The organism is Pseudomonas protegens, from assembly GCF_013407925.2.
Classification (GTDB): domain Bacteria; phylum Pseudomonadota; class Gammaproteobacteria; order Pseudomonadales; family Pseudomonadaceae; genus Aquipseudomonas; species Aquipseudomonas fluorescens_AP.
In genome coordinates this window covers 6,519,892-6,635,234 of the sequence record NZ_CP060201.1, presented here as the reverse complement: position 1 = coordinate 6,635,234, position 115,343 = coordinate 6,519,892, and the positions used below count along the sequence as shown (strand labels likewise).

The following is a 115,343-nucleotide window of genomic DNA, read 5'->3' as shown; positions in this document are numbered from 1 at the left end:
CTGACATAGCACATGATTTAACATAATATACATTATGCGAATATTTATATTGAGGCTTCTGGCCCAGTGAGGCCAGATTTGCAGAGCCTGCTGTGAATGTTAGGTAAAAATGGGAATTACCAGTCACACAAAAACCCTTTTTAAATCAACGCAATAGAAAATTTCGACTAATCACGAAAAACCATTTCAAAGCCAAGTACAACCCTAACCTATTGTTTTAGCTTAAAAAAACTTAGCTATTGATGGCGCAACAGAATTTCTACTTAACATTTGAAAATGGAACTGACCTTGGGAAAAACAGGGAAATTACCAGTCAACAATTTTCCCTTTTTAACAGTTAAATATGTACCACCATACAGCTCTATCTCGGGCTCTCTAGGTGATTTTACGATGACCTGGTAACAACTAACCCTGCACAAAGACTTCATGCTGCGAGCTTTTACGATCCGAGTCTTCCTACTTACACTGGTGCGTAGTTTCGCGTAATTCAGCGCTTCGTACTGCCAGTGTCCTGTGGCTGCGAGAAACTAGCATGCACCATGCAGCGAGGATAATGGGGATGGATCAGGCCATCAGGCTTGCACGGAAATCGGACGCTGAAACCGCCTTCCAACGCTATTTTGCTCGACGTGACTAGGGATTAGTAGACTCGCCCTACACTTTCATGGCTTTAATTCCAAAGCGGCAACTTAGCTCAACTAAATATTCATTTAGTTGAGTTAGGCGATAATGCTTTATTGAAACACATCTCAAGGTTTCATCTGAGGCTCAGACCCCGCCGGCTCTGATCTTTCTATCGCACCCTCTTTGTCCTCTGCATTCAGCAGCGCAATGATTTCGCTCGGACTAAACTCGTACTGTAGCGCCAAGTGATCGAGCTCCCCTAGAAACCTGAAGCAATCCGCCACTCCCGGATCCTCCATCAGCTCGCAGGACAAGCGATAACGAAGCCCGATGTCCTGATTCAGCTCGATCAGCCGGCCCAGCTTCTCATGCCGTCGGGCCGCAAATTCAGTTCCCTCAGCGATGACACCCCACCACACCTGAGCCGCATGTCTTGATCGCTCGCAGACCCGTGCGATTTCGAGAGATCGACTATTCCAATAATTGACCTTTGACGTCCCTGGTTGCTATGCCGAGCCGTCGTTGCACCGGCCAAGCGCGACAGTTTGGATGCCTAGCCGCCCGTCCTGCACAGATTCAAATGCCCAGTCAGCCAAGCCTTCACAGCCAAGAGCCATCAGACGTTAAGGCAGCGGCGCTTCACAGCCTGACCTCGCAGGGGCAAGTGTGCAGCGCCAAGCGGTCATCAACCCGAATGGGAGACCGGGAGTAAATGGGTCGCGGCGCTACTCAGCCCCGCCCCTCTTACTCACCGAAGCCAACCTGCGCTTAACCCCAATTTTTGGATTCAAAGCCAGCGCCTCATCATAGACCTGGACTGCTTCGGGGTACTGGCCCAGTTGCTCGTCGGAAAGCCCTTGGACATTGAGCGCTGTGGGCTTCCATGCAGGGTTTCCATCTGCCCCGAGCGAGCGGGCACGCTGCAAAGCGGCCAAGACTTCGTGGGTGCGCTCTTCTGTCAGGTCGCCCTCCCCTAAAATCCTTTCTGCCGCAAGAATGATACAGTTGTAGCGGAGCGATTAACGCTTGGATCGCCCCCACTTAATCATCTACGGGAGCTCGAATCCCAGGCCCTCAAGCACCAGCCGATCTTCAGCCTTTAATTTTTTCACTGCCCAAATCAGCACATGCTTCGGCCGCGAACTCGCCACGTAGGCAAATCTCGCAGCTTCGGAAGTCCGGTCACGCAGCCAGTCCTTCCAGTGCGACTGATGCACGCCTGGTTTCTGTGACGATACAACCACGGTCACGTCGTGTGTTTCACCCTTGACCCCGTGAATGGTCTCGAAACGCAGGCAGTCACGTTGGGTGGCTACATCTGGTACTCCGGCCAACCGTTCGGAGATCAACATCTTCCCCTGCCCAGAACGGGCTCGCAAATGAAGGCCTCTCAGCCCTTCTAAATGCTCACGCACCTCTACAGGCACGAATGTTTGATCTGGTAGCTTTCCAAGCGCAATTTTTGCTGCCCGGGCCCAGTTCGACCAGGTCTGATTATCATCTCCTATGCCGTGTTCCACTAAGAACTGGAGTCCGTCGTGAAGGAATATACGCCAAGCCAGTTTTGACTCAATATCCATAGGGCAGTAAGGGCCTGCTTTCGTCACCTGCAGTTCTAGCCGGGCCGCCAGCCACTTACCGAATGTTTCCAGGCACTGCGCTATGTCCGTCAACCTACCTGCTTTGAGGTTTATGCAGGCCAGCGCCAGCAGCTCGATGCCCTCGAAAGCTCTACCAGTACGTAAGCGCTGGAGTGTTGCATGCCCGCGCGCGACGACCACCACCTTGTGATGTATCAGGCTCATTTCCCGAATGGCTGGAAGCACCTCCGACGGGCAGTTTTGATACTCGACGACTGTTGGCATTACGGAAGCAATACGAGGATTTCCCACCACACGGTCGGATTGAAGAATGTTGGAACACACATCTACGATGGCTTGGCCGCTTCGCCAATTTTCGTTGAGGACGTACTCCTCAAAGCCAAGCTCCTCCATGCGCCGACGCACGTGTGCAGGATTCGATTTTCTGAAACCATAAATTGACTGGTTAAGGTCACCTACAAAATGGAATTTCACGCCTAGTAGGCTCAGCCTTTTGACAATCAGAAGCTGCTCTGCCGACAAGTCTTGGCACTCATCGACGATCACCAACGGGAATCGGCGTGCGATACGCGAGAAGTAATCTTTGAATTTTTCTTCTTGCATCCCCACTAACGCGAGGATATCGATGTCACCGTAAGTTGCAAAGCCAGCGGCCCAAAGCCGTTTTTTGGTCGACAACAGTGCCTTCTGGTCGGCCTCGCCCTGTTGGGCGAGGTTGGCTTCGTTATCCCACTTCCGGTCTTTGGTCGAAAAGACATAGCGTTTGGATTCTTTATCGTAGTTGTATCGACAAGCTGATACGGTGCGTCCACAGATCTTGATGCGCGTGTGGTAGATATCAGCTGACTTGTCGATGATCCGTATGCGGAAGTCGCCGTCCCGGCCTTGAAAGCCCGTGATCTCGCTGGCGATACTCGACAGCAGGTGTGTGAGCACGAAGCTATCGAAGGTGGAGATGTAGTGCGGCAGGCCCAATGGCTCGCGGAGGTACTTATAAACCCTGCTCTGGAGCTCTTCCGTAGCACTATTGAGAAAGGTGAGTAAAGCGATACCAGAAGGGCGATGCTTCCACTCTAGGATGATCTTACATACTTTTGCGGCCACGACCTCTGTTTTGCCGCTACCGGGACAGGCTCTCAGGTACACGTGTCTATCCAGCGGCGCATCAATGTATCTCTGCTGCTGGTCGGTGAACTCGATGTCGGCTGCACCCGCTTGAGCAGCCTTATTCTGCGCCGCCATTAGGCCGCACCCTCTTCCAGACCGCACGCCCAGAGGATTGCCTGGCGGATGTACACCGGCACCACGAAGCCGGCCCCATTTGCCTCAAGTACATCCGCGAAGGCTTGGGCATATATACCCTTGCCAATGTCATCGGAGTCAATGCGACCCAGTAGTGCGCCGGCGTAAGGCGCCCGCTGGGCGGATGTCATGGCAGCAAAGTCGAGTTTCGCGTCTGCCTTCAAACCTTTTACCACCGTTCCATCCTGGGCCTCCCAGAGCCCAGCTGCGATAATCAGCATCGTCTTGAGATTGTTGCCTTCCATTGCGATGTCGTACTCGAAGGTTTTGTATTTTCCCGCAAAGAGGCGAGCGAACTCTGATAGACCGATGTGCTTCTGCAATTCCAGCGCCGGGTTGTTGCCTACAATGCAGTTGTCTGCATGGGGCAAAAATGGAACACTCTTTTGAACGCCCGCTCCGTCGTTCTCAATCACAGACTTTGGAGGATCGTTGTCGGTCAGTCCTGAGCACCTGACAGGGATATTCTTACCTTGATGCTCAGCTCTGACGTCGCAGAACAGCTGCATAAAGTGGTTGAAATAAATTCCGCCCAGGTTGATGACAGACACACCGTAGTCGTCCAGGGAGTTCCGTCCCTCGCCGAATGGCTGCAGCACGATTTTGGCGAGTGCCGGTAAGACCATCGCCTCCGCTATGCCCTCCACTAGGATTGTGCCCTTGGCGAACAGCAGGTTCGACTTTGTTGCGTCAAGCCATCTGTCCACAAATTGTCGGCTCTGCCTGGGCAGGCCGCAGTTCCTGAGGGGCACTGCCTTGGGGAGGCTCAGGTTGGACAGGTGAATAACGTGATCTACAGATACTGCAGCGGTGATCACAGTCGAGTGGGTGGTTATGATCACCTGCATTCCGCGAGCCTCAGCAGCCTTCTTAAGGTGCCGAAGGAGCCGGAGCTGAAGCTGGGGATGAAGATGCGCCTCCGGCTCCTCGATCAACAGCAGGCGCAGGTACGTTTTCTCGCCCTGCCCCTCATCGGCTTCGTAGGTCAGCTCTGCCAGAATAGAAGCGATGTACAGCAGGTTGTTGAAGCCCAGGCTGTTTTCTTCCAACGCCCGAAATTGTGCAGCGTCAGCCTTGCTCAAGTCTGGAAAGTACAGGAGCCTCAGACCTTCCACGATTCGGGAGAAGCTCACTTCCGAAAACTGAATCATTGTGCCCTGAGATAGATGAGCGCCCAGGGCAGCTTTTAGGCTTTCACCAATTCGCTGGTTGGCAGCTTTGATAGCAAATTGGTCGCTCTCTGATAGCTGGCGATTGAAGTCCCCAACATGTTGCTCCAGTGGATGCAGCACCCGCGCCTTTCTGGCGGCTTCTATGTCTTTACGGCAGAGCGCTTTTAACAGGCGCGCGAGGCGAGACTGGCGCCCTTCTCTCAGCTTAGTTTCAGCGTCGCGTAAGGGCGGTAGGTATACGCAGTGGACATAGTCTAATTTCTCGGTTTCAAACGCTTTGGTGTACTCGTGGCCACCGTACGTATGGTGTTTGAACCTACCACGAGACTCCTGGTTCAGGGCCGTGAACGTGAGTTTTGCCTCGGGATGGTTGCCGCACCAAGTGTCAAACGCAATCACATCGTTCTTGTCGAGATCGGAGAAGGTCGCCTGAATTTTGATCTCTTCAGCCGCGACATCATCCTTGCCAAATCCCCTGTAGAAATCGCGCTCGCTGATAATTCGTTTGCCCGACTCAGAGTCATTGAAGAGCTGACGTATCGCGCTGACGACACCAGTCTTACCGGCCCCGTTTTCGCCGACCAGGACGTTCAGGCCGTCATGTAGCTCGATCGAGAACAGCTCCCCAAAGCACTTGAAGCCCCGAACGTCCAGCGTACGTAAATACATGAGCATCCCTTCTTCATAAATTGCTAGATAGCCGGATTTGAGCCGCGCCACCTGTACTATCACATTGACATAGAGCCAGCTGTGCTCGTTTGCCGAGCTTGGTCAGCTAAAGCACATCATCAGCGGTCGTCTCACCTCAGGTGCCATCAGCTTGGCGATCTCTTCTACAACCCATGCCGCGCAAGGCCACAGTGCCTGTACAGCCAGCAGCACGGTAAAAACGAAAAACGCTCGCAAGAGGTAGTCATGCGCCAGTTTGATATGGCTCACCTTGGCGTTGTTGCCCGGGTAGTTTTCGATGACTTTGATAGCGATAGACTTGGCCAAGCTCGCGGCAGGTTGTTGTGTGCTCCAGCAACGCGAAATGTCACCGGCCCCCACTGTGTGGGCATTGCTCACGCGCAGTACGCAGAACGCGCTGTACCCCGCTCGAAGGACATACGCCACGGCAAGCGCAAACACCGCCAGCGACAGGGCGCCAAGGGCTTTACTGGTCTTGTCGCTCCAAAGGGTCGGCAATAACGACACCAATACCGGGATGAGTGCGGTTACTACCGCAAGATAGACCCCTGCTTTCGTGTCAGCACCCCTACGACGCTCCTGTTCAGCGTCGTACATCCGGCGCGCCTCTTCCAACGCTATTTCGCTCTGCAGATCCCAATTGCCGTTGTTGACGGATGCTTTCCACCCGGCGCGCATTTGGTCATTTGCCACAACCTGTTCAGGCGTAGGAGGAGCCAGGGTCGGCCAAAACAACTCCTTATCAAAGCGGGCCATTTCGGATCATCTCCAGCTCATCAACGATTGCCGCAGCAATTGGGTATCCGGTTTGATTTTCGATCCAGGCCCACTGACCGTTTGGATTGATCTCCAAAAACCACAGCTTTTCGTCTGTGTCGCACACCAGATCAATAGCGCCATACCGCAGATTCAGACGGTGTACCAACTCTCGACATTGAGCAGCCACTTGATCGGGCAAGCTGATGGCCTCGTGGCGTAAGTCAGGGCGGCTACCCCGTCGCCAGTCAACTTCGGTTTCTTCGTTATCCTGAGACCAGATGGCAGTGGCGAACACCTGAGCGCCAACGACCGTGACGCGAACATCGTATTTTTTTGGCACTTCAGCCTGAATGATCAACGGGGCAAGGCCAAGGGCAGGCGCATCTGCTTCGGTCAATGGCTGCAGCCGTGAGGTGAACATCACCTTCTCCAGCGCGCCCGGCAATACCGCTTGCCGCAGAGGCTTCCCAACAGCCCTTCCCTCTGCCGTCAGTAACTCGGCGGGCTCCAACTGGTTCGTTATGGCAGTATCCGGGATATTGAAACCGAGGTGCCGCGCAATCAGGAGCTGTCGCGGTTTATCCTCAGCCAGAAAGATCTGAGTAGGGTCACTGAACCAGCAACCCTCCAATCGGAAATAGAGACTCTTCAGGAAGCTGCTCCATTCCGCCTCAATGTAGGCACGCTCACCCGCATCCAGGACTGCCTCAGGTGCTTGTGGCGCGCCAGGCCTGCGAAAATAGGCAGCAGTAACGTCACGCCCTGTAATTCGTTTCCCTTCCAGCTCAATTGCCCAATCATCCATGGCACTCACGCCCAACGTGCTTCGAGATAGAGGGAGCAGTTCAGTGTTGAGCCTGAAATAAGGCAAGCCCCGCCGTTGGAGCTTTGCGACGACGAAGTCCATCGTTATGTCGCGGCGATTAGTGACCAGCAGAAACATAGTGGAAAGCCTCAATCCAGGTAAAAACGCTCGTCGAGGCCTAATTGCATATCCCCTGGATCATCGTGCTCAAGCTCTGCCTCGGTTTTGGTCATCAGCTCCAGCATGGCGTAGCAGTCACCCGGGTCATCTTCTTCGATCACCGTATCGGTCTTGGTCATCAGTTGGAGCAGATGAGAGGCCTGCCCATTGGAGGTGAGATCGTCGTCACTTTCGGGCTTGGAGTATGTTTTTGTGAGCGTTTCGAGCGTCACGAACGAGTCGTCATCCTCTTCACTATTGACTTTCGTCTTGGTGAGAAGCTCGTCCAGCGCTCCACGAGCAATAATGGGCTGAGTACCATTAGGTGTCTCAACGACCCACATATCGTGCTGAGTCGAGTAATACCCTGGCAGATTGTCGGTACCTGTTCTCGGCACAGCGTTTCTTGCGAGCAGGGGTGAAACTGCCTTACATGCGGGGATGGAGGCTGTGGGCATTACGCTGAACTCCTGTATGGCGATGTGCCAACATATTACGGAGAACTGAGCGGTTCGTCATGTTCGTACCTGCAGAGCACCATTGGGCCAGTATGTAGCGCCCCTTCGCAGCCCCGATACTCCATAAAACCCTTCACGCCCCGTTCATTGTCGTTGCGGCGCTGAGGTAGTGCAGGTCTGTCACGGCGGTATAGTTCCCCCAATGCGCAGCTGAAGTAGGGCTGAGCGCCAATGACATGGCCATTTAGAAGGAGATTCCTCGCTGTCATAGTTTGCATAGGAGTGGTACTAGCGGCCGGCCTGCTGCTTTCTTCGACTATTCGTCATGGAGAAGACACACACCATGAGTCTAATCCTGTCAATAAGGGGCCCTGGCTACTCGGTCCAGCAGATGCACGTTGGACCATCGTCGAGTATGCCGATCTGGAGTGTCCTTACTGCAAGACTTATACACCCGAGCTCAAGCACTGGGTGATCCAGCAGGAAAATATGAACCTGCAGTGGCACCACCTGCCATTACCGGGGCTCGATATTCGCCCTGCATGCCTCGTAGCGTTGGTCAGGGGCTGAAGCATGACTAGTGGCCATCTTGTCCTCAATAGAGAGGATTTGACGTATGTATAGGCTGGAGATGTCTACGGTGCCGGGAGCAGTCTAATGAACTTGAAAGGTTTCTAGAAAGCCTGGGGCGATTCATCCAGCATCATTGCAGTGACCAAGCACAGTAGAAGCACAAACCGTTAAGCTATAAGCCTGTGTAGTCACCTCTGGATAGAACATGGCGTCGCCCCAAGCAATGCTCTCAAGGTACCAAGCGTTCGTTGGCTTGAAAGTTTGCCTACGTATTACTCAAAAATGGCGAGCCACTCCCAGCCAAGCTTGTCGGATTTTACGCATATCCTCCCATACCTATCGACGAGTGCTTGGCGGTAGTAGTAACTCGATGCGGCTCGACGTAGACCAGCTGTACCGCATGAGTCTGGTGCTCAACATACATGCTGCACTGAAGATGACCTTCAGCAACGATCTCAATGTCTATCGATTTCCCTCACTGAGCAATCACAATGATTTCTTCAATGGTCGAACTCCTTTGGAGATAATGGCTCAGGGTGATTTCGTTTCAATACACGAGACCTATCGACATATCCAATCACTGCCGCTGACTAGCTTTCTTGATGTACAAAACGGGCGACGGCAATCATGAGTTTGCGAATGACGTTGGCGTTGATGCCGTGGGCGATGGCAACGCTGGAGAGGATCGCGCCGGGTTGCAGGCATTCCTGAATAACCTGGGCTTTGAACGGTTTGGGGTAAGAGCTTCGTTGGCGCATGGAAATCCTGACATTAAGGGCTATCGCGTCCGCTTAAAAAATACGCGGACACCTTCGCCCTTAATGCTGGAGTTCGGAAGGTGAGTTCGCCAGACGCTTACGGATCGTCGTTTTCATCCAACATCGTTAGGTCGAAGGTTTCCAACGTTAGCTATCTTCGTACTGGGGTAACTCAGATAGCTTAGTCTCACTTACGCTTCCTATTTACCTCAATCATTACCTTACTATAATCGTAGGTGCTGACGGTCATTTCCCGTTTAAGACGTTCCAAGAGCGCACGATCAGCAAGCGTATTCGGCACTCGTAATTTACTGCGCCCCACCTCGGTGAGCTCAGGGTAATCACTGTCAAGCGCTTGCAGGATAGTGAAGAGCAGGTCACGACTGATCACATCTAGTTGTGGCTCTAGTAGCAGTAAGATCTGCTGCGCTGAGATTTTCTCTTGCGCCATCTTCTGTATAACATCGGGCGAGAGTTCGCGCCCGGATTTGGTAGCAAATCGTGCCAGTTCGTTCAGCCCTCGAGAATCGGCCACCTCCGCATACTTCGCAGCTTGCTCGACAACCACATTTTTGATCGTCGAATCAACCTCGCCGCTTGCCAGAAGCGCCGCCAGGTCCCCCCCCACCAACGCCGGGGTCATGTAGCTCGAAAACCTCCGAGACTCTCGTATAAACGCTTTGCGCGCCGGCCAATCCGTGCCTGCAAGGTGCTCATAGGACGCGACGTCATCCGCAATGATGTTGTATTTGAGCAACTGCGCGAAAAGGTCGCCAACCTCTGCCGCGATTGTGTCAACAACAAGGTAGTTTTCCAGGCTCAAGCTCTCGACTAGCTTCGTACGTAGTGCTGCGGATGGGACGTAATCCGCTGCCGCCAGTATTGCGATCGCCAACTCCGTTTTCGACTCCTCGTCAGTGGTGTTGGTATCAGTGATCTCGGCAGTGGCCGTCAGGATTTTCGCCAGTTGCGCATCGACCTCCCCGCGAGCTGCGACGTATTTGCTAACGTTGCTGAGTGTTGCTGGGAAACGCCTATGTTCGGCCAAGGCTGGCCACGCTCCCTCAGATACCTCTGTGAGATCTGTAACTTTACAATCTGGAGCCGCACGCTCGACCACATCAGCAAGACGAGGTGCTTCTAGCGAGAGTACATCTTCGATCACTGGGAGGAAGTGCTCGTTCGCATCTATCGTCTTGGAAGTGCCATCGATAGCCTCCAAGTACTTGCTCAAATGTCTGAGCACATAGTCGTATACCGTCTCGCTCTGATCGCGGATGACGTCGAGCGCAACGGTTGTTGCATTGTCGATTGCAATCGCGAGGTTCTGGTATGTGATCTCATACAAATTGCGTGACACGAACGACGTACGAGTCTCTCGACCCAACAGTTCCAGACGAGGCACGATAATACCCGCATCCCCGAAGAGTGCGCTGATACGTCCGGCCTGGGCTGGCACGGTCGCATCGGACGTTAGCGCCGTGAACTCAGCGTAATGCGCCAACAGGTAAGACGACACCGCAGAATCTATCCGCTGCTTTGAAGGCGTCAGATGTGCTAGCGCTACATTCACAAGAGCTAGTCGTGAAGAGTCGTCTAGGTCCGCCTGACTCACGAGATAGGTGAGCACTTGTGTGGACGCGACCGTGAATCGTTCGATGAGCCGGAGGCACTCCTTCCCTGCGATAAGGTACGCCTGCAGAAAACTAGTCTGACGCTCCCCGAGACCAACTAGGGAATAGATCATGATGTCGGCCGCGTCGATATGTTTGGCCAGAAGACGGTCTAGGATCGCGATGTTGTAAAACGCAGGCTCCTTCAGCGCGCTCTTGCCTCGCTCGCGGACAACCGCGTCCACGTCCTCCGGAGCAAGCTCGAAGTGCTGGTCCATCAGGTCTCGCTCGACGTGATGGATAATGAAGTTCGTGGCAGCAGACCCCACGCGATCCCCGTGGAAAGTTGACGTGTAGAGAGTGAAGTTGCGGTTGATATACCCGGCACGGACGATCTGGTACGCCAAGCCCGGCGTTAGGATGATCTTCGCTATTGCCTCGAAGGACTTCTTGCTCTCCTTATATTGGACGAGGAATTCCGGTCGTTTGATGAGATCACCAAGGTCAGCGCTCCGCAGAAACTTGACGTCCTCCATCTTCTCATCGCTCTGCTCAATGAGCGTCTTACGATCCGCTTCGTTCCAGCTCTCGGCGTCCAACGGATCACCCAGCGCAGCCACAAGACTGTCGCGAGTGAACGACAGTGTATGACCACGATAGCTGTCGTAATATTCAAGTGCCGAGTTTCCGTCTGGAGAGACGAAGTTTGTCCAGAACTGCGCTTCCTGAAGGTCTTTCGGAGACTTCACAGCACCCGCGAGCGAGTACGTTGCATTCTGGGTCCGGAAGCCAGAAGCCTCAGCCGTCCGCTGCACGTGCGCAAGCAGGCGCTCGCCCAACTGAGTGCTGCGGGTGGCAGCCCCGTTGATCCGTGTGATCTGCTGGCGAAGCACACGAAGTTCGCCCTCGATTCGCTTGATGTTCTCAGTCACCAGCTCACGACTAAGCTTGTAGAGTATGTCCAGCTTGCTATGGCCGAGCCGGATATTTTCGAAGTCTGCTAAGTGTGTGCTCTTGTAGAGCATCATCGCAAACAGGTCAGTCTCACTCAGGTTGAGCTGCTTACCGTCGCCGGAGAAGATTCGGTCGCGGAAGACGATGAATTCGTTACGGACGTTCTTGAGCAGCCGCATATCCGGTACGTACTGCGTCGCTAAATCGAGTAGCTCCGGAGCTACTTGGTGCTCGACTTGACCAAGTAGCTGTAGCGCCAGATTGCGGGCGCTCCGGTGCGTAATAAAGGGAACCACCGGGATAACCAGATCGAAGAATTTTGTGCGGTTGGCGTGCATAGCCTCGATCTGTGCCGGATCGTTCGTCGTGAACGCTTCCGTATTGCGCCTGTGACCTTCTATCTCCAGGCCGATGCGATCGAAAATGCTGTCTTTGATGGCATAGATGAATCGGATCGGTCTCTTGATCTGGGGAGAGGCGTTGAGCAAAGTGTTCAGCGCCCGAAGCGTCTCGAAGATATGAGAGTCGTTGAATCGGTCGATGTCCTCAAAGAGAACAACATCGCGGTCTGAGACCTCAAAGAAGTAGACGATCTCGTCGAGGTATTGATCAAAGTACGAAACTGAGCTTTCGTTGAGCGTAACAGTTGCAGACCCCGCGGAGAACTGCTTGATATGCAGTTTTCCATAGAACAACCAGCTCACCAGCAGGGTAATCAGCGCCGCAGCGCTCCAAATTACAGGGTGAGCCCAAACACCGATATCCAAATATAGCGTGAACACAGAAACAATTTTTTCTGACCATCCAGTCAGCAGGAAAATTACAGCAACGACAAACCCCAGCATTACCGACGTTCCGATTGCCCGCCACCATCGGAAACGCTCAATACGCCGAAACCGAGAGCCAGGGGTTCTGCTCGGATATTCTCGATAGAGCAGCTGCTTAACAATTTCCTGTTGGATGCGGTTGGTCGGGGTTGTGGCCTGGATAGGCACTGAATTATCAATTTGCGAAGCTTCGATAGGCGCAAGCGTGGAGAGTGATAACTCTACGATACGATTATCCTGCCGCCGAGCGACTTCCTGCATGATACTGCTCTTGCCGACCCCGTAGTTGCCGGACAACGCTATGTTGCGGATCTGATCCTTCGCTAGGGCAACTTCGATAGCGGCGACATAGCAGCCATGCTCTTCTGCCAGGTACTCAGGGGTAAGCGGGACCAGCTTCCACGATTCCTTGGCAGACCCCTGCTCAGAACAGAAGATGCGCCGAACACGATTACTGATGCCGCGCAAAAAATGACAGACCACATGTCCTCCTGACGAAATATCCTAAACTGCAGTATTAGCACACATTTTTGCCAAAAAGCTGAACAAATCTATTGGCTCTGCTTGCGCCCCTTGCATGCAGGAGCATGGTGTTGCACTAATGCAGAAGTTTTGATTCAACTAGATGCTTACAGCGAAATGGTTGGAACTCGAGCGCGGCAGACGGATACCATAGTCCGCTATTGTCTAAAAACAGTCAGTGGCCATTCCAAAAGGAGAGCCTGGAGCACGGTCATAACGCTTGCTTTAACTCTGCCCTCAGCTAACGTCAATGTTATCCAAATACCATGCGCAAAAGGAATTGTCGTCTTGGGCATAACTCCTTGCACCCCCAATCTTAGTCGCAAGCGCCGCACCCTAGATCGGCGATACAGGCTCGCTCTGGAATGTTAACTACCATGATACAAAGAGTTATCACGGCTTATGGTCAAGCATATTCGAAAGATACGGATATATGCCTGAAAGGAGAACTCAATGAAAATATAGAATTAGCCCGGGACAATATTCATTAATATATTTAGGGGAAACATATGAATCAGAATATCAGTTCAGTCCAGACAGTTTGCTTCAGCATAAACAAAAGTAACCCGCCGCAACTTTCTGTAACCGCCGCAGGAACTGTCAATTCAAGCGGTTGGAGCGGCGGAGCATTGATACCAAGGATTTATGTAGCGCCACCACAGGATGGCATTCAGGAATTTGATTTTGTTGCAGAAGCACCATCAGGAGTTGTTTTATGGGTTATGTCTCCAATATCTGGAGACGGTACAATTCAGATGGCGCAGTGGATGGAAGGGGTGCGTGTATATTCTGCAACAAACTTTGTGTCGGCACTGCTAAGCGAAGCTGCTTGCGCTGTTGGTCAAGGCACCTTAGACCAGCACTATCTTCATACGTCGACATACATTCCAAACACTGCAGCAACACCTCCATTAGTGTTGTATGGTCTGAAACAGCCCAAATTGGCTGGTGGCAATGGAAATGCAAATGGTCGCTAACTAGAAGATGCTAAATATAACGCATGTGCGCCCTAAAAATGCGCCTAACAAGACGTCCAAGGTCGCTCACATTCGTTCACTGGGCAATCCCAAGCGGCGCATACTTCGAATTATATGCGCCGTTTGCCACCCCATTAGCTCAACGTTAGTCCGTCAGCTTTGGGTCGTATCCTGATTGTCATGTTCGGCAGAGAGCGGCCAATAGCTGCTGCTGGAGAGGATCGCGTGAGAGTTCGGTCGGCACAACCTAGCACATTTGGAAATGTAGATTTGGAAAGATCAATCCAGCGAAGTGTGCGGACAAACCGGCTTCCACCATGCGGGATCTGGGAGTGCTACTGACGACTATCCCCGCTTTGATCAACTGACTCAGTTCTTCCGTAGCAAGCCGATCCTTCAAACCTGTGAACACCTTAAACTCTGCACGTGGCATCGCACCCTGGGTGAGCAGAGCCAACACAGCAGCTGCAGTAGTGGGCCTGATACCGGCACGACGAAGCTCAGGATCCGTTGAGAATGCATGAACAACTTGCTCGCGAAGCCTGGCCGGATTTAAGGAGGTCGTCATGTACTCAATCTGGTCGCGGCAAACATCCAGCATGAACTCGATGAGAGTGAAGTAGTGACGCTGTGAGAGTTGGCCACGACCATCATGGTCACCTTCACGAGGGCGATCAGCCAAAGCTAAGAAGCGGTAGTACTCATCCTGTCTCCGAGCCAGGCCACGAGACAGTGACCAGAGGAAAGGTTTTAGTCCAAGGTAAACAAGCTGCAGGTGGGTGAGCATCCGAATAACCCGGCCATTACCATCAAGGAAAGGGTGTACCAGCGCTAGCCGGTGATGGCCTGCTAGAGCAGCAATCAGTTGGCGCCGTGGATCCTTTATTCGTCCGTAGTGCAGTTGCAGGTGCTGAAGCATGGGCATTACAGCGCTGGCAGCAGGAGCGACATATGCACCAACCTGGACCTGCTCATTCTCTTCAGCCCGCAGTCTGCCTGGCTCCATCATGCGACCATCATCCAAAGTCAATTCTTCCCTGGAGGCGGACTTGAACAGCCTACGATGGATAGCGGCGATCAAATTAGGATCGAATATGGCAGAGAAGCTATCCACTGGACGCATGCGAAGCTGCCGCTCCATAACCTCTTGTTGCGTCATGTGCTGGACGGCAAGGTCTTTGAGTCCCTTTCTTTCCTGACTCGTTGCTGTGCGAGCAGCCTGGAGGTCGGCGATCTCGGTTCGATGCCCTTCAATTAGGTTTGAGAAGTAGGTATTAGTGATGCGCAACAACCCTACTAGTTGCTTCGATGTCTCATTAGCGAGCCGCCCAGCAAGAAACTCTGCCTTGCGCGGTAATAGATCTGCCGCCTGGATGATTGAGTCGGGCAGATTTTCAGGTAGTACTGGGTCAAGGTACGTTTTCGAGGTAATCATCGTTTTGCTTCCAGCGAACACAAACTACTGTCTTTTCGACGGTAGCTGCGGAAATTCTACGATTGATTCAGCGTCTACACGTGTGCGAATACATACTGTGCCATCACTCGATGAGGGTACAGCAATGGATGATCACCAGATGTCGATTTGCATGCAAAGATACAGTGGATGGAAATGGACCCACGCTGCCCTTAAGTGACGTTGACCGCCTTTCGTTCTAGGTATCTTTTCGGGTCGACTTTCGAGCGGATCGACTGCGCCCTTCAGGGGCGTGGCCGGTAGTAGCCCCCGCAAGTTGTTGGTCAAGAATTTCTGCGAGTGCTCGTGAGGCAGCAGCCTGCTCGCGCAACTCGGCTAGTTCACGCTGAGTCAAGTGTTGTTGCTGTTGCAGTACCTGTTGCTGCTCGCACGCTGTAGTGTACGCCTCCAGGGCCTGATCACGCTCGCGCTGTAAGGCTTCACATTGCGCCTGAGCAACACCGCGCTGCTCACGCACCTCTGCCAATGCTGCCTGACTCGCCTGCAGGTCCTGCTGCAGGGTTTGTTGCCGGCCGCCAGCCTCCTTCAGTTGTGCCGCTAGCGCTTTGGCTTCCTCGCGCGCACGGTCGATTTCACGATAGGCCCGATCCTCGACGTTGCGTGTATAGCGCTGTTGCTCCACACGCGCTTGTTCGGCCTGTTCACGGGTTTCGTGCAAGTGTTGACGCACCTCGGCCAGCTGTGTGTGCGCTTCGTCGCGCTGCGCCTGGAGTTCGTCACGCTGGGCACGCAGTTCGTCGATCTGCACCTGGCGTTGGATCAACAGCCGCTCCAGGTCGGTCAGTCGGGTCTCTGCACCCCGCCGCGCGGCGGCGGCTTCCGCCACCTGCTGACGTGCCTGGGCCACATCCAGCCGGGCGTGGGCTTCCAGTGCGCTCAACGCTTCCCGCTCCTCCGCCAACACTTGACGCTGGCCGGCCAGTGACTGCTCCACGACACCCTGGGCCAGGGTGGTCGCCTGCTGCCAGATGGCTATAAAGGCCTGTGTCACCTCCGCCGGCAGCCCCGGCAAGCGGGTTTCGCCGCGCAGGCGCCCGGCCAACTGTTCCCACCACTGGTCGAGCAGCGCGCCGACCCGTGCCGGACTGCCGCGCCCGAGCTCCAGGCGCACGCGCTCTACCGTCGGCCGTTCGCCACGGGCCAGCACCGCGTCCGCTGCCGCGAACACGTCAGTTTCTGGTACGCCTACCGCCACGCCCTGCCCTCCGCCAACTTAGGTCTGATAAGTAAATCTTATCCGATCTAATTTATTGAAAACTGATTTAATAATACGTTTAACGTACTAAATCATACAAATCTAACAATTGGGAACTGCAAGCTCTGCTACCGCCGCATATTCTGGCTCACAACGCCTTCGTTCTAGCCCAGGTATTCGCGCTGCAGGCAGCGCGGCTAATACCGTGCACATACCAGAGAGCTCTCGCGCAGTGAGCCGTATAGGTGCAATGACTTTTTGACCTGGTATTGTGGCGACCGACACCGTTTGAAAGTAATAGGCGAGTGGGTCGAAGACCTGCGTCGCCTGGATGCTGATCGTGGCTGTACACGCTCAGGACGTCCTAGAGTGATACAGGCGCTTGACGCCACGAAAACCACTGCTGGAGGCGCTACCGGCTACCGTTGTATCGCCGACACATAAAGGGGCGCTCGAAGTGGCCTTCCCCAGCGCCTAGGTTGCGCGTATCGCCAAACGGTACGCGGCACTGGGCACACATCTTCATAATGGCCGCTGAGGATCCTCCACCTGCGTACAAGGCGATTGCGATCGCCCACGGAGTACCAGTATTCCGTTGCGCTGCAGGAGAGCGGTACAAAACTCAGAGGGCAGATTGTGCCCTGGCCTTGGACGCTGAATGTGGCCGGTACTAGCTACCGATTCGCTACCAGCGATCGATGCATGCAGGGCGCTGAAAATTGCCGTCGAGAGTCGACGTAGGCCTTGGTCAGAGGAACATCCACGCTAACAGCCAAAGCTATAGCTCCCCTGCGAAGGGCTCGCACCTACAAAAACCTGAACCTCACCGCAGAGATCTTGGCTGAAAACAAAGCCAAGGGTGGCAATTGGTTTGACGCGGCGGACCGCTACCACCGCCCTGCCGGTGGCGCCCCTGCAGCCAAATACAGAGCGGCTTTCGCGAAGCACCTAAGCCGTGTCACAGGCATCAACTTTCTGGTGAACAATCAATGACGAGTTTTCTTAGGGCAGATCCGGTCCTACTTGCAATGCTTGCAGCCTGTACGGTGCAGCCAATCCCACCTCTGCGAACACGGCATTAGTAAAAGGCTTACCCTTCCGCATGTGTTTGATACGCTTGGCAGTTTTCATGAGGTGCTCATCGCTGAGCTGCGCTATATATTTCTCTAGATGTTAATTCTGATCCTGTATGGACGAGTGCGCCCTGCTCAAAGGTCATCGTTACGCCAGCGTTGCCCTGTATGCGGATATACGACGAGTGCTGTGGATCGGTGAAGGTCGCAGCCGAGCAGCGGCCAGGCCTTTCTTCGAAGAGCTGGGGCCAGAGGGTTGTGCTCGAATCGAAGCGGTGGCGATGGACATGAACACCGCTTTTGACCTGAAGGTTCGTCAGCACTTTCCCAACGCGCGAGTGGCCTACGACCTCTTCCATGTGGTGGCCAAGTATGGCCGAGAGGTGATTGATCGGGTCCGCGTCGATGAGGCTAACCGATTGCGTCACGACAAGCCTGCCCGCAAGGATATCAAGCAGGCGGGATGGTTGTTGCTGCGCAATGCGCAAAACTTGAGAACGCCGGAGCAACAGGTCCGCCTGGAGGATCTGCTGGCGCCCCCTCCCCCTATGCAAACAGAGCGTGTGCGACCCGACCAGAGCCTGGCTGGTTCATCGGGACAGAGAGCGCAGTGCGCTGACCCGAAGCTTCTGTGAGTGGGTGTAGGGGGCGCTGTAAAGGATCGAAAAGCATGAAGTTTCGGAAGTCTGCTCGATAGAGACAGATTAATCAGAGGCTGATGATAAACTCCCAGAGTTATCAGAGACGTGATTGTATTGAATTACCAGGCACTCTCGATCAATTCCCCAAGACCAATGGTGTAGGCGATACAACCTAAAGCAATGATGCACACCGAAAACTACTTAACTATATTGTTTCTTTTGGCAAAATCGACCAACTCCAATAAAGAATCGGCGTTGAGTTTCCTTAGTATCCGAGTCTTGTACGTACTAATAGTCTTATTGCTAAGCAGCATCTTGTCGCCAATGACTTTATTGCTATAACCCAAAGCAAGCTGTTGCAGTATCAACACCTCTCTATCGGTCAGCTTTTTGATCCTGGAGAGCTCACTATTCTCTGTATCGCTGATCAATGGGGCGTTCAAGGAGCGGTTAGGAAAGTAGGTATAGCCGTCAAGCAAGGCAGTGATGGCGTTGGTCAAGTTCTGCATGCTTTCTTCTTTGCTAACGAAACCATTAGCGCCCAGTGCAATACAGCGATTGAGATAGGTCTCGATCGGCAAAGAGGTAAACACCAGAATCAAAACCGGTTGTTCAAGTGCTCTGATGCGACTAATGACCTCCAAACCATCCTGCTTTGGTATACCTATATCGAGAATAACGATGTGCGGCTGTAAACTTCTAATAAGGCTGACAGCATCGACACCATTATCGGTATCTCCAACAATTTTCAGACCCTGTTTGTCAAGAGCAATTCGCAATGCCGATCGAATGACTGGGTGGTCATCTACAATTAATACCTTCTTCATTTTTTTATCACCGAAAAATACTCACTTTGCAGCAGCCGGAAATTTACCAGATGATTCAGCCCGGATGAAAAGTTTCAACGACACCCTGTAAAAACAGAGATGAAAGTTGGCTAGACGCATATTAGGAAGCAAAAACCATGGTGTTGTAAAGCCGCTACCTTTGTCTTTACAGGAAAATTTTAGACCGTTTTTATTAAACGGGAATGCTTTTGTAGGACGTGACGTTTTTCATCATTTCTGTAGGAAATTTCTCACGCACACGAAGGATCGGGATGAACGATTTGGTGGGGGAACTCTATGAACATAGGGTCTGTTATCACTTCTCAGACATTTTTTATGCCCGAACTCAGCGTACTGGTACTTGAAGACCAGCCCTTTCAAAGACTGGTCGCCGTGTCGGCGTTACGGAAGGCCGGAATCGGACTTGTCTGCGAAGCCGCTGATGGAAACGAAGCACTCACTGCACTCAAAGTCAGTGGAGGTGTCGACATTGCTATTTGCGATCTGCGCATGCGTGGCATGGACGGTTTGACCTTCCTCCACCATGCCAGTCAGAGCGGTCTGCTTCGTTCGGTGATTCTCAGCAGCGATCTCGATCCGGTTTTGCGCCAGGCAACGGTTTCGATGATTCAGTCCCTGGGGCTGGAGTTTCTCGGGGATTTGGGAAAACCCTTCAATCTCGGCCGTGCCAAGTTGCTGCTACGGCGCTACAGCCGCCCTCAAGTCATACCATCAACACTGGTGGACGGACCAGCAGCGCTCTGTGCATCGGAGGTCCAGCGCGGCCTTAACAATGGTGAATTCGAAGCCTACTACCAGCCTAAAGTGCATCTGGTCACGGGTCAGTTGAAAGGAGCGGAAGTCCTGGCGCGGTGGAACCACCCGCACCTGGGCATCCTACCCCCGATCCGTTTTCTACCAATCATGGAGGCCCACGATCTAGTGGGCCAACTCTTTAACTCGCTGCTCAGTCAGGGCCTGGCTCTGCAAAAGGAGTTATCCCAACTGCTGCAACCTGTTGAGCTAGCATTCAACCTGCACGTATCCCAATTAGCCTCTATGGAGTTGGTCGAACACATCAATCAGTCACTGGAGCAATCCCAACTACCAGCCCGTGGATTGATGTTTGAAGTGACCGAGTCAGGATTGGTACTGGCCCCGGCCAGCAGCCTGGAAACCCTGGTCAGGCTAAGACTACTGGGGTGTGGGCTGGCCATGGATGACTTCGGTGCCGGCTACTCTTCGCTTGAGCGACTCTGCGAGTTCCCCTTCAGCCAAGTCAAACTGGATGCTTCATTTGTCCGCAAACTGGACTTTCAACCCCGTAGCCGAGCAATCATCCGCAGTTCAGTCAGCCTCTGCGAGTCCCTGGGGCTGTCGTTGGTCATCGAAGGCGTTGAAACCCGTGAGCAATCCGAACAACTACGCGAGTTGGGCTGCACCCTGGCCCAAGGCTTCTTGTTCGCGCGACCAATGCCAGGCAAACATTTTATTTCCTACTGCCAGGACCAAAGTGCGAAATAGGCCACCCCAGACTCGTGCTAGTTGTTAGACAATAGGACTGGCGTTCTGCAGCGCCCACTGTCAGTCACCCTATTCGGCATTTTTTTACATTATCCGACTGCCTGAACTAGCGTTCAAACAGCTCCCCCGTTCCAAACAGGTAGCCCAGATTGCACACCTTTCATTTCTCCAAGCGTCTAGCGCGCAGCCTACTCGTTGCCTGCCTCATATTGGTGAGCTCTCTCACATATGCGCAAAACCCCGTCATCAATAACCTCAATCTCGGTAGCCGCTTGACCCTTGAGCCCACGGAGATTGTCTTGAGTGAAGACGACTGGCATTGGTTGAGACAAAAACATCGTCTGGTGCTGGGAGTATCCGCATCAAGTTTCCCGCCCCTGGATACCATCTATAACAGCCAGGAATATGAGGGGATTAACGCTGACGTTGCCACCCTGATCGCCCAATTGCTGAACGTCGAAGTTCAGGTGCTGGCCCTGCCTGACAGGGCTAGCGCGTTAGCGGCGCTGGAGTCTGGGCAAGTCGACCTGTTATCCAGTTCCAATAGTTTTGAACGCGACAGTCCTTTTGTGGCATTGAGCAAGCCCTATGTAAAAGATCGGCCAGCGCTGTTCCGGCGCCAGGGTGATACACGAATCTTTGCCGATGACTTGAGCGGCCTGAGGGTTGCCACCCCTGCGGACTACCTGCAACTGCCCGAACTGCAGGCTCGCTTCCCTGCCACTCAATTTGTTCCGATGAAGTCGCATATGGAAGGCATGGCCGCCCTGGCGTTTGGTCCAGCCGATCTCTACCTAGGCGACAATTTGTCCACATTCAGCATGATCAATCGGAATTTTTTCAACGATATAAGGTTTGAACGTTTTCTTGATATTGATACCGGCGGTTTCAGCTTCGCCATGCATCAGGAAAACCAACGCCTACAGCGAATCATCAATACGGCGATCGACCGCCTTGGCGAGGACAGGTTGTTGTCCATCGTCAAGCGCTGGAGCGGCGGGGATGTTGCGCTGACAGACCGCAAACTTGTGCTGACACCTCAGGAAAGCCGCTGGATCCAGCGCCACCCCGTGGTGCGTTTGGTCATCAATGATGACCTCGCCCCCATCGCCTATTACAATAGCGACGGCAATTTCAACGGCATCGCAGCCGATCTGCTGAGCATGATTTCCCTGCGCAGCGGTTTGCAGTTCGAGGTACAGCGCAAGGGCAGTTTTCCAAGCATCATGGAGGCTCTGAAAAACAAAGAAGCAGATTTAGCGATCCTGACCGCAAGCGCCGACCGTGAGACTTTTCTGCGCTTCAGCCGTCCGTTTGGTTCGACTTCTTTTGCGCTGGTGACAAAAGTCCGATCCGAAAGCGACACAACCGATCTGGCCAGTTTGCAAGGCAAGCGCCTGGCCATCGCCGAAGGGCACGTGCTGTTCGACAAGATCAAAAATGATTTTCCAAAGATCCAGATGATATCCGCCTCCACGACCCTCGATGCAATGAGCCTTGTCAACGACAACAAGGCCGACGCAGCTGTCATCTCCCTAAGCATCGGGCGTTATTACATTGCCAGGTTGTACGACCAGAAGCTGAAAGTAGCCAATATCATCGACAACGGCGAGGCCACCGGTAACTTCGCCATGCGTCGCAGCGACACCGAATTGCAGTCGATCCTGAACAAGGCATTGCTGAGCATTCCGCCCGACGAACTGATTGCCGTATCCAATCGTTGGCGCGCCAATGCTGCCATGAGCGGACAGACCTGGCGCGACTATCGAGGCGTCATCGCCAGCGTTGTCGCCGGATCATTGCTGGTACTGCTGATGGCCCTGGGCTGGATTTTTCACCTGCGCAGGCAGATCGGCAAACGTGTCGCAGCAGAGCGGGCCCTGGTCGATCAATTGGCACTGATGCAAGCATTGAGTAACGGCATGCCACACCCGGTTTACATGCGCGACCGCGACGGGTGCATGCTTTCCTGCAACGACAGCTACCTGGAAGCGGTAGGTCTGACCCGGGCCCAGGTCTTGGGCAAGACCGTCGAACAGATTTTCGACAGCAATTGCACCCTGCTCCCTGACTTCCACAAAAGCTATTTGAAGTCCATGGACGAAGACGTGGTCATCACCCAGTCGTGCACGCTGAAACTGCATGAACAGCCGCGTTGTATTGACCATTGGATTCAGCCCTTCCATGACGCATCAGGCAATGTCAAAGGTGTTATCTGTGGCTGGCTGGACATCACCGAGCATCGCCAACTGGTGGATGAGCTGGAGACTGCAAAGAACATCGCCGATGAAGCGAGCCGCACCAAGACCGCCTTTCTGGCCTCAATGAGTCATGAAATCCGCACACCGATGAACGCAGTGATCGGCATCCTGGAACTGGTACTCAAGCGGGGTGAAGGCGGCACCTTCGATCAGGCCGGAATCGAGATTGCCTATTCGTCAGCCAAGAGTCTGCTGGGACTGATCGGCGACATTCTCGACATCGCCCGCATCGAATCAGGGCGTCTGAGCCTGTCGCCCAAACGCGCCAATCTGCGTGAACTGATGGAGTCCGTAGCACTGGTCTTTGAGGGGCTGTCCTTGCAGAAAGGTCTGGACCTGAAACTGGATTTCGATTCCAGCACCAACTGCGATGTACTGATCGACCCCCTGCGCTTCAAGCAGGTGCTCTCCAATCTGCTGAGCAATGCGATCAAGTTCACCGATGAAGGCAACGTCAAGGTGCAGATTCGCGGTGAGACGATGGAGCCTGGTCGCCTGAACGTGCACCTGCTAATCGAAGACTCGGGCATCGGCATCTCCGACGAAGATCAGCAAAAACTCTTCAAACCGTTCGCCCAAACCACACAAGGCGTGCGCAAGGGGCAAGACGGCGCTGGGCTTGGGCTGCTGATCAGCCGTTCTTTGTGTGAACTCATGGGCGGCCGACTGACCATGGTCAGTGCCCGGGGACAGGGCACTCAGGTACGGGTCGATTTACTGCTCAACATCCTTGAACCCGTCGAGAGCCTCCAGCTTGACGGCGTTAAAACCCTGCCGGAAGTTACCCGCCCCTTGAGGGTACTGGTGGTGGATGATCACGCGATCAACCGGGAAATCCTGCGCCAGCAGATGCACTTCCTCGGCCATGAAGTGGTGGAGGCGGATAATGGCTCAGTAGCTCTGGACAAGTGGCGCAAAGGCGGATTCGACGTCGTGCTTACCGACTGTCACATGCCCTTGATGAGCGGCCCGGAACTGGCCAAGGCCATTCGCCAGGAAGAACGCGAACATCAGCATTGCGCCTGCGTCATCGTAGGCCTGACCGCCGATGCACAACCCGAAGAGATAGAGCGCAGTGTTCAGGCGGGCATGAACGAATGCCTGATCAAGCCGGTAGGCCTGGATGTACTGGCCGAACGGATCAGCACCATCTACCGGATGGTCCAGCAGAGTCAGAACTACATACCGAAAATCAGTACTGAATCTGCTGACCCCTTCGATCGGAATGTGCTGTATGACCTTGCACCACTGACTGAGCTTACGAGCGGCGACGAGGCGTTGATGGCACACCTGATCGACGAGTTGCTTGTGAGCAATCGCAGAGACCTGGAGGACCTTCTCCAACTTGTGGAAGAACAGGATGCGCGAGGCTTGTCTGAGCTGGGCCATCGAATCAAAGGAGCGGCCAGAGTGGTTACTGCCAACCGACTGATCGCCTGCTGCGAAAAGCTGGAGCAAGTCTGCGCTCAACAAGGCCTGCCCGACTCGACCCTGATGGACACCAGTGACGCCGTCGAACAAGCGATCTTTGAACTGGAGCAGGCCTTAAGTAACCTACCCAAGGCGTAATCACCGAAAATACTGTTGCAAAACCGCTTTCCATTCCTGGCGGTAACCTCGGCCACGGTGGCGTCTTAAGCTGACGCCGGTGCAATCCGCACCGCCCTTGAGGAGCCTTCCGTGCCACCTGTATCCGACATCAACTGGCCGCTGTGGCTGTCCACCATGCTACCCATGGCCCTGAGCGCCGGACCCGGCAACCTGATGGTGGCCAGCTCCGGCGCCCAGAGCGGCGTGCGCCGCTCCCTGCGCTTTATTCTCGGGCTCGACCTGACCTATCTGCTGCTGGCCCTGCTGGTGGGGTTGGGGCTGTATCACAGCCTGACGAACCAGCCGCAGTTGCTGTGGGGGCTGCGGGTCGCCGGCAGCCTGTACATTTTCTGGCTGGGCCTGCGCCTGTTGCTGCGGCCTTTGCGCAAGCCCGGCGAGGGTGCCATGGCGCTGCAGTTTCGTGACGGCGTGATACTGCAACTGGGCAATGTGCAGGGCCTGGTGATGTTGCTGGTGATGTTCTCCACCTTCAGCCCGGGCACCGATGCAGGTAGCGCCGTGGTGCCGCTGCTCAGCGTTGCACTGATCGCAGTGAATCTATTGGGTCACCTGCTCTGGGCCTGCCTGGGTGCAAGCCTGCAAGGGCTGCTGCGCAGCCGGCCACGGTTGCTGCTGGCGCAGAACGCGCTGTTTGGACTGATATTGATGGCGGTGGCGATCTGGATCTTCCTGCGCCAGGGCACTGCCTGATTCGGGCCGAGGATGCGCCCCCTCACTCACCGTGCAACCCGTGGCGCGCCAGCAAGTCGCCGAGAAACTCCAACACCCGATCAACCCGTTCCTGGCCCTGGGTCGCCAGGTTGCGCAACAGCCAGATATCCGCCCGGTGCGGCGCCATCTGCGGCAACACCCGGCACAAGCCCAAGGGTTCGGCGATGTAGGCCGGCAAGGCGGCGATTCCCAGGTCCGCTTGCACCGCCTTGAGCTGCGCCTCCAGTTCTGGGCAGGGTGTTCTCGCTGCTGTTCGCCTACCCGTTCCTGGCCCTGCTCAATACCTGCGAGAGTCTGATGATCTACATCGCCATAGGTGTCGGCAAGGGCTCGTTCCTCCGCCGCCTGTTCCCCACCGCGACCCGCTCTTCGGGCTTTGGCACCGGGCGCGAGTCGGCACCGCCATTGCCGGCGTCCTGTCCCTGGTCACCGCGTCAGCCACCCACTCCACCGACGGCGTGGTGATCATTCTCGCCGTCTCCGCCGTGCTAGTGATGGTGTTTGCCCTCTTCGACCAGGGGCGCAAGCACTCGGCGTTCAAGAACTGACAACCCGTTGAGCCCCCCACAGGTCGCACTGGGGCGGCTCAGGCCAGCAGCACCTCGATTCCCAACTGCCGGTAACTGTCAATATCCGCCGACGGCGCGTCCTGCTCGGCGAGGTCGCGGCGGATGGTGTCTTCTGAGGCTGCGAAGTGCCGGCTCAGCTCGGCGGCCATGACCTTGCCGTCGCGCTCGAGCAGCAGAAGGATCTTTTGTCGACGTAGGGAGAGCAGCTCGGCTGCCGGTTGCAGGTCTTGCATGTTCTTGCCCGTTTTTACGTGTTTTCGCGAGATTAGCCAAAACACAACATTGATACAACCTGCCAATCCAGGCCCATGCACTCAGTAAAGGAGTTTGTAATCGCTAGTTTTTAGCAACCACAAATACCTCGCGGCGGCCATTTTGCAGCGAACGAATGTGCAACATGGTTTCCAACGGTAACGGTTTACGACCACTACCAGCCGGCTCGATCAACCTGGCAAACCATCCCAGAGCATCACCTGATTCATTTCGGCAACAGATGACTCGTCCGACGCTTTCGTAGGAACGGTCCGATTACGCCCTTATGGGCGTTTGTATATGGTGATTTTGCATTACGCAGAACACCCACATCCCAAAATGGAAATCAAAATGAAAAAGCTTTCTCTGGCGCTCTTGACGCTATCCATGTTCGCGGCCGCTGGTAGCGTTTTTGCAGCTGATCCGGTCGCTACCAGAGGTGGCAGCGGCACCATCAACTTCACCGGCATCATTAATAACGACGCTTGTTCCGTTGAAGGTGCCAGTCAGAACAAGACCATTTCCGTACCGATGGGCGAAGTCTCTATCAAGGATATGGGGACTGCTACAGCACCAATCGGAAGCGGCAAACTGAGCGCCGAAAACTTTGACATGAAGATCAACTGTAACGCTGGCACTAAAGTGTCGATGATTTTTGAACCAACCCGGGGTGCAGGTTCGGGCATCGTTGCGGGCACTAAAGTCTTGAAGTTGATCGACGGACTTGGCGCTGCGAAGAACATAGGTATCGCTCTGCTCGACGCCAATGGTGATTTGATCGACCTGAACTCGCCAACCACCGCCAAGATCGAAAGCAACCTGCAAGACAGCAACACAACACTGAAGTTTTCGGCAGCGTACGTCACCACAGGTGATCTGAAAACCGTCGTCGCCGGGCGTGGCGATGCCACCCTGCCGTTCACCCTGCAATACGAATAATCCCCGGGGTACCTTTACCCGGTGCGGGGTCTTACGACCCCGCCATGTCTTCCAAACAAGCGGTATTCAACATGTCTCGTCCTCTCTTTCGGTCATTCTGCCTGTTCCTGCTTGGCTTGCTCGCAATCAACCAGGCACAGGCCGGCATCTCCCTGAGCGCCACTCGCCTGGTGTTTGACGGCAAGCACAAGGAAGCCGGTATCACCGTACGCAACAACGGCGAAGACGTGCTCATCCAGTCATGGATAGACACAGATGCCACTGACGCTCACTCAGCACCATTTGCTGTAACACCGCCTTTGGTAAAGGTTGCGGACAATGAGCAGCAGTTGTTGCGGGTCATCTATGAAGGGGCCGGCATGCCAACCGACAAAGAGTCGGTGGTCTGGCTCAATGTCCAGGAAATCCCCCAAGCTTCGAAAACGCAAAATACCCTGCAGCTCGCGGTTCGACAGCGTATCAAAGTTTTTTTTCGTCCTGCTGGGCTAAAGTCGGACGCCTTCCTGGCACCAACAGAACTGTTATGGCGGCTCGAAGAACAGGATGGAAAAACAATCCTGAGTGTTAATAACCCTGGGCTTTTTCACGTTTCAATCGCTCATATAAAGCTGCAGTCAGGACAACTGACAGAAGTGCCTTTTGATTCTGCAATGATTGCACCTGGCGAACAAAAAAAATTCCTGCTCAAACAATTAAATCACAACAGCACGCCTAATTTATCGTTCGGTAGCATTAATGATTACGGCGCACAAGACCACTATACCGCGCAACTTACCAAAAACGTTTCGACCCAGGCTCGTTTGAATCAAAACTTGCGTTAACGTGCCCGCCAGATCGGTAGCTGAATGGCTACCGTATTCCTCTTCGCTCCGTTATTTCGTACCGGAGGTGATATAGGTTCTTCGCATGTTTTTAACTACTAGCCGACGAGTCGATCATGGCGTTAAGCATAGTGAGCGACGTCAAGATGCTTATACTTGTCTGCCCCAACTTTTTATCGTCATGGCTTTTAGTACTGCGTGTCTAGCTGACGAAAATAAACCGGAATCATTCGAACAGTTCAACACCTCATTCCTGCAAGGCGCCCCGTCATCCGTTGACCTGCAACTACTGCTGTCTGCCAACAGCGTATTGCCCGGTAACTACCGAGTTGATCTCTACAGTAACGAAACATTGGTGGGGCGCCGCGATATCGAGTTTCGCAGCAACCCGGAGAACGACAAGGTCGAAGCCTGTCTGACCCTGGATATGTTGCAGCAATTGGGCATCGACATCGGCAAGCTGCAAGTTGCGGGAAAACTCGCCAGCGATGATCCACAAGTCTGTCATGACCTGCCCACGCTGATCGAACACGCCACTGTGCGCTACGACGTCGCTCGTTTGCGGCTTATGGTCAGCGTGCCGCAACTGGCCATGGAGCGTGGCAGGCGCGGTTATGTTGACCCTGCGTTGTGGGACGATGGTGTGCCGGCAGCGTTTATCAACTATCAACTGAGCAGTAACCGCAACAGCACGGATTACGCCACCACGCTTTCCAATAACCTGGGGCTGCGCAACGGTATCAACCTGGGCGCCTGGAGACTGCGTAATGAGTCGAACTTTAACAGCAGTACCGGTCGGCCAAGCAGCTTCAAAAGCAATCGTAGCTACTTGCAACATGACGTGATCGCGTTGAAGGGCCAATTCAGTGCCGGGGATATTTTCTCCGATGCAGATCTATTCGACAGCGTGCGCTATCGCGGCTTGAAACTGGCTTCCGACGAGGGCATGCGGGCCGACAGCGAACGCGGTTACGCTCCAATTATCCGTGGCGTGGCGCAAACAAGCGCAACGGTGGAAATACGCCAGAACAGTTACATCCTCTACACCGCCAACGTGCCGCCGGGCCCGTTTGAGATCAGCGATATCTATCCAAGCGGTTCGAATGGCGATTTGGAAGTGACGATTATCGAAGCTGATGGCCGGCGTCGTGTGACGATGCAGGCATTTTCCAGCCTGCCAATCATGGTCCGCGAAGGGCAAGTGAAGTACAGCCTCTCGGCGGGACAGTACAACAGCAACAGCGACGAACAGAAGTCACCACAGTTTGTCAGCAGTACTCTGGGCTATGGCATCAGTAGCAACCTGTCCGGGATCGTCGGGGTCCAAGCCACGGAAAACTTCCAGGCGCTGTCGCTGGGTGCGGGCCGAAATACCATTATCGGCGCGGTCTCGCTGGATATGACCCACTCTTCCAGCCGTACCTACGACCAATCGGTTCAGGGCAATAGCTTGCGGGCGTTGTACGCCAAGACGTTCACCGGCACCGATACCAACTTCACCCTCGCCGCTTATCGATATTCCACAGAGGGATACCGGACCCTGACCGATCACGTTGAAGAACTCAGCACTCACGGCCAAAAGCGCACCGGCAACTCAAAAAACCGGACTGACCTGACCATTAATCAAAGCCTGGGCCGCAACCAGCAATATGGCAGCATTTACTTGAATGCCAGCGACCAGCGCTATTGGGGACGCGGCGGTTCCCAGAGCGTATCTACGGGCTACAGCAACTATTGGGGGGAACTGAGCTACAACCTCAGCGCCACCTACTCCAAGGATGTCGGCAGTTACGGACCTTCGAACAATGACACCCAGGTCAATCTGTCGCTGTCGTTTCCCCTGGGTTCACGACCTCGGGCACCCAGGGCCTTTGTCACCGCGAGTACACAGAAGAACAGCGACAGTACTCAAGTGGGCATCAACGGTTATCTCTCGGAAAACAGCGACACCTACTACTCACTGCAAGGTGGCAACAGCAGCACTGGCGGTAGTACGGCATCGGTCAATATGAGTACCCGGACATCGGTGGCGGATATCAGTGCGGGTTACAGCCAGGGACGCGGCTATACCTCGCAAAGCTTCAACCTGGCAGGCTCCGTAGTGGGCCATACGGGCGGGATCAACTTGGGGCAGACCGTGGGTGAAACTTTCGCCCTGGCCGAAATACCCGGAGTTGCCGGGATCAAGGTTGGCAGCTACAGCGGCGCCAAAACCGGTAGCAACGGCTTTGCAGTGGTCCCCAACGCCCAACCTTATCGCGTGAACTGGATCAGTCTTGATACTCGGGATCTAGGGGGCGAAATCGAGATCGATAATGCGACCCAACAGGTGGTGCCAAGACGCGGAGCGGTGGTGCTCGCGCGCTATGTCAGCAAGGTCGGGCGACGGGTGCAGTTCGAGCTGTTTGATGCCCAGCACAAGCCCATCCCGTTTGGTGCCGCGCTTGAGGATGCGATGGGCAAGCAGATAGCGATTGCAGACCCCAGCGGTAAAGCGCTGGCACTGATGGATCAGGCTTCAGGCACTCTCACCATCAAGTGGGGTGAGCAGAAATGCCAGGCGCTCTATGTATTACCAGAGCGAAATATGGCTTTGAACTTTGAGCGGGTGCAGTTGGTGTGTCGACCATAGCGGCCGACGCAACCCAAGTTTCCGAACCGCTACAGAGCGATGAAAACACAGTCGTTGTGTAACTCAACCCCAAGCCTGCCAATTTAACATTGAAACCCCACTGATCTCTCGGAACGAAATCAAATGAAGTTAAAGAAAATCATAATACACGCTGCTTTTATTACTTTATCTTTAAGCAGCACCATTGCTAGCGCAATCAATTGCAAAGGAGATAAAGAAAAACAGATCATAAATATACCTGGCGGCGCAATATCGATACCTTTAGACGCACCTATTGGCACAGTCATATATGAAAAAACCTTTCCAAGTACAAACGCACCAATTAGACTAAGCTGCGCAAGCGGTAGTGTGCTCAAAGGCTTCAAATACAATGGCGGATTTGGGCGCGCCAATAATAATGACTCAGATTTTCCCTTCGGAAAAAACACCGGCTTATCATTCAGAATTTACACAACAACAATACATGGAACATCCCCAAATAAAGCACCTACTTATTACAATTATGACACAGGCGAAAATGAACCACTTATATTAGAACCAATCAATTACAAAATAAAAATATTTAAATCTACGGAAGTGTCAGAGAAAAACAACATACCAGCCATAAGTCTAGGAAGTATAATTTATGATTATTATACATCATTAGAACTTCGCCTTGAAAACCCCATAACATTAAATACTGCCTCCTGCCAGACTCCGGCAGTATCGGTTAATATGGGTGATGACTATCGTCTAGATGAATTCAACAACAAAGATGATGCACCTCGGACAATCAAATTCAATATTGGCCTCAATCAATGCCAGAGTGGCATCAAGAAGGTTACCTACTCACTCAAGGCCACCACTCAAGTGTTAGACCAGAAAAATGGCAAAGTGGCGTTGAGCCCCGGCTCAACGTCAAAAGGCATCGGCCTGAAGTTGATGAACGAGGCTGGGCAACCTATCGCGCTAGACACCACCTACCCGTACAACGGGTTCAACACCACCGGGACAAGTTTCAACATACCGCTGTCCGTAGCTTACTACCGTCTGCCCGATGGAAAACTGGAAGCAGGCACTGCAAACGCTGAAGTCACTTTCATAGTGAGCTACCTGTAAAAAACCAAGAATCGCCTGATTTTTCCTGCACTCTGGCCCGGTGCAGCATCGACAGATGGTGTCTTTGGAGGCCTCGGAATGCCGGCTCCGCTCGGCGAACATGGCCTGACCGTCACAATCGAGTCTTATCATCAAGCAGCCTTTAAAACACATAAGGAACGACCTACCACTCCGTAGGAAACGTCCTATCCGCCTGTAGGAACGACCCTCTTAGACCAACTTATTATAATCCTTACTATAACAACCGCTGCGACACTAAACTTTCAAGGTGAAAATTTTAATGCCGCACAAGCCTGAATGATTAATATTTTAAGGATGACAAAATGAAATTCTACAAAACTCCCCTGGCACTTTTTGCTGCATTGGTACTGGGCAGTACAGCTGCACATGCGGCGCCGGGCGGTAGCGGCAAAGTACACTTCGAAGGGGCCATCCTCGACGCGCCTTGCTCATTGGATGCCAAAAGTGTCGACCAGACAGTGAAAATGGATGACGTTTCCAATAAAGCACTGGCCAATGGTGGTCAATCTGAAGTCAAGAATTTCAATATCGAACTGCGCCAGTGTGATATCAGTAAGTTGAAAAAAGTCAAAGTCACCTTTGGTGGCGACGCCGATGCGGTCGATAACACCCTACTGGGCATTGCCGGCTCCGCCAAAGGCGCGGGCATCGCACTGACCAACGGCTCCGGCGTTCAGGTCAAGCTCGGCGAGGCTTCCACGGCACGTGCACTTCTGGAAGGCGACAACACCCTAGTGTTCGGCGCCTATCTGAAAGGCACAACCCTAGCCGACGTAGCCGTCACTGCAGGTACGTACAACGCGACCGCTAACTTCATGCTGGCCTACGAGTAATCACACTCCCTGCTATTTGAAGTTTGGGATAAACACCGAGACTCTAGAGTCTCGGTGCTCAATACAACAAGCTCTATTTTAGCCTGACTCGGACTTACAATATCTACTTTCGGGTGTTGAGCTCATCAATGACGAACAGCACCCATTACAATTTCGTATATCGCCAGATATAGAAATAGAAACTTCCAGCGCTTCTGACCACGAGCCCATTCGGCCAGTCAGTGAATCGCATATTTCACTATTTGAAAAACTATGAATACAGGGAAGAAATATCTACCGACTGTACTGTTAGTTGTTTTTTTTAACTACTCGCAGGCCTGTGCGGCTGTCGACTTCAACCTCGACGTCATGGATATCGGTGATCGCAATACCATCGACCTGAGCCGTTTCAAATCAGCGAACTATGTGATGCCGGGACAGTACCTGATGAGCCTGCAGATCAATGATCGAAAACTTCCGGAACAGAGCCTGCATTTCTATGCGTTGGATCAAGACGAAGCCACCACTCGGGCCTGCCTGCCCATGGCGCTGGTCGCAACCTTCGGCCTTAAGCCCGAGGCCCTGCAAAAGCTTGGCACCTGGCACTCCACACAGGCGTGCATGGACCTGGAAAGCCTGCCAGGCGTGCGTCTGAAACCCGACATGAGCACCAGTGTTCTGCGCATCACCGTGCCCCAAGCCTGGATGGAATATCGCGACCCCAACTGGGCCCCCATCAGCGAATGGGATCAAGGTATTGCTGGCTTCCTGCTGGACTACAGCCTCAACACTTCAGCGAGCCAATACTCGGGCTCGGGTAAAACCACCCAAATCGGGACAAACGGAACCATGGGTTTCAACGCAGGCCCATGGCGCCTGCGGGGTGACTTCCAGGGCAGTCGCTACCAAGGCCGTAACTACCAGCGCCAGGACTTTTCCTGGAGCAGCATCTACGCCTATCGCCCGTTGCCGACGCTCGGGGCAAAGCTGTTGCTGGGTGAAACCAACCTCAACTCCAAACTGTTCGACAGTTTCCGTTTCCAGGGCGTCAACCTGGCATCCGATGACCAGATGCTGCCACCCAGCCTACGCGGCTATGCCCCCGAAGTAGTGGGTGTCGCTCAGGGCAACGCCCGGGTCACGGTGCGTCAAGGCGAGCGCGTACTGTATGAAACGGCAGTGCCGCCGGGCCCCTTTCGCATCCGCGATATCAACAGCGCGGTGAACGGCAAACTGGATGTCGAAATCACCGAAGATGACGGCAGCACGCAGAAATACCAGATGGAAACCGCCAGCGTCCCCTACTTGAGCCGGCCCGGCTACTTGCGCTACAACGCCACGGTCGGGCGACCCAATGGTTATGACCGGGAGGACAACGGACCAACCTTTGCCACTGGCGAACTGTCCTGGGGCATCAACAGTGACTGGTCGCTGTTTGGCGGCGGACTGCTGACCGATGGCTACAGCGCGATAGCCAGCGGCATTGGGCGCAACCTTCACCAATTCGGCGTAGTGTCGCTGGACGTCACCCAAACCCGCGCCAGAGTGCCCGAACAAGAGCAACTCACGGGCCACTCGTGGCGGGTGAACTACGCCAAGCGCTTTGACGACTACGACAGCGAGATCACCTTCGCCGGGTACCGCTTTTCGGAGCGAAATTTCATGACCATGGACGAGTTCCTTGGTGCCCGTAATCACTACCTCAGCGGTCGCAACAGCAAGACGGCCTACACCATCCTGGCCAATAAGAGCTTTACCGACATGGGCTTTAGCACGCACCTGTCCTACACCCACGAGGACTATTGGGACGGCAGCGCCACGGACTATATCGGCGCGCACCTGAGTCGCTACTTCGATGCAGGCTCGTTCAAAGGCGTCGCCATGACCTTGTCCCTGAACCAAGCCAGGGGTCAACAAGAGACCAACAACAGCCTGTCTCTGTCCATCTCCGTGCCATTCGGCGCCAGCCAGCGCTTGGGATACGACGCTTATCTGAGCCAGGGCAAGCTGCGCCATGCCGCCAGCTACTCGAAGTACAACCACGACAACAGCTACCAGCTCAGAGCCAACAGCGGTGCCACAGGCGAAGGTATGCAAGGCTATTACAGCCAGCGAACCTCACACGGCGATTACAGCTTCAATGGCAGCTACCAGTCTGACGGCAGCCAGAGCCTGGGGCTCGCTCTGCAAGGTGGCGCGACCGTAACCGCCAAAGGGGCTGCCCTGCACCCGCCGACCTTCAATGGCGGCACGCGCATCATGCTCGACACCGAAGGCGTTGCTGGAGTCCCGCTGCAAAACGGCCAAGTGCGGACCAACGCCATGGGCGTGGCGGTGCTGCCGGCCCACACCAGCTATTCACGCACCGACGTGCGCATTGACGTGAACCGCCTGGCTGACGACATGGAAGCCAGCAAGTCGGTAACCGAGGCAACCCTGACCGAGGGCGCCATCGGCTACCGCCGACTCACGGTGATTCAAGGGGCCAAAGCCCTGGTCACCTTGACCCTGCCGGATGGCTCTTACCCCCCCTTCGGCGCCAGCCTGCAAGACGCTTCGGGACGCGAAGTGGCGATCATTGCCGACAGCGGCTTTGCCTACCTAAGCGGAATCAAGGCCGACTCCCGGTTCCAGGTGACATGGGCTGGCAACCAAAAATGCAACGTCATCCTGCCCGCCAACCTGCAGTCGGAACAGCGCTACACGCTGCGTTGCCAACCTGAAAATTAAATCGAGGTTCCCCATCAAGATGAATATTCCCCCCCTTAAATGGCTGGCTGTTGCTTGTTGTTTCGCCCTGCCGGGGCTGGCGCCCCAGGCCGCAATATCCCTAGACCGTACCCGAGTCATCTTCGATGGCGAAAAAAAATCAGTCAGCCTGAACATTCGCAATGACAACAGCGAATTACCCTACTTGGCTCAGTCCTGGATCGAGAACGATCAACAGCAAAAAGTGACAGCCCCGATCATTGTTTTGCCGCCTTTGCAACGCTTGGAGCCGTCTACCGGCGGCCAGGTAAAGTTGCTGAAAACCCCGGAAGCCGAGCAACTGCCGAAAGATCGCGAGTCACTGTTCTATTTCAACCTGCGGGAAGTGCCGCCGCGCAGTGAAACGTCGAACACCATGCAGATTGCCTTGCAGACCAAAATAAAACTGTTCTATCGACCGCAGGAAATCGCTCCGGACAAAAATATTGTCTGGCAAGAGCGCCTTATCGTCAGCAAGCTGCCTGGCGGTTTCCAAGTGGAAAATCCGACGCCTTACTTCATCACCATCAATGATCTGCAGGACGTTTCCGACAAGAGAAGCGAGAGCAACTTCGAGCCCGTGATGCTAGCCCCCTTTTCATCGAAAAAACTCGAACCGGAGACTCATAACATCAAGCAACCGGTCATCACTTACATCAATGATTACGGTGGTTACCACAAACTCAGCTACCGCTGTGAGCAAGTCAGTTGCTCGTTCAAACAAGGGAACTGAACCCATGGATCGGCAGCGCAAAGGTTGAGCCCATGAAAAAGACGCTAATTCAACTAATTTTTTTCAGCACCCTAATATTCTTCGCCCACTCAACATGGGCCGACGATATACGTCTGAACTTTTCCGGACGACTGGTTGTGCCGGCCTGTGACCTGACCGTGGAAAACCCGGAGCAGACAGTCAAGCTGCTGGCGTCCGACAAGAAAGAGTTGATGAGCACCGGCAAGAGCCGTGCAACGCCTTTTCATATCACCGTCACAACCTGCGCCACCGCCACCAAGATCAACATCCGCTTTAAGGGCCAGGAAGAACCGCTTCTCGGCGGGGCCTTGGCCATCAATGGCGCCGCTTCCGGAGTGGCGATCGGTCTGGAAAGCGCAGCCGACAAACCGATCGCCATCAACACCGACACCTTGACCTACGCCCTTAGCGGAGCAGCGCAAGAAAGACTCTCCTTCAACGCTTACCTGCTCAAGCTCAAAGACAAAGCCATTGAAGGCGGCAGTTTTAGTGCTGTCGCCAATTTCGAGTTGACCTATCCATGAGCAAAGAAATCTGTTCAAAAAAAATGGCAGCCTTAATGGCATTCTGTTTGTGCTGCTCAATCCCGAGCATGGGTTCAGCAGACACCTACAGAACCAGCGCGAGCATCTCCGGAACAATCAACAAACCTACCTGCAAGTTTAATTTCAGCGGATCTAAAGACATTAAATTTGAAGAAGTCGACATAAAAAAAATATCAACAGAGCAGTACCGAATCCCTATTGAGCTAAAAGTATCATGCGGCCTACAACCCGCCTCCGTTTTATTAAAACTCACCGGAGTAGCAGGCTTTAGGTCAGACCTCATAAAAACCAACATAGAGGGCCTAGGCATAAAGTTAACCTCTCAGCGACTTGGCACGACATGGCAGCCAAATACCAGCATCAGGACAACAACCCAAAACAATAACAGTATTTATGCGACCCTGGTTTCCAATCCGGACACACAGTTTAAAAGCAGTGAATTTTCAAGTACTGTCAGCATCTCGGCAGACTACGATTAAAAACCTCCCTCTACGGCCATCATAGTTTTAAAATAGAGGTTATTTATGATTCGTCTTTTTTTTGTACTCATTACTTTTCTTAGCCCCCCGGCAATTGGAGCACTGCACCTTGAATATGACGAAAGCCAAATGCTTTACAGTGTTTACGGCGACATGTCAAACATTGCAGTAATCGACATGTATAAGCTTGGCCCGACTACTCAAGAATTCGAAGTCAGATGGCCATCAAGAAATGGCGTTTGGATTTTTCCGATTTATTACAAATTTATGGGTGCCTTAGACCCTATCGAGCTCGGCCCTAGTTTACGTCCTGACCAAGACCCGAAAGCTAGCCTAAGCAGGTTGGTCGCCCCGCTTTTATCCAGCGGCATTCCATTACCTTACCTAGATCCAAAGAGGGAAGGATTTGTTGCACTTGCAGTGTGCGACTATAAAACCGTTCAAGTACTCTGGAAATGTCTATTAGCGCCTTCGGGGACAATCACACCACCAAAACCACAAGAGCCACCGCTAAGTTGCAGCATCTTGGGCTCTATCGACCTGCGCCACGGAAATATCACCTTGGACAATGTGGCCAACAACCGCGCGACAACCACCGCCTTTGTCAGCTGCAATCGCTCGGCTAACGTAAGCATCGCCATCGCGCCCGACAAGGCAGGGCGCGTCAAACTCAATGGCGTTGAGGGGCTTTACTCATTGCTGTCAGTCGAAGGCGTGGGCTCTGGCCGCTCTTTCAGCTTTTATGCAGGAACCGGCTACAGATCACTTGTTTTCGCGTCCGTTCTGCAGACTCAAGGCAATGTGACAGCGGGCAGTTTCAGCGGCAGCGCCAGTGTGGTGCTGACCTTTCCTTGAAAGTGATTTCGCTCCATATCAAGCGAGGTGCGCGTGGCGCATTAACCAGCGCAGCCTCACCCAAGCGTTCGCTCACCAGGGCCTGGGCCTGCCGGGTCATCTGGTCCAGGTGCCCGTCGCGCGTCTTCTCCGCCTCCAGCATGGCCTTGCGCCCGTTCTGGACCAGCAGGTAGGTGTAAATCTGCCGCACTTCCACCGATTGGTAGATCGGTGCCACATCCAATACCGCCAGCAAGCCATCGCTGCCGTGGTCTCGGGTATTCATCAGCACTTGCGGACCGCGGGCGCCCAGTACCTGAAAGCCCAGGGCTTCAAAACACTCCACTTCGGCCAAGTGACAGGCCAGCTCGGCATGGGGATAGCAGGCACGCAGCGCCTCCAGCATCTGCCGGGCAATGCCCTGGCGCCGATGACTTTGCAGCACGGCCATATAGGCCACGGCGCAAGCCTGGGGGTCGTCCTTGACCGGCTGGTACAGGTGCACCTCGTAGCCGACGCCGTACTGGTACAGGTTGTACAGCGGGTTGCTCGGGGCAATGGCCACTGCGCTGATGTCGGTGATGTAGTCCACGACCATCTGCTGGATCTGGCTCTGGATGGTTTCGGGCGGCGGGGCTTGGAACAGGGTGATGCTGGACATCGAGGCAGTGAATCCGAGGGTTCAAGCCTCGTTGAGAAAGACAAAGAGATGCTGCTTCAGAGGTACCGGCAAGACCGGCCGGTTGCGACGACATCAGGGATATCGCCGCACCCCATGTAAGATAAGGCTGCACGATGGCAGCCGCTGTGCCTCATCCGACGAACGCGGACGGGGCCGAGGCTTACAGCGCCATGTCGGCCGCTGGGTTGCTCTGTGGCTTGGCCATGCTGGCCGGAGCCTGAGGTGCAGCGCCCTTGACCGCTGGTGGCGGGGTCAGTTGCAGCACTTCGGCGGTGTAGGCCCATTCTTTGGCCACACGCTCAGGGCTGTCGTTCAGGGCAGTGCCGTAGCTCGGGCGGCGGTGGATGCACGTTGCGTCAGAAGGATAGCCTGCTGCCATACTGCAACGAAGGCTTGCGACACCTCACCTGGTAATGTCGGCAGTCGCGTTTCTCCATTCAGGCGTTCCGCCAAACGCGCCCACCAAATATCCAGTAGCCCGCCGACTCGCGCCGGACTGCCACAACCCAGCTCCACGCGCACCCGTTCCACGGTCGGCCGTTCGCCACGGGCCAGCACCGAGTCCGCTGCCGCGAACACGTCAGTTTCTGGTACGCCTACCGCCACGCTCTGCCCTCCGCCAACTTAGGTCTGATAATTTAATGTTATCCGAACCTATTGCAGCGGTGAGCGAAATGAAATTGACAGAGCCGGTGAAAATTCCCTCCTCTCAGTCGTTGGTGCTGGCGGAGTTGACCGACAGCACCCGCGCCGCGGCCGAGGCATTCATTGCGGCCGGCACCGCAGCCAATACCGTGCGCAGTTACCAGAGCGCCCTCGCCTACTGGTCCGCCTGGCTGCAACTGCGCTACCAACGCGCACTCGGCGATGGTGCCCTGCCGCCGGAGGTGGCGGTGCAATTCATTGTCGACCACCTTGCCCGACCCGACGGCGCGGGTGGCTGGAGCCACCTGCTGCCGGCGAACCTCGATGTCGCGTTGGTCGCCGCAGGGGTCAAGGGTAAGTTGGGTGCTCTGGCGTTTAGCACGGTCAGCCACCGCCTGGCCGTCCTGGCCAAGTGGCGTCGCCTGCAACAGTGGGAAAACCCAACCGAGACGCCGATGGTGAAGACCTTTTTACGTGAAGCCCGTAAGGCCCAGGTCCGCCAGGGCGTTTCCGTGCGGAAAAAAACCGCAGTGGTCCTGGAGCAGCTGCAGGCCATGCTCGCCACCTGCGACGACGGTGTGCGTGGCATTCGTGACCGCGCCCTTCTACTGTTGGCCTGGAGCGGCGGCCGGCGACGTTCAGAGGTGATCGGGTTACAGATAGGCGATGTACGGCAACTGGACACCGATATTTGGCTCTATGCGCTGGGCGTCACCAAAACTGAGACTGAGGGGGTACGCCGGGAGAAGCCGTTGCGCGGCCCGGCAGCCAAGGCTTTAACAAGGTGGCTAGCGGAGGCACCTGCGTCGACAGGCCCCCTATTTAGGCGGGTATACCGAGGGGGCCGTGTGGGGACGGCAGGCCTGTCCAGCGACCAGGTAGCACGCATCGTGCAGCGCCGGGCACAACTGGCTGGACTTGAGGGTAATTGGGCAGCTCACAGCCTGAGGTCTGGGTTTGTTACTGAGTCAGGACGCCAGGGTGTGCCGCTAGGAGAAGTGATGGCCATGACAGAACACCGTTCGGTGCCCACCGTAATGGGGTATTTTCAGGCCGGATCATTGCTGAATAGCCGAGTAACAAAGCTACTACCAGATACAGACACAGCAGATTCTAAGCTAAATTGAACTCTTGCCACAAAAACCGGATATCAACTACATAGCAATAATATTACTTCGAGAGCGCCCCAAATGCTTTTACACAAGAAAAAAACTCCTCCAAGCGAGAGTTTATATCTAAACCAGCTACTGGTGCCACACTAAGTAACTGCGAAGCATACCATTCCTTTTCAGAATCACTCAGAAGCTCCATGATCTCTCTCCCCGCCCTCAACGCAGTAATCGGAAAATTAAAGGTACTAAAAATAGATGCGTCCTTTAATCGCTTCAATTCGCACTCACTGTATAATCCAAGTACGACCCCAAGCATAATAAGTGCAGCTCTCCTGTGGGTCGAAGTTGAAGTCTTTGCCCCATAATACATGCATAAACTGTAATGATAATTTTTATGATTTATTGGTACCTGAAGTGCACTACCAAAAGCAACCCTAGCAAGCCCGCAGTACCGTTCCTCTGTTCTCAGCGACAAAAAACTACTTAACAAAAAACCAATCAACCGATTCAGGCCTGGAGTACAATTGATTGCCACCCTATTCTTATAGAGCCAACCTTGAACTCTAAGACCCAATAAATTTAAGCTTGCAAACTCATATATACTTTTACTGCTTCTACGCCCATAATCAAAGTCTGAAAAATAAGCAAAAGACTCCCACGGTCTGTAGAGGCCATAATCCTCTCGGGTGCTAGTAAGAAGGGTTCTATGCAGCGAGCAATACGCAATATCTAAGCGGCACCATGAGCCCCTCCAGTATGGATCCGATCGAAATTTAACATCATCATCAAGACATTGGCGGCAAAAAGAGTTTCTACTGAGGGTACTCAGCATCATACCTTCAGCCTGGCCCGAGAAAAAACGCTTGCAATAAACATAATCTAGACCAGCATTTAAACAAAATCTCTTAAAGCCCACTCCGAAGCCAAAGTCATAATCAGTCCCATTACGTATCGAGCTCTCAACATAATACTCAACCAAATCAACAGTCAACGCGCAGCGCTTGCTCTTTGCGCTACGAAGCAGCCAAGAGGTGAATGTTTCATCACTATAAGGCTGAGGAAACCCTTTTAATTTACGCTCTCGCCCCATGATTTAGTAATCCCACCGACGTACAGCCCCTAATTTCATACTTTCTACTGTTATTTTTTCTTCACCATTTATAATTGCATGGATCGCTCCAAACCGTACAACCTTCAAAACCTCATCCATTGTCCCATTTGTATTTGACAGCAAGTACTTAACGACCTCCTGAGAATAGAGGCAAGAAGCTTTACGAAGCGGTAAGTTCTCCTCTACCGATGCCAAGAAGCTTCTAAATTCATCTCCCTCTTCCCACGGCAGTATTTTAAGTACTTCAAACCGCCTCTCAAGCTGGGGATCTTGTTGGAGAGCATTCAATGCTGAAGGTATCCCGAAGCCCATTACCCGAAGATGGTATGGCGCCCCGGAAAGCGTTTTCAGCATAGAAAGGTTTCTTCGCTGCTCTCCTCGCTGAACTAACAACGCCTCATGAAACTCATCAATTACAATTGCTGAAAACCTACGGAGCTGGAGGTACTTCTCTAGGCCGTTAGGAATCTTACCGCCTCCTTGCGCTCTAAATGGTACCCCCAGAGCCATTAGCAATAGATCTCGAAAGCGTAAGCCATCAGGACTCTCAGACAGAGTCGTAAGTGCAATTAATTCTTCGAGCGAAGACTGCTTGTTTTTAATCCTATTTATAATACTAGTTTTCCCAGCTCCGCCCTCGCCACAAACAAGTAGACAGGGAGCAGGAGACAAGCCATCAGCGTTGAGCATATTGTCAATTACGCGCTCCACCCTCGAACACTGCGGACAGTCAACCCAAATTCCTTGATTTATACTTTCGACCCTTTCAGAAACTCCTAACAACGCAAGCGACCTTTTAGACTCTTTTATGTGTGATAGATTCATTTAGTCCTCGCTATTGAACGGAATAGGCTTTTTTGAATAATCACAATTAAATCCAACATTAGGTACTGCTATTATTTTGGAGCCATGCTCTTTTTCAATTGCCTGCCGTCGCCTCTCCCTTTTGGCGGACGTTTTCGCGCTCACTACAAGCTCATCAGACTCTCTTTTAAGTACTATTCTTTCGCCTTCTGTCATCCATCTGACTTTTGATTTTTCTTGCTGAGAAAGCGAGCTAATACGGGCAGCCTCTAAAACCTTATCGTTCTCAGTAAGATCTGAAAATGGAACGCTGACATATTCGTTATTTAAGCGCACCCATATCCTCCTCATGGATAAAGGGTTGTACTTTATTAACAACACAAGCCCAGCAAAAGGCACCAACTCCGGACCGTAATAATAACTATTTTTAAAGCGTAGCCCCTTTGGAGTGACCCTACGCCGAGCCTGCGGAAGAAAATCTATAGTTAATTCAGCCTTTTCTTTATTTGTAAGGGCATTAGGTGCTTGACCGCCAAAGTAATCGAACCAGGCATCTCCGGGAGTAGACTTTATCTCTGAATGCACCGTACTATGATAAATCGCAACCTGCCTAGCAAACCACTTCGACAACTCCATGAAGGTCATGCATGATTTCTTCTCACTCGGGTATCCTTTTCTACGTAAAGTATTAGAAAATGTCGTACCTGGTAAAAAATGCACTTCTCCCATAAGTGTGCCAATCCACCGTTCGACGTGCCCTCCGTAGTGCTTCTTTCCATACGGCCTCCAATTCAGAGATATATTGTTTTTTTCGCATGCTTTTACCATGCTAAGCGATTTAAATTCCTTCGCATTATCCGAGTTAATAGCCTCTGGCTTTCCAGAAAATGGATATTTAATATGCGCACAGTCTATGGTGGCTAGATAATGTTCTTTATTTGCCACGGCGAAAGCTATGGTTGCGGCAACCGACACAGATGACGGGTTATGCCAAGACAAGTAATAGGACAAAATCACTCTAGTTTTGACATCTATCAGTACAGTGAGCCATGGCCTACCAAGTGGTACGCGATCATCATCACATAAAATTATATCGACTAGAGTGTGATCAATTTGCGTGACCTCTAACGGCCTACTTAATTTAAGCTGCCCGGGCTTCATTCCTAATTTATCGTAAGCATCCGCCGCCCCGTACTTCAATTTTCGCAATTCTAACGGGCTGATAGATTTTACTCTTTGGGCGACCGCACTCAAACTAGGAATGGGTAAACTCTCTTCAATACACCGATCCCTCACCTCTCTCCATACTACGGACGGCCCCGCTTCTCTACTATTGAGCTTTCTCTTTATAGCCACTCTAATAACAACTTCAACCTTTTTTGCTAGCTGATTTTCACCCTTTTTCCGCCCCCTTCTGATACCCAAGAGCGCCGTCGAATTATCTCCTTCATCATATTTGTGAAGAAGTCTATAAAAGGTGCTTTTCGAACAAGGAATAAGGCCTAATGCGCTTTGATAGGTTATTTCTTTGCCTAGGTACTTCTCAATGATTTTATTTCGACGCTTGGCTTCTTCAAGCTCCTGAAGCTCCAACTCATCGCTAAACTTCCCCTTATTTTTTATTTCTTTCATTGGCTCCCCCCCCAGTCGAAAGCGAGCCTCAAAAATACCCATTTTTTTGCATGCAGCACACCCCTAAAAAGAGAGTGGCGAGAGTTTTTTTTCTAATCGAAAGTTACTATCCACGTACAATACCAACCTACGTAGATGTGATTTTTAAAAAAGGTAAAAGTTGAAATTTTTAGAGATAAAGAAAAATTTCCCAAAGCTCAGAAAATAACTCTTATTAGCTCAGTCACTTAGGCGATTTTTTGGCAATTAAAAAACAGTAAAATTGAGAGATTTGAAAAGGAACAGTTTCTTTAGCTTTTCCCTTTTTAATGGCTAAATTCAAAAATATTATTATAAATCATGTGGTTATGTGTTTTCCCAGATTCAAGAATTTTTCACACCTGCTCCTGGCCTTCCAAGCCTATGCCTCTGCGTAAAAAGCCTGGCGATGCCAGGCTAGTGATCAAGCAAACAGATTAAGAGCTGCGTCGTCCCACTGATGACCGCCTTCAGACCAGCCTTTGCCTATCTGCGGTGGAAACCCGGATCTGCAATATCCTTGCTTGGCATCGAAATCAAACACCGCATGAGGAAAATCATTGATCAGCAAGACCGCCTTGCGGTGATCGACAGCCCAGCCGATTTTCACCATCGATGGTTTGTGGCCGTCCGTGACATCGGCGGCGTTGTAGATATGCAGCGCATCGTGGATCGGGTTGTCCTCGGCCGCGGTATCCAGTGCATAGAAGTAACCGGTGTCGCCATCATCTTCAAAAACCACGATGAACGAACCTTCCTCTGCAGGAGCTTCCAGCACCAAGGCCTGGCCGACCGTCAATTCGCTTTCAGCTGCTAGATAAATAGGCATTGCAACTATCCCTGTCTCGTTGAGTATTGAAGAGCGCGCATGATGACAACCCGGAATTACCCAGGCAATCTCCATGCAGAGATCTACGTCAGATCGCTCCTGGTATTTCGCCCCTTCCTTTGGTTTTTTACCTGGCTCTATCCATAACTCAACTAAATCACCATTTAGTTGAGTTAGTCCTGTGTCCTCTTTCCCACGTCCCCCTCGTCCCGCAAATGCCGGCTTAGTTGCGGTTTCGCTCTGTCCGTGGGCATCGATGCAGAACTCGGGAGTGTCCAACTATTTTGTCTTAACAGTGCTAACAAAACGCTATTAGAGGCCTTGTGCCGCGAACTCGTGGTCAGGCCAGGAACCGTTAAGTTACGCGGTCTGCAGGGCTAAACATGGTGTTTGCGGAGCATCGCCAGAGGGACAAAAACGCCTTGCGCGCCTTTCTTCGGCAGCCTCGACAGACCAAGAAGCGCACCTAGACTCTCACCCGGTTCAGCCCGCTGAATCATGCCCAACACACGAAAAGGATATTCAACATGAACGCCTTCACCTCGGTAAACACCGTCACCACCCCCCTGACCATCAACAGCCAGTCCACCGCGACCTACAACGGCGACCCCAACCAGACCACCAAAGTGACCTTCAGCTATCAGAACAACCTGCTGTGGGCCACCCAGGTCAACAACACCGCGACCGTCCAGACTCTCAGCGCCGACACCTCCGCCGGCCCGGTCACCCTGCGCAAGGGTGCCCAGGTCAAACTGCAGAACGTGGGCTCGGCGTTCAGCATCCTGTTCACCGGGGTGATTATCGACAGCAACTCGGAAACCCCGTTCAACAACACCAACATCGGGACCTTCACCCTGTCGTGATCGACTCGGGCTCCTAGGCCGGAGCCCATTTGCGAAGCCGGCATGGCGCCGGCTTTGCTTCATGCAATACGGGACATGGACGGTACCCTCGCGTGACCAGGCAACGGATGCTCTACACCCGGATTTTCTGGGCAACCCTCGGCGCGATCCTGGCAACCGCAGTGTGGCTGATGACCACCGGCGGCCGCTTGCCAACGGTATCCAGCAGCCACGACCAGGCCCTTTCCCGCACCGATGCCATCGCGCCAGCCGCAGATTGCGTCGACCTCTCGCCCTCCTCCTCTGCCGCCACCAATGATCCTTGCGTACCGGGCCCCGTGCTGCTGCCTGGGATGCAGGTCAATCGCCAGGTCGGTCCGGTGATGTTCGTGCTGGTGGTGGACGGCCACGAAGCTCGGGTCAATGCCCAGGTTTCCCTGGGCAACGCCGCCCTGACCGGCTTGAGCATGACCGCCGCCGCCCCCAGCGCCGACTTCGATCTGGCCAACGGCGAAGGCCAGCGGGTCTGGGGCAGCCTGGGCGCCTTCTTCTGTGCCCCTCCCAACACTTCGCACCTGCTGGCCGACTTCACCATCGAGAACCTGCGCGACAGCGGCAAACCCGTGACCCAGGCCTATCGCGGCGACCTGATCCGCTGGCAGAGCCCGACCACCAGTGTCCTGGCCCGCTACCGCCAGCCCTTGCTGCCGGACTTGCAAGTGACCGTGGAATTGCTGGATCCCTACAAGGCCGACAGCAGCAACGCGCTGACTGCCCAGGTGAGCTTCTATTACGCCAGCGATCTGATCGACCGCTACACCCTCATGGCCACCGCCACCCCGGTGAGCCTGCGACAGTCCAGCGTCGGGCCGGTGCGCATCGAGGGCGGACTTCTGGACTTTCGTCCCGCTACCCAGGAGCAGCAAGGGCAGCTCAGCCTGGATGGCACTTTCCAGTCCGGTCACAACCCACCGAACCACTACGTCGGCAGCGTCGCCGACTGGTCGTGGATCCGTGGCCGCGCCGACAATTGCAGGGGATAGACATGACCAGCACGTCCGACTACCAGCAGATCGCCCACAGCGCCGCTTACGCCCTGCCGGAGGCCAGCGGCTATGGCTGGCGCGGTTATGTCATGCCCAAGGGCACCGCGCACGGCAGCCTGCCGGCCAGCCTGAGTCCGGCCGACGCCTTCGACAAATATGCCGGCCATTACCTGTTCGCCCCCAGCGAACCGGCCGCCCTGCGCAGCGACCCCGCGGCATTCGTCAGCGCCCTGTACGACTTTCTGTTCGCCGTGGACCAGCGCAGCTTAGTCGACCAGCGCAACTTCATCGGCCGCGCGCTGCTGTGGCTGCCCGGCTCCAGCCTGCCGGCGCCCCAGGCCTTCAACAGCTACGGCCTGCGCATCAGCGTGACGGCCCCCAGCCAGGTGCAGAACAACCTCAACCTGCAGCTTGGCGATCGCCTGACGTTCTTCGTCAGCTTCGGCACCTACGTCAAATACGACCCGGACTTCAACGCCCTGCGCCTGAAATCCACTGCCGGCATCTCCATGGGCTTGATCGACAAGCTGGCGGCCGACAGCGGCCTGCAGCTGACACCGCCGCAACAGCCGCTGGCCTACGTGCCCCTGGACGGCAATCAGGCCGGCAGCCTGACCTACGCCTTGACCTACAGCAGCCAGCCCGCCCTCAAGTATTTCCAGACCGGCTTTACCTATGTGGCCAACACCGCGGGCGGCCAGAGCGTGCTCAATTACCCGGTGTTCAACCCCAACGGCATGCCCGCCAAACTGACCATGGGCGGCGTGCTCGACCCGTTGGACCCGCTCAATAAGAACATCCCTGCGGCGCAACTGGCCGCCGGCCTGATCCGCACGGCCATGAGCTTCGCCAACACCGGCACGACCGCGTTGCCCAGCCAGTGGCGCAGCACCGCCGGCAACCCGATCAGCCTGATCCCGCTCAATGGCCTGGACGCCAACGGTTGGCCCCGGCCCTATGCCGCCAGCCTGGTGTTCTGTGCCCAAGGCGGCAGCTACAGCCTGACCCTGGCCGGCGACTTTGGCTTGAGCCTGCCGGCCGCCAGTGCCGGGCAGAACCTGCTGTGCGGGATCTTCGGCACCGAGTGGCTGAGCTTTACCGCCTACAACTCTTCCCTGAGCCCGCAAGACAACGACCGCTTGCGCCTATTGGCGGCGCAACCGGCCTATGCCCCGGTGTTTCCGTTCCAGACCAGCAGCCTGGTCACGCCCACCAGTGGCGCGGTCAGCGCCCTGCTGAACGACGCGCACCGGACCTCCTGGTGCAGCCTGGTGGCCGGCGCCTCCACCCCGGCCTACAGCGCCCAGCCCGATGGCAGCCCGCTCTATGGCCAGAGCCGCAGCAACGGCGCTACACCGCTGCTGGCCCCGGCCGCGCCGAGCACCCCGCTGCCCCAGGACGCCGGGTTTGCTTTCCCGCTGGTGCCCTACGCGGGGGTCAGCAGCAATGCCAGCCTCAACCTGACCCAGTTTGAAAGCGAGATCCTCGCCGCCTCGCGCAAGAGCCTGATCAGCGCCGCGACCCTGCCGGGCAAACAAGCCGCGCGGGCCCGGCGCCTGCAACGGCTGCTGACCGTCGACGCGGCACAACCTGATCGGGCGACCACTCCACAAGGCCTGCTGGTGGACCTGGACGCCGACGGCATCGGCTACGCCAAGGTGCTGCTGGCCCGCTCACTATCCGCCCAGGGGCCGCTGGACTTTGCCTTCGTGCAGCCCAGCGAGGCCCTGCACGAGGCTTTGCAGACCAACCAGCTGTTTCTGGTGGGGGTCAATCCGCTGCCGTTCTTCACCCAGGGCGCCAGCTTCAGCAACCGCATGGACATCGCCGACTGGCGCTTTATCGCCAACATCGGCGTCGGCGTGCAAACCACCAGCTACCGCAATGTGCTGATCATGAAGTACTGCGCCGGCAGCCTGAAGGAGCGCATCGACAACCCCAATCGCTGGACCATGCCCGAGACGTTCTCGAAGACCGCGGACCTGGCGCCGGGCCTGGAAACCCTGGCCTACACCGGTCTGTCCCAGTGGCTGCAGGACTTCATCGCCGTCGCCGAGGTCAAGGCCGCGGCCAGCCCCGACAGCCTCTACGCCGACTTCGTCGCCCAGGTCAGCGACCCGGCCTGGAACGGCTTCATGGTGCTCAACGCCGACCTGCCCCTGGACAGCCTGCCCGAGCAACTGGCAGGCATCGCCGCGGGCATCGACTACAGCCGCTTCCTGGCCCACCATTTTGGCGCCAGTGTCAGCCGCATCAGCCAACAGGGCGACACCCTGGATATCCAGGGCATCTCCACCCTGTTCGGCCTGATCGACTACCAGAACCCCGCCTATGAGCAGGCCCAGGCCAACGGCGCGGCCCCGGACATGCCGGTGGCCCTGAGCACCAGCAATGGTTACGCCTTCAGTGTCCTGCAGCTGCAGGCGCTGTTCCGCCAATCCCGGCTGGTGACCTTCAACAGTCGCATCCAGCTGAGCCTGGACCTGCTGTTCGGCTCGCCGATCCGCGCCACCCTGCGCGCCGGCCAGCCCAGCGCGGTGAACGCCATGGTGCTCGACGGCAGCGCCCTGCAACAGAACGACACCACCACCTACGTGTTCGAGCAGAGCCAGAGCTACCTGTTCAACCTCGACAGCAACGTGCTGCCGGCCGCCTCGGTCAACCGCATCCAGTTCAACACCCTGGGCAGCCCGGACGGCGGGGTCACCACCGCCAGCCGCTTTCTGCTGTGGGGCAAGCTGGATTTCACCCTGCTCAAGACCTCGGACGGGCCCTTCGACCTGCTGTCCTTCGGCAGCGCCGACGGCAGCCCGAGCAACCAGGGCCTGGCCTACACCAACCTGGAAATCGCCATGGCCTTTCCCAGCGCCACGCCCAATGCCGTGGGTTTTGCCTTCAACCCCGACAACCTCGGGTTCGACCCGGCCACCAGCCAGGTGCGCGGACAGAGTCTGTACAAGGGCTTCACCCTGCAGCTCAAGCAGTTCATCCAGGCACCGGCGCAGAAAAAGCCCGCGGACTATGGCTTCCTCCCGGTGCTGCCGCAGAACCTGGCGCTCAAGGCGCTGTCGGGCGCCTGGTCGGGCATCGTCTACAAGGTCACCATGGGCTCCCCTGGGTCCCTGGTGTCGGGCACCGGTTTCGAGTCCGACCTGCTGATCGCCTGGTCGCCCGGCAGCAAGAGTGGCGACACCAGCCCAATGCTGTTTGTCGGCCTCAGCCTGCCCGGCGCCGCGCCGTCGGCCAGCGTGTTTTCCCTGCAGGGCATCATCAAGGTCTCCACCGGACCGATCAAACTGCTGTACCAGACCATCCCCGGTCAGACCGACCCCCAGGCCAGGTTCTTCAACCTGCAACTGACCGATATCGGCATCAAGATCCTCGGCATCGCCAAGTTGCCGCCGGGCGCCACCCTGCAGTTCTTCCTGTTCGGCGACCCGCAATCCTCCGGCAGCCTGGGCTGGTACGCCGCCTACGTCAAAGACCCGCAGAGCAAGACCGCCAGCCTGCTCGCCGTGGAGTCGGGCCAGTCCACGCAACCGGCATTGACCGGACCATCGGAGGTGACGCCATGACTCGGGTCCTGTACTGGAACATCGAGAGCTTCGGCTACAACAAGATCCGCCCGCTGAGCACCAAGCGCGATCGCAACGGCGCCTTCATTCCTGACCTTGACGCCGCCGACCGACTGGCCCTGATCCTGGCCCATATCACCGCGTTCAACCCGGACATCTTCGTCGTGGTCGAGACGGCCAGCGGTCCGAGCCACGGCCCCGGATCGCTGATTTCCCCCACCGGCGGCTGGCAGGGCTGCGCCGAACTGCTGCTGCGCATCCGCAACCAGACCGGCGTGCCCTGGAACCTGGTGCCGCCCCTGGTGGTCGGCCAGGCCGGGCGCGCCGAGGGCGTCGCGGTGTTCTACAAGCCGGTGATTCCGGCGGGCGGCGGCGTGGCGGCGGGCAAGCGCTTGTTCACCGGCCCCAACGCCTGGTCGCCGGCGGGCAGTGGCATCAGCTTCAACCCCCAGGTGCTGGCCCCGCCGGCCGCCGGCAACTACCCGGCGTTGCAGACCCAGACTTGCTTCAGCGTGCCCAACCGGCCCATTCCGCCCACGGCGCTGAACCCGGGCAACCTCAACGAGAGCCGCTGCGCGGCGCGGGTCGCGTTCGTCGACAATTTCGGCGCCGCGATCAACTACGGCGGCTTGCGCGAACCCTACATGGTGACCTTCTGCGAAACCGTCGACGGCCCGCCAGTGGTGGTACAGCGCAACCTCACGTTGTTCGCCATCCATTCGCCGCCGCAATATGTCGCGGCCAACGCCTACCTCAACGCCCTGGCCAATGTGCGCGACATCAGCGCCGCCCTGGGCGCGCTGGAAACCCGGATCATCACCGGCGACTTCAACGTCAACCTGTTGAGCCAGAACGGCAACGACCCGGGGCGTTATGCCGCCCTCACCGCCCTGGGCTACGGCTTGCAACTGCAACCTCCGGCCCTGGCCCCGCCGCCGGCGCTGGAGGCCTACACCGGCTACTTCGCCACCCACCTGCGCAGTCGCAACGCGAGCATCTTCTGGTCGACCAACGCCGGAGCCGTGCCCTATCCGGGCTACCGCTACATCGGTTCGTCCAACAGCAGCAGCCTGTATTCCATCGACAACATCCTGGTGCGCGGCGGCGCGGCGGGCAATTTCACCATCGCCAACACCGTGGTCGGGGTGCCGCTGAACGTGGTCAACCCCGCGCCCGGCGGTGCGCCCATGGGCCTGGTGGCCATGGCCAGCGATTTCCAGGCACCGCCGCTCGCCTGGATCCCGGCGCCCCCCGCCCCCGCCCCGGCATTCGCCGCGGGCGATCGGCAACGCTACCGCGGCTGGCGCAACCTGGGGCACATCCGCTCCACCAGCGATCACCTGGCCCTGTTTGTGACGGTCTGAACAAGGAGAAGACAGATGGCCAACAGCCCCCTGAGCAACCTCGCCGCGGCCCTGACCGGCGATGCCGGCGCGCCGATCGTCCTCACCCGCGACTACCTGATCGCCGGCCTGGCGGATGCCACGGTCAGCGTCTCCGCGACCCTGGACAACGACCTCAAGGCGGCCTTCCAGTCGCCGGTCGCCGGGCTCACGGTCAACTTCACCGCGCAGAGCGTGCAGCCGCTGAACCCCGCCACCCAGAGCTTCAAGGTCACCGGGGTCAGCGCGCGCTTCCTGCAACAGGACATCCAGCAGGGGCTGGTACTGACCTTTGGCCTCACGGGTGCTGTCGGAACCCAGAGCCTGAGCCTGGAAATCGTCACCACCCCGGCCAGTTGGACCTGGGCCGACCTGTCGAGCTTCGCCACCGGCATTCCCTTCAAGTGGACCGCAATCAGCAACGCGGTCTTCACCTTCAAGGCCAGCCAGGGCCCGCGCCAGGGCTTCGCCGCCCAGCTGACGCCGCCGCCCCAGCTCAGCACCGCGGTCGCGGTGGTGCAAAACCTGGGATTCCCGACCCTGGCCCTGCCCTTTACTGGCAGCATGGACTTCGCCAAGGTCGACGGGGTCGAGGTGTTCATGCCCACCACCACCTTGCAGGCGCCGTTCCTCAACGTCAGCGACGGGCTGAAGCTGCTGTACCTGAATGTCAATGCCCCAGTCTTCGGCCTGATCATCGGCCCGCCAGAACTGCAGGATGGCGAAGACCCGGCCGAAGCCTTCTACGATCAGCAGGTCAGCCTGTATTTCGGCCTCAACCTGAGACTCACCGACCAGAGCAACCAGCCCGTCAACTACCAACTGCGCGCCCTGGCCCAGATCAACAACGGCAGCGCCTTCAATTTCTACCTCGGCCACAGCGACGACGGCAGCGCCCTGCTGACCCCGGCAACCATCATCGGCCTGCTGGACAACAACGGCAGCTTCTTCAGCGGCACGCCACCGGTGCTGCAACAGTTTCTCTCCGGAATCGGCCTGCGCAGCCTCGCCCTGAGTGGCGTCACCCAGCCGAAACTGGCCCTGAGCACCGCCAGCGTGACCCTGGGCGCCGACCCCACGGTGATCAATGTCGAGCATCCCTGGGTGCCCCTGCAGGACCCGACCAACCAACTGGTGTTCGGCGTCACCGATTTCGAACTGGTGTGGGGGATCAACTTCCTGCCCGAGGGCAACGCCCAGAGCTTTCTGTTCCAGACCCGCTTCCTGTTGTTGCCCGAGGTGTTCAAGGGCAAGACCGTCGGCGAAAACGGCCTGTTCTTTGTCCAGTTCAATTCCGACCTGCAACTGCTGGCGCGCTTCGACGGCACGGCCAACCTCAATGACCTGATCGCCACCCTGACCGCTCAGTTGATCCGCATCCCCAAGAGTTTCGTCGACGCCTCGCTGTCCGACGTCGGCCTGAGCCTGGATGTGGGTGCCAAGAGCTACGCCTTCAACGCCGGTTTCGAGCTCGACCTGAACCTGTTCAGCGTCGCTGGCAAGCCGATTCTCTCGGTCACCGACGGCCAGCTGTACATCAAGGCCACCACGCCCACCAGCGCCAGTGGCAGCAACGCCCCGGCGGTGACCACCTACCAGGCGGGGATCGGTGGCCTGGTCGGCATCGGCCCGTATTTCGCCAATGCCAGCCTCGACTACGACGGCAGCAAGACCCCGGCCACCTGGCAAGTCGCCGCGCAACTGGCGCAGCCGGTGGACGTGCAGCAGCTGGTCAGCCAGTTCCTCAGCTTCGGCGGAACCTTTGCCTTTCCGGATTTCCTGCCCGGCCAATTGTTGGTCAACACCCTGGAGGTGGACGCCAGCCTGAGCACCGGCAACACCCCGCTCGACAGCTACACGGTGGCCGGCAGCCTGCGCTGGACCTTCAACCTGGGCCAGGCCTTCAGTGTCGACACCCTGGCCACCCTGAGCCTGAGCTACGACGCCAGCAAGCCGGCGAACCAGCAGTACAGCGGCAGCGCCACCACCCTGTGGGATTTCAGCTTTCTCAACGACAGCGTGCTGCTGGGCTACAGCTTCGCCCCCGACAACCAGGGCAGCAACGCCCAGCTGACCCTGTCCTGGGAGGGCCTGACGGCGATCTATCAGGTCGACAAAAAGGCCCTGACCTTCACCCTGAAGAACTGGAGCCTGGGCCGGCTGATCCAGAAACTCATGCAATCGCTGAGCGACCCGTATTTCACCCTGAGCTCGCCCTGGGACGTGCTCAACCAGATTTCCCTCGATGGCCTGTCGCTGATCATCAACCTGGAAAACAGCAGCGGCAGCAGCGTGCCCAGCATCAGCGCCAAGTACACCCTGGCGAGCAAGATCGACCTGGGGTTCATGAGCATCGACGGCCTGGTGTTCGAGCGCAAAAAGGTCAATGGCGTGGACAAGATCACCCTGGGCATCGACGGATCCTCGGTGTTCAAGGGCAACAACCCCCAGGAGCAGCAGGACTGGAGCAACCTGCTGGACCCGAGCAAAGGCCAGCCAGTGGACAAGCTGCCGACGGTGCCGGGCCAGGGCACGGACTACTTCAGCCTGCCGCTGCTGGTCCTCGGCCAGCGGGTGGCCATCAGCGGCTACGACAGCTTCACCAACACCAAGGCGGTGATCGACGCCCTGAAGGACGTGCCGTCGACCACCGGTTCCAGCAACCCGCTGAACCCCAGCGACAGCGGCAGCAAGGGCGTGCCCTACTACAGCCGCAACAGCGACTGGCTGATCGCCGGGCAACTGTTGCTGCTCAAGACCGGCAAGGACTGGACCGTCGACCTGATGCTGGTGTTCAACGACCCCAACCTCTATGGCCTGCGCCTGGCCCTGGCCGGGGAGAAAGCCAAGGCCCTGGGCAACCTGGTGCTGGACATCCTGTACAAGAAGATCACCGACGACGTCGGCGTGTACCAGATCGAATGGACCTTCCCCGACAGCATCCGCAACCTCAACTTCGGCGCGGTGTCCATCGTGCTGCCGGAGATCGGGGTGAAGATCTACACCAACGGCGACTTTTTCATCGACATCGGCTTTCCCTACAACCTGGACTTCACCCGCTCGTTCTCGATTTCCGCGATCGTCTACGGCGTGCCGGTGCTCGGCGCCGGCGGTTTCTACCTGGGCAAGCTGTCGTCGGTGACCGCCACCCAGGTGCCGAAAACCACCCAGGGCACCTTCGACCCGGTGATCGTCTTCGGCCTCGGCCTGCAGCTGGGCCTGGGCTACAACTTCGTCAAGGGGCCGCTCAAGGCCGGTTTCGCCCTGACCGTGTTCGGCATTCTGGAAGGCACCATCGCCGCCTTCCACGCCTATCACCCGTCCACCGCCCTGGTGCCGGCCGGCAAGAGCGTGCAGGACGACTACTACTTCAAGATCCAGGGCACGGTCGGGGTCATCGGCCTGCTCTACGGCAGCATCGACTTCGCCATCATCTCGGCCGCGGTCAACGTGCGCATCACCCTGTCGCTGTCCCTGACCTACGAGAGCTACAAGCCGATTCCAATTGCCGCCCGGGCCACGGTGGAGGTCAGCGTCAAGGTCAAGATCGACCTCGGCCTGTTCAGTTTCAGCATCAGTTTTTCCTTCCATGCCGACGTCTCGGCGCGCTTCGAGATCAACGCCATCCAGAGCGGCCCGGCGCCCTGGGCCGAACCCGGCCTGCTGCTGGCGCGCCAGGCCCGCCATGCCCAGCTGGCCCTTGCGCGGCGGGCCACCACGCCGCAACCGATGACGCTGCTGCGCGCCGCCGGCAAACCGCTGCTGAACCTCTACGCCACGCCGCAATTCACCGTGCTGTGCAACGAGGGCGCCAGCGACTACGCCGAGCAGCAGGGAGCCTTCGTGTTCCTGCTGACCATGGACGCGCCCTCGCCGACCCGGGCCGCGGCCGACAGCGCCGGCAACAGCAGCTTCGAACGCCTGTGCGCCGACTACCTGCCCTGGCTGGTGGGCAGCCTGGGTTCGGCCAGCAGCGAGCAGGACACCCTGGCCGACATCCTCGGCACCCTGGTGGACAAGGCCATGCTCGAGGAGGACATCAAACGCCTGGCCGACCTGGCCAACCCGCCGTTCGGCATCAGCGAGCTGCTGACCTTCCTGTCGTCCTTCGAGGTCAGCATCACCCTGCCCGACGCCAGCAACCAGGCGCAGATCCAGCAGGTGCTGCAAGCCGGCTCGGTGCTGTTTCCGGTGTTCGACGGTCTGTCCCTGGGCGTGCCCCTGGCCAGTGCCGGCAGCGCCACCGTGGATTTCGCCCACTACGTGGGCACCAACAGCACCTACCGCAGCAATGTCGCGCAGATGTTCAAGGAACTGGTGGCGCTGGTCACCAGCAAGGAGCCGCCGCCGGCACCCGCATTGCGGGCTGTGGCGGACGACAGCGAATCCATGGCCGCGGTGATCTTCACCGATGCCTTCATGGTTATCGGCCGGCAACTGTTGCAGGTCGCGCTGAACGCCTTCGACGACTACGCCTACGCCACGGCCAATGGCAACTCCGTCAGCGCGATCCTGGGCTGGACCAACGACCTGCGCGGCAACAACCTGACCCTGGACGACATCGTCCGGCCCAACGCCGAAGTCGCCCTGAGCGACGGCCTGAGCCTGGATATCCCGCTGCCGGCCTACACCCTGCAGAGCGGCGACACCCTGGCCAAGGTCGCCGCGGCCTGGTCCGACGGCAGCGTGCCGGCACGCTGGAGCACCAGCGCCTCGGGGCTGATCCTGGCCAATGGCAACTCGTTGGTGATCGCCGCCAATCAGGTGATCAGCCTGCCGGTGGGCAACGACATCCACCAGTGCACCACCGGCCCCGGGGAAACCTTCAACAGCCTGGCCCGGACCCTGGGCGTCACGCTGGCGCAACTGGCCCAGGACAGTGCGCTCTACGCCATGCCCGGGCTGCTGCTGGCCGGCCAGCCGCTGCTGCTGCCGAACCTGGCGTACCGCACCGCCGGCGACAGCCTCAACAGCGCCGGCGCGCGCTTCGGCGTCAGTGCCATGGCCCTGTTCAGCGACCCGGCGTCGGCCAACTTCAGGGTGGCGCCCCTGTTCGCCAAGGCGCAGATCACCCTGACCTCGCTCAACAGCCTGTACACCGAGGACCTGTGGAATCTGCTGGTGACCACCGACCAGCTGTCGCAACTGGCGGGCATGCTCTCGCGCTTTCTGGCCTACGGCCTGCGCCTGCCGGCGAACCCGGCGGGCATGGGCGGCCTGAGCCTGAGCCCGGCGTTTCTCTACCCCGCCCAGCAGAACGCCTATGGCCTGTACCAGTTGACCGGGCAGCAGTTCCCGACCCCGGCCGACCTCTTGCCCGGCAGCGACGTGCCCATCAGCCTGAGCCGGGCCGCCACCAGCCACGGGGTCGATCTGTCGTTCGTGCAGATCGCCGGGGCCAGCAGCGGCTCGATGAACCTGAATCAGGCCTACAGCAACCTCAGCGGGGTACTGGCCTACGCCCGGCAAGGCAAGTTCCAGCCGGCGCCGCGCATCGAGCTGCTGCCCACCGTGGCCCGCAGCCCGAAAGACTACGCGGTGAAAAGCGTGTCCCTGTGGTCGACCGCCGACCTGCAGCAATTGCGCAACCTCTGCCAGCCGGGGCTGCGGGCCAGCAGCGAGGGCGGCGCCAGCGTGCAGCCCATGCTCTGGTCCCTGCCCGACGGCCTGATCCAGCTGATCAACCAGCGGGTCGGCAACCTCGCCCGGCAGTTGCCGCAGCTGACGCAGCAAATCCCCTACCTGCCGGCGTTCACCCCGTGCGAGGTGTCCACCGACCCGGCGACCCTGGAAACCACCCGCCGCGAAATCCCGGCCTACAGCTACGCGACCCGGGTCGATTTCACCATCAAGCGCCTGCCCCAGGCCGAACCCGGGGCCATCGCTGGCAGCGGCAGCAACCTGGCCTACACCTATGAACTGCTCGGCCCGTCGGCCACCGATGCGCAATTGCTGGAGCGCCTGCTGATCGCGGTCAGCGAGCTGGGCAGCGCGATCATCAGCGGCCAGTTCCTGCTGATGCCCCAGGGCAACGCCAAGGCCAGCAACCTGCTGAGCCAGGCCGCCAGCGACTTCCTGGCCTTCCTCACCCAGACCAACCTGTCCACCGAAACCAACCCGCCGCCGGCCCTGATGGCCGCGCGCCTGGCCGAAGAAGTCGGGCCGCGGGGCATCCTCAATCCGCCCGAGGAAGTGGTCAAGCTGCTCTGGGAACTGTCTACCGTGCGCTCCGGCGGCTATTACCTGAGCTATTACGATGCGATCGCCGCCGCCGGCCTGCCCGACAGCATCTTCGACGACAGCGGCACGGCCACCCTGACCCTGGTGGTGACCTACCCCCGCGACGCGCTCGACGGCCGCCTGTGCAACTTCGTCAACGCCTTCGTCAGCACCGACACGGTGATCCAGCAAGGCAGCCACATGACCCTGGGTTCGGCCGCCACCGCCGACAGCAGCCAGCCGACCAGCGCCGGCGACAGCCTGGACAGCCTCGCGGCCTTCTACGGCATCGGCACTGGACGCATCGCCGAGCTCAATGCCGGGGTAACGCTGAGCAAGGCAGTGCAGGTGCCGGTGGACGGCATCATCCACCTGGTGACCCCGGCCGAGGCCAGCGCCGGCAATGGCCAGAGCGCGAGCATTCTCGACAACCTGGCGCGCTACTACTCGGCGGGCGCGCTGCAGCCGATCAGCGCCACGCAGATCGCCAACCTCAACCCCGGGGTCAGCGCCGCCGGCGGCGTGGCGCTGTTCATCCCGGCCCTGACCTATGTCGTCGACGCCAGCCTGGCGCCGGGCAACAGCCTGCAGTCTCTGGCCGGCTACTACGGCCTCGACCTGGATGCCCTGGCGGTGGGCGCCGCGCAGGTCCCCGGGCTGTTCAGCGTCGGCAGCAGCCTGAACATCGACACCCAGACCTTCGATCTGCAAGCGGTGTTCAACCAGGGCAACGCGGCCTTCAGTGTGCTGCGCAACAACCCGCCGCCGGTGGATTCACCGAGCCTGGACCCGGACGGCTACGCCAGCGCCTACCTGTACAACCTGTATTCGGTGCTGTCCGCCGGACTCGACGGTTCACCCTGGTTCAGCGCCAGCGAGCTGGCCCTGCCCTTCGGCCCGCAGCGGCCGGACAGTGGCGTCGACTCGCCCGAGGCCCAGGCCCACCGCCAGGCCATGCGCGATCCGCAAAGCCGCGCCCGGGCCCTCGATGCCCTGGCCGAAGACAGCCAGTACAGCTACCAGCAGACCCTCGGCCTGGCCCGGCGCGCCACCAGCAACGCCGCGCCAGTGCCGGCCCGGCCCGGGCTGCCGAGCGCCGCGGACAACCCCTACCGTGGCGTGGGCAGCTTCGCCCAGGTCAACCTGACCTGGCTGGACATCTTCGGCAACATCACCGTCACCCCCTTCCAGGCCCCCACGCCCGGTTATCCGGGCAGCCTCAATCACCCGCCGCTGCCGCTGCGCTACTGCGACCGGCTGATCGCCCTGTCGGCCTGGCCCAATACCCGCAGCTTCTATACCTACGAAGCCGTCGCCGGTGGCGCGCAACTGGTGATCAGCCTGAGCCTCGACACCTCCAGCTATGACCCGGCCGGCGGTGGCGACGTCAAGGTCCAGGCCGACAAGGACCTGGAGATGTTCAGCCTGATCTACTACCAGCTGAACCAGTCCTACAAGGATCTGCAGTTGCCCTGGTGCCAGGGCCGCGCGGTCAGCGTGGAGCTGGTCAACAGCCTGTTCGCCCAGCCCCTGAGCCGGCTTGACGACAGCCAGGCGCAGCCGCTGCTGGACTATGTCAACGGGGTGATCCTGTACCTTGCCCAAGTGGTCCAGGGCGCCCGCCCCGTCGCGCCGGCCACGGTGCAACTGAAGCTGGCGGTGGACATCGACGCCCTGGCTCCGGGCTCGATCCTGCCCCTGAGCCTGACCCTCGGCCTGCGCCGGGTGGCGGCGCTGGTGGAGCCGGATGTGGCCGGCCTGGAAGGGGGCGTGGCGGTGACCAGCACCCTGCTGCCGGTCCCCGACGCGCTGAGCGCCAGCACCAGCGGCTACAGCCAGTTCGCCCGGGCCTTCGAGGCCCTGTTCCAGCGGGCCGGGGCCTGGATGACCCGGGTCGGCAGCGGCACCGCGGACCCGGGCAGCACCCCGGACGGCCGCAGCCAGACTCTGTGGGCCGCGCGCTTCGCCCTCGGCGACGGCAACGACGGCATCCGTTACCGCATCGATCCGGCCCCGGGCTACTTCGCCGCCCAGCCGATCGCCCGCAGCCTGACCTCGGACAGCGTGCAGATCTACCCCAACTACCAGCCGGACCAGCCATTCCCGAGCGGCGATCCAGTGACCTTGACACTCACCGGGGTCGATCAGAACCTGTGGTTCGAAACCGCCCTCAAGGCCATCGACGGCTTCCTCGCGCCGACCTACGCGCCCTCGGTGTTTCTGCTCGACACCCTGCTGGGCAGCAAGGACCCGCTCAAGGACGGCAACCTGGGGAAAATCCTCAGCGCCAAGCAGACCCTGGCCGACGCTATTGCATCGACCATCAAGCCGGTGCTCTCGGCGGGCCCGCAGGATGGACCGGCGCGGGCCGCGGCGGGCGAGAAGCTGCGCCAGACCCTGCTCAACCAGTTGTATTCGGCCTACAGCACCACCGCCATCGTCGGCTTCTCGGTGCAAGGCAGCGCCACCGGCGAGCCCCTATCGTTGTACGGCCAGCCAACGGTGGCGAGCGCCGCCAAAGTGGCGGGCAACAGCGAAGCGCCGCAGGCCGGCAACGACAACTATGCCTTTGGCAGCGGTCGCATCGGCCTGCCCGACGCCCCAGGGGAAAGCGCCCTGGCGTTTGTCTTCAATTCGCGCAACGAGGCGGCAAGAAGCTACGTGCCGCTGGACCTGGAGCTGCAGATCAGCCACCTGGAGCATGACGTGCGCAACGTGCCGGGCATCAGCGGCTACACCCAGTCGAACTGGATCTCGCTGATCTCCGGCCCCTTGCGGGTGCCCCTGGCCGACGGCCAGACCCTGAACCTGCCGGTGCTGCTGCGGGCCCTGCCCGAGCCGCCGACCATCCAGGGGCAGACGGCGACGGCCTGGGCCCCGGTGCCGCAGCAAGTCTCGGACCTGAGCAAATGGACCTACGCCTTCGACTCACTGGTGCGCGGCACGGCCCAGGACAGCCTGAACGTGGCCATCGCCCTCAACACGCCGACCGTCGATGCTGCGTTGCGCAGTGTCGACAAGAGCCTGGTCACCGCCCTGGCGCAGTTCGTCAGCGTGTACCCGAGCATTGAAGTGGCGATGCAGGACAACCTCAGCGCGATCAACTTCGGCGAGCCTACCGCGGTGCAGATTGCCGCTGCGCAACAGGCGGTGGAGGCCTTCGTCTACATCGTCCAGCAGGTCACCGAGGCCTATGACGCCTGGGCCCGGCCGCTGTTGCGCAGCAACGCGGCGTTTGTCGCGCCCCAGGCCCTGACCTGCAGCTTCAGCCAGGTACTGGCCCCGGTCACGGTGGATGGCCAGGAGCGGGCCGAAACCCTGCTGCTGGACGTCAGCATCAATCAGGTGGCGGCCAGCTACGATCCGGCCAGCGGGCAGATCAGCGCCACCCTGCCCGAGTTCGGCAAGGTCAGCCTGCCGGCGCCGCTGGTGCAGATCGCACCGCAAGAGTACGACGCGGTGAGCGTGGTCGATCCGAGCAACCCGGGGCTGATCGCCTACCGCTACCGGCTCAAGGGCAGCCAGCCGGCCGTCTGGCTCGACTACGCGGACGCCCTGCTGATCGACGAGCGCCGCACCAGCCTGCCGGCCCTCAACCTGTTCGACCACCAGAACGCCTGGGCCTCGCTGTCGGTGGAGCGCAACCGCATCCTGTTCCCCGCGGCGGACATCGGCACCCTGCAGACCAACCCGTTGTTCCGCTTCTCGACGCCGGTGGTGCGCTTTGTCGACAGCATCAGCCCGCACATCAGCCAAGGCAGCTTCTCCCTGGACAACCTGAAGGTGCCGAACGCCAGCCTGGACGACTACCTGGAGGTGTTTTTCGCCGCCCTGGGCGCCGGCAGCAATGGCACCACGGTGCAGGTCGGCATGGAGGGCCGCTACAGCTACGAGGTCGCAGCGCCCGGCGTGGTCGCGCGCACCGTGCTGCCGGCGGCGCTGCTGTTGCCGGTGGCGACCTCGCTGAACAGCCCGCCGGCCTTCACCAGCGCCTTCAGCCAGGCCATCGACCGCTGGCGGCTGGCCGAACAGGTCACGCTCCAGGGCAACGCCCGGGTCGACCTGACCCTGCGGGCCTTCAGCGCCGACGATCCGGCGCAACTGGCGCGCGGCGCGGTGGCCGCGGACAACCAGCCACCGCTGCTGAGCATCGACACCCTCTGGGTATCCGCAAGCAAGGTTCCACCGGAACAAGGAGGTGCATGAGGCCAGCACTACCGCGCACTGTTGATGAAGATGACCGGTTTAAATCAAACATATTGGAGTACACCACATGAACGGACACACCAATCCCTCCTTTGACGAAGCCATGCCACTGGGGGCGTCTGATGCGCAATTCATCAATGACCTGCATGAGCTACTGGAGCGCCACGGCAACCTGGATCGCTTCGGACTCTGCCTGCTGCACGATCACTTCGCGGTCGCCGAGGACGAGATCCTGCTCGAATGCAACGACCATGAAGCCCGCACCCTGCACCTGGATGTGGTCAAGCGCGGCGCGCTGCCGGAGAGCAAGTTCACCAGCTGGCGCATCGGCGGCCCGCGGGCCGAAGCCCTCACCGCTTGCGCCATGGATAAATGCAAAGTTGAAGCCCTGACCGCTTGCGCCATGGACAAGTGCAAGGTCGAAGCCCTGACCGCTTGCGCCATGGACAAGTGCAAGGTCGAAGCCTTGACCGCCTGCGCCATGGATAAATGCAAAGTTGAAGCCCTGACTGCTTGTGCCATGGATAAGTGCAAGGTCGAGGCCTTGACTGCCTGCGCCATGGACAAGTGCAAGTAGTTCCAGGTCCTGCCGATGGCCAGTGGCGGGCACGGGAGGCCGATCGGCTGCCGTGCTCGTCCTGGCTCGCGCAGTTTTATCAGCGGCGCCACGGTGCCTTGGTCGGCTCCGGCACCGCGGCGCTGGAACTGGCGCTGCGCCAGCTGGGGGCCACCGCCACCTGGCGGGTCGCGGTTCCGGCCGCCACCTGCCATCAAGTGGTGGCCGCCGTCCTCAATGCCGGCGCGATACCGGTGATTATCGAAAATGCCGCCGACCTGCTGCTCAGCAGCGAGGCGCTGGCGCCCCATATCCCTGGCCTGGACGCGGTGATCGCGGTCCATCAATACGGCTTGCCTTGCGACATCCCGGCCTTGCGCCAGTTGCTCGGCCCAAGCCTGCCCATCATCGAAGACAGCGCCGGTGCCTGGGATCTGTGCTGTCCCGGCGCATCGCTGGTGGTCACCTCCCTGGGCCACGGCAAGGCCCTGGACATTGGCGGCGGGGGCGCGCTGTTCGGCGACCTCGCGGTGGATGGCGATATCGACGTCTGGTCGCCGGGCCAGCGTTCCCGCGCCTGCCCGGCCTTGAGCCCGGCCCTGTCGATTCATGCCCTGCCGGCGCTGATGCCTGCTGTCGCCAGGGCCCAGGCCCGCAGCCAGCGCCTGCGGCAGCAGATGCCCGGGCTGCTGGCGCGCTTGCGCGATGCCGGCCTGGAGCCCTGGACCGCGGCCGGATCGGCGCTGCCCAACGGTCAATACCTGGCGATCCGCACCCGTGAACCGCAGTTGTTCGAACGCCTGCGCCACAGCCCCCATGCCGAAGCATTGGGGATCTGCGCCCCGGCGTCCGGCGCGCTGCGGGAGCTGCCCATGCTGCGCGGCCGTGGCGAGGTGGCCCAGGGGCCGCAAGCCAGCCTGGAACTGCGCCGCAACTGGGTCCTGCTGGACCCGATCGCCGCCCTCGACCACCCCGGGCGTCTGGATGCCTGGGCCGGAGACACTCGATGAACAATCCCGCCGCCTGGCAACCCCAGCACGATCTGAACCTGCCTTTCGCCGCAGGCCCACGGGTGCAACGACTGGCCGACTACGCCCAGAGCGGGCAGACCCTGAGCAGCGAACAGTTGCTTGGAGTGGCCGGTGCGCGGGTGCTGTTCGCCAACTATCCGGTGCTGCGCGCTGACTTCGACGCCCCCTGGGAGGGGGCAACGGAGGAGGCCATCGACCGCTGGCTGCTGGAGCACGCCGCTTATATATCCACCAGCCAGGCGGCGGCCCAGGACATCAACACCCCGATTGCCCTGGACGACCGCCGGGTAACGGGCTGGCGTCCGCCGCGTTATGGGCGCGCCGCGGTGCTGTGCGCGCCGGCCAGCGAGCAGGTGCTGTTCGACATCAAGGGCATTGGCGTGCCGCCGGACGAAGCCCCGCAGTTGCCCCATTCCAACGGCTTGCTGACCCTGGCCGAGGCGGTGCACGAAGTGCTGATGGAGCACCTGGTGTTCGCCGCCATGAGCCACGCCGGCGCGGCGATCACGCCACTGCCGGCCTATGCCCTGATCGACCTGGGCTTCGATGCCTTGTGGCATGACGGGCGAGCCGCGGAACCGGCGGTGCTGCTGTTGCGCCGGGCCTGCACCCGCCCGCGCTGCCAGTGGCAACGCTATTGGCAGGGCCCCGAGCTGGCCGGGGCCCTGATGCAGGCCGAGCTTCTGCTGCGGAGCTACGGCTTGACCGCCAGCAGCTGCGGCGCGGTGCGCTTTCACCTGTGCCGGGAGAACGGCGAACTGCAGGTCAGGCGCGATGAGCAGAGGGTGACGGTCAGTGCTCAGGTGGCGGCGACGCTGCAACGCCTGTTGAGCGCCAACCGGGGGGCGCCGTTGCTGATCGACGGGGTCAATGTGCAACTGGCCGGGGTGCCCGGCGTGGCGCCGTTGCAATTGCAGGTGATGGACTTTGGCCGCTATCGGTTTGCCGAGCGTTTCGAACATCACCTGTACGCCTGGATCGACGCCGATTACCAGAACCTCAACGGCCTGTACCTGACGCCGGACGATCCGCGCTACGTCCAGCCCGATCCGCGCCTGAGCCTGGCACGCAGCGCCGAGGGCCGGTGTTTCGCCGAGCTGCAGCGCCAGGTCGAGGGGTTTCGCCAGGGCGGCGACCCCCAGCGTCTGTGCCAGGCGTTGCGCGCCGCCCTGGCGGAAGCCTGCCAGCCATTGCGCGGTCCGGCCTGAGTCCCGGGGCTGGACTCAGTGCTTGACCATGCCCGTCGTGGGTCGGCCCCCACGATCAGGGTGATCGCGCTCGATGAAGCGGCGCAGTCCTTCCTGGGTTTCAGGGGCGTGGATCGAGCGATTGAAGCACTGGGCTTCTATCTTCAAGCCTTCGGCCAAGGGCAATCCGTAACCGCGGATGGCCGCCTCCTTGTCCGAGCGCATCGCCGGTTGCGGCAGACCGGCCAGCACCTGGGCCAGCTCCAGCGCGCGCTTGAGGGAGCGCCCGCTGGGCACTATTTCGTTGACCAGGCCGATGCGGTAGGCCTCTTGGGCATCGATCACCTTACCGGTCAGAATCAGTTCCATGGCCCGGCCCATGCCGACAATCCGCGGCAGGCGCTGGGTGCCGCCGTCCGCCAGGCCGATGTTCCAGCGGCGGCAGGTGACGCCGAACGAGGCATGCTCTTCGGCAATGCGCATATCGGCAAAACAGGCCCACTCCAGGCCACCGGCATAGGCCACGCCATTGACCGCGGCGATCACCGGTTTATAAACGTCGACCCAACGGCTGGGGCCGATGATTCCGGGGCGTTCGCCACGATCATGGGCGGCCATTTCCTCGGCGCTCGACGGCACCAGTTGCGCGGCGGCCTTGAGGTCGCCGCCAGCACAAAAGGCCCGATCGCCAGTGCCGGTAATGATCGCTACCAGGGCCGTGTCGTCGTCGCGAAAACGCGTCCAGGCGTCGATCAATTCAAGGTGGGTCACAGGGCCGATGCAGTTGCGCTGCTCGGGGCGATTGAAGCGGATGACCACTACGGGTCCGTGCTGCTCGTAGGCGATTTCCTTGAAGTTCATGGCAGCTCCTGGTGCAGGTCGTGGCGCGGTTGAGCAAAACCCGAGTGCAGTATAGGCAGCCCTGACGAGCGCTCCCGTGCGGCATCCGCGCTCAGCTCAAACTGGCACCCTTGCAATCCTCCCTGTTAGCCTGCGCCTCCGTCCCCTTACCGCAGACCTGCAGCATGACGCCTTCAGCGCAATTCTGGCGCGACCCGAACCTGCCTTACGTAGAAAGCCGCCGAGCCTGTGACAGCCGCGCCAACTACAGGGCCCACAGCCACCCGACAGTGTCCATCGGCGCCGTGGACCGTGGCGTCAGCCTGTTCAGTGGCGGCGCAGAGGGGCCCACCCTGATCCAGGCCGGCAGCGTGGTGTTCGTCCCGGCCCATTGCGCCCATGCCTGCAATCCCCAGCCGGACACGGCCTGGAGCTACCAGATGCTGCACCTGGAGCCGCGCTGGGTCGAAGGCGTGCGCCTGGAAGCGCAGCAGCAGGCGGCATTGGCGCCTGGCCAGGTGCTGTTGAGTCAAGACAGGGATCTGTACCAGCGCTTCTGCCGCCTCAACGACCTGCTGTTCTCCAGCGCCAGTTGGCAAGACAAGGAAGCGGCGCTGATCGAGTTCATTGGCGACTTTCCGCTGCAGGGGCAACCGGTGATTGCCCAGGCCGCCGATCCGGGCCAGGCCGGCGCCGGGGTCCGGCGGGTCATGCAATTTCTGCAACAGGAGGCGCAACAGGCTCACCCGCTGCAGCGCCTGGCAACGCTGGCGGGCCTCAGCCGCTACCAACTGATCCGGGCCTTTCGCGCCGCCACCGGGATGACGCCCCACGCCTACCAATTGAACCAGCGCATCATCCAGGCCCGCACCTCGCTGCAGGCCGGCGAGGCCCCGGCGGCCCTGGCCCAGCGCTTGGGCTTTGCCGATCAGGCGCACTTCCAGCGGGTGTTCAAGGCCCATGTCGGGGTCACCCCGGGTTTGTACAAGCGCTGAAGGCCGCGCAATTTTCTTCAATACCCCAGTGCCGACCGCCCGGCAGACTTCCAGCCCCTCCTCGTCTCTGGAAGTCTGCCTTCATGATTCAACAGTTCCTGCTGATCGCCGCCGCGCATTTTCTCGCCCTGCTCTCCCCTGGACCGGACTTCTTCCTGGTGGCGCGCCTGTCCATGGCCAGCGGCTGGCAAGCGGCCACCGGCGCCTGCCTGGGCATCGCCCTGGCCAACGGTCTGTTCATTGTCCTGGCCTTTGGCGGGGTTTCGGTATTGCGTCCCGACAGCTGGCTGTTCCTGCTGATCCAACTGGCCGGTTGTGGCTACCTGCTTTACCTGGGCTGGCTGTTCATCCGTCACGCTGGCAGCAGCTCCCTGGCTGCGGTGGCTGCCCAGGGCGACCGCCGGCGGCACCGGGCCACCTGGTGGCGCGGCCTGGGCGCGGGTCTGCTTTCGGGCCTGCTCAACCCGAAGAACGCCCTATTCTATGTCAGCCTGGCCTCCCTGGTGGGCGCCCAGACCAGCACCGCCTGGAAGCTGGTCTATGGCGTATGGATGTTCAGCGTGGTGCTGCTGTGGGATGTGTTGGTGGCGCTGGCCATTGGCAATGGCCGGGTGCGGCAGCGCTTCTCCCGCGCCCTGCCCTGGCTGGAACGAATCACCGGGGTGATCCTGATCCTCATGGCACTGGCCGTGATCGCGGCCACCCTGTTGCGCCACTGAGCCGGGCATTGAATCGACGGCCGTCCTGCACGATGAAAGTTACAAATAAACAACAAAGCAACACGCGGTTGTCATCCTTGACGGTCGATAGTGTGCCAAGCGCACATCCGCTGCCGGGCAGGACCACGGGCCTTGCCCCTCTCCCCAACGCACAGGAGCACAGCCATGCCACAACAGCCTCGCCTGGGATGCGCCGCCGCTATCGTCCGCGACGGCCAGTTACTGTTGGTCAAGCGCCTGCGCGACCCGGAGGCCGGTTGCTGGGGATTGCCCGCAGGCAAGGTCGATTGGCTGGAACCGGTGGAGCAGGCCGTGCGCCGTGAAATCCTCGAAGCGCTCGGACTGACCCTGCAAGGCGTCAGCCTGTTGTGCGTGGCGGACCGGATCGACGCCGAACGGCAGGAACATTGGGTTTGCCCGGTGTACCTGGCCTCCGCCCCGGCCATGGCGCCGCGTAACAACGAGCCGCACAAGCACAGCGACATCGCCTGGTTCGAGCTGGACCGGTTGCCCAAGCCCCTGACCCTGGCCACCCGCGCCGCCGTGCGGGCGCTGGTGCAGGTCGCGGCGCTGGAAGACTGAAGGCGCTCACCGCCCAACGCCTTGTGGCTGCTCGGCCAGGGCTTGGCTGCCACAGCAGGACGTGCCTTCGGGCAGCGTTCGACACTTGGCCGTGAGTCCGGCTCAATCCACAACCCAGGCTGCGACCGATGGCCGCAGGCATTGGTCTAATTAGCCCGCCGCCGCTTTCGTCTGTTTGTTACCATGCGCGGGTTTTTGCCTGTCTGGCTGTTCAAAGGGCGTTATTTCATGAGTGTTCTGCTGACTCGCCGCACCCTGCTCACCAGCGCCGGGGTGCTCGGCCTGGGCCTGCTTGCCGGTTGCGACAACAGTCCCCGACTGTCCTTCAAATACGGCAAGGACCTGAGCAATCAGATTCTCGGCCGCACCTTCAAACTCACCGATTCCCAGGGCGAAACCAAGTCGCTGTCCAGTTACCGCGGGCTGATGCCGATGATCTTCTTCGGTTTCACCCAGTGCCCGGCCGTCTGCCCCACCACCTTGGCCCGCGCCGCCCAGGCCAAGAAGCTCATGGGTCGTGACGGTGAGCGCCTGAAAGTGGTGTTCATCACCCTGGACCCGGAGCGCGACACGCCCGAGGTGCTGGACGCCTACGTCAAGGCCTTCGACCCGAGCTTCGAAGCGCTGTACGGCAGCCTGGAAGAAACCGCGGCCACCGCCAAGGAATTTGGCGTGTTCTACGAAAAGATCCCCAGCGGCTCGACCTACACCCTGTCCCATACCGCCACCAGTTTCGTCTACGACTCCCGGGGCACCTTGCGCCTGGGGCTGTCCCAGTCCCTTACCGCCCAAGAGTGCGCGGAAGACCTGCTCACCGTCATGGAGGTTTGTTAATGAATGCCCACCAGCGCCCGTCGCGCCTTAAATCCGCCCTGCTGCTGATCTCTCTGCTGGGCCTGGCCGGCACCGCCGGCGCCGCGACCCAGGTCGACAACGCCTGGGTCCGCGCCACCGTCCCTGGCCAGCACGCCAGCGGCGCCTTCATGGACCTCACCGCCAGCAGCGACAGCAAGCTGGTCGACGTGCAGTCGCCGGTGGCCAAGAACGTGCAGATCCACCAGTCGAGCATGCACAACGACGTGATGAGCATGCAGCAAGTGGACGCCATCGCCCTGCCGGCCGGGAAGAAGGTCAGCCTGGACACCCACAGCTACCACGTGATGCTCATGGAGCTGACCGGCCAGATCAAGGTGGGTGACAAGGTGCCGCTGACCCTGATCGTGGAAAACGCCAAGGGCGAGAAGGAGTCGATCAAGGTCCAAGCCGAGGCCCGGGCACTGGATGCGCCGGACCACAGCATGATGCAGCACTGAGACACCCAGCTTGAAAACCGGCCCCAATGGGCCGGTTTTTTTATGAGTAATCCAGCGCCCGCGCCAGCCATACGGTGAAGCCGCAGCACTGTGGGTCTTCGCTGACGTGCTGCACCACCTCGAACCCATGGGTGTCGAGCAAGGTGCAGTACTCCCCGGGATCGAGGCTGGCGTGGTACAGCGCCTCGCCCTGGAACTGACCAATGGCTTCCCCCGCCGCCGGCCCACTGGTGAACAGCAGGGCACAGCCCGGGGCCGCATGGCGCTCGAACACCGCGAACATCGCGCGCTGATCTTCCGGGCACAGGTGGAACAGGCTGTTCCACGCCAGGATGCCGTCGAAATCCTGTTCCAGGGCCAGCCCGCGCATGTCGGCGTGGAGCCACTGCTGCTCGGGAAAGCGCTGGCGGCACTGATCCAGCAAGGCGGCGCTGCTGTCGACGCCCGTGACCGCGTAACCACGTTCCACCAGATAGCGCGCCACCGGCTCGCCACCTCCACACCCCAGGTCCAGTACCTGCCGACCAGCCCCCATGACCTGGCGAAAGCGTTCGAACCAGGCTTGTTCACTGTGAAATGCCTGGGTGTTGGCCCGGCGCGCCCGGTCCCAAGCCTGGGCATGACGCTGGTACAGATCGACGATGTGACGGGCGGATTCGTGCATCCACAGGCTTCCTTGTGCTGTTTGGTGGCCGCGGATTACAGCACAAGTGCAGCGCGCCAGGCGAAGGTGTCGGCGTCCTCGGCCGTCAAGCCATGCCCCTGTTATGCTTGCCCGGTCGCTGCGGCGACCCTCACTTGCCCTTGGTTCAATGGTCCAGCATGTCTTTCAAGTCCTCCCTCGCCCCGTACCACAACCGCTGCGCGCAGCCGAGTAGCGGCTCATGATCGCCCCCGTCCTGGCGCGCCTGTGCAAGCGCGGCGCACTGCTCCTTTGTGTGGCCGGCCTGACCCTGCTGGGGTGGCGGGTCTACGACAGCGAACGGGGCCCGGCGCTGCAACCCTGGCACCTGCGGGCGCCCCATGAATTGAGCATCGAGCAGATCGATCGGGCCGACTGGGCAAGCTGGCTGCAGGCCGAGGAGCGGGTGTTCGGCGAAGTCGAGCGCGAGGTCAGCGACACCCTGGACCCGTCCCAGGTGCCGCCCTTCAACCGTTACCGCAAGGACAGCCGGGTCTATCCGCCGCACTTTGCCACCGACTGGAACCGCTCCTACCTGCTGCGCCCCCAGGGCTCGCCCCGGGGCGTGGTGGTGTTGCTGCACGGCCTGACCGACTCGCCCTACAGCCTGCGCCACATTGCCCGGCGCTATGTGGCCCACGGCTACCTGGCCATTGGCCTGCGCCTGCCCGGTCACGGCACGGTGCCCGCGGGCCTGACCGAGGTGCAGTGGCAGGACTGGCTGGCGGCGACCCGCCTGGCCCTGCGCACGGCGCGGGCCGAAGTGCCGGCGCCCGCGCCCCTGCACATCGTCGGCTACTCCAACGGTGGCGCCCTGGCGGTCAAGTACGCTCTGGACGCCCTCAGCGATCCGCAACTGCCACAGGCCCAGCGCCTGGTGCTGATTTCACCGATGATCGGCGTGGCGCCGTCGGCGCGCTTTGCCGGGCTGGCGGCCTGGCCCGCGGTGGTTCCGGCCTTCAGCAAGGCCGCCTGGCTGAACCTGCGCCCGGAATACAACCCGTTCAAGTACAACTCGTTTCCGGTCAATGGCGCGCGCCAGTCGTGGCGCCTGACCGAGGCCCTGCAAGGCCAGCTGCAGGCCCTGGCGGCGGATCCGCGGCTGCTGCAACTGCCGCCGATCCTCGGCTTTCAGTCCCTGACCGACGCCACGGTCAGCACTCAGGCGGTGGTCACGGGCCTGTTCCGCCGGCTGCCGGCCAATGGCAGCGAACTGGTGATCTTCGATCTGAACCGCACCAGCGACTTTGACGGCCTGCTGGACCCGTCCAGCCTCACCTCCCTGGCCAGCCTGCTGCCGGCGCCACCGCGCAACTACAGCACCCGGGTCCTGAGCAACGCCGACAGCCCGTCGCATCACCTGGAAGAACTCAGCACCGCGGCCCTGAGCCTGGACAGCCAGCGCCGGCCCCTGGACCTGGCCTTCCCGCCGGGGGTGTTTTCCCTGTCTCACGTGGCCCTGCCGTTCCCGGTCAGCGACAGCCTGTACGGCAGCCAACCGGACCCCGACGAAGACTTCGGCCTGCACCTGGGCAGCCTCGCGGCCCGCGGCGAACGCGGGGTGCTGGTGGTGCCCATGGACGAGTTGATGCGCCTGACCGCCAACCCGTTCTACCCCTACCTGATCCGGCGCATCGAGTCAGATATAGATCAAGCAACAGTTCCGTCATTGATCCGCTGAATAGGCGGATGTTAGCGTCAGCGCCCTCTGCCCCCTTGATTTCCGAGGGGGCACAACTGCCGCGATGGCAGGGAATCGCAATGAAAACACTGTTTCAAACCCGGGCCACCGGCCTCTCCCTTGCGCTGCGGCGGGCCATGGCCAGCGCTGCCCTGCTGGTCGCCGCCCAGAGCGCGCAGGCCGATCAGCAAGGGGATTTCTGGTACCTGCAGACCAGCGTCTACACCAACCACTGGAGCAACGATCCGGACCACAACAACCACCAGGACCTGATCGGCCTGGAGCGCAACTACGCCAGCGGAAAACTCTGGGGCCTGAGCACCTTTCGCAACTCCTTTTCCCAGCGCTCCTACTACGCCTACGTCGGCAAGGCCTGGGAGAGCGCCGACTGGCCGGTCTACGCCAAGCTCAGCGGCGGCCTGATCCAGGGCTACAAGGGCGACTACAAGGACAAGATCCCGCTGAACCACTTCGGCGTGGCGCCGGTGCTGATTCCGGCAGTCGGCCTGCATTACGGCCCGGTAGGCACCGAACTGGTGGTGCTGGGCACCGCGGCGGTGATGGTCAACGTCGGCTACCGCTACTGACACACACCGGGCCCAGGGATTGGCCCGGCAAAGTCGCACAATCGTTCAAGACGCTCCTCCAGCCCTTCCCCAGACTCTCGAAGCCTGATGGCCGGCACTTCGACGTGCCCGGCATGGCGTCACTTCGGGAGGGCAAGACCTTCATGCAGCAGTTACCACAGTCAGAGTTTCTTACCGGCCGCCCGGCGCTCTGGCGCCGGGTCGCGCCGACGGCCCTGGCCATTGTTCCGGTCAGCATGCTATTTGGCGTGCTCGCGGCCCGCGCCGACTGGTCGTTGCTGGAGGTGGCCTTGGTGGGCCTGCTGGGGTTCACCGGCAGCGGCCAGTTTGCCGCCCTGCCCCTGGCCCAATCGGGCGCCGGGTTCTTCACCCTGTTGCTGGTGAGCGCCTCGCTCAACAGCCGCTACCTGCCGATGGCCTTCGCCTCTGCGGCGCGACTGCCGCGCCGCTGGCTGCCCAAGGCCGTGGCGGCCCATCTGTTGGGGGACGAGGCCTACGCCACCGAGGCCCAGGGGGACAGCCCGGCCGCGGTGCTGATGATCCGGGCAACGATTTTTCTCACCTGGGTCCTGTCCGGGGTGCTCGGGGCCTGTTTGGCGCGCGCGTTGCCCGCGCACTGGCTCGGCTCCGAGCTCAATCTCGGCTACCCCGCCAGTGTGGTGTTGATGTACCTGGCGCTGAGCCAGCTGCGCCGGCGCCTGGCGTTGCTCCCCGGGCGGCGCCTGGCGATCCTGGTGCGCCTGGCGCTGTGCGTGACCCTGAGCCTGGCGCTGATCCGGCTGCTGGGCAGCCTGTACTTCTGGATCCCCAGCGTACTGGCCACCAGCGCCCTGCTGAGCTGGGCCCGATCATTAGCCAGGCCAGCTGGCTCACCATTGCCGCGCTGTTCGCCACCAGTTGCCTGGTGCGCATCATTCCGGCCTTCGTCACCCTGCGCCTGCGGCCGGGCCTGCAACGCTGCCTGCAAGAGGAACTGCCCGTGGCGGTTTTCATCAATTTCGCGGTGTACATCGCCTACAGCGAAATCGGCCGCGAGCCTTGGGCGGCGGCCGGCTCACTGCTGATCGTCGGGGTCATCGCCCTGGGCGGCAGCCTGGGCCTGATCACTACCGCGGCCATCGGCACCGCGGCGTATGCAGCCCTGCTGCAACTGCCCGAATAGCGCGTGCGACGCCCCGGGGCCTGGTGCAGCCTCGGGGCGGCCGCTGCCTCGCTATTGCCCTTCGTCGCAGCCCAGCCCCTGACGCTGCGCTTGCTCATCCTTCAGGGACTTGCCGGTGCGCGCCATGATCTGCCTTTGCAGGGCTTGCAATTGAGCGCCATCCAGACGCTTGCACAGGTTGGTTTCCCAGACATCGCCGGTGGCGATGCTCACCGAGAACAGCCCCCAGTACTCGGTGGCGCCGGCCTTGGGGTCGTTGTAGCCGAGGCTGAAGTCGAAGTAGCCCGGATGGGGCGGCTGGCCGTGCTCGTCCTGCAGATCGCCGTCGACGAACACTCCGGGCTTGTCCAGTTGATAGTCCTGATGCTTGAGGGCCACCCGCAGCACGGCCTGGGCCTGTTCGCGGGTCAGGCCGGTGGCCTTGACCTGAGTCGGCGACAGGGCGTCGCCGGCACAGGCGACCAGGGTGGTGCAGGCCAGGGTCAGGCCCAGCAGCCAGGAACGGCGATCCTTGATCAGCACGCCAGACGCCCCCTGACCGAGAGGATGATCTTTGCCAGGTAGTCGGCAAAACCGTTGCGCCCGCCGGTGGCGGCGTCGCCACTGTTGTAGCCGCTGCGCACCAGGGCCTGGGCGAACTCCATGGGCTCGCGCTTGCCGCGCACCGAGGCGCCATAGCGCAAGGCAAAGGACTGGGCGGATTTCTGGAAGGAGTCGAACTTCGCCACCTTGACGCTGGCGCTGCCCTGGGCCGATTCGGCGCTGATCTGCAGGGGCGCCGGCGCATGCATGGAGAAATAGTTGTTCAGTTCCCGGGCGATCCGCCCCGCTCCGTACTGGCTCTCCTGGGCCGCCAGGCCAAGGATGTTCTCCACCGGCAGGTCCAGTTGGTCGGCGATCGGCTGGCAGGCCGCCTTGTATTTACTGACAAAGGTGACGGCATTGATGTTGTTGCACAGTTTGGCGCTCAAGATTGCTTCCCTCGTTTGACCGGTCAATTCCATTTCCTGCAGGTGTCGCGGCGCCGATTGTAAATCAATCCCCGGCACTTGCCCGGGACTTCTCGCGGCGTTTGGCACAGGTCTGTGGGCCTCGTCACACACTGGACGGAGGCGGCCGCTCGCAGGCCGCGGGCAAATGCCGTCATCACGGGAATTCACCGAAAATTTGACGTTTTTTTCTGATTTGCCGCTCTACATTGCCGACGGCTTCATATGCAAATGATTCCTATTGTTCTGCCGATTCGCGATGCCTTCTCTGGCGCCTCGAACCAGCCGGTTCGCCGCCACACCCAAACAACCTCCCAGGAGCTGCCCCGAGCATGACCCTCACGCCCTCTTCGCTGTTCAAAACCGCCCTGCTGAACGCCGCCTTGCTGGCCACCGGGCAGGTCTGCGCCGCCGACGCCGACGGCATCCTGGTGTACAACGCCCAGCACGAGGGCCTGACCAAGGCCTGGGTGGACGGCTTCACTCGGGAAACCGGGATCAAGGTCACCCTGCGCAACGGCGATGACAGCGAAATGGGCAACCAGCTGGTGCAGGAAGGCAATGCCTCGGCGGCGGATGTCTTCCTCACCGAAAACTCCCCGGCCATGGCCTTGGTGGACAACGCCGGGCTGCTCGCCAAAGTGGCCCCCAGCACCCTGGAACAGGTGGCCGCCGCCTATCGGCCGGTCCATGGCAACTGGGTGGGGATTGCGGCGCGCTCCACGGTGTTCGTCTACAACCCGGCCAAGCTCAGCCCGGGCGACTTGCCCAAATCCCTGCTGGATCTGGCGGCACCCGCCTGGAAAGGCCGCTGGGCCGCGTCTCCTGCCGGCGCCGACTTCCAGGCCATTGTCAGCGCGGTACTGGAACTCAAGGGCGAAGCCGCGACCCTGGAATGGCTCAAGGGCATGAAAGCCAATGCCAGCGTCTATCGCGGCAACAGCGCGGTGCTCAAGGCGGTCAACGCCGGTCAGGTCGACAGCGGCGTGATCTATCACTATTACAGCTTCGTCGACCAGTCCAAGACCGGCGAGAACAGCAAGAACACCGCCCTGCACTACTTCAAGCACCAGGACCCGGGGGCCTTCGTCAGCCTTTCCGGCGGCGCCGTGCTGGCCTCCAGCAAGCACCCGCAGCAGGCCCAGGCGTTCCTCAAGTGGATCACCGGCGAACACGGCCAGGCGGTGCTCAGAACCGGCAACTCGTTCGAGTACGCCGTGGGCAAGGGCGCGGCCTCCAACCCGGCCCTGGTGCCGCTGGCCGAGCTGGACGCGCCTCAGGTCGATGCCGCCAGACTCAACAGTAAAAAGGCGGTGGACCTGATGACCCAGGCCGGTCTGCTGTAATCCATGGCCGAGCCTCTATCACAGGCCGAAGGCATCGACGGCGCCGCCCGCCTCCCCGCGCTGCGGCTGCGGCAGCGTCGCCGTGCCCGCGCCAGCACCCCCTGGCTGCTGGGGGCTGCGCTGCTGGTGTCGTTGCTGGCCCTGGTGCCCCTGGGGTTTGTCGTCGCTGTCTCGATCCAGACCGGGTGGGCCGGCATCGCCGAGCTGGTATTGCGGCCACGGGTCGCGGAGTTGTTGTTCAACACCCTGCTGTTGCTGCTCCTGACCCTGCCGCTGTGCGTGCTGCTGGGGGTGGCCCTGGCCTGGCTCACCGAGCGCAGCGATCTGCCGGGACGGCGAGCCTGGTCGCTGTTGGCGGTGGCGCCCATGGCGGTGCCGGCGTTCGTCCACAGCTATGCCTGGGTCAGCCTGCTGCCGGCCCTGCACGGCTTGCCCGCGGCGGTGCTGGTGTCGGTGATCGCCTATTGCCCTTTCGTCTATCTGCCGGTGGCCGCCACCCTGCGCCGCCTCGACCCGGCCCTCGAAGACGTTGCCCAATCCCTCGGGCTCAGGCCCCGGGCGCAGTTCTTGCGCGTGGTGCTGCCGCAATTGCGCCTGGCCATCGCCGGTGGCGCATTGCTGGTGGGCCTGCACCTGCTGGCGGAGTACGGCCTGTACGCGATGATTCGCTTCGACACCTTCACCACGGCCATCTACGACCAGTTCCAGTCCACCTACAACGGCCCGGCGGCGAACATGCTGGCGGGGGTCCTGGTGGTGTGCTGCCTGCTGCTGCTCAGTGCCGAGTCGGCCTGCCGGGGGCAGGCGCGCTACGCCCGGGTCGGCTCGGGCAGTCCGCGTGCCCAGCCGCTGCAGGTACTCTCCGGCACCGGGCGCTGCGCCGGTCTGTTGCTGGTAGGCCTGAGCAGCGCGCTGGCCCTGGGCGTGCCGCTGCTGACCCTGGGCAACTGGTTGCTGGCCGGCGGCAGCGAAGCCTGGCAAGTCCCGGAACTGCTGCCCAGCCTGGGGCAGACCCTGGAGCTGGCCTGTCTTGGCGCCCTGCTCACCACCTGCGCGGCGTTTCCCCTGGCCTGGTTGTCGATCCGTGCGCCGGGGCGCCTGCTGCGGCTGCTGGAAAGCGCCAATTACATCGCCAGTTCGCTGCCGGGAATCGTCGTCGCCCTGGCCCTGGTGACCGTCACGGTGAGGTACGCCCGGCCGATCTACCAGACCAGCCTCACGGTGCTCCTGGCCTATGGGCTGATGTTCCTGCCCCGGGCCCTGGTCAGCTTGCGGGCCGGTATCGCCCAGGCACCGGTGGAGCTGGAAAACATCGCTCGCAGCCTGGGGCGCACGCCGTTCCAGGCGTTGTGGCGGGTCACCCTGCGCCTGGTGGCCCCTGGGGCGGCGGCCGGGGCGGCCCTGGTGTTCCTGGCCATCAGCAATGAGCTGACCGCCACCCTGCTGCTGGCCCCCAATGGCACCCGGACCCTGGCCAGCGCGTTCTGGGCCCGGACCAGCGAAATCGACTACGCCGCAGCCGCGCCCTATGCCTTGCTCATGATCCTGATCTCACTGCCGTTGACCGGCCTTCTCTACCATCAATCCAGACGCACGGCGGGCCGATGAACAGCCTTGAACTCCAGCAACTGCACAAGTCCTACGGCACGCTGAGCGCGGTGCACGACGTCAGCCTGAACCTGCCCGCCGGCAGCCGCACGGTGATTGTCGGGCCCTCCGGCTCGGGCAAGACCACCTTGCTGCGGATGATCGCCGGTTTCGAATTTCCCGACCGGGGCCGTATCAGCCTCAATGGCCAGGTCCTGGCGGATGAACAAGGCGCTCTGCCGGCCCATCAGCGCCTGATCGGCTACGTGCCCCAGGACGGCGCCTTGTTCCCGCACATGAACGTGGCGGCCAATATCGGCTTTGGCCTGCCGGGCAAGATGGCGGCCAAACAGACGCGCATCGATGAATTGCTCGACATGGTGGCCCTCGATCGCGCCATGGGCACGCGCTGGCCCCATGAACTGTCCGGCGGCCAGCAGCAACGGGTGGCCCTGGCCCGCGCCCTGGCTCAGCGTCCGCGGCTGATGCTGCTGGACGAGCCCTTCTCGGCCCTCGACACCGGCCTGCGGGCCTCGATGCGCAAGGCCGTGGCCCGCCTGCTGGCAGACGCCGGGATCACCACCATTCTGGTCACCCACGACCAGGCCGAAGCCCTGTCCTTTGCCGACCAGCTGGCGGTGATGCGCCAGGGGCGCCTGGTGCAGAGCGGCACCCCGCTGGAGCTGTACCGGCATCCCCGAGATGCCCAGACCGCGCTGTTTCTCGGCGATGCGCTGGTGCTGCCGGCCCGCCTGGAACAGGGCCTGGCCCACTGCGACCTGGGGCCGCTGCCGATTGCCGACCCCGGGCGCCACGGAGCGGCGCAGATCATGCTGCGCCCCGAGCAACTGCAATGGTCGACCGGCATCGTGCAAAGCGGCGCGGCCCCCGGCTGCGCCGGGGTGGTCAAGGACTGGGATTTTGCCGGCAACCACTGCACCTTGAGCGTCGCCATTACCACCGTCGATGGCCGCCAGCAGCTGCTACCGGTACCGGCCGCCGGCCTACAGGCCCCGGCGCCCGGCAGCCGGGTCTGGATCAGCATTTCGGGCCAGGCCCACGTGCTACCCGGGAGCTGAACGGGCGACTGCCGGCGCTGCCGTGACCGGGGGCGGCTCACAGGTCGAAGCGATCGATGGCCCGGCGCCGTTCATTGTCGTCGCGCATGTCATAGCTGGCGGTGGTCTGGATATTGGTGTGGTGCGCCAGTTTCTGGGCAATCGACAGGTCGTGTTCCTCGATCACCCGGGTGATGAATGAGCGGCGGAAATCGTGGGGCATGATCCGCACGCCGACCTGGGCGCCGCGCTGCCGGGCGATGTAGTAGATGGCGTGCTTGGTGATGCGCTCGCGGGTGATATGCCCGCCGCGACGGATCCGGTTGAACAGGAAAGGGTCGTCCTCAAGGCCCGCCGGCAAGTCGGCGCGACGCAGGTCCAGCCAGGCCTGGAGCTTGTCGAAGGCCCAGGCCGGGGCGTACTTGATCAGCTGTTTGTTGCCCTTGGCCAGCACCTGCAGGCTGCGCTGGGCGAAGTCCACCTGGGCCAGGTCCAGGTTCACCGATTCGGATTTGCGCATGCCCGAGCCGTAGAGCACGGCAATGATCGCCGCGTCGCGCACGCCCTGGGGGCGCGGGTCCGCGGCACACACGGCCATCAGCTCCTGGATCAGCCCGCGCCTGAGGTTGCGCCCGCGGGACAGGCGCGTGCCGCCCATGGCCTTGACCGAGCGCATCTTCAGCAGGTGGTCCTGGCTGATCAGGCTGGCGCGCCAGGCCTCGTTCAGCACCCCGCGCAGGGCATTGACATACAACGAGGAGGTGCTGGGTGCATAACCGTCGCGGCGCAGGGTCGCCACCAGGGCCGTGACATGCTCGGGCTGCAACTGGTGCCAGGGAATGTCCTCCAGGTTGAGGTCTTCATAACCCAGGCGGTCGGCGGCGTCCTGCAGCACGTAGCGCAGGGTGGTTTGGCTGGAGGGGGCCAGGCGCGTCAGGTACAGGCTGAGGGGGTTGGCGCCGCGCGGGCCAGGGACGGACGGCATCAGGATTGCCCCCAAGCAGCCGGTTGCACCGGGTAGCACCCAGGACCTGGAAAAAAAAGTCTCTGGTCGCCCTCTTCAACATCCGCCGAAAACCGGCTAAAACAATGGCCCGCACTCAGTTGATCCACAGGCTGGCAAAAAAACTGAACGCTGGCTGTCTGGCTCGCAGAAAAACGGACTTTTACCTTATTTTTCATATTCGTTTCACATTTTTCCGCTTAATCTCAGCCCCCGACGGCTCGCCCTCCGAGTGCAGTTTTTTCTCAGGTTGCAAAGATAACACCTTGATCCGTATTTACTTTTCACAAACATAGTCTTTACTCATGTGCTGCATGGAATGCCCCGCTGGCTCAATGACTGGATGTGCCTTAATGACCGCATGACCTCCCCCGCTTTCCATGAACCGTCCGTTCACTCGCAAGACCCCGTATTTCCGGCATTAGCTAAACCCGAGGTAACCATGAACCAGGCTTTCCTTCCCTTCTCGCGTCCGAGTATTGGCGACGAAGAGATAGCTGCAGTGGAGCAGGTTCTGCGCTCCGGCTGGATCACCACCGGCCCGAAAAACCAGGAACTGGAACAACAGTTCGCCGAACGCGTCGGCGCTCGTCATGCCGTGGCCCTGTCCTCGGCCACCGGCGCCATGCACATCACCCTGCTGGCCCTGGGCATCGGTCCTGGCGACGAGGTGATCACCCCGTCCCAGACCTGGGTTTCCACCGCCAACATGATCTGCCTGCTGGGGGCGACCCCGGTGTTCGTCGATGTCGATCCCGACACCCTGATGAGCGACGCGGCGACCATTGAAGCGGCCATCACCCCACGGACCAAGGCGATCATTCCGGTGCATTACGCCGGCGCCGCCTTCGACCTGGATCCGCTGTATGCCCTGGCCGACAAGCACGGTATCCCGGTGATCGAAGACGCCGCCCACGCCGCCGGCACCACCTACCGTGGACGCGCCATCGGCGCCCGGGGCACGGCGATCTTCTCCTTCCACGCGATCAAGAACATGACCTGCGCCGAGGGCGCGATGTTCGTCAGCGACGACCAGGCCCTGGCCGACCGGGTGCGCATGCTCAAGTTCCATGGCCTGGGTGTCGACGCCTACGACCGCCTGACCCACGGGCGCAAGCCCCAGGCCCAGGTCATCGAGCCCGGCTTCAAGTACAACCTGGCGGACATGAACGCCGCCATCGCCCTGGTGCAACTGCAGCGCCTGGACGAGATCAACGCCAAGCGCGAAGTGCTGGCCAAGGCTTACCTGGAGCGCCTCCAAGGCCTGCCGGTGCAACCCCTGCACCTGCCCCAGTACCCGCAACAGCACGCCTGGCACCTGTTCATCCTGCGCATCGACGCCGAACGCTGCGGCCTGGACCGCGACGCCTTCATGAAGGGCTTGCAGGAGCAGAACATCGGCACCGGCATCCATTTCATCGCGACTCACCTGCATACCTATTACCGACAGCGCTTCCCCGAAGTGCACCTGCCCCATACCGAATGGAACTCGGCGCGGCTATGCTCGATTCCACTGTTTCCGGACATGACCCTCGACGATGTCGAACGGGTTGCCGGTGCCATTGAAAACCTCCTGGACTGAAGCCTTTGAAACCTTACCCAATCCAGTTCGTGTCGATCGTGATTCCGGTCTACAACGAAGAACAGAGCCTGCCTGAGCTGCTGCGTCGCACCGAAGCGGCCTGCCGCCAACTCAAGCACGAGTTTGAAATCGTCCTGGTGGACGACGGCAGCCGCGACCAGTCGGCGAACATCCTGCAAGAAGCCGCCGAACGCGAAGGCAGCCCGGTGGTGGCGGTGATCCTCAACCGCAACTACGGCCAGCACGCGGCGATCATGGCCGGCTTCGAGCAATGCCGTGGCGATGTGGTGATCACCCTCGACGCCGACCTGCAGAACCCGCCGGAAGAAATCCCGCGCCTGGTGGCCCAAGCCGAGCTGGGCTACGACGTGGTCGGCACCGTGCGCAACAACCGCCAGGATTCGGCCTTCCGCCGCTGGCCGTCGAAGCTGATCAACCTCGCCGTGCAGCGTTCCACCGGTGTGGCCATGAGCGACTACGGCTGCATGCTGCGGGCCTACCGCCGGACCATCATCGACGCGATGCTGGCCTGCACCGAGCGCAGCACCTTTATCCCGATCCTGGCCAACAGCTTCGCCCGGCACACCACCGAGGTGCTGGTGGAGCACGCCGAGCGCGAGCACGGCGACTCCAAGTACAGCCCGATGCGCCTGATCAACCTGATGTTCGACTTGATCACCTGCATGACCACCACCCCGCTGCGGCTGCTGAGCATCATCGGTTTCGCCATGGCCGGGGTCGGCGCGCTGTTCGCCCTGATGCTGATTGTCCTGCGCCTGATCTTCGGCGCTACCTGGGCCGGCGACGGCACCTTCGTGCTGTTCGCGGTGCTGTTCGTGTTCACCGGTGGCCAGTTCATCGGCATGGGTCTTTTGGGTGAATACCTGGGACGCATGTACAGCGACGTGCGGGCCCGCCCGCGCTTCTTCATCGAAAAAGTCTTGCGCAGCCAGCCCGCGGCCCCGGCCCCGGTTGTGACTGTCGACGGTTTAACTTCCACTCATACAGATCAGGTTTCGCCATGAGCAATAAAGCTGTTGTCTTCGCCTACCACGATATTGGCTGTGCTGGCATCGAAGCCCTGCTCAACGCAGGTTACGAGATCGCCGCCGTGTTCACCCACGCCGACGATCCCAAGGAAAACACCTTCTACGGCTCCGTGGCCCAGCTCTGCGCCCGCAAAGGCATTGCCGTGCACGCCCCGGAAGATGCCAACCACCCGCTGTGGATCGAGCGCATCGCCAAGCTCAACCCCGACTACCTGTTCTCCTTCTATTACCGCAACATGCTGAGCGAGCCGCTTTTGGCCACCGCCAGCAAGGGCGCGTTCAACCTGCACGGTTCCCTGCTGCCGCGCTACCGTGGTCGCGCACCGGCCAACTGGGTGCTGGTCAAGGGCGAAACCGAAACCGGCGTGACCCTGCACCGCATGGTCAAGCGCGCCGATGCCGGCGCCATCATTGCCCAGGAACGCGTGGCCATCGAGCGCAGCGACACCGCCCTGACCCTGCACCACAAACTGCGTGACGCCGCCGCCAGCCTGCTGCGCGACACCCTGCCGGCACTGGCCCAGGGCAAGTTCACCGAAACCGCCCAGGACGAATCCAAGGCCAGCTACTACGGCCGTCGTACCGCCGCTGACGGCAAGATCGAGTGGAAGCGCCCCGCCGAAGAGCTGTTCAACCTGGTCCGCGCAGTGACTCAGCCTTATCCGGGCGCCTTCTGCGCCGTGGGCGAGCACAAGCTGATCGTCTGGAGCGCCGAAGTCGCCAAGGGCAATGAAGGCCAGGCCCCAGGCCGGGTCATCAGCGTCGACCCGCTGCGCATCGCCTGTGGCGAAGACTCGCTGGTGATCACCTCCGGCCAGCGCAACGCCAATGGCCTGTACCTGGGTGGCCCGCAACTGGCTGCCGAACTGGGCCTGGTGGACGGTTCCCTGCTGCGCGGCGCCGAGTCTGGCCGCAAGCCACGTCGCACCCGCGTGCTGATCCTCGGCGTCAACGGCTTTATCGGTAACCACCTGTCCGAGCGCCTGCTGCGTGACGACAAGTACGACGTCTACGGCCTGGACATCGGCTCCGACGCCATCGAGCGCCTGCGCAGCCATCCGAACTTCCACTTCGTCGAAGGCGATATCAGCATCCACTCCGAGTGGATCGAATATCACATCAAGAAGTGCGACGTGGTCCTGCCGCTGGTGGCCATCGCCACCCCGATCGAATACACCCGCAACCCGCTGCGCGTGTTCGAACTGGACTTCGAAGAGAACCTGAAACTGGTTCGCTACTGCGTCAAGTACAACAAGCGCGTGATCTTCCCGTCGACTTCGGAAGTCTATGGCATGTGCCAGGACAAGAACTTCGACGAAGACAGCTCCAACCTGATCGTCGGCCCGATCAACAAGCAACGCTGGATCTACTCGGTGTCCAAGCAGCTGCTGGACCGGGTGATCTGGGCCTACGGCGCCAAGGGCCTGAACTTCACCCTGTTCCGTCCGTTCAACTGGATGGGCCCGCGCCTGGACCGTCTGGATTCGGCCCGTATCGGCAGCTCCCGCGCCATCACCCAGCTGATCCTCAACCTGGTGGAAGGCACGCCGATCCGTCTGTTCGACGGTGGCGAGCAGAAGCGCTGCTTCACTGACATCGCCGACGGCATCGAAGCACTGGCGCGCATCGTCGACAACGAAAACGACTGCTGCAACGGCCAGATCATCAACATCGGCAACCCGGACAACGAAGCCAGCATCCGTCAGCTGGGCGAAGAACTGCTGCGTCAGTTCGAAGCTCACCCGCTGCGTAGCAACTTCCCGCCGTTCGCCGGTTTCCGCGACGTTGAAAGCAAGGCCTTCTACGGCGCTGGCTACCAGGACGTGGAACACCGCAAGCCGAGCATCGAAAACGCCAAGCGTCTGCTGAATTGGGAGCCGACCGTGGAGATGAGCGAAACCATCGGCAACACCCTGGACTTCTTCCTGCGTGAAGCCATGCTGGAAATCGCCGACCGCTCGAAAGAAGAAGCTCGCTGATGCAGGCAGGTCTGCGCATTGATGTCGATACCTACCGCGGCACCCGGGAGGGGGTGCCACGGCTGCTCGAATCGCTGGACGAAGCCGGGGTCAAGGCCACCTTCTTCTTCAGCGTCGGGCCGGACAACATGGGGCGCCACCTGTGGCGCCTGATCCGTCCGCAGTTCCTCTGGAAAATGCTGCGGTCCAATGCCGCGGGCCTGTACGGCTGGGACATTCTCCTGGCCGGCACGGCTTGGCCGGGTAAACCCATTGGCCGGGACCTTGGGCACTTGATGCGCCAGACCCTGGCCGCCGGCCACGAAGTCGGCCTGCACGCCTGGGATCACCACGGCTGGCAGGCCAACACCGGGCGCTGGAGTCAGGCACAGCTGGTCGAACAGATCCGCCGTGGCGTCGACAGCCTCAACGATATTCTCGGGCAAGCGGTGAGCTGCTCGGCGTCCGCCGGTTGGCGCGCCGACGAACGCGTCATCGAAGCCAAGCAACAATTCGGCTTTCGCTACAACAGCGATTGCCGCGGCCAGAGCCTGTTCCAGCCACGCCTGGCGGACGGCAGCCTGGGCGCCCCGCAGATTCCGGTGGACCTGCCGACCTTCGACGAAGTGGTCGGGCCGGTGGTGGCCGCCAAGGATTTCAACCACTACATCCTCGACCGGTTCAGCCCGGACAAGCTCAATGTCTACACCGTGCATGCCGAAGTAGAAGGGATTCTCATGGCCAACGATTTCCGCCAGCTGCTGGCCGATGCCAAGCAGCGCGACATCCACTTCCAGCCCCTGGGCGACATGCTCCCCGCGGACCTTTCCAGCCTGCCCGCAGGCCAGGTGGTGCGTGGCGCGCTGGAAGGCCGCGAAGGCTGGCTGGGAGTGCAAAGCGCATGATCAGACGTTGGGCCCTGCCGCTGCTGTTGATCGCTTTCGGTCTGTTCTACCTGTTGCCCATGGCCACCCACGGCCTGTGGATTCCCGATGAAACCCGCTACGCGCAGATCAGCCAGGAAATGCTCCTGAGCGGCAAATGGGCGTCGCCGCATTTCATGGGCATCCGCTATTTCGAAAAACCGGTGGCCGGCTACTGGATGATCGCCATCGGCCAGGCGCTGTTTGGCGACAACCTGTTCGGCGTGCGCGTGGCCTCGGCCCTGAGCACCGGCCTGAGCGTGGTCCTGGCCTATCTGCTGGCCCGCCGGCTGTGGAACGATCCGCGCAAGAGCCTGGCCAGCGCCCTGCTCTACATGAGCTTTACCGTGGTCGCGCTGCAGGCCGGCTACGCCAACCTCGATCCGCAGTTCACCTTCTGGGTCAACCTGAGCCTGGTGGCGCTGTGGTTCACCTTCGATTGCCGCAGCGTGCGCGGGCAGCTCATCGCCTGGGTAGTCCTGGGCCTGGCCTGCGGCATGGGTTTCATGACCAAGGGCTTTCTCGCCTGGCTGCTGCCGGTGCTGGTGGCCCTGCCCTACGCTATCTGGCAGAAGCGCCTGCGCTCGCTGCTGATCTATGGCGGCCTCGGTGTGCTGGTGGCGATTCTCATCAGCCTGCCCTGGGCTCTGATGGTGCATGCCCAGGAACCGGACTACTGGCGCTTCTTCTTCTGGCACGAGCACATCCGGCGCTTTGCCGGTGAAGACGCCCAGCATGCCTCGCCCTGGTGGTATTACCTGCCGTTGCTGGTGGGCTTCTCGGTGCCTTGGGTGCTGCTGCTGCCGGCCAGCCTTAAACAGGCCTGGGAACAGCGACGCCTGAACAGCAGCGGCTTCCTGCTGCTGTGGCTGGTGCTGCCCCTGGCGTTCTTCAGCCTGAGCAAGGGCAAGCTGCCGGCCTATATCCTGCCGTGCCTGCTGCCCCTGGCCTTGCTGATGGGCCACACCCTGGTGGAGCGCCTGGCCGCCGGCAAGACCCGGCTGCTGGCCTTCAACGGCGTGCTCAACTTGGTGGCTGGCCTGCTGGGGCTGCTGGCCCTGGTGTATTTCCAGATGAAGAAGCCGGTGTACGTGGACGAGCCGCAGCACCTGGTGCTGGTCTATGTCCTGCTGCTGGGCTGGATCCTCAGCAACCTGCTGCAAGCCATGCGGCCGCTGACCCTGTGGGCGGCGCCGGCCCTGGGCAGCTTCCTGCTGGTGGCGCTGGCCCCGGCGGCGCTGCCCAATTCGGTGGTCTACAACAAGATTCCCGACCAGTTCATCATCGATCACGTGGCCGAACTGGGTCAGGCCAAGGCCCTGCTGAGCAACGACCTGGGCGCGGCCTCGGCGCTGGCCTGGCGCCTGCGTCGCCCCGACGTGACCCTGTACAACACCGAAGGCGAAGTGAAATACGGCCTGGGCTACGAGGACACTGCCGCGCGCAAGGTCGACCTGAACCAGGTCCAGCCGTGGATCGAGCAGGCCCGCAAGCAAGGCTCGATCGGCGTGGTGATGCGGGTCAAGAGCAGCGACGAGGTGCATGAAGTCGAGCTGCTGCCCAAGGATGCCAAGCGCTACGAGCAAGGCAATATCGTGATCTTCATCATTCCCCAGAGCCAGCCATGAGCCTGTTGTTGCTATTGCTCGCCTGCGGGCTGACCTGCCTGGGCCAGGTGGCACAGAAGTTCGCCGTGGAAAACTGGCGCGACCAGCCTTCCAGCGCCCTGCAAAAACTGCGTTCCGGCTGGCTGTGGTTGGCCCTGTTCAGCCTCGGCCTGGGCCTGCTGGTGTGGCTCCTGGTGCTGCAACGCATGGAGGTCGGCGTGGCCTACCCCATGCTCAGCCTGAATTTCGTGTTCATCACCCTGATCGCCCGTTTCGTCTTTCATGAGGCCATCGACCGCCGCCACTGGCTCGGCGTGGCCCTGGTGATCGGCGGCGTGCTGCTGTTGAGTCGCCACGCATGAGCCGGGTCAAGGGCTTTGCCTTCGCCCTGGGCAGCGTGGCCCTGGTCAGCGGCGCCCAGCTGGGCATGCGCTGGAGCATGACCCGCCTGCCCGCCCCGGATCAGTGGCTGTCGGCCCTGAGCGCCGGCAGCATCGACCTGGCCGCCCTGGCACTGGTGATCGCGGCCATCGGCGCCTACGCGCTGTCGATGCTCTGCTGGCTTTTGGCGCTGCGCGACCTGCCCCTGGGCCGGGCCTATTCGCTGCTCAGCATCAGCTACGCCCTGGTCTACCTGCTGGCCGCCAGCCTGCCGCTGTTCAACGAACCGTTCACGCTTTCCAAAAGCCTCGGGGTGGCCTTGGTCATCCTTGGGGTCATCACCATCAACTCTCGATCTGCACCCGCGACAAGTCCCAGGAATACCCCATGAAAATCAGTGTATTTGGAAGTGGTTACGTCGGCCTCGTACAAGCCGCCGTATTGGCTGAAGTCGGCCACGATGTCATCTGCATGGACATCGACGAGCAAAAGGTCAAGCAGCTGCAACAAGGACACGTGAGCATCTTCGAGCCCGGGCTGGCCAGCCTGGTCAAGGAAAACCTCGAAGCCAAGCGCCTGCACTTCACCAGCGACGAAAAACTCGCGGTGCAACACGGCCAGGTGCTGTTCATCGCCGTGGGCACGCCGTCCAGCGAAGACGGCTCGGCGGACCTGCGCTACGTGCTGTCGGTGGGCGATGCGGTGGCACGCCACCGTGAGCAACCGGTGATCCTGGTGGAAAAATCCACCGTGCCGGTGGGCACCGGCGACACCTTGAAAGCGCACATCGAAAAGGTCCTGAATGGCCGCCCGCTGCAATTCGATATCGTCTCCAACCCGGAATTCCTCAAGGAAGGCTCGGCGGTAACCGACTGCCGCCGTCCGGACCGGATCATCATCGGTTGCGAGCGCGAAGAAGTGCGCGACGTGATGCGCGACCTGTATGCGCCGTTCAACCGCAACCATGATCGCATCATGTTCATGGACCTGCGCAGCGCCGAGCTGACCAAGTACGCCGCCAACTGCATGCTGGCGACCAAGATCAGCTTCATCAACCAGATCGCCGAGCTGGCCGAGCACCTGGGCGCCGACATCGAATCGGTGCGCCTGGGGATCGGCGCCGATACCCGCATCGGCTACCACTTCATCTACCCGGGCTGCGGCTACGGCGGTTCGTGCTTCCCCAAGGACATGCGCGCGCTGATCCACAGTGCCCAGGAAGCCCATTGCTCCAGCGACCTTTTGCAAGCGGTGGAAGCCATCAACGAACGCCAGAAGCACAAGCTGTTCGAGCGCATCAAGGCGTTCTACAAGGGCGACCTGAAGGGCAAGACCTTTGCCTTGTGGGGCCTGGCGTTCAAGCCCAACACCGACGACATGCGCGACGCCCCGAGCCGAGTGCTGCTCGATGCGCTGTTCGCCGCCGGCGCCGAGGTGCGCGCCTACGACCCGGAAGCCATGCAGGAAACCCAGCGTCTGTACCCGGACGAATCGCGCCTGATGCTCATGGGCACGCCGGAATCGGTGCTCACCGGCGCCGACGCGCTGATCATCTGCACCGAATGGCAGCAGTTCAAGGCACCGGATTTCGACCTGATCCAACAGCGCCTCAAGGCGCCGGTGATCTTCGACGGTCGCAACCTGTACGACGCCGAGCGCCTGGCGCGCAATGGCTTCACCTACTTCCCGATCGGCCGCGGTGAATCGCGCAACCTGCCGATTCCTCACCAGCAGTGGTCCACCGAGGCTTGAATGAACCCGCACTCCAGCTCCCCTTCGAACACACTTTTCTGGCAATCGTTGGGGCTGGGGCTGCTGGCCTTGCTGCTGTTCTGCACCGGCACCGGCCACGATTCGGCCATTGGCTTCGATTCGCGCTTCGTGCTGTTTGCCAAGGAAATGCTGCGCCATGGGCCGGGGTTCTTCCCCACCACCTATGGCCAGCCCTATGCCGACTATTCCAGCGCATCGACTTTGCTGGTCTGGCTGTTCTCACTGCCTTCCGGGCAGGTCAGCAGTTTTACCGCCTGGCTGCCCACGGCCATCGCCTCGGCCGTGATCGTCAGTCTGATCTATCGCCTGTTGGCGCCCTATTCCCGGACCTGGGCCCTGCTCAGCGTCGCCCTGTTGTTGCTCAGCAACACCTTCATCAGCGAAACCCGCGCCGTGTCCCTGGACCAGATGCTCGCCGCGGTGTCCCTGGCGGTGTTCTACCTGGGCTATGCCCATGACCACTTCGGCGCCCGCCGGCACCTGGGCTGGATCTTCCTGCTGCTGGTGCTGGGCTTTGCCATTCGCGGGCCCATCGGCCTGGTGATCCCCACCGGCATGCTGTGCAGCTATTACCTGCTGGGCGGTCAATGGCGCCGCTTGTTCAGCGTCGGTTTCAGCGCGCTGTTGCTGTTGGTGGCCTGCGTCGGCCTGCTGCTGTGGCTGGCCAAGCTCAGCGGTGGCCAGGCCTTCGTCGACGATGTGATCCGCATGCAATTCATGGGACGCATGGACGGCAGCGAAGGCTCCAGCGACGTCTTCTATTACTTCACCAGTTCCCTGGGCAACTACGCCCTGGCCTATCCCCTGGCGATCCTCGCCTGGGTCGCGGTGCTGCTCAGTCGCCCCGCGGACCAGGGCCCGGCGCTGAAACTGCTGCGCCTGTGCACCGCCGCCGGGCTGATCGTGATGATCGGCCTGTCGATTCCCCAGGCGAAAAAGGCCCGCTACCTGCTGCCGATGCTGCCCATGGCGGCGATCATCGCGGCCTATCCGTTCCACGCCGTTCGCGGGCGCGTCATGGGCTGGCTGCGGGTGCTGATCCAGGGCATCTGGCTGCTGCTGCCCGGGCTGCTGATCGTCGGCTTGCTGGTGCTGCGGCGCAAATTCCCCGAGCAGCTCGATTCGCTGACGCCGATGCTGCTGATCCTTGGGCTGCTGCAGCTGCTGTCCCTGGGGCTCTTGTTCAAGCGCCAGTGGCGCGCCGTGGGCCTGGCCTACAGCGCGGTGCTGGCGGTCTGGGCCTGCTACATCGGGGTCTTCGAGCCGGTCGAGCACCGTCTCTATGACACGCGCACCTTCAGCCACGGCGCCATGCAACTGATCGAGGCCGACCCGGCACCGGTGATCCTGCACCGCATGGGCAAGGACGCCAAGGCGATCAAGTTCATGGTCAACCTGGACCGTGACCTGCAGCCGCAGTTCAGCGAAACCCCGGACGCCCTGGCCCTGATCCCCGGCCCGGCCTGGGTGATCCTTGATCAGGGCGACCTGGCCAGCCTGCAGGGCACGCCCCTGGCCGGGCTGACTCCGGTGCTGAGCGGGCGTTTCGACAAGAACGACTTCGTCTTGCTGCACCTGCCCAAGAGCGCCGCCGCGCAGCCCTGAAAGCGTTGCGCAGCCCCCTGTTGGCTCCTTACACTCGCGCCCATGACCATTCAGATCCGCCGGGCGCGGGTGGCCGACGCCACCTTCCTCTCCGCCATTGAAACCTCGGCTGCCGAACTCTTTCGCAGCGATCCGCAACTGGCCTGGCTGGCCGACGCCGAAGTCGCCGATGCCCAGAGCCAGCGCGACAACATCCGCCGGCACCCGGTGTGGGTGGCGCTGACCGCCGACGGCACCCGCTGCGCCTTTCTCAACGCGCAAATCTGCGACCGCGAGCTGCATGTGTGGGAAATCTCGGTTGCCACTGGCCACCAGGGCCAAGGCATTGGCAAGCGCCTGTTGCAGGCGGCACGCGAGTTCGCCCTGGAGCAGCAGCTCACGGCCCTGACCCTGAGCACCTTCCGCGAACTGCCCTGGAACGAACCTTTCTACCAGCGCCAGGGCTTTGTCACCCTGCAGCCGGCCCAACTGAGCCCGCGCCTGCGTCAGGTCCTGGCCGATGAAACCCAACACGGCCTGCCCGCCGCCCGCCGCTGCGCCATGCGCCTGACCTTGTAGAACCCTGGCGGCTCCTACCGGCGCTTAACAGCAAAATAAATGCACTAAACCAGCATTATTATGAATTTGTCAGCTGCATGAAGGCTCGGCACACTGTGCCCGTTCCTCCCCCAAATGTTGGAACGTTCAAGGGCTTTCTGGTGATCCAGACAAGCCCTTCTTTTTGCCCGTCGTTTAGCCATGGACCCCGTAGCCGATGCTTGCCCGCTGGAAACCCGCCGCCATCAATACCCGCCCCCTGGAATGGAGCCGCGCCGCCATCGGCATGGCCCTGGGCACCCTGTTCAGCGTCTGGCTCTGCGCCCAGGTGTTCGGCATGCCGGTGGCGCTGCACCTGATCGGTCCGCTGGGGGCCTCGGCGGTGCTGCTGTTTGCCGTGTCTTCCGGAGCCCTGGCCCAGCCCTGGTCGATCCTGGGCGGTTACCTGTGCGCCGCGGTCGTGGCCTTGCTGGTGGCCCATGTGCTGGGGCGCAGCCTGGGCAGCGCCTGCCTGGCGGCGGGCATGGCCCTGGTGCTGATGTGCTGGTTGCGTTGCCTGCATCCGCCGGCCGGCGCCCTGGCCCTGACCCTGGTGCTGGCCGATCCGGCCAGCGTGGCGCTGGACTGGCGGGAGCTGGGCCCGGTGATGCTGGCGGCCGCCAGTCTCCTGGGCAGCGCCCTGGTCTACAACAACCTGACGCGGATCCGTTACCCCAAGGGGCCCGGCGATGCCCCGGCGATCCTGCCATCGCCCACCCCGAGCGACAGCCTGGCGATCACCGCCGACGACCTGAAGCAGGCCCTGGCCGAGATGGAGGAATTTTTCGACGTCACCCCCGAAGACCTCGAACAGCTGATCCACGCCAGCCAAGTCCACGCCCGCCGCCGCAGCATCGGCCAGGTCCTGTCCTCACGTCCGTGACGCCCCAGCCGCCCATCCCCCTTCGTAGGAGCTGGCTTGCCAGCGAAGGCGTCCTCAGGAGCGTTGCCTGATTGGCGGGCCCATTCGCCCGCAAGGGGCGCCGGAGTTCAGATCATCGGTGACCAGCGCTGGGACCAGTCGTGGTCTTGTTCGATCAGCTCGCGCAATACCGCAAAAGCCTGCTGCAGCTCTGCCGAGTCGCGCTCCCGGGCATACAGCAGGTAGGTGGGAAAGTTGAATTCCGGGGCCTTTTCCACCCGTTCCAGCACGCCGCTGTCCAGGTAGCTCTGCACCACCCGGGTGCGAAAATAGCCGCTGCCGCCGGCGTCGAGGATGAACTGCAGGGCCAATGGCCCGAGGTTGAAGCCCACTGCGGCCCTGGCCTGCTCCGGCAAGGCGGCGTCATGCTGGCGCCGGAAATCCTCGCCCCAATCGATGTAGACATAGGGCTCCGGCCGCCCCGCCAGGCGCACCTGGATCAGTTTTTCCTCCAGCAATTGCTCCACCTGCAAGCCCGGGGAATACAGCGGCTGGAACACCAGCGCCGCATCCAGCACCCCCAGCTCCAGTTGCCGCTGCAAGCTGGCGCCTTCGCCGATCTGGGTGCGCAGGGCATGGTTGGGCAACGCCTGGCGCAGGCGCTGCACCCAACTGAGCATCAGCGGGTTGCACAGGCTCGGCTCGCCGCCGATGTGCAACACGTTGCGGTAGCCGTCGAGCAGCGGCAGGTCGCGCTGGGCCGCCTCCCAGGTCTGCACCAGCTGGTTGGCGTAAGCGATGAAGGCCTCGCCGTCGGCGGTGGGCCGGGCGCCGGCGCGGTTGCGCACCAGCAGCTTGCAGTTGAGCTGGCCTTCCAGGTTCTGCACCCGGGCGCTGATGGCGGTCTGGGTCAGGTGCAGGCGCTCGGCCGCGGCGATCAGGCTGCCGCTACGGACGATTTCCAGGAAGGTGCGCGCCAGATCGATGTCCATGGTGCCTCGCCGGCAAAAAATTCGAGCGCCATTGTAGCGGCGCTCGCTATCCCGCGCTGCTAGGCCGCGGACATTTGCCGCACCGGCAGCGCCAGGCTCACCGCCCGCACTGAGGCCCCGGACGCAAGCCCCAGAGCCTTGGCGCTCTCGGCGCTGACAATCAGGGTGCCGGCCGCCACCCGCGCCGGCGCCGCGCTGATCCGGCAGTCGGCGAACTGGCGGTTGTGAATCAGGTAGGGCTCGGCCTGTTCCCCCGGCGTGCCGATGCTCAGCTGCAGCACCTGGCTGTCGCGTACCGCGCGGATCTCGCCGGTGGCGCATTCGATCAAGGGCCCGCCATCGAAGATGTCGATGTAGTCCTTGAAGGCGAACCCTTCGGCCTTGAGCATGCCCAGGGCCGGTTCGGTATTGGGGTGCACGCGGCCGATCACCGCGCGGGCCGCTGCCGGCAGCAGGCAGGTGGGCAGCGGGAACTTGGGCATCAGCTCGGCGATGAAGGTCTTGTTGCCAAGGCCGGTGAGATAGTCGGCCTCGGCGAAATCCATCTTGAAGAAGTGCCGCCCCAGCCCCTCCCAGAACGGCGACACGCCGTGCTCGTCGGAATAGCCGCGCATCTCGGCGATCACCTTGTCGCCGAAATGCTCGCGAAACTCGGCCAGGAACAGGAAACGCGCCTTGGACAGCAGCCGGCCATTGAGGCCCTGGCGGTGATCGGCATGCAGGAACAGCGAGCACAGCTCCGACTGGCCGGTCATGTCGTTGCCGAGGAACAGGGTCGGCAGTTGCTGGTTGATGCCCAGGGTCTTGGAGGCGGCGACAAACAGCCCCAGGCGGTAGTTGTACCAGGGCTCGCGCAGGCCCACGGCGCCGGCCAGGGCACAGATGCCCACCGCCTCGCCCTGCGCGCTTTCCAGCACGAACAGGTAGTCGGCGTCGGCCCGGGAGGCCTGCCCGGCGAAGGTCCGCTCGGCCCATTGCAGGCGCGAGCGCAAGCGCCCGGCGTCGGCCGGCAAGGTGGTCAGGCCGGCACCGGCGCTGTGGGCCAGGGCCAGCAGCGCCGGCAAGTCGGCTTGGGTGGCGGGACGGACGATCATTGCGAGAGCTCCAGTCGAGGTTGACGTTCGGGCAGGTAGATTTCCGCCAGCATGCAGCGGGCGCTGCCGCCGCCGATGCGTTCGATGGTGTCGATGTTCACCGGCAGGGGCTGCACATGGCGCTCGATCAAGCGGCGTTGCTCGGCGTCCAGGGAGCGCCAGGCACTGCGGGACATCACCAGCAGCGGCTCGCCGGCGCTGTTCTGCACTTCGAGCATATTGCCGGCGAAGGATTCGAGCTGGGCCCAGGTCAAGGGCAGCAGCTGTTTGCCGCTGCTTTCCAGGCGCTGGCGCAAGGCCGCGCGCTCGCCGCCATCGTCCAGGGCCAGCAGGCAGGCCAGGGCCAACTGGCTGCCGACGCTCATCATCACGTTGGTGTGATAGATCGGCACGCCCTGGCGGTCCCGGGCGTGGAAAGCACAGAGCTCATAGCCCAACTGCTCGCCCCACTGCACCAGGGCCTGGTGATGGGTACGGCTCGAATAGCCGGCGTAGCAGATCCGCTGCTGGCGATCCAGGACCATGCTGCCGGTGCCTTCGAGGAACATGTCCTTGTGCTCCAGCGGCGTCAGGTCGAGGGTGCGGGCCACCTCATATTGCTCGTGCAGGTGGGCCAGCACGCCCTTGAAGCGTTCCAGGCGGCGGTTGCGGCCCTGCATCGGGTACAGCACCAGCGTGCCGTCGGCGTGGCTGCTCCAGCAGTTGTTGGGAAAGATCGAATCCGGGGTGTGGGGCGCGGCGCCGTCCTCGTGGACCAGCACCCTGACCCCCTGCTCGCGCAAGGCCGCGACGTAGCCATCGAATTCCTCCAGGGCCTTGGCCTGCACGTCTTCGGCGATGCCGGGCGGACGCTGGAAGCTGTTGTTACCGGCGGTGTCCTGGTTGAAGGAAAAGCGCGTGGGACGAATCATCAAAAGGCTGTGGGTGGTCTGCATGGGGCACGCAATCAAAGAGGTTTCAGAGGGCCTCATTGTGATTTTTTGCCGGGGCAAAACCCGGCTGATCGACGGCTTTGCGCAGCCGGAAATGGCTGAAAGCGCAGGCGGCCCCAGCCGATTTCGCGCCCCGCAACCCATCGACCTGCTGCCCGCTCCGTCTTGCGGGCCTGTTCGCCGGCAAGCCGGCTCCTACGCAGGGCGGTACGGGGGTTATTCCATGCCGGTCTTGACCATGGCCAGCTCGGGGTGGCTGACCAGTTTGTCGATGTGCAGGTCCGGGTCGTCGAACCAGACTTCGGTCAGCACCCGGTAGTGCTCCATGTCGCGGCAGCGCATGCGCAGGCTGTAGTCGAAGGCGCCGCTGATCAGCCGGCACTCCAGGACCTGGGGACAGGCGCGGACCTTGGCTTCGAAGGCTTTCTGCGCCGCGCGCCCGCTCTGGTTGGACAGCGCCACCAGCACCAGCAGCGACAAGCCCGGGGTGAGTTTCTTTTCATCGAGGATCGCTCCGTAGCCACGGATGACCCCGAGCTGCTCCAGCTTGCGCACCCGTTCCAGGCACGGCCTGGGCGTCAGGTGCACGCGCTCGGAGAGTTTCTGGTAGGTGATGCGCCCTTCGTGGCGCAGAACCTCGATGATCGCCTGGTCGATTCGATCAAGCACGATCGACAAGTCGCGGATGTCCGCCATGGATGCCTTCCTTTACTTCAAACGGCCGGATAGAAACTGCTGTAAACGTTCACTCTGCGGCTGATCGAGGATGCTCGCGCTACCCTGCTCCTCGACCCGCCCTTGATGCAAGAACATCACCTGACTCGACACCTGCCGAGCAAAGCCCATTTCGTGGGTGACCATGAGCATGGTCCGCCCCTCCTCCGCCAGCGCCTGGATCACCTTGAGCACCTCCCCCACCAGCTCCGGGTCCAGGGCCGAAGTCGGTTCGTCGAACAGCAGAACCTGCGGTTCCACCGCCAGGGCCCGGGCAATCGCCACCCGCTGCTGCTGGCCACCGGAGAGGAACGCCGGGTACTGCTCGGCGACGCGCTGTGGCAGGCCGACCTTGTCCAGGTAGGCCCGGGCGCTGGCTTCGGCCTCCTTGCGGCCAATGCCCAGCACCTGACAGGGCGCGAGCATGATGTTCTCCAGCACGCTCAGGTGGCTCCACAGGTTGAAGTGCTGGAACACCATGGCCAGGCGCGTGCGCAGGCGCTGCAATTGGGCCGGGCTGGCCACCTGCATGCCGCCTGGGGCATCGCGGGTGACAATCGCCTCGCCGTCCAGGGCAATCGCCCCGGCATCGGCCCGCTCCAGGAAGTTGATGCAGCGCAGCATGGTGCTCTTGCCCGAGCCACTGGCGCCGATCATGCTCACCACGTCACCGGCCCGGGCTTTCAACGAGACGCCCTTGAGCACTTCGTTGTCACCAAAACGCTTGTAGAGATTTTCAACGGTCAATTTGTACATCGCGGACTCCTGGAGCCCCGCCGCGGGCAGCAAGGTTCTGGATAGGAAAAAGAGGAAAGGAGCGTCAGTGAGCCGGGCCGAGAAAGCTCAGCCAGCGCCGCTCCGCCAGGCGGAAGACAGCCACCAGGCCGAAGGACAGCCCCAGGTACAACAGGCCGGCGATGCCGAACGCCTGGAAGGTCAGGAAGGTCGCGGCATTGGCGTCCCGGGCCACCTTGAGGATGTCCGGAATGGTGGCGGTGAAGGCCACCGAGGTGGCGTGCAGCATCAGGATCACTTCGTTGCTGTAGTACGGCAGTGCCCGGCGCAGCGCCGAAGGCAGGATCAGCCGCCGGTACAGGCGCCAGCCCCTGAGGCCATAGGCGTGGGCCGCCTCGATCTCGCCGTAGGGAATGCTGCGGATGGCCCCGGCGAAGATCTCCACGGTGTAGGCGCAGGTGTTGAGGGTGAAGGCCAGCAAGGTGCAATTCATGGCGTCGCGGAAGAAGGCTTCCAGCAACGCTTGCTGGCGAATCGCGGCGATCCCGTACAGGCCGCTGTAGCAGATCAGCAGCTGGATATACAAAGGCGTGCCACGAAACACGTAGGTGAACAGCTGCACCGGCCAGCGCAGCGGGGCCCAGTGGGAGGCGCGCATGATCGCCAGGGGCAGCGACAGGACAAAGCCCATGGCCAGGCTGGCCACCAGCAACCACAGGGTCATGGCCAGGCCGGTCAGGCTCTCGCCGTCACTGAACAGAAAGGGACGCCAGTATTCCTGAATCAGCTCGATCATCGCGACAGCCCTCGCACGCCTTGGTTGTAGCGCCGTTCCAGCAGGCGCAGCAGCTGGTTCGAGGCGCTGGTGATCAGCAGGTACAGGGCCGCCGCCAGCAGCAGGAAGTCGAGCATGTTGAAGGTGCTCTTGCCGGCTTCCTGGGCCACCTTGACCAGATCCGAAAGGCCGATGATCGACACCAGGGCCGTGGCCTTGAGCAGCACCAGCCAGTTGTTGCCCAGGCTGGGCAAGGCGTAGCGCATCATCTGCGGGAACACCACGTGGCGAAAGCGTTGCCAGCGACCGAGGCCAAAGGCCGCCGCCGCTTCCTGCTGGCCCCTTGGCACGCTGAGCATCGCCCCGCGAAAGGTCTCGGTGAAGTAGGCGCCATAGATGAAGCCCAGGGTGATGATCCCGGCGACGAAGGGGTCGATCTCCATGTAGGGCCAGTCCAGCAGCTCGGTCAGGGCCGTGAGCCAGCCCTGCAGGCTGTAGAAGATCAGCAGCATCAGCACCAGGTCCGGCACCCCGCGAATCAGGGTGGTGTAGCAGGTCGCCGGCAGGTTCAAGAGGCGCAGGGGCGAGAGCTTGGCGGCCGCCCCCAGCAGGCCCAGGGCCATGCTCACCAGCAGCGCCAGGGCCGAGAGTTTCAGGGTCACCCAGGTGCCGTGCAGCAACAGCGGGCCGTAGCCTTGCAGGACCGACAGGTCCAGGCCAAAGAGAGTTGTCGAGGTATTCACGCCAATCACCTTGTCGCCACCACCGCCGGACCCGGGACGGATCGCGCCTGTCCCGGGGCCGGCCAAGGGGCGATCAGTTGTTGTAGAGGTCGAGGTCGCCGAAGTACTGGCGCTGGATCTGGGCGTAGATGCCCTTCTCATGCAGGGCCTTGATGGCGCCATTGAGCATGGCCTTGAGCTCGTCCTGGTCCTTGCGCAGACCGATGGCGATCTCCGCCGGCACCAGCGGGTCGCTGATGCCGGCGCTGTTCTCGAAGTCGGCGCCCTGGGGCGATGCGAGGAAGCTCATCTGCGCTTGCAGCTTGTCCTGGATCGAGGCGTCCAGGCGGCCGTAGACCAGGTCGGCGTAGACCTGGTCCTGGTTCTGGTAGGCCCGCAGCTTGACCCCGGCCGGCCCCAGCTTGGCCCTGGCGTAGGTTTCCTGAATGGTGCCCTGCATGTAGCCCAGGGTCTTGCCCTTGAGGGATTCGCCGGTGGGCTCAAGGCCCGAGCCCTTGCGGGTGACGATGGCGGTCGGGCCGGCGTACAGGCGGTCAGTGAAGTCGATCTGCTTGCGCCGCGCATCGGTGACCGTCATCGAGGATTCGATGGCGTCGAACTTGCCGGCCTTGAGCGCCGGAATCAGGCCGTCGAAGTCGTTGCTGATCCACACGCACTTGAGCTTGAGCTCGGCGCAGATGGCGTTGCCCAGGTCGACGCCAAAGCCTTGTACGCCGCCGTCGGCGGTGCTGGATTCAAAAGGCGGATAGCTTGGATTGACGCCAAAGCGCAGCTCTTTCCATTCCTTGGCGCTGGCGCCCATGGACACGCACGCGATTGCCAGTAACGGCACGGCCAGCCATTTTTTTGTCATCTTCAGAGTCCCGGATTATTTGGATTTATAGCGGTCCGGCGCGAGCGTCGGACCCCACTTGTGACAGGGGCAGAGAGTGGGTGCGGGTTCGCCGCAGTCGGTTTCTTGTTGTTATTGGAAAGGTCCGGCGTGCAGCGCCGGACCCGTTCCTGGTTGCCGCGGTCTACGCTGCAACGGAGCGCCAGAATGCCAACAGCCAGAGCGTCCCAGGTGTCGTAAGGGGCGTCCGAAACAGCGTGGATCGGCTGATAACGGCTATTTCACAGCCGATTCTGTCGTCAGGGCTCTAGACCTTGGCCCAGAGCTGTTGCGCAAGCTCCTGCGGGGATTTTTCATCATGCAAAAATGCACAGTCGACCTGCAGCTTTCTGGGTTGTAATCGGCAAATTTGCACTGTTACGATCCGCCGACGCTCGCGCGCGAGCCTCAGACAAAAAACAATAAAAGCAGGGAGTTAGTGATGACTGCTCAGGTTTCATCCCAGACGACACGGGACCTCGATGCCACCTCGGACGAGGTGCTGGTCGAGGTGCGCAACCACATCGGTCACCTGACCCTCAACCGCCCCGCCGGACTCAACGCCATCACCCTGTCGATGGTGCGTACCTTGCAACGCCAGCTCGATGCCTGGGCCCAGGACCCGCTGATCCATGCGGTGGTCCTGCGCGGCGCCGGTGAAAAGGCCTTCTGCGCCGGCGGCGACATTCGCTCGCTGTACGACAGCTATCAGGGCGGCGATACCCTGCACCAGGCGTTCTTCGTCGAGGAGTACGCCCTGGACCTGACCATCCACCACTACCGCAAGCCGGTGCTTGCCCTGATGGACGGCTTTGTCCTCGGCGGCGGCATGGGCCTGGTGCAGGGCGCCGACCTGCGGGTGGTCACCGAACGCAGCCGCCTGGCCATGCCGGAAGTGGCCATCGGTTACTTCCCGGATGTCGGCGGCAGTTACTTCCTCTCGCGGATACCCGGCGAGCTGGGCGTCTACCTGGGCGTCAGCGGCGTGCAGATCCGCGCCGCCGATGCCCTGTACTGCGGCCTGGCCGACTGGTACCTGGACAGCAGCAAGCTGCAACTGCTGGACCAGCGCCTGGATCGCCTGCACTGGAGCGACTCGCCGCTCAAGGATCTGCAGGGCCTGCTGGCCAAGCTGGCGGTGCAGAGCCTGCCCGACGCGCCGCTGGAAGCCCTGCGCCCGGCCATCGATCACTTCTTCGCCCTGCCGGACGTACCGAGCATCGTCGAACAACTGCGCAGCGTCACGGTGGCCGACAGCCACGAGTGGGCCAAGGCCACCGCCGACCTGCTGGAAACCCGCTCGCCCCTGGCCATGGCCGTGACCCTGGAGATGCTGCGCCGCGGTCGCCACTTGAGCCTGGAGCAATGCTTCGCCCTGGAGCTGCACCTGGACCGCCAGTGGTTCGAACGTGGCGACCTGATGGAGGGCGTGCGCGCCCTGATCATCGACAAAGACAAGACCCCCCGCTGGAATCCACCGACCCTGGCCGCTCTGGAGGCGGAACGGGTGGCGAGTTTCTTCAGCGGTTTCGACGACAGCGGGAGCTGAATCATGCACGACATCGAACTGAGCGAAGAACAAGTGATGATCCGCGACATGGCCCGGGACTTTGCCCGCGGCGAGATCGCGCCCCACGCCCAGGCCTGGGAGAAGGCCGGCTGGATCGACGACGCCCTGGTGCGCAAGATGGGCGAGCTGGGCCTGTTGGGCATGGTGGTCCCCGAGGAATGGGGCGGCAGCTACCTGGACTACGTGGCCTACGCCCTGGCGGTGGAGGAAATCTCCGCCGGCGACGGCGCCACCGGCGCCTTGATGAGCATCCACAACTCGGTGGGCTGCGGGCCGATCCTCAACTACGGCAGCCAGGAGCAGAAACAGCAATGGCTGCCGCGCCTGGCCGCCGGCGAAGCCATCGGCTGCTTCTGCCTGACCGAACCCCAGGCCGGCTCCGAGGCGCACAACCTGCGCACCCGCGCCGAACTGCGCGATGGCCAGTGGGTGATCAACGGCGCCAAGCAGTTCGTCAGCAACGGCAAGCGCGCCCAACTGGCCATCGTCTTTGCGGTAACCGACCCGGAACTGGGCAAGAAAGGCCTCTCGGCGTTCCTGGTGCCCACCGACACCCCGGGTTTCATCGTCGACCGCACCGAACACAAGATGGGCATCCGCGCCTCCGACACCTGCGCCGTGACCCTCAACCAATGCACCATCCCCGAGGCCAACCTGCTGGGTGAACGGGGCAAGGGCCTGGCCATCGCCCTGTCCAACCTCGAAGGCGGGCGCATCGGCATCGCCGCCCAGGCCCTGGGCATTGCCCGCGCCGCCTTTGAAGCGGCCCTGGCCTACGCCCGGGAACGGGTGCAGTTCGACAAGCCGATCATCGAGCACCAGAGCATCGCCAACCTGCTGGCCGACATGCACACCCGGCTGAATGCCGCGCGCCTGCTGATCCTCCACGCCGCGCGCCTGCGCAGCGCCGGCCAGCCGTGCCTGTCGGAGGCGTCCCAGGCCAAGCTGTTCGCCTCGGAAATGGCCGAGCAGGTCTGCTCCTCGGCGGTGCAGATCCATGGCGGCTACGGGTATCTGGAGGACTACCCGGTGGAGCGCTACTACCGCGATGCGCGGATCACCCAGATCTACGAAGGCTCCAGCGAGATCCAGCGCCTGCTGATCGCCCGCGAGCTGAAGCATTACCAGTTGTAGACAGCAGCGCCGCCAACAAAAAATCGCAGCTCAGGCTGCGATTTTTTTTGCTCGCATGGCCGCCCTCCTCACCAAGCGCGATCTGCAGTGCAAGGGCCCCCTTAAGCCCTGTTGAGTGCTGTCGAGCAGGTGGATAGGCGGCAGTTGCCACGGCGCGTTCGAAAACATATTCAACGCAAGATCCGGAGTTCAGCGCCGCTCGCAGCGGCCTATGGTTGGCTCAACGCTCATGCAAAGGAGGGTCGATCATGAAACAACTGCAAGACAAAGTCGCGATTGTGACGGGAGCCACATCGGGAATCGGCCAGGCCGCCGCCCGGCTGTTCGCCCAAGAGGGCGCGCGCCTGATAGTGACCGGCCGCCGGGGCGACGCACTGGATGCGTTGGTCGCACAGATCCAGCAAACCGGTGGCGAGGCGCTCGGGGTTGCCGGTGACATTCGCAGCGAGGCACTGGCCGAGCGTCTTGTGGCGCTGGCGCTGGAGCGTTTCGGTGGTTTGGATATCGCCTTCAACAACGCCGGAATGACCGGTGAAACCCGGTCCGTCTCCGAGCTGACCCTGGACCAGTGGCAGGCCGTGCTCGACTGCAACTTGACCAGTGCCTTTCTCGGGGCCAAGTACCAGTTGCCTGCTCTGCGCAGTCGGGGCGCAGGGTCGATCATTTTCACGTCCAGCTTTGTCGGGCACCACGTCGGTTTTCCCGGTATGGCGGCATATGCCGCGAGCAAGGCCGCGCTGATCGGCTTGACCCAGGTGATCGCCGCTGAAGAAGGCCCCCACGGCATTCGCGCCAACGCGCTACTGCCTGGAGGCACCGACACGCCAATGGGCCGTGCAGCCACCGACACCCCTGAGAAACGCGCCTTTGTCGAAAGCCTGCATGCCCTCAAGCGCCTCGCCCGTCCCGAGGAAATTGCCCGCGCGGCGCTGTTCCTCGCGTCGGACGCCGCCAGTTTCGTCAGCGGGACGGCGATGCTGGTTGAGGGGGGCGTTTGCATCAACCGCAGCTAAGCGCTGCGGTTGAGGGTGCAGGGACGCTGGTTGAATACCGCGTCCTGCCAGGAGCGGTGCGGTTACTGATCCTTGAACTGCGGATCACGCTTGGCGATGAAGGCGGCCATGCCCTCTTTCTGGTCCTGGGTGGCGAACGCAGCGTGGAACACCCGACGCTCGAAGCGCACGCCTTCGGACAGGCTGACTTCGAAGGCACGGTTCACGCTTTCCTTGATCATCATGCTCACCGGGATCGATTTTGCGGCGATCACGGCGGCGACTTTCAGGGCTTCTTCCACCAGTTCGTCCGCTGGCACGATGCGCGCGACGATGCCGCAACGCTCGGCTTCCACGGCGTCGATAAAGCGTCCGGTCAGGCACATTTCCATGGCCTTGGCCTTGCCTACCGCGCGGGTCAGACGTTGAGTGCCGCCCATGCCCGGCAGCACCCCGAGGTTGATTTCCGGCTGGCCGAACTTGGCGTTGTCGCCGGCCAGGATGAAGTCGCACATCAAGGCCAGTTCGCAACCGCCACCCAGGGCGAAGCCGTTGACCGCGGCGATGATCGGCTTGCGCCGGTTGGCCACGCGGTCGCTGTCGCTGAACAGGTCGTCGAGGTAGATCTGCGGGTAGGTCAGCTCGGCCATTTCCTTGATGTCGGCACCGGCGGCGAAGGCCTTCTTGGAACCGGTGATGACGATGCAGCCGATCTGCGGGTCGGCTTCCAGGCGATCCAGGGCCTGGTTCACTTCGCCGACGATCTGCGCGTTGAGGGCGTTCAGCGCCTGGGGACGGTTGAGGGTGATCAGGCCGACCCGGCCCTTGATGTCCAACAAGATGGTTTCGTAGCTCATGTATCAGCTCCTGCTAAAAAGTCAGAGATTGCGCGAAATGACCATGCGCTGGATGTCGCTGGTGCCTTCGTAGATCTGGCAGATGCGCACGTCGCGGTAGATCCGCTCCAGCGGGAAGTCGCTCAAATAGCCATAGCCGCCCAGGGTTTGCAAGGCCGCGGAGCAGACCTTTTCGGCCATTTCCGAGGCGAACAGCTTGGCCATCGAGGCTTCCACCAGCGCCGGCTTGCCGCTGTCGCGCAGGGCCGCGGCGTAATGCACCATCTGCCGGGCCACGGCGATCTGGGTGGCCATGTCCGCCAGGCGGAAGGCCACCGCCTGGTGCTCGATGATCGGCTTGCCGAAGGTTTCGCGTTCACGGGCGTAGTCACGCGCCGCTTCGAACGCGGCCCGGGCCATGCCCACCGATTGCGAGGCAATGCCCACGCGGCCGCCTTCAAGGTTGGCCAGGGCGATCTTGTAGCCCTCGCCCTCCTCGCCCAGGCGGTTGGCCAGCGGCACCTTCACATCCTCGAAGAGGATCTGGCAGGTGTCGCTGGCGTGCTGACCGAGCTTGTCCTCGATGCGCGCGACCTTATAGCCCGGCGAGTCGGTGGGCACGATAAAGGCGCTGATGCCGCGCTTGCCGGCCGCCGGGTCGGTGACCGCGAACACGATCACCACCCCGGCGTTCTGCCCGGAGGTGATGAACTGCTTGCAGCCATTGAGCACATAGTGGTCGCCGTCGCGCCGGGCCCGGGTCTTCAGGCTGCTGGCATCGGAGCCGGCCTGGGGCTCGGTCAGGGCGAAGGCGCCGAGCATGGCGCCACTGGCCAGGGGCTTGAGGAAACGCTCCTTCTGCTCATCGTTGCCGAAGGTGAGGATCGGCACGCAGCCCACCGAGTTGTGCACGCTCATGATGGTGGAGCAGGCACCGTCACCGGCGGCGATTTCCTCCAGGGCCATGGCATAGGCCAGGTAGCCGGTGTCACAACCGCCCCACTGCTCGGGCACCAGCATGCCGAAAAAACCCAGCTCGGCCATCTCGGCGATGGCTTCCTTGGGAAAGCGGTGCTCGCGGTCCCAGTCGGCGGCGAAAGGCTTGAGGCGCTCCTGGGCAAATTGCCGGGCGGCGTCGCTGATCTGCAGTTGTTCGTCATTGGGCAACATCGGGATTCCTCGTTACAGGCATTCAACGGCCATGGCCGTGGCTTCACCACCGCCGATGCAGATCGCGGCCACGCCACGCTTGAGGCCTTTCTGGCGCAGGGCCGAGAGCAGGGTCACCAAAATCCGCGCACCGGAGGCACCGATGGGGTGACCCAGGGCGCAGGCGCCGCCGTGCACGTTGACCTTGGCGTGGGGGATGTCCAGCTTGCTCATGGTCACCAGGCTGACCACGGCGAAGGCTTCGTTGATTTCGAACAGGTCGACCTCGTTCAGCGACCAGCCGGTCTTCTTCATCAGCCGCTCGATGGCGCCCACCGGGGCCACCGGGAACAGCCCCGGGGTGTCGGCGAAAGCCGCGTGACCGTGGATCACCGCCAGGGGCTTGAGGCCGCGCTTGTCGGCTTCGGAGCGGCGCATCAGCACCAGGGCCGCGGCGCCGTCGGAGATCGAACTGGCGTTGGCCGCGGTCACGGTGCCGCCGTCACGGAACGCCGGCTTCAAGGTGGCGATCTTGTCCAGCTTGGCCTTGGGCGGCTGTTCGTCATCGCTGATCAGCTTCGATTCCTTGCCGATCATCACTTGCAGGGGAACGATCTCATCCTTGAACAGGCCGTCCTTGATCGCCTGCTGGGCGCGGGTCAGGGAAGCCACGGCAAATTCATCCTGGGCCTGGCGGGTAAAGCCGTTGGCCTCGGCGCAGTCCTCGGCAAAGTTGCCCATCAGGCGGCCCTTGTCGTAGGCGTCTTCCAGACCGTCGAGGAACATATGGTCCAGCACCTTGCCGTGGCCCATGCGGTAGCCGCTGCGGGCACGGTCCAGCAGGTATGGGGCGTTGGACATGCTTTCCATGCCGCCAGCGATCACCACTTCGGCGCTGCCGGCCAGCAGCATGTCGTGGGCCAGGATGGTGGCCTCCATGCCGGAACCGCACATCTTGTTCAGGGTGGTGCAGCGGGTGCCCTTGTCCAGGCCGGCGCCCAGGGCGGCCTGACGCGCCGGAGCCTGACCGAGGCCGGCGGACAGCACGCAGCCGAACAGCACTTCTTCTACCGCGTCAGCCGCGATGCCGGCGCGCTGTACCGCGGCGCGGATGGCCTCGCTCCCCAGTTGCGGGGCGCTGAGGCCTTTGAGTTCACCCTGGAAACCGCCCATGGGGGTGCGGACGGCGCTGACAATGACGATGGGATCGTGGGCAATGGACATGAGAATTCCTCCTTACTTGGCGGCCATGCGCAAGGCGCCGTCGAGACGGATCACCTCGCCGTTGAGCATGCTGTTTTCAATGATATGCCGCACCAGCGCGGCGTACTCGGCGGGCTTGCCCAGGCGTGGCGGGAACGGCACGCCCGCGGCCAGGCCGGCGCGCACTTCGTCGCTCATGCCGGCCATCATCGGGGTTTCGAAAATCCCCGGGGCGATGGTCATCACGCGGATGCCGAAGCGCGCCAGTTCGCGGGCCACCGGCAGGGTCAGGCTGGCGATGGCGCCCTTGGACGCGGCATAGGCGGCCTGGCCGATCTGCCCGTCGAAGGCGGCGATGGAGGCGGTGTTGATGATCACCCCACGCTCGCCCTCGGCATCGGCGGCGCTTTCGGCGATGGCCGCCGCGGCCAGGCGCAGCAGGTTGAAGCTGCCGATCAGGTTGACGTTGATCACCTGGCTGAAACTGGCCAGGGCATGCGGGCCGTTCTTGCCCAGGACCTTCTCGCCGCGCACGATGCCGGCACAGTTGACCAGGCCGTTAAGCCCGCCAAAAGCCTTGACCGTGGCTTGCACCGCCGCTTCGGCCGCGGCTTCCTGGCTGATGTCGGCCACCACGCTGTGGCAACCCAGTTGCTGGGCCTTGGCCGCCACGGCCTCGGCGTTGAGGTCCACCAGCATCACCTTGGCGCCGGCGGCGACCAGCATTTCAGCGCTGGCCGCGCCGAGGCCGGAGGCACCGCCACTGACGAGAAAAACCTTGTTTGCGATCTGCATCATTTCAATCCTGTTTACGCGGTAGCTGTTGACGCCGCGGCCTCTTGAGCCTTGGCGATTTCCTGGTTGCGCAAGATAAAGCGCTGCAATTTGCCGCTGGGGGTCTTGGGCAAATCACTGACAAATTCGATTTCACGGGGGTAGGAATGGGCCGCCAGGCGCTTGCGCACATGCTGGCGCAGCTCCTCGGCCAACTCGGCCGTGGCGCGGTACTGCTCGCTGAGCACCACAAAGGCTTTCACCAGCTCGGTGCGTTCCGGATCGGGCTTGCCCACCACCGCCGCTTCCACCACCGCCGGGTGTTCGATCAGCGCGCTTTCCACGTCGAACGGGCCGACCCGGTAGCCGGAGGTGGTGATCACATCGTCGCTGCGGCCAACGAAGCTGATGCTGCCGTCCTGGTTCAGCTCCACGGTGTCGCCGCTTAAGTAGTAGTCACCGACAAAGGCCTTGGTCGGCACCCCGGCGTAACCGGCGAACCAGCACATCGGCGACTGGCGGCGGTCGATGGCGAGGATCCCCGGCTGGCCGACGCCCAGCTCCCGGTACTCTTCGTCCAGCACCACGATGCGGTGGCCCGGCGAGGCGAAACCGGCGGCGCCGACATGCACCGGATGCTCCAGGCCGTGGTGGTTGCACAGCACCATGCCCAGCTCGGTCTGGCCGTAATGGTCGTGGATCACCACATCCAGTTGCTCGGCGAACCAGCGGATCACTTCCGGGTTCAGCGGCTCGCCGGCGCTGCTGACAATGCGCAGGCGGCCCTTGATCGACCGGGCGAACTGGTCGCCACCGGCGATCAGCAGGCGGTAGGCCGTGGGCGAGCCGGTGAGGTTGGTGATGCCGTACTTGTTGATCACCCGGCAGGTGCTTTCCAGGGTGAAGGGGCCATCGTAGAAGGTGATCGGGTGGCCCAGGCCCAGCGGCCCGGTGACGCCGAAATAGATGCCATAGGCCCAGCCCGGGTCGGCGACGTTCCAGAAGGCATCTTCCGGGCGCAGGTCCACGGCGTCGCGGGTGTAGGCCTGGAACGCGACAATCGCCTTGAGCGGGACTTCCAGGGCTTTCGAGGGGCCGGTGGTGCCCGAGGTGAACATCAGCAGGAATGGGTCTTCGCCGGTCAACAGCACCGGCTCGCACTGGGCCGGGTACTGCTCCAGCTCGGCCCAGAAACTGAAGTCACCGCGCACGATGCCCTGGCCCTTGGCGCCTGCGACCGTAACGACGGTCGGGCACTCGGCGACTTCCGCCAGCTTCGGCCGGTTCACCGCGTCGCAGATCACCAGCTTGGCTTTTGAACTGTTGAGGCGGTGCTCGATGGCCTTGGGGCCAAAGGCGGTGAACAGCGGCTGGTACACCGCGCCGATGCGCCAGGTGGCCAGCACCGTGATCAAGAGTTCAACGTTGCGCGGTAGCAGCCCGGCGACCTTGTCGCCCTTGCCAACCCCCTGGGCCAGGAAGAAGTTGGCCAGGCGCCCGGCCTTGTCCTGCAACTCGGTGAAGGTATAGCTGGCGCTACTGCCGTCGCGGCCCTCCCAGAACAGCGCGATGCGCCCGGGCAACGCATGCCGGTCACAACATTCGACACAGGCATTGAGGGCCGACAGCGAACCCGCCAGGGCGGCGTCGACACAGTGCTGATAATTGAAATCCTTGATGGCGGACAGGTAATTGCGCATTGCCAGAATCCCTCACTGTTCTTATTAGGATGGGAACCTCATGAAAAGCAGGGAAATACTGGCGCCAGAGCCCTCGCGGGACAATGGTCAAAGCTATCAAGTTGCGTGACCGGTTTGGCCAAGAGTCCGCCTCAGGCTTGCCGGCGCCGACGGCGCTCGGGGTGATGCAAGACTTGCGGGCCTCTTCGCCGGCAAGCCGGCTCCTACCGGGCGGCGCTGATTGCGGGCTGTGTAGGAGCTGGCTTGCCAGCGAAGGCGGCGGCCGGGGTGGTGCAAGGCTTGCGGGCCTCTTCGCCGGCAAGCCAGCCCCCAACGGGCGGGGCTGGGGTCAGGACGGGTCGTTGAGGATCAGGCTGCGGTAATGCCCGGGGTTGGAACCGGACCATTTGCGAAAGGCCTTGTAGAACGAGCTGGTGTCGGCAAAACCCAGGCGCTCGGCAATCTCGGCGAAGCTGATCTGCGGCTCGGCCAGCCAGACGATCGCCAGTTCCTTGCGCACGCTGTCCTTGAGCCCTTGGTAGCTCTGGCCCTCCTCCGCCAGGCGCCGACGCAGGGTCGAGGCCGAGATGCACAGGCTGTGGGCCAGGCTTTCGCTCTCCGGCCATTGTTCCGCGGGCAGTTGCCGCAGTTGCTGCTTGATACGGCTGGCCAGGCTCTCGGGGTCGCGGTACTTGACCAGGATGTTGGCCGGGGCATGGGCCAGAAAGCGCTTGAGCTCTTCTTCGCTGCGCTTGATCGGCAGGTCCAGGCAATCGGCGGCGATGATCATCCGCGTGCGCGAGCGGGCAAAGCGCAGGTTGTCGGAGAACATCACCCGGTAGTCGTCGCAAAAATCCGGCTGCGGGCAGCGCAATTCGATGGCCAGGATCGGAATCCGCCGCCCCGCCAGCCAGCAGGCCACGCCATGCACGATCATCCAGTAGGTGAAATAGGTGAAGGCCCGGCCCGGTGCCTGTTCGTCCTCCTGCAGGACGATTTCCGCCAGGCTCTGCTGGCGCACCAGCTGCGCCGGCAGGCGCTCGAACATCAACGAAAGAAAGCCCAGCAGCGAATCCAGCCCCGCCGCCAGGGTCGGCTGGGCCATGGCCGAGCGGCAGAGAAAGGCCAGGCTGCCGGACTTCAGCCGACGCGGATCCATGCCGAAAAACTCGTCATCCAGACGCCGGGCCAGCAAGCGCCAGAGCCGCGCATAGGCACTGGCCGGGACTCGCGCGGTGCTCTGCTGCAACAGCCGCGGATCGATGCCGACCTTGTTCAGCACTTCAACGGTGGCCGCCCCCGGCGCACAGCTTTGCAGCAGCGCCTCGCGCACCAGCTGCATGGAGATGGTGTCTTTTTCCGCCATCGTGACCAACGTTTTCCTAAGAATCCCGGGATCGCCATCTTAGGCAGTGACCGGGAAAAAGCCAGTAGACGTTGGCCTTGGTTACCGCCTTTGCGCGCGCCCTGGAAAGCGCCACGGATTCGTCCACCCCACCAGCCGGACCATCAAGCTCGGGGCCCCCTCTCTGCAGGAGCCGGCTTGCCGGCGAAAGGGCCCGCAAGCCTTGCCCCCGCCAGGAAACCCCTTGGCTGGCAAGCCAGCGCCTACGGTGCGCGGGGCGGTTGTCGGGTCAAAGCAGGGAGAAGTTGTAGCTGACGATCAGCCGGGTTTCGTCCATGTCGCGGGCGATCTTCTGGTAGTTGCTGCGATAGGTGGCGTTGCGCAGGCGCAGGCTGAGGTCCTTGAAGGTGCCGCTCTGCACCACGTACTTGAGTTCGCTGTCACGCTCCCACTCGCGACCTTCGCGCAGGCTGCCCGGGACCTTGATGTGGTCGCCGCTGACGTAGCGGGTCAGGAAGCTCAGGCCATTGAGGCCCACGGCCTTGAAGTCGTAGTCATAGCGCAGCTGCCAGGACCGCTCCTGAATCGCCGCGAAATCATTGACCTGCACGTAGTTCACCAGGTACGGGTTGCTGCCATCCAGGTAGGGCATCGAGTTGTCGCCGTACATGCGCTGCCAGCCGGCGCTCACTGTGTGACCAGCGAGGCTGTAGCCGAGCATGCTGCTCAGGGCGCGGTTGTCGATGCCGCCGGCGCGCTCGGCGCCGGTGTCGGCACTCTTGAGCAGGCGCAGGTCGCCCTTGAGCACGCCCGGCCCCAGGGGCTGGTTGGCCAGCAGGCCGACAAAATGCTGACGGTAGATGTCCTGCAGCTCGGCGTAGTGGTACTGGCCGGTCAGCCGCTCGTTGAACTTGTAGTCCAGGCCATAGGTGTCGAAGTGATCCGCCGTGGTGTTGCAGGCATAGCGCTTGTTCTTGCAGTGCACGCGGATGTCCTGGGCGTCGGTGGAATCCCGGGCGGTGTAGCGGTTGAGCCGGGCGGCGGTCAGGGTCAGGTCCTTGACCTCCCTGGAGGTCAGCACCGCACCGTTGAACATCGTCGGCAGCAGGCGCCCGTCGTTGTACTTGAGCAATGGCAGGTCCGGCAGTTGCGCGCCGTATTTGAACACGGTCTGCGAGACCCGGACCTTGGCGGTCAGGCCCAGCTTGGCGTACTGGTCCGCCGAGCCCCGCGGGTCATGCCCGCTGGAAGGCAGCAGGCCGCTGTTGCTGCGATCGGGGCTGGAGTCGAGCTTGAGCCCGAGCATGCCCAGGGCATCCAGACCGAACCCGACGGTGCCTTCGGTGTAGCCCGACTGCAGGTTGAGGATGAAGCCCTGGGCCGATTCCTCACGCTTGGAAGCGCCCTGCTCGGTGCCGGTATGACCGTCACGAAAATCCCGGTTGAAGTAGATCGTGCGTGATTCCAGCTTGGCATTGCTGTCCTCAAGAAAGCCGTCGGCTTGAACCGACGGGGCAAATCCTGCCCACAGGACAGCGGCTCCGAGGCCCAGCAGCGGGCACGGATTGATCAGGGGAAAAGGGGGACGCATGAACAGGCTCCAGCACAAATCTGTGACGCAAGGTCGGTAAGAAAGACCCAGGACTCATTCAGCCTGCAAATCATAGATTGCAGGGTGAATTGATTGAATCAATGAGGGGCGCAAATGATGGCAGATGGCCAAAACCCTCCCAACCCGACTTTAGTCTGACTCGCCGGTCGAACAATACCGCGAGGCGGCGAGCGGCGCCGCACCGGCAAAACCAAGAATAAACCTGTCATTTTTTTTAATTTTTCATCAGGCCGACAGCGTCGAAAAAACCGTCCAATCGATCAGAAAAGTGCGCGACTGGAGTAGCAAGAATTCAATGCTGGCAAAAAAGCATTATTTTTTTATCGCCCAGACATACCGTTCGTCGGATTTTTCATCTCTGAAAAATGAAAAAACAACTATTTGACGCTTTTCATTACGACCCTAATGAGATCATCCATCTCATTGTTTTATATAGGTTTTTATATTTAACAAGCATCAGATAAAACCCCGGCGTCATTTATGCAACACCGCAAAACGTCAATTAAACGTCTCAGTCTTGTGATAGTGTCAAAAAAAGAGCGCGATGGCGGCAATGTGCCATATGCCTTTTGCGGAAGGTGAGCTACAGCCTCACCCAACACTTATCATGGACGAGGTCGTTCCCTTGGAAGTCAGCGTTTTCGGTACTGGTTATGTCGGCCTGGTGCAAGCAGTTGCCCTCGCCGATGTTGGGCATAACGTGATCTGTGTCGACATCGACAGCCAGAAAATCGCCCAGCTGCAACGTTCTATTCCACCGATTCACGAGCCGGGTCTGGCGACCCTGATCGAAGAGAATCAAAAGGCCGGCCGACTGCACTTCACCACCCAGGCCAGCGATGCCGTGGGCCATGGAGAGGTGATCTTCATTGCAGTCGGCACGCCGTCCAACGAAGACGGCTCGGCGGACCTCGACCATGTCCTGGCGGTGGCGCGCAATATTGCCTGCCTGATGCTCAGCGACAAGACCCTGGTGATCAAATCCACGGTCCCGGTGGGCACCGCCGATCTGGTGATCGAGACCGTCGCCGAACAACTGGCGGACCTGGGCAAATCCCAGCTGCGGGTGCACGTGGTGTCCAACCCGGAGTTCCTCAAGGAAGGCTCGGCCGTGGCCGACTGCATGCGCCCGGACCGGATCATCGTCGGCTGTGCCCACGACCTGCCCCGCCAGCAGTTGAGCGAACTGTACGCACCGTTCAACCACAACCATGACCGCCTGATGTTCATGGACAACCGCAGCGCCGAGCTGGTCAAGTACGCGGCCAACGCGATGCTCGCCACCCGCATCAGCTTCATGAACGAGATGGCCAACCTGGCGGAACGCCTGGGAGTGGACATCAACGCGGTGCGCAAGGGCATCGGCGCCGATCAGCGCATCGGTTATCACTTCATCTACCCCGGCGCCGGGTTTGGCGGCTCGTGCTTCCCCAAGGACCTGCGGGCGCTGATCCACACCGCCGAAAGCCACGGGCTGGAGCCGCAAATGCTCAAGACCGTGCGCGACGTCAACGAGCAGCAGCGCCATGTGCTGTTTCGCAAGCTCAAGGCGCACTTGGGGGACAACCTGCAGGGCAAGGTCATCGCCCTCTGGGGCCTGGCCTTCAAGCCCAACACCGACGACATGCGCGAAGCCACCAGCCGCTACCTGATGCAGGCGCTGTGGGACGCCGGGGCCAGGGTCCAGGCCTACGACCCGGAAGCCATGACCGAATGCCGGCGCCTGTACGGCTACCGCGACGACCTGCAGCTGTGCGCCACCCGCGATGACGCCTTGCAAGGCGCCGACGCGCTGGTGATCTGCACCGAATGGAAGGCCTTCCGCGTGGTGGACTTCAAGTTGCTGCGCGACACCCTCAAGGACCGCCTGATCGTCGACGGGCGCAATCTCTACAACCCGCAACAGGCAGCGGACGCCGGTCTGCACTATTTGAGCATCGGCCTGCCCTACCGCGTACCCGAGGCCCTTGGCGCATGAATATCCTGATCACCGGGGCCGCCGGTTTTATCGGCGCCCATACCGCACTGCGTCTGCTCAAGGATGGGCACCAGGTCACCGGGCTGGATAATTTCAACGACTACTACGACCCCCGGCTCAAGCACGACCGGGTGCGCTGGGTGGAACGGCAAGTGGGGCACTTCCCGCTGCAACGCCTGGACCTGGCGGACAGCGCCGGCCTGGAGCGGCTGTTCGCCGAGATCCGGCCTCAGGTGGTGATCAACCTCGCCGCCCAGGCCGGGGTGCGCTACTCCCTGGAGAACCCCAAGGCCTACCTGGACAGCAACCTCTCGGGCTTCCTCAACCTGCTGGAAATGTGCCGGCGCTACCCGGTGCAGCACCTGATCTATGCCTCGTCCAGCTCGGTGTACGGAGCCAACCAGCAGACCCCGTACAAGGTCAGCGACAACGTCGACCATCCGCTGTCGCTGTACGCGGCGAGCAAGAAAGCCAACGAGCTGATGGCCCACAGCTACAGTCACCTGTTCGGCGTGCCGGCCACCGGCCTGCGTTTCTTTACCGTGTACGGCCCCTGGGGCCGGCCGGACATGTCGCCGATCCTGTTCGCCGACGCCATCAGCCAGGGGCGGCCGCTGAAGCTGTTCAACTACGGCATGCACCAGCGCGACTTCACCTACATCGACGACATCGTCGAATCCCTGGTGCGCCTGCTGGACAAGCCCCCGACGCGCGATCCGCTGTGGGATCGCGAGCAACCGGACCCGTCCACCAGCATGGCGCCCTGGCGCCTGTTCAACATCGGCGGCCAGCGCCCGGTGGAACTCAAGGACTACGTCAGCACCCTGGAGCGACTCCTCGGCCGCCAGGCCCAGGTGGAGTACCTGCCCCTGCAGCCCGGTGACGTGCTCAACACCTGTGCCGACGTCAGCGCCCTGGAAAACCTCACCGGCTTCGGCCCCCAGGTGCCGCTGGATGAAGGCCTGGGCCATTTCGTCCAGTGGTACCGCAGCTACTACAGCGGCGCCCGGTCCTGAGTCGGCGCCCCGGCGCCCTTTACCCAACCCTTTGCAATGGAAGTACTCCCGGTGGATATGGAAAGACCCTTCTCATCGCCCGCAACCGAGGTGCCGGCCCCGGCGCGCATCGACCGGCGCAACGACCCGTTCCGGCGCAAGGTCCAGGCCGCCATCGATCTGCAGCATCACGGCTGGATCACCGGCCGCGAAGGTGGCCGGCCCTGGACCCTGTCGCGCAGCAAGCGCCTGACCTCGGCGCTGCTGGCCGCCCTGCTGCTGGTGCTGCTGTCGCCGCTGCTGCTGGTGGTGGCGCTGGCGATCAAGCTCACCAGCCCGGGGCCGGTGTTCTTCGTACAGCTGCGCACCGGTTTTCGTGGCCGGCGCTTCGGCATGTACAAGTTCCGCACCATGGTGGTCAACGCCGAAGCCCTGAAGGACTCGGTGCGCCACCTGAACAAGCACGGTCCGGACTCGGTGGACTTCAAGATCGACCGCGACCCGCGGATCACCGGGATCGGCGGCTTCCTGCGGCGCACCAGCCTCGACGAGCTGCCGAACCTGATCAACGTGGTGCTGGGCCAGATGCGCATCGTCGGGCCGCGTCCGACCTCGTTTCACGCCCAGACCTACAAGGAACACCACCTCGGGCGCCTGAGCATCTACCCCGGGATCACCGGCCTGTGGCAGGTGTCCGGGCGCAGCGACGTGGACTTCGACGGTCGGGTCACCCTCGACATGACCTACATCTTCCAGCAGAGCCCCTGGCTCGACCTGAAGATCCTGATCAAAACCCCTTTCAAGGTCCTCAATGGCCATGGAGCAAGTTGAAATGGCGGCAGCAACCTTTGCCAGTCTGAAGATCCAGCCTCCCAGCGAAAGCAACCTGGCGGTCACCGTGCTCGACCAGGAGCTGCGGGTGATCCTGCTGACCGCGGCCAACCGCAACAGCGGCGTCACCAGCAGCAGCCTGAGCATGGCCAGCGAACTGGCGCGCACCAGCCGCGGCCGGGTGCTGCTGGTGGACACCAGCCTTTCGGACAACAGCCTGACCCGGCGCCTGGACCTGGGCGAACGCCCGGGCTTTCTCGACCTGGCCCTGGCCGATACCCCGCCGCTCCTGGCGCAGTGCATCGAAAGCAGCGAAGAACTGGGCTTCGATTTCCTGCCCCTGGGCCGCCGCCAGCAATACGCCGAGCGCCTGACCCCGGAACTGCTGCAGGAACTGTTGCAGGCCCTGGCCGCAGACTATCGCTTCGTGATCATCGACGGCGACCCGGTGTACAGCAGCGGCGACATCCTCACCCTGAGCACCCAGGTGGACGGCGTGGTGCTGGTGGTGCGCAGCGAGGAAACCCGCTGGGAAGTGGCCCAGGCCGCGGCGCAGCGCTTGATCCAGGCCGAGGCCAAGCTGATCGGCAGCGTGTTCAACGCCCGCAAGTACTACATGCCCAAGTGGGTTTATGACCGTCTCTGACCGGCACAAGGACCGTGTAACCATGAACAAGCCAAGACTCTCCCTGCTGGGCCTGTCGTTGCTGGCCGCCCTGGGCGGTTGCGTCAACCGCGAGCCGCAGCAGATGCCGGTGCAGATCCTCAGCGCCCCGGCCGACCAGGCCCAGCTCACCGAGGTCATGCCCATCGAACAGGTGCTGCGACCCCAGGACGTGCTGGACGTGATCTTCCATATCGGCACCACCAGCCAGCAGCGCTACCTCGTGCAACCGGGCGATCAGGTGGACGTCAGCTTTCTCACCGCCCCCGAGCTGGGCGGCAGCAAGCTGGTGCTGCCCGACGGCAGCATCGACATGCCCTACGTGGGCAACGTCCAGGTCGCCGGACTGTCCGCCGAGCAGGCGCGCCAGACT

Annotated in this window: 92 protein-coding genes and 6 pseudogenes (1 of these 98 running past the window's edge); 58 read left to right on the top strand and 40 right to left on the bottom strand. The window is 60.9% G+C overall.

The window, feature by feature from the left end; all coding sequences use genetic code 11:
• Positions 1-1,349: 1,349 nt before the first annotated feature.
• From GGI48_RS30540 to GGI48_RS30515, 6 genes are all read right to left on the bottom strand, one after another.
• Positions 1,350-1,550, bottom strand: coding sequence for a tetratricopeptide repeat protein (locus GGI48_RS30540; protein ID WP_260620684.1), 201 nt, complete (start codon positions 1,548-1,550; stop codon positions 1,350-1,352).
• Between the two features lie 123 nt (positions 1,551-1,673).
• Positions 1,674-3,467, bottom strand: coding sequence for a UvrD-helicase domain-containing protein (locus tag GGI48_RS30535; protein ID WP_181957018.1), 1,794 nt, complete (start codon positions 3,465-3,467; stop codon positions 1,674-1,676).
• Positions 3,467-5,368 carry an ATP-dependent endonuclease gene (locus tag GGI48_RS30530; RefSeq protein ID WP_179602205.1) on the bottom strand — a complete coding sequence of 634 codons (1,902 nt, stop codon included), beginning with the start codon at positions 5,366-5,368 and terminating at the stop codon, positions 3,467-3,469. The genes GGI48_RS30535 and GGI48_RS30530 overlap by 1 nt, the downstream gene beginning before the upstream one ends.
• A gap of 102 nt (positions 5,369-5,470) precedes the next feature.
• Positions 5,471-6,145, bottom strand: coding sequence for a hypothetical protein (locus GGI48_RS30525; protein ID WP_179601718.1), 675 nt, complete (start codon positions 6,143-6,145; stop codon positions 5,471-5,473).
• Positions 6,132-7,091 carry a hypothetical protein gene (locus GGI48_RS30520; protein ID WP_179601716.1) on the bottom strand — a complete coding sequence of 320 codons (960 nt, stop codon included), beginning with the start codon at positions 7,089-7,091 and terminating at the stop codon, positions 6,132-6,134. The genes GGI48_RS30525 and GGI48_RS30520 overlap by 14 nt, the downstream gene beginning before the upstream one ends.
• An 11-nt stretch (positions 7,092-7,102) precedes the next feature.
• A complete protein-coding gene (locus GGI48_RS30515) occupies positions 7,103-7,570 on the bottom strand; it encodes a hypothetical protein (protein ID WP_260620575.1) in 468 nt (155 codons plus the stop codon).
• Between the two features lie 231 nt (positions 7,571-7,801).
• On the opposite strand from GGI48_RS30515, the gene GGI48_RS31720 reads away from it, so the two are divergent.
• Positions 7,802-8,140, top strand: coding sequence for a DsbA family protein (locus GGI48_RS31720; protein WP_179601714.1), 339 nt, complete (start codon positions 7,802-7,804; stop codon positions 8,138-8,140).
• 593 nt (positions 8,141-8,733) lie between these two features.
• On the opposite strand, the gene GGI48_RS30505 is transcribed toward GGI48_RS31720, so the two are convergent.
• Complete coding sequence (locus tag GGI48_RS30505; protein WP_179601712.1) at positions 8,734-8,901, bottom strand: transposase; 168 nt, start codon at positions 8,899-8,901, stop codon at positions 8,734-8,736.
• A 187-nt stretch (positions 8,902-9,088) separates the two neighbouring features.
• Positions 9,089-12,778, bottom strand: coding sequence for a DNA-binding protein (locus GGI48_RS30500; protein ID WP_179601710.1), 3,690 nt, complete (start codon positions 12,776-12,778; stop codon positions 9,089-9,091).
• A gap of 548 nt (positions 12,779-13,326) precedes the next feature.
• On the opposite strand from GGI48_RS30500, the gene GGI48_RS30495 reads away from it, so the two are divergent.
• Entirely contained in the window at positions 13,327-13,794 is a 468-nt protein-coding gene (locus GGI48_RS30495; RefSeq protein WP_179601708.1) for a hypothetical protein, read from the top strand.
• Positions 13,795-14,041: 247 nt separating this feature from the next.
• Here the strand turns inward: GGI48_RS30495 and GGI48_RS30490 are convergent, their stop codons facing one another.
• Together GGI48_RS30490 and GGI48_RS30485 are read right to left on the bottom strand one after the other, a co-directional pair.
• A complete protein-coding gene (locus GGI48_RS30490) occupies positions 14,042-15,229 on the bottom strand; it encodes a Fic family protein (RefSeq protein WP_179601706.1) in 1,188 nt (395 codons plus the stop codon).
• A 217-nt stretch (positions 15,230-15,446) separates the two neighbouring features.
• Positions 15,447-16,463, bottom strand: a complete 1,017-nt coding sequence (locus GGI48_RS30485) for a DNA-binding protein (protein ID WP_179601704.1) — start codon at positions 16,461-16,463, stop codon at positions 15,447-15,449.
• 527 nt (positions 16,464-16,990) lie between these two features.
• Here GGI48_RS30485 and GGI48_RS31715 point away from each other — a divergent pair.
• Positions 16,991-17,456, top strand: a pseudogene (locus GGI48_RS31715) (lytic transglycosylase domain-containing protein).
• A gap of 196 nt (positions 17,457-17,652) precedes the next feature.
• A pseudogene (locus GGI48_RS30480) lies at positions 17,653-18,087 on the top strand (transposase); the annotation flags it as partial.
• Between the two features lie 287 nt (positions 18,088-18,374).
• Here GGI48_RS30480 and GGI48_RS30475 read toward each other — a convergent pair.
• Positions 18,375-19,004, bottom strand: a complete 630-nt coding sequence (locus tag GGI48_RS30475) for a response regulator transcription factor (RefSeq protein ID WP_179601702.1) — start codon at positions 19,002-19,004, stop codon at positions 18,375-18,377.
• Between the two features lie 336 nt (positions 19,005-19,340).
• On the opposite strand from GGI48_RS30475, the gene GGI48_RS30470 reads away from it, so the two are divergent.
• The 3 genes from GGI48_RS30470 to GGI48_RS30460 all read left to right on the top strand — a co-directional run bounded on the left by GGI48_RS30470 (position 19,341) and on the right by GGI48_RS30460 (position 25,090).
• Entirely contained in the window at positions 19,341-20,528 is a 1,188-nt protein-coding gene (locus tag GGI48_RS30470; protein ID WP_179601700.1) for an EAL domain-containing protein, read from the top strand.
• A 299-nt stretch (positions 20,529-20,827) separates the two neighbouring features.
• Positions 20,828-24,358 (top strand): transporter substrate-binding domain-containing protein, encoded by a 3,531-nt coding sequence (locus tag GGI48_RS30465; RefSeq protein ID WP_260620573.1) that lies wholly within the window; start codon positions 20,828-20,830, stop codon positions 24,356-24,358.
• Between the two features lie 111 nt (positions 24,359-24,469).
• Entirely contained in the window at positions 24,470-25,090 is a 621-nt protein-coding gene (locus tag GGI48_RS30460) for a LysE family translocator (RefSeq protein ID WP_179601698.1), read from the top strand.
• A 22-nt stretch (positions 25,091-25,112) separates the two neighbouring features.
• Here the strand turns inward: GGI48_RS30460 and GGI48_RS30455 are convergent, their stop codons facing one another.
• On the bottom strand, positions 25,113-25,316 hold the full coding sequence (locus GGI48_RS30455; protein ID WP_260620572.1) for a hypothetical protein: 204 nt from the start codon (positions 25,314-25,316) through the stop codon (positions 25,113-25,115).
• Positions 25,317-25,336: 20 nt separating this feature from the next.
• Here GGI48_RS30455 and GGI48_RS30450 point away from each other — a divergent pair.
• Positions 25,337-25,659, top strand: a pseudogene (locus GGI48_RS30450) (MFS transporter); the annotation flags it as partial.
• Positions 25,660-25,763: 104 nt separating this feature from the next.
• On the opposite strand, the pseudogene GGI48_RS30445 reads toward GGI48_RS30450, so the two are convergent.
• Positions 25,764-25,913: pseudogene (locus tag GGI48_RS30445) on the bottom strand (DeoR family transcriptional regulator); the annotation flags it as partial.
• 370 nt (positions 25,914-26,283) lie between these two features.
• Between GGI48_RS30445 and GGI48_RS30440 the strand changes: the two are divergent.
• From GGI48_RS30440 to GGI48_RS30395, 10 genes are all read left to right on the top strand, one after another.
• Entirely contained in the window at positions 26,284-26,871 is a 588-nt protein-coding gene (locus GGI48_RS30440; protein WP_179601696.1) for a fimbrial protein, read from the top strand.
• 44 nt (positions 26,872-26,915) lie between these two features.
• Positions 26,916-27,692, top strand: a complete 777-nt coding sequence (locus GGI48_RS30435; RefSeq protein ID WP_409565334.1) for a molecular chaperone — start codon at positions 26,916-26,918, stop codon at positions 27,690-27,692.
• Positions 27,693-27,873: 181 nt separating this feature from the next.
• The gene (locus GGI48_RS30430) at positions 27,874-30,324 is read left to right on the top strand and encodes a fimbria/pilus outer membrane usher protein (protein ID WP_179602197.1); all 2,451 of its coding nucleotides are present in this window, start codon (positions 27,874-27,876) and stop codon (positions 30,322-30,324) included.
• Positions 30,325-30,447: 123 nt separating this feature from the next.
• Positions 30,448-31,422 (top strand): fimbrial protein, encoded by a 975-nt coding sequence (locus GGI48_RS30425; RefSeq protein ID WP_179601694.1) that lies wholly within the window; start codon positions 30,448-30,450, stop codon positions 31,420-31,422.
• Between the two features lie 323 nt (positions 31,423-31,745).
• A complete protein-coding gene (locus GGI48_RS30420; protein ID WP_179601692.1) occupies positions 31,746-32,276 on the top strand; it encodes a fimbrial protein in 531 nt (176 codons plus the stop codon).
• Between the two features lie 252 nt (positions 32,277-32,528).
• Entirely contained in the window at positions 32,529-34,985 is a 2,457-nt protein-coding gene (locus GGI48_RS30415) for a fimbria/pilus outer membrane usher protein (RefSeq protein WP_179601690.1), read from the top strand.
• Between the two features lie 19 nt (positions 34,986-35,004).
• Positions 35,005-35,736, top strand: a complete 732-nt coding sequence (locus GGI48_RS30410) for a molecular chaperone (RefSeq protein ID WP_179601688.1) — start codon at positions 35,005-35,007, stop codon at positions 35,734-35,736.
• A 32-nt stretch (positions 35,737-35,768) separates the two neighbouring features.
• On the top strand, positions 35,769-36,281 hold the full coding sequence (locus GGI48_RS30405; RefSeq protein ID WP_179601686.1) for a fimbrial protein: 513 nt from the start codon (positions 35,769-35,771) through the stop codon (positions 36,279-36,281).
• Entirely contained in the window at positions 36,278-36,781 is a 504-nt protein-coding gene (locus GGI48_RS30400; RefSeq protein ID WP_179601684.1) for a fimbrial protein, read from the top strand. Before GGI48_RS30405 ends, GGI48_RS30400 begins: the two co-directional genes overlap by 4 nt.
• Before the next feature lie 45 nt (positions 36,782-36,826).
• Positions 36,827-37,636: a PapG chaperone-binding domain-containing protein gene (locus tag GGI48_RS30395; protein WP_179601682.1), complete on the top strand. Its 810-nt coding sequence runs from the start codon at positions 36,827-36,829 to the stop codon at positions 37,634-37,636.
• Here GGI48_RS30395 and GGI48_RS30390 read toward each other — a convergent pair.
• The 3 genes and pseudogenes from GGI48_RS30390 to GGI48_RS30380 form a co-directional block, all read right to left on the bottom strand.
• Positions 37,599-38,276 (bottom strand): GNAT family N-acetyltransferase, encoded by a 678-nt coding sequence (locus tag GGI48_RS30390; protein ID WP_179601680.1) that lies wholly within the window; start codon positions 38,274-38,276, stop codon positions 37,599-37,601. The two genes, GGI48_RS30395 and GGI48_RS30390, sit on opposite strands and share 38 nt — an antisense overlap.
• A gap of 181 nt (positions 38,277-38,457) precedes the next feature.
• A pseudogene (locus tag GGI48_RS30385) lies at positions 38,458-38,631 on the bottom strand (malate:quinone oxidoreductase); the annotation flags it as partial.
• Positions 38,631-38,903: pseudogene (locus GGI48_RS30380) on the bottom strand (DNA-binding protein); the annotation flags it as partial. The pseudogenes GGI48_RS30385 and GGI48_RS30380, both read right to left, overlap by 1 nt.
• Positions 38,904-38,971: 68 nt before the next feature.
• Between GGI48_RS30380 and GGI48_RS30375 the strand changes: the two are divergent.
• Positions 38,972-40,069, top strand: a complete 1,098-nt coding sequence (locus GGI48_RS30375; protein ID WP_179601678.1) for a site-specific integrase — start codon at positions 38,972-38,974, stop codon at positions 40,067-40,069.
• Between the two features lie 43 nt (positions 40,070-40,112).
• On the opposite strand, the gene GGI48_RS30370 is transcribed toward GGI48_RS30375, so the two are convergent.
• From GGI48_RS30370 to GGI48_RS31265, 4 genes are all read right to left on the bottom strand, one after another.
• Entirely contained in the window at positions 40,113-41,144 is a 1,032-nt protein-coding gene (locus GGI48_RS30370; protein WP_179601676.1) for a hypothetical protein, read from the bottom strand.
• Positions 41,145-41,147: 3 nt separating this feature from the next.
• A complete protein-coding gene (locus GGI48_RS30365) occupies positions 41,148-41,990 on the bottom strand; it encodes a TniB family NTP-binding protein (RefSeq protein WP_179601674.1) in 843 nt (280 codons plus the stop codon).
• Positions 41,991-43,643, bottom strand: coding sequence for a Mu transposase C-terminal domain-containing protein (locus GGI48_RS30360; protein ID WP_179601672.1), 1,653 nt, complete (start codon positions 43,641-43,643; stop codon positions 41,991-41,993). It lies immediately after the preceding gene.
• Between the two features lie 400 nt (positions 43,644-44,043).
• On the bottom strand, positions 44,044-44,727 hold the full coding sequence (locus GGI48_RS31265) for a DUF2251 domain-containing protein (RefSeq protein ID WP_260620571.1): 684 nt from the start codon (positions 44,725-44,727) through the stop codon (positions 44,044-44,046).
• 248 nt (positions 44,728-44,975) lie between these two features.
• Between GGI48_RS31265 and GGI48_RS30350 the strand changes: the two genes are divergently transcribed.
• The 8 genes from GGI48_RS30350 (at position 44,976) to GGI48_RS30315 (ending at position 64,513) form a co-directional block, all read left to right on the top strand.
• On the top strand, positions 44,976-45,311 hold the full coding sequence (locus GGI48_RS30350) for a hypothetical protein (RefSeq protein ID WP_016968206.1): 336 nt from the start codon (positions 44,976-44,978) through the stop codon (positions 45,309-45,311).
• A gap of 92 nt (positions 45,312-45,403) precedes the next feature.
• Positions 45,404-46,333 (top strand): hypothetical protein, encoded by a 930-nt coding sequence (locus GGI48_RS30345; protein WP_179601670.1) that lies wholly within the window; start codon positions 45,404-45,406, stop codon positions 46,331-46,333.
• 2 nt (positions 46,334-46,335) lie between these two features.
• Complete coding sequence (locus GGI48_RS30340; protein WP_179601668.1) at positions 46,336-49,911, top strand: hypothetical protein; 3,576 nt, start codon at positions 46,336-46,338, stop codon at positions 49,909-49,911.
• A complete protein-coding gene (locus tag GGI48_RS30335; protein ID WP_179601666.1) occupies positions 49,908-51,275 on the top strand; it encodes a hypothetical protein in 1,368 nt (455 codons plus the stop codon). Before GGI48_RS30340 ends, GGI48_RS30335 begins: the two co-directional genes overlap by 4 nt.
• A gap of 15 nt (positions 51,276-51,290) precedes the next feature.
• Positions 51,291-61,718, top strand: coding sequence for a LysM peptidoglycan-binding domain-containing protein (locus GGI48_RS30330; RefSeq protein ID WP_179601664.1), 10,428 nt, complete (start codon positions 51,291-51,293; stop codon positions 61,716-61,718).
• Between the two features lie 67 nt (positions 61,719-61,785).
• Positions 61,786-62,295 (top strand): hypothetical protein, encoded by a 510-nt coding sequence (locus GGI48_RS30325; RefSeq protein ID WP_060839285.1) that lies wholly within the window; start codon positions 61,786-61,788, stop codon positions 62,293-62,295.
• Positions 62,286-63,284 carry a DegT/DnrJ/EryC1/StrS family aminotransferase gene (locus tag GGI48_RS30320; protein ID WP_260620569.1) on the top strand — a complete coding sequence of 333 codons (999 nt, stop codon included), beginning with the start codon at positions 62,286-62,288 and terminating at the stop codon, positions 63,282-63,284. Before GGI48_RS30325 ends, GGI48_RS30320 begins: the two co-directional genes overlap by 10 nt.
• Positions 63,281-64,513 carry a hypothetical protein gene (locus GGI48_RS30315; RefSeq protein ID WP_179601660.1) on the top strand — a complete coding sequence of 411 codons (1,233 nt, stop codon included), beginning with the start codon at positions 63,281-63,283 and terminating at the stop codon, positions 64,511-64,513. Before GGI48_RS30320 ends, GGI48_RS30315 begins: the two co-directional genes overlap by 4 nt.
• Positions 64,514-64,528: 15 nt before the next feature.
• On the opposite strand, the gene GGI48_RS30310 is transcribed toward GGI48_RS30315, so the two are convergent.
• On the bottom strand, positions 64,529-65,353 hold the full coding sequence (locus GGI48_RS30310) for an enoyl-CoA hydratase/isomerase family protein (RefSeq protein ID WP_047304440.1): 825 nt from the start codon (positions 65,351-65,353) through the stop codon (positions 64,529-64,531).
• 164 nt (positions 65,354-65,517) lie between these two features.
• Here GGI48_RS30310 and GGI48_RS30305 point away from each other — a divergent pair, with 164 nt between their 5' ends.
• The 5 genes from GGI48_RS30305 (at position 65,518) to GGI48_RS30285 (ending at position 68,941) form a co-directional block, all read left to right on the top strand.
• The gene (locus GGI48_RS30305) at positions 65,518-66,327 is read left to right on the top strand and encodes an AraC family transcriptional regulator (RefSeq protein ID WP_179601658.1); all 810 of its coding nucleotides are present in this window, start codon (positions 65,518-65,520) and stop codon (positions 66,325-66,327) included.
• Positions 66,328-66,413: 86 nt separating this feature from the next.
• Positions 66,414-67,046, top strand: a complete 633-nt coding sequence (locus tag GGI48_RS30300) for a LysE family translocator (RefSeq protein WP_179602195.1) — start codon at positions 66,414-66,416, stop codon at positions 67,044-67,046.
• A gap of 165 nt (positions 67,047-67,211) precedes the next feature.
• Positions 67,212-67,628 carry an NUDIX domain-containing protein gene (locus GGI48_RS30295; protein WP_179601656.1) on the top strand — a complete coding sequence of 139 codons (417 nt, stop codon included), beginning with the start codon at positions 67,212-67,214 and terminating at the stop codon, positions 67,626-67,628.
• A 228-nt stretch (positions 67,629-67,856) separates the two neighbouring features.
• A complete protein-coding gene (locus tag GGI48_RS30290) occupies positions 67,857-68,462 on the top strand; it encodes an SCO family protein (protein ID WP_092317242.1) in 606 nt (201 codons plus the stop codon).
• The gene (locus tag GGI48_RS30285) at positions 68,462-68,941 is read left to right on the top strand and encodes a copper chaperone PCu(A)C (RefSeq protein WP_179601654.1); all 480 of its coding nucleotides are present in this window, start codon (positions 68,462-68,464) and stop codon (positions 68,939-68,941) included. The genes GGI48_RS30290 and GGI48_RS30285 overlap by 1 nt, the downstream gene beginning before the upstream one ends.
• A 40-nt stretch (positions 68,942-68,981) precedes the next feature.
• On the opposite strand, the gene GGI48_RS30280 is transcribed toward GGI48_RS30285, so the two are convergent.
• The gene (locus GGI48_RS30280; protein WP_016965697.1) at positions 68,982-69,605 is read right to left on the bottom strand and encodes a class I SAM-dependent methyltransferase; all 624 of its coding nucleotides are present in this window, start codon (positions 69,603-69,605) and stop codon (positions 68,982-68,984) included.
• Between the two features lie 220 nt (positions 69,606-69,825).
• Here GGI48_RS30280 and GGI48_RS30275 point away from each other — a divergent pair, with 220 nt between their 5' ends.
• The 4 genes from GGI48_RS30275 to GGI48_RS31260 all read left to right on the top strand — a co-directional run bounded on the left by GGI48_RS30275 (position 69,826) and on the right by GGI48_RS31260 (position 73,053).
• The gene (locus tag GGI48_RS30275; RefSeq protein ID WP_179601652.1) at positions 69,826-71,304 is read left to right on the top strand and encodes an alpha/beta hydrolase; all 1,479 of its coding nucleotides are present in this window, start codon (positions 69,826-69,828) and stop codon (positions 71,302-71,304) included.
• Between the two features lie 137 nt (positions 71,305-71,441).
• Positions 71,442-71,891 carry a sn-glycerol-3-phosphate transporter gene (locus tag GGI48_RS30270; protein WP_233172523.1) on the top strand — a complete coding sequence of 150 codons (450 nt, stop codon included), beginning with the start codon at positions 71,442-71,444 and terminating at the stop codon, positions 71,889-71,891.
• 113 nt (positions 71,892-72,004) lie between these two features.
• Positions 72,005-72,955, top strand: a complete 951-nt coding sequence (locus tag GGI48_RS30265) for an AzlC family ABC transporter permease (protein ID WP_260620568.1) — start codon at positions 72,005-72,007, stop codon at positions 72,953-72,955.
• A complete protein-coding gene (locus tag GGI48_RS31260; protein WP_260620567.1) occupies positions 72,871-73,053 on the top strand; it encodes a hypothetical protein in 183 nt (60 codons plus the stop codon). The genes GGI48_RS30265 and GGI48_RS31260 overlap by 85 nt, the downstream gene beginning before the upstream one ends.
• 51 nt (positions 73,054-73,104) lie before the next feature.
• Here GGI48_RS31260 and GGI48_RS30255 read toward each other — a convergent pair whose 3' ends face one another.
• Both GGI48_RS30255 and GGI48_RS30250 read right to left on the bottom strand, forming a co-directional pair.
• Entirely contained in the window at positions 73,105-73,575 is a 471-nt protein-coding gene (locus GGI48_RS30255) for a hypothetical protein (RefSeq protein WP_179601650.1), read from the bottom strand.
• Positions 73,569-74,024, bottom strand: coding sequence for a glucosaminidase domain-containing protein (locus GGI48_RS30250; protein WP_042941648.1), 456 nt, complete (start codon positions 74,022-74,024; stop codon positions 73,569-73,571). Before GGI48_RS30250 ends, GGI48_RS30255 begins: the two co-directional genes overlap by 7 nt.
• Before the next feature lie 350 nt (positions 74,025-74,374).
• Here GGI48_RS30250 and GGI48_RS30245 point away from each other — a divergent pair, with 350 nt between their 5' ends.
• The 3 genes from GGI48_RS30245 to GGI48_RS30235 are packed head-to-tail and all read left to right on the top strand — an operon-like array spanning position 74,375 to position 78,054.
• Positions 74,375-75,388: an iron ABC transporter substrate-binding protein gene (locus tag GGI48_RS30245; protein WP_179601648.1), complete on the top strand. Its 1,014-nt coding sequence runs from the start codon at positions 74,375-74,377 to the stop codon at positions 75,386-75,388.
• Positions 75,389-75,391: 3 nt separating this feature from the next.
• A complete protein-coding gene (locus GGI48_RS30240) occupies positions 75,392-76,996 on the top strand; it encodes an iron ABC transporter permease (protein ID WP_179601646.1) in 1,605 nt (534 codons plus the stop codon).
• Positions 76,993-78,054, top strand: a complete 1,062-nt coding sequence (locus GGI48_RS30235) for an ABC transporter ATP-binding protein (RefSeq protein ID WP_179601644.1) — start codon at positions 76,993-76,995, stop codon at positions 78,052-78,054. The genes GGI48_RS30240 and GGI48_RS30235 overlap by 4 nt, the downstream gene beginning before the upstream one ends.
• Before the next feature lie 37 nt (positions 78,055-78,091).
• Here GGI48_RS30235 and xerC read toward each other — a convergent pair whose 3' ends face one another.
• Entirely contained in the window at positions 78,092-79,018 is a 927-nt protein-coding gene (xerC, locus tag GGI48_RS30230; RefSeq protein ID WP_179601643.1) for a tyrosine recombinase XerC, read from the bottom strand.
• Positions 79,019-79,478: 460 nt separating this feature from the next.
• On the opposite strand from xerC, the gene arnB reads away from it, so the two are divergent.
• From arnB to GGI48_RS30175, 11 genes are all read left to right on the top strand, one after another.
• Complete coding sequence (gene arnB / locus GGI48_RS30225; protein ID WP_016964248.1) at positions 79,479-80,618, top strand: UDP-4-amino-4-deoxy-L-arabinose aminotransferase; 1,140 nt, start codon at positions 79,479-79,481, stop codon at positions 80,616-80,618.
• 5 nt (positions 80,619-80,623) lie between these two features.
• Positions 80,624-81,643, top strand: a complete 1,020-nt coding sequence (arnC, locus tag GGI48_RS30220) for an undecaprenyl-phosphate 4-deoxy-4-formamido-L-arabinose transferase (protein WP_047304458.1) — start codon at positions 80,624-80,626, stop codon at positions 81,641-81,643.
• A complete protein-coding gene (arnA, locus tag GGI48_RS30215; protein WP_016964213.1) occupies positions 81,640-83,646 on the top strand; it encodes a bifunctional UDP-4-amino-4-deoxy-L-arabinose formyltransferase/UDP-glucuronic acid oxidase ArnA in 2,007 nt (668 codons plus the stop codon). The genes arnC and arnA overlap by 4 nt, the downstream gene beginning before the upstream one ends.
• Complete coding sequence (gene arnD / locus GGI48_RS30210) at positions 83,646-84,530, top strand: 4-deoxy-4-formamido-L-arabinose-phosphoundecaprenol deformylase (protein ID WP_179601641.1); 885 nt, start codon at positions 83,646-83,648, stop codon at positions 84,528-84,530. The genes arnA and arnD overlap by 1 nt, the downstream gene beginning before the upstream one ends.
• Entirely contained in the window at positions 84,527-86,176 is a 1,650-nt protein-coding gene (arnT, locus tag GGI48_RS30205) for a lipid IV(A) 4-amino-4-deoxy-L-arabinosyltransferase (protein ID WP_016964215.1), read from the top strand. Before arnD ends, arnT begins: the two co-directional genes overlap by 4 nt.
• Complete coding sequence (arnE, locus tag GGI48_RS30200; RefSeq protein WP_179601639.1) at positions 86,173-86,517, top strand: 4-amino-4-deoxy-L-arabinose-phosphoundecaprenol flippase subunit ArnE; 345 nt, start codon at positions 86,173-86,175, stop codon at positions 86,515-86,517. The genes arnT and arnE overlap by 4 nt, the downstream gene beginning before the upstream one ends.
• Positions 86,514-86,927, top strand: a complete 414-nt coding sequence (arnF, locus tag GGI48_RS30195) for a 4-amino-4-deoxy-L-arabinose-phosphoundecaprenol flippase subunit ArnF (RefSeq protein ID WP_016964217.1) — start codon at positions 86,514-86,516, stop codon at positions 86,925-86,927. Before arnE ends, arnF begins: the two co-directional genes overlap by 4 nt.
• Positions 86,924-88,288: a UDP-glucose dehydrogenase family protein gene (locus GGI48_RS30190; RefSeq protein ID WP_047304460.1), complete on the top strand. Its 1,365-nt coding sequence runs from the start codon at positions 86,924-86,926 to the stop codon at positions 88,286-88,288. Before arnF ends, GGI48_RS30190 begins: the two co-directional genes overlap by 4 nt.
• Entirely contained in the window at positions 88,289-89,914 is a 1,626-nt protein-coding gene (locus GGI48_RS30185; protein ID WP_179601637.1) for a glycosyltransferase family 39 protein, read from the top strand.
• 42 nt (positions 89,915-89,956) lie between these two features.
• Positions 89,957-90,472, top strand: coding sequence for a GNAT family N-acetyltransferase (locus GGI48_RS30180; RefSeq protein ID WP_179601635.1), 516 nt, complete (start codon positions 89,957-89,959; stop codon positions 90,470-90,472).
• A 196-nt stretch (positions 90,473-90,668) separates the two neighbouring features.
• A complete protein-coding gene (locus GGI48_RS30175) occupies positions 90,669-91,373 on the top strand; it encodes an HPP family protein (protein WP_103741368.1) in 705 nt (234 codons plus the stop codon).
• 107 nt (positions 91,374-91,480) lie between these two features.
• On the opposite strand, the gene GGI48_RS30170 is transcribed toward GGI48_RS30175, so the two are convergent.
• The 8 genes from GGI48_RS30170 to GGI48_RS30135 all read right to left on the bottom strand — a co-directional run bounded on the left by GGI48_RS30170 (position 91,481) and on the right by GGI48_RS30135 (position 98,190).
• Entirely contained in the window at positions 91,481-92,344 is an 864-nt protein-coding gene (locus tag GGI48_RS30170; RefSeq protein ID WP_179601633.1) for a LysR family transcriptional regulator, read from the bottom strand.
• A gap of 59 nt (positions 92,345-92,403) precedes the next feature.
• Positions 92,404-93,438: an arginine N-succinyltransferase gene (gene astA / locus GGI48_RS30165; RefSeq protein ID WP_179601631.1), complete on the bottom strand. Its 1,035-nt coding sequence runs from the start codon at positions 93,436-93,438 to the stop codon at positions 92,404-92,406.
• Positions 93,435-94,373, bottom strand: coding sequence for a citrulline utilization hydrolase CtlX (gene ctlX / locus GGI48_RS30160; protein WP_179601629.1), 939 nt, complete (start codon positions 94,371-94,373; stop codon positions 93,435-93,437). The genes astA and ctlX overlap by 4 nt, the downstream gene beginning before the upstream one ends.
• Before the next feature lie 213 nt (positions 94,374-94,586).
• The gene (locus GGI48_RS30155; RefSeq protein WP_011061344.1) at positions 94,587-95,066 is read right to left on the bottom strand and encodes an Lrp/AsnC family transcriptional regulator; all 480 of its coding nucleotides are present in this window, start codon (positions 95,064-95,066) and stop codon (positions 94,587-94,589) included.
• A 12-nt stretch (positions 95,067-95,078) separates the two neighbouring features.
• Positions 95,079-95,840, bottom strand: a complete 762-nt coding sequence (locus tag GGI48_RS30150; protein WP_179601628.1) for an ABC transporter ATP-binding protein — start codon at positions 95,838-95,840, stop codon at positions 95,079-95,081.
• A gap of 64 nt (positions 95,841-95,904) precedes the next feature.
• Positions 95,905-96,615 (bottom strand): ABC transporter permease, encoded by a 711-nt coding sequence (locus GGI48_RS30145; RefSeq protein ID WP_047304474.1) that lies wholly within the window; start codon positions 96,613-96,615, stop codon positions 95,905-95,907.
• Positions 96,612-97,337 carry an ABC transporter permease gene (locus GGI48_RS30140; protein WP_047304580.1) on the bottom strand — a complete coding sequence of 242 codons (726 nt, stop codon included), beginning with the start codon at positions 97,335-97,337 and terminating at the stop codon, positions 96,612-96,614. Before GGI48_RS30140 ends, GGI48_RS30145 begins: the two co-directional genes overlap by 4 nt.
• Before the next feature lie 73 nt (positions 97,338-97,410).
• Positions 97,411-98,190, bottom strand: coding sequence for a transporter substrate-binding domain-containing protein (locus GGI48_RS30135; RefSeq protein ID WP_179601626.1), 780 nt, complete (start codon positions 98,188-98,190; stop codon positions 97,411-97,413).
• A 460-nt stretch (positions 98,191-98,650) separates the two neighbouring features.
• Here GGI48_RS30135 and GGI48_RS30130 point away from each other — a divergent pair, with 460 nt between their 5' ends.
• The 3 genes from GGI48_RS30130 to GGI48_RS30120 all read left to right on the top strand — a co-directional run bounded on the left by GGI48_RS30130 (position 98,651) and on the right by GGI48_RS30120 (position 101,925).
• Positions 98,651-99,757: an enoyl-CoA hydratase/isomerase family protein gene (locus tag GGI48_RS30130; RefSeq protein ID WP_179601623.1), complete on the top strand. Its 1,107-nt coding sequence runs from the start codon at positions 98,651-98,653 to the stop codon at positions 99,755-99,757.
• Between the two features lie 3 nt (positions 99,758-99,760).
• On the top strand, positions 99,761-100,912 hold the full coding sequence (locus GGI48_RS30125; RefSeq protein WP_016964231.1) for an acyl-CoA dehydrogenase family protein: 1,152 nt from the start codon (positions 99,761-99,763) through the stop codon (positions 100,910-100,912).
• A 248-nt stretch (positions 100,913-101,160) separates the two neighbouring features.
• A complete protein-coding gene (locus tag GGI48_RS30120) occupies positions 101,161-101,925 on the top strand; it encodes an SDR family oxidoreductase (protein ID WP_179601622.1) in 765 nt (254 codons plus the stop codon).
• A 62-nt stretch (positions 101,926-101,987) separates the two neighbouring features.
• Here the strand turns inward: GGI48_RS30120 and GGI48_RS30115 are convergent, their stop codons facing one another.
• The 7 genes from GGI48_RS30115 to GGI48_RS30085 all read right to left on the bottom strand — a co-directional run bounded on the left by GGI48_RS30115 (position 101,988) and on the right by GGI48_RS30085 (position 110,481).
• Positions 101,988-102,761 (bottom strand): enoyl-CoA hydratase, encoded by a 774-nt coding sequence (locus GGI48_RS30115; protein WP_179601620.1) that lies wholly within the window; start codon positions 102,759-102,761, stop codon positions 101,988-101,990.
• 21 nt (positions 102,762-102,782) lie between these two features.
• On the bottom strand, positions 102,783-103,910 hold the full coding sequence (locus GGI48_RS30110) for an acyl-CoA dehydrogenase (protein ID WP_047304482.1): 1,128 nt from the start codon (positions 103,908-103,910) through the stop codon (positions 102,783-102,785).
• Between the two features lie 12 nt (positions 103,911-103,922).
• Positions 103,923-105,113, bottom strand: a complete 1,191-nt coding sequence (locus GGI48_RS30105) for an acetyl-CoA C-acyltransferase (RefSeq protein ID WP_179601618.1) — start codon at positions 105,111-105,113, stop codon at positions 103,923-103,925.
• A 12-nt stretch (positions 105,114-105,125) separates the two neighbouring features.
• Entirely contained in the window at positions 105,126-105,887 is a 762-nt protein-coding gene (locus GGI48_RS30100) for an SDR family NAD(P)-dependent oxidoreductase (protein WP_047304484.1), read from the bottom strand.
• Positions 105,888-105,901: 14 nt separating this feature from the next.
• Positions 105,902-107,566, bottom strand: a complete 1,665-nt coding sequence (locus GGI48_RS30095) for an AMP-binding protein (RefSeq protein ID WP_103740399.1) — start codon at positions 107,564-107,566, stop codon at positions 105,902-105,904.
• Positions 107,567-107,894: 328 nt separating this feature from the next.
• Positions 107,895-108,911, bottom strand: coding sequence for an AraC family transcriptional regulator (locus GGI48_RS30090; RefSeq protein ID WP_179601616.1), 1,017 nt, complete (start codon positions 108,909-108,911; stop codon positions 107,895-107,897).
• A gap of 268 nt (positions 108,912-109,179) precedes the next feature.
• On the bottom strand, positions 109,180-110,481 hold the full coding sequence (locus GGI48_RS30085; RefSeq protein ID WP_179601614.1) for an OprD family porin: 1,302 nt from the start codon (positions 110,479-110,481) through the stop codon (positions 109,180-109,182).
• 646 nt (positions 110,482-111,127) lie between these two features.
• Here GGI48_RS30085 and GGI48_RS30080 point away from each other — a divergent pair.
• The 5 genes in view from GGI48_RS30080 to GGI48_RS30060 are tightly spaced (at most 57 nt apart) and all read left to right on the top strand, a layout consistent with a single transcriptional unit that may run on beyond the window.
• Positions 111,128-112,480 carry a UDP-glucose/GDP-mannose dehydrogenase family protein gene (locus GGI48_RS30080; RefSeq protein WP_179601613.1) on the top strand — a complete coding sequence of 451 codons (1,353 nt, stop codon included), beginning with the start codon at positions 111,128-111,130 and terminating at the stop codon, positions 112,478-112,480.
• Entirely contained in the window at positions 112,477-113,496 is a 1,020-nt protein-coding gene (locus tag GGI48_RS30075) for an NAD-dependent epimerase (RefSeq protein ID WP_016964243.1), read from the top strand. Before GGI48_RS30080 ends, GGI48_RS30075 begins: the two co-directional genes overlap by 4 nt.
• 57 nt (positions 113,497-113,553) lie before the next feature.
• Positions 113,554-114,306 (top strand): sugar transferase, encoded by a 753-nt coding sequence (locus GGI48_RS30070; protein WP_016964244.1) that lies wholly within the window; start codon positions 113,554-113,556, stop codon positions 114,304-114,306.
• A gap of 1 nt (position 114,307) precedes the next feature.
• The gene (locus GGI48_RS30065) at positions 114,308-114,952 is read left to right on the top strand and encodes a CpsD/CapB family tyrosine-protein kinase (RefSeq protein WP_179601611.1); all 645 of its coding nucleotides are present in this window, start codon (positions 114,308-114,310) and stop codon (positions 114,950-114,952) included.
• 22 nt (positions 114,953-114,974) lie between these two features.
• Positions 114,975-115,343: the 5' portion of a polysaccharide biosynthesis/export family protein gene (locus GGI48_RS30060; RefSeq protein WP_179601609.1), read on the top strand. 651 nt of this gene lie beyond the right edge of the window; the window shows 369 of its 1,020 coding nt (coding positions 1-369); it begins with the start codon at positions 114,975-114,977; its stop codon lies beyond the right edge, outside the window.

What these genes read in the sequence shown, in the direction of transcription:
- GGI48_RS30310 (WP_047304440.1), bottom strand. Translation starts at nt 65,353, where the DNA reads ATGAACTTCAAGGAAATCGCCTACGAGCAGCACGGACCCGTAGTGGTC.
- GGI48_RS30270 (WP_233172523.1), top strand. Translation starts at nt 71,442, where the DNA reads ATGGCCAGCGCTGCCCTGCTGGTCGCCGCCCAGAGCGCGCAGGCCGAT.
- GGI48_RS30125 (WP_016964231.1), top strand. Translation starts at nt 99,761, where the DNA reads ATGCACGACATCGAACTGAGCGAAGAACAAGTGATGATCCGCGACATG.
- arnD (WP_179601641.1), top strand. Translation starts at nt 83,646, where the DNA reads ATGCAGGCAGGTCTGCGCATTGATGTCGATACCTACCGCGGCACCCGG.
- GGI48_RS30130 (WP_179601623.1), top strand. Translation starts at nt 98,651, where the DNA reads ATGACTGCTCAGGTTTCATCCCAGACGACACGGGACCTCGATGCCACC.
- astA (WP_179601631.1), bottom strand. Translation starts at nt 93,438, where the DNA reads ATGATCGTCCGTCCCGCCACCCAAGCCGACTTGCCGGCGCTGCTGGCC.
- GGI48_RS30400 (WP_179601684.1), top strand. Translation starts at nt 36,278, where the DNA reads ATGAGCAAAGAAATCTGTTCAAAAAAAATGGCAGCCTTAATGGCATTC.
- GGI48_RS30490 (WP_179601706.1), bottom strand. Translation starts at nt 15,229, where the DNA reads ATGATTACCTCGAAAACGTACCTTGACCCAGTACTACCTGAAAATCTG.
- GGI48_RS30135 (WP_179601626.1), bottom strand. Translation starts at nt 98,190, where the DNA reads ATGACAAAAAAATGGCTGGCCGTGCCGTTACTGGCAATCGCGTGCGTG.
- GGI48_RS30430 (WP_179602197.1), top strand. Translation starts at nt 27,874, where the DNA reads ATGGCTTTTAGTACTGCGTGTCTAGCTGACGAAAATAAACCGGAATCA.
- GGI48_RS30265 (WP_260620568.1), top strand. Translation starts at nt 72,005, where the DNA reads ATGGCGTCACTTCGGGAGGGCAAGACCTTCATGCAGCAGTTACCACAG.
- GGI48_RS31720 (WP_179601714.1), top strand. Translation starts at nt 7,802, where the DNA reads ATGACATGGCCATTTAGAAGGAGATTCCTCGCTGTCATAGTTTGCATA.
- GGI48_RS30110 (WP_047304482.1), bottom strand. Translation starts at nt 103,910, where the DNA reads ATGTTGCCCAATGACGAACAACTGCAGATCAGCGACGCCGCCCGGCAA.
- GGI48_RS30415 (WP_179601690.1), top strand. Translation starts at nt 32,529, where the DNA reads ATGAATACAGGGAAGAAATATCTACCGACTGTACTGTTAGTTGTTTTT.
- arnF (WP_016964217.1), top strand. Translation starts at nt 86,514, where the DNA reads ATGAGCCGGGTCAAGGGCTTTGCCTTCGCCCTGGGCAGCGTGGCCCTG.
- GGI48_RS30170 (WP_179601633.1), bottom strand. Translation starts at nt 92,344, where the DNA reads ATGGACATCGATCTGGCGCGCACCTTCCTGGAAATCGTCCGTAGCGGC.
- GGI48_RS30435 (WP_409565334.1), top strand. Translation starts at nt 26,916, where the DNA reads ATGTCTTCCAAACAAGCGGTATTCAACATGTCTCGTCCTCTCTTTCGG.
- ctlX (WP_179601629.1), bottom strand. Translation starts at nt 94,373, where the DNA reads ATGCAGACCACCCACAGCCTTTTGATGATTCGTCCCACGCGCTTTTCC.
- GGI48_RS30535 (WP_181957018.1), bottom strand. Translation starts at nt 3,467, where the DNA reads ATGGCGGCGCAGAATAAGGCTGCTCAAGCGGGTGCAGCCGACATCGAG.
- GGI48_RS30440 (WP_179601696.1), top strand. Translation starts at nt 26,284, where the DNA reads ATGAAAAAGCTTTCTCTGGCGCTCTTGACGCTATCCATGTTCGCGGCC.
- GGI48_RS30470 (WP_179601700.1), top strand. Translation starts at nt 19,341, where the DNA reads ATGCCCGAACTCAGCGTACTGGTACTTGAAGACCAGCCCTTTCAAAGA.
- GGI48_RS30525 (WP_179601718.1), bottom strand. Translation starts at nt 6,145, where the DNA reads ATGGCCCGCTTTGATAAGGAGTTGTTTTGGCCGACCCTGGCTCCTCCT.
- GGI48_RS30505 (WP_179601712.1), bottom strand. Translation starts at nt 8,901, where the DNA reads ATGCGCCAACGAAGCTCTTACCCCAAACCGTTCAAAGCCCAGGTTATT.
- GGI48_RS30095 (WP_103740399.1), bottom strand. Translation starts at nt 107,566, where the DNA reads ATGCGCAATTACCTGTCCGCCATCAAGGATTTCAATTATCAGCACTGT.
- GGI48_RS30395 (WP_179601682.1), top strand. Translation starts at nt 36,827, where the DNA reads ATGATTCGTCTTTTTTTTGTACTCATTACTTTTCTTAGCCCCCCGGCA.
- GGI48_RS30425 (WP_179601694.1), top strand. Translation starts at nt 30,448, where the DNA reads ATGAAGTTAAAGAAAATCATAATACACGCTGCTTTTATTACTTTATCT.
- GGI48_RS30375 (WP_179601678.1), top strand. Translation starts at nt 38,972, where the DNA reads ATGAAATTGACAGAGCCGGTGAAAATTCCCTCCTCTCAGTCGTTGGTG.
- GGI48_RS30420 (WP_179601692.1), top strand. Translation starts at nt 31,746, where the DNA reads ATGAAATTCTACAAAACTCCCCTGGCACTTTTTGCTGCATTGGTACTG.
- GGI48_RS30100 (WP_047304484.1), bottom strand. Translation starts at nt 105,887, where the DNA reads ATGCAGATCGCAAACAAGGTTTTTCTCGTCAGTGGCGGTGCCTCCGGC.
- GGI48_RS30330 (WP_179601664.1), top strand. Translation starts at nt 51,291, where the DNA reads ATGGCCAACAGCCCCCTGAGCAACCTCGCCGCGGCCCTGACCGGCGAT.
- GGI48_RS30515 (WP_260620575.1), bottom strand. Translation starts at nt 7,570, where the DNA reads ATGCCCACAGCCTCCATCCCCGCATGTAAGGCAGTTTCACCCCTGCTC.
- GGI48_RS30235 (WP_179601644.1), top strand. Translation starts at nt 76,993, where the DNA reads ATGAACAGCCTTGAACTCCAGCAACTGCACAAGTCCTACGGCACGCTG.
- GGI48_RS30410 (WP_179601688.1), top strand. Translation starts at nt 35,005, where the DNA reads ATGAATATTCCCCCCCTTAAATGGCTGGCTGTTGCTTGTTGTTTCGCC.
- GGI48_RS30180 (WP_179601635.1), top strand. Translation starts at nt 89,957, where the DNA reads ATGACCATTCAGATCCGCCGGGCGCGGGTGGCCGACGCCACCTTCCTC.
- GGI48_RS30285 (WP_179601654.1), top strand. Translation starts at nt 68,462, where the DNA reads ATGAATGCCCACCAGCGCCCGTCGCGCCTTAAATCCGCCCTGCTGCTG.
- GGI48_RS30530 (WP_179602205.1), bottom strand. Translation starts at nt 5,368, where the DNA reads ATGTATTTACGTACGCTGGACGTTCGGGGCTTCAAGTGCTTTGGGGAG.
- GGI48_RS30190 (WP_047304460.1), top strand. Translation starts at nt 86,924, where the DNA reads ATGAAAATCAGTGTATTTGGAAGTGGTTACGTCGGCCTCGTACAAGCC.
- GGI48_RS30315 (WP_179601660.1), top strand. Translation starts at nt 63,281, where the DNA reads ATGAACAATCCCGCCGCCTGGCAACCCCAGCACGATCTGAACCTGCCT.
- GGI48_RS30340 (WP_179601668.1), top strand. Translation starts at nt 46,336, where the DNA reads ATGACCAGCACGTCCGACTACCAGCAGATCGCCCACAGCGCCGCTTAC.
- GGI48_RS30290 (WP_092317242.1), top strand. Translation starts at nt 67,857, where the DNA reads ATGAGTGTTCTGCTGACTCGCCGCACCCTGCTCACCAGCGCCGGGGTG.
- GGI48_RS30240 (WP_179601646.1), top strand. Translation starts at nt 75,392, where the DNA reads ATGGCCGAGCCTCTATCACAGGCCGAAGGCATCGACGGCGCCGCCCGC.
- GGI48_RS30520 (WP_179601716.1), bottom strand. Translation starts at nt 7,091, where the DNA reads ATGTTTCTGCTGGTCACTAATCGCCGCGACATAACGATGGACTTCGTC.
- GGI48_RS30405 (WP_179601686.1), top strand. Translation starts at nt 35,769, where the DNA reads ATGAAAAAGACGCTAATTCAACTAATTTTTTTCAGCACCCTAATATTC.
- GGI48_RS30245 (WP_179601648.1), top strand. Translation starts at nt 74,375, where the DNA reads ATGACCCTCACGCCCTCTTCGCTGTTCAAAACCGCCCTGCTGAACGCC.
- GGI48_RS30155 (WP_011061344.1), bottom strand. Translation starts at nt 95,066, where the DNA reads ATGGCGGACATCCGCGACTTGTCGATCGTGCTTGATCGAATCGACCAG.
- GGI48_RS30280 (WP_016965697.1), bottom strand. Translation starts at nt 69,605, where the DNA reads ATGCACGAATCCGCCCGTCACATCGTCGATCTGTACCAGCGTCATGCC.
- GGI48_RS30085 (WP_179601614.1), bottom strand. Translation starts at nt 110,481, where the DNA reads ATGCGTCCCCCTTTTCCCCTGATCAATCCGTGCCCGCTGCTGGGCCTC.
- GGI48_RS30120 (WP_179601622.1), top strand. Translation starts at nt 101,161, where the DNA reads ATGAAACAACTGCAAGACAAAGTCGCGATTGTGACGGGAGCCACATCG.
- GGI48_RS30350 (WP_016968206.1), top strand. Translation starts at nt 44,976, where the DNA reads ATGAACGCCTTCACCTCGGTAAACACCGTCACCACCCCCCTGACCATC.
- GGI48_RS30370 (WP_179601676.1), bottom strand. Translation starts at nt 41,144, where the DNA reads ATGGGGCGAGAGCGTAAATTAAAAGGGTTTCCTCAGCCTTATAGTGAT.
- GGI48_RS30185 (WP_179601637.1), top strand. Translation starts at nt 88,289, where the DNA reads ATGAACCCGCACTCCAGCTCCCCTTCGAACACACTTTTCTGGCAATCG.
- arnB (WP_016964248.1), top strand. Translation starts at nt 79,479, where the DNA reads ATGAACCAGGCTTTCCTTCCCTTCTCGCGTCCGAGTATTGGCGACGAA.
- GGI48_RS30150 (WP_179601628.1), bottom strand. Translation starts at nt 95,840, where the DNA reads ATGTACAAATTGACCGTTGAAAATCTCTACAAGCGTTTTGGTGACAAC.
- GGI48_RS30325 (WP_060839285.1), top strand. Translation starts at nt 61,786, where the DNA reads ATGAACGGACACACCAATCCCTCCTTTGACGAAGCCATGCCACTGGGG.
- GGI48_RS30360 (WP_179601672.1), bottom strand. Translation starts at nt 43,643, where the DNA reads ATGGGTATTTTTGAGGCTCGCTTTCGACTGGGGGGGGAGCCAATGAAA.
- GGI48_RS30075 (WP_016964243.1), top strand. Translation starts at nt 112,477, where the DNA reads ATGAATATCCTGATCACCGGGGCCGCCGGTTTTATCGGCGCCCATACC.
- arnT (WP_016964215.1), top strand. Translation starts at nt 84,527, where the DNA reads ATGATCAGACGTTGGGCCCTGCCGCTGCTGTTGATCGCTTTCGGTCTG.
- GGI48_RS30145 (WP_047304474.1), bottom strand. Translation starts at nt 96,615, where the DNA reads ATGATCGAGCTGATTCAGGAATACTGGCGTCCCTTTCTGTTCAGTGAC.
- GGI48_RS30115 (WP_179601620.1), bottom strand. Translation starts at nt 102,761, where the DNA reads ATGAGCTACGAAACCATCTTGTTGGACATCAAGGGCCGGGTCGGCCTG.
- GGI48_RS30295 (WP_179601656.1), top strand. Translation starts at nt 67,212, where the DNA reads ATGCCACAACAGCCTCGCCTGGGATGCGCCGCCGCTATCGTCCGCGAC.
- GGI48_RS30175 (WP_103741368.1), top strand. Translation starts at nt 90,669, where the DNA reads ATGCTTGCCCGCTGGAAACCCGCCGCCATCAATACCCGCCCCCTGGAA.
- GGI48_RS30065 (WP_179601611.1), top strand. Translation starts at nt 114,308, where the DNA reads ATGGCGGCAGCAACCTTTGCCAGTCTGAAGATCCAGCCTCCCAGCGAA.
- GGI48_RS30365 (WP_179601674.1), bottom strand. Translation starts at nt 41,990, where the DNA reads ATGAATCTATCACACATAAAAGAGTCTAAAAGGTCGCTTGCGTTGTTA.
- GGI48_RS30495 (WP_179601708.1), top strand. Translation starts at nt 13,327, where the DNA reads ATGAATCAGAATATCAGTTCAGTCCAGACAGTTTGCTTCAGCATAAAC.
- GGI48_RS30475 (WP_179601702.1), bottom strand. Translation starts at nt 19,004, where the DNA reads ATGAAGAAGGTATTAATTGTAGATGACCACCCAGTCATTCGATCGGCA.
- xerC (WP_179601643.1), bottom strand. Translation starts at nt 79,018, where the DNA reads ATGCCGTCCGTCCCTGGCCCGCGCGGCGCCAACCCCCTCAGCCTGTAC.
- arnE (WP_179601639.1), top strand. Translation starts at nt 86,173, where the DNA reads ATGAGCCTGTTGTTGCTATTGCTCGCCTGCGGGCTGACCTGCCTGGGC.
- GGI48_RS30335 (WP_179601666.1), top strand. Translation starts at nt 49,908, where the DNA reads ATGACTCGGGTCCTGTACTGGAACATCGAGAGCTTCGGCTACAACAAG.
- GGI48_RS30105 (WP_179601618.1), bottom strand. Translation starts at nt 105,113, where the DNA reads ATGTCCATTGCCCACGATCCCATCGTCATTGTCAGCGCCGTCCGCACC.
- GGI48_RS30070 (WP_016964244.1), top strand. Translation starts at nt 113,554, where the DNA reads ATGGAAAGACCCTTCTCATCGCCCGCAACCGAGGTGCCGGCCCCGGCG.
- arnA (WP_016964213.1), top strand. Translation starts at nt 81,640, where the DNA reads ATGAGCAATAAAGCTGTTGTCTTCGCCTACCACGATATTGGCTGTGCT.
- GGI48_RS30090 (WP_179601616.1), bottom strand. Translation starts at nt 108,911, where the DNA reads ATGGCGGAAAAAGACACCATCTCCATGCAGCTGGTGCGCGAGGCGCTG.
- GGI48_RS30275 (WP_179601652.1), top strand. Translation starts at nt 69,826, where the DNA reads ATGATCGCCCCCGTCCTGGCGCGCCTGTGCAAGCGCGGCGCACTGCTC.
- GGI48_RS30390 (WP_179601680.1), bottom strand. Translation starts at nt 38,276, where the DNA reads ATGTCCAGCATCACCCTGTTCCAAGCCCCGCCGCCCGAAACCATCCAG.
- GGI48_RS30305 (WP_179601658.1), top strand. Translation starts at nt 65,518, where the DNA reads ATGACGCCTTCAGCGCAATTCTGGCGCGACCCGAACCTGCCTTACGTA.